Source organism: Tepidiphilus baoligensis, from assembly GCF_012911495.1.
In the GTDB taxonomy this organism is placed as follows: Bacteria; Pseudomonadota; Gammaproteobacteria; order Burkholderiales; family Rhodocyclaceae; genus Tepidiphilus; species Tepidiphilus olei.
The window spans coordinates 1-110,905 of sequence record NZ_JAAAUB010000003.1; the positions used below are offsets into that span (position 1 = coordinate 1).

The 110,905-nt window shown below is 65.3% G+C and carries 102 protein-coding genes, 2 tRNA genes and 7 pseudogenes; 71 read left to right on the forward strand and 40 right to left on the reverse strand.

The annotated features are described in order from the left end of the window. Positions 1 to 1,298: pseudogene (locus tag GV368_RS02910) on the reverse strand (anti-phage-associated DUF499 domain-containing protein); the annotation flags it as partial. A gap of 116 nt (positions 1,299 to 1,414) precedes the next feature. Here GV368_RS02910 and rpmH point away from each other — a divergent pair. From rpmH to GV368_RS02980, 14 genes are all read left to right on the forward strand, one after another. Continuing rightward, positions 1,415 to 1,549: a 50S ribosomal protein L34 gene (rpmH, locus tag GV368_RS02915; protein ID WP_028875239.1), complete on the forward strand. Its 135-nt coding sequence runs from the start codon at positions 1,415 to 1,417 to the stop codon at positions 1,547 to 1,549. After that, positions 1,546 to 1,935, forward strand: a complete 390-nt coding sequence (gene rnpA / locus GV368_RS02920) for a ribonuclease P protein component (RefSeq protein ID WP_194240878.1) — start codon at positions 1,546 to 1,548, stop codon at positions 1,933 to 1,935. Before rpmH ends, rnpA begins: the two co-directional genes overlap by 4 nt. Next, on the forward strand, positions 1,920 to 2,129 hold the full coding sequence (gene yidD, locus GV368_RS02925; RefSeq protein ID WP_142804041.1) for a membrane protein insertion efficiency factor YidD: 210 nt from the start codon (positions 1,920 to 1,922) through the stop codon (positions 2,127 to 2,129). The genes rnpA and yidD overlap by 16 nt, the downstream gene beginning before the upstream one ends. Before the next feature lie 37 nt (positions 2,130 to 2,166). Continuing rightward, on the forward strand, positions 2,167 to 3,810 hold the full coding sequence (gene yidC, locus GV368_RS02930; RefSeq protein WP_142804040.1) for a membrane protein insertase YidC: 1,644 nt from the start codon (positions 2,167 to 2,169) through the stop codon (positions 3,808 to 3,810). A gap of 31 nt (positions 3,811 to 3,841) precedes the next feature. Next, positions 3,842 to 5,197, forward strand: coding sequence for a tRNA uridine-5-carboxymethylaminomethyl(34) synthesis GTPase MnmE (mnmE, locus tag GV368_RS02935; protein WP_169115352.1), 1,356 nt, complete (start codon positions 3,842 to 3,844; stop codon positions 5,195 to 5,197). Positions 5,198 to 5,243: 46 nt separating this feature from the next. Next, positions 5,244 to 6,032, forward strand: a complete 789-nt coding sequence (locus GV368_RS02940; RefSeq protein ID WP_169115354.1) for a sulfite exporter TauE/SafE family protein — start codon at positions 5,244 to 5,246, stop codon at positions 6,030 to 6,032. A gap of 88 nt (positions 6,033 to 6,120) precedes the next feature. Continuing rightward, on the forward strand, positions 6,121 to 6,507 hold the full coding sequence (gene speD, locus GV368_RS02945; protein ID WP_142804037.1) for an adenosylmethionine decarboxylase: 387 nt from the start codon (positions 6,121 to 6,123) through the stop codon (positions 6,505 to 6,507). 4 nt (positions 6,508 to 6,511) lie between these two features. Further along, the gene (speE, locus tag GV368_RS02950; protein WP_142809742.1) at positions 6,512 to 7,384 is read left to right on the forward strand and encodes a polyamine aminopropyltransferase; all 873 of its coding nucleotides are present in this window, start codon (positions 6,512 to 6,514) and stop codon (positions 7,382 to 7,384) included. Continuing rightward, the gene (gene rsmB, locus GV368_RS02955; RefSeq protein ID WP_142809740.1) at positions 7,381 to 8,775 is read left to right on the forward strand and encodes a 16S rRNA (cytosine(967)-C(5))-methyltransferase RsmB; all 1,395 of its coding nucleotides are present in this window, start codon (positions 7,381 to 7,383) and stop codon (positions 8,773 to 8,775) included. Before speE ends, rsmB begins: the two co-directional genes overlap by 4 nt. Positions 8,776 to 8,803: 28 nt before the next feature. Further along, positions 8,804 to 9,346, forward strand: a complete 543-nt coding sequence (locus tag GV368_RS02960; protein ID WP_169115356.1) for a DUF4390 domain-containing protein — start codon at positions 8,804 to 8,806, stop codon at positions 9,344 to 9,346. Then, positions 9,343 to 11,481, forward strand: coding sequence for a sensor histidine kinase (locus tag GV368_RS02965; protein ID WP_142809736.1), 2,139 nt, complete (start codon positions 9,343 to 9,345; stop codon positions 11,479 to 11,481). The genes GV368_RS02960 and GV368_RS02965 overlap by 4 nt, the downstream gene beginning before the upstream one ends. Further along, positions 11,474 to 12,718, forward strand: coding sequence for a sigma-54-dependent Fis family transcriptional regulator (locus GV368_RS11605; RefSeq protein WP_169115358.1), 1,245 nt, complete (start codon positions 11,474 to 11,476; stop codon positions 12,716 to 12,718). Before GV368_RS02965 ends, GV368_RS11605 begins: the two co-directional genes overlap by 8 nt. Before the next feature lie 260 nt (positions 12,719 to 12,978). Continuing rightward, positions 12,979 to 14,049 carry a uroporphyrinogen decarboxylase gene (hemE, locus tag GV368_RS02975; RefSeq protein ID WP_169115360.1) on the forward strand — a complete coding sequence of 357 codons (1,071 nt, stop codon included), beginning with the start codon at positions 12,979 to 12,981 and terminating at the stop codon, positions 14,047 to 14,049. Then, a complete protein-coding gene (locus GV368_RS02980) occupies positions 14,046 to 16,043 on the forward strand; it encodes a primosomal protein N' (protein WP_206673230.1) in 1,998 nt (665 codons plus the stop codon). Before hemE ends, GV368_RS02980 begins: the two co-directional genes overlap by 4 nt. Positions 16,044 to 16,046: 3 nt before the next feature. Here GV368_RS02980 and GV368_RS02985 read toward each other — a convergent pair whose 3' ends face one another. The 8 genes from GV368_RS02985 to GV368_RS03020 all read right to left on the reverse strand — a co-directional run bounded on the left by GV368_RS02985 (position 16,047) and on the right by GV368_RS03020 (position 24,639). After that, positions 16,047 to 17,729 carry a GGDEF domain-containing protein gene (locus GV368_RS02985; RefSeq protein ID WP_328514225.1) on the reverse strand — a complete coding sequence of 561 codons (1,683 nt, stop codon included), beginning with the start codon at positions 17,727 to 17,729 and terminating at the stop codon, positions 16,047 to 16,049. Between the two features lie 94 nt (positions 17,730 to 17,823). After that, positions 17,824 to 18,330: a thermostable hemolysin gene (locus tag GV368_RS02990; RefSeq protein WP_169115364.1), complete on the reverse strand. Its 507-nt coding sequence runs from the start codon at positions 18,328 to 18,330 to the stop codon at positions 17,824 to 17,826. A gap of 60 nt (positions 18,331 to 18,390) precedes the next feature. Continuing rightward, positions 18,391 to 20,964: a cation-translocating P-type ATPase gene (locus GV368_RS02995; protein ID WP_169115366.1), complete on the reverse strand. Its 2,574-nt coding sequence runs from the start codon at positions 20,962 to 20,964 to the stop codon at positions 18,391 to 18,393. Next, complete coding sequence (locus GV368_RS03000) at positions 20,961 to 22,316, reverse strand: sensor histidine kinase (RefSeq protein ID WP_169115368.1); 1,356 nt, start codon at positions 22,314 to 22,316, stop codon at positions 20,961 to 20,963. Before GV368_RS03000 ends, GV368_RS02995 begins: the two co-directional genes overlap by 4 nt. After that, positions 22,313 to 22,990, reverse strand: a complete 678-nt coding sequence (locus tag GV368_RS03005; protein WP_142809720.1) for a response regulator — start codon at positions 22,988 to 22,990, stop codon at positions 22,313 to 22,315. The genes GV368_RS03000 and GV368_RS03005 overlap by 4 nt, the downstream gene beginning before the upstream one ends. A 10-nt stretch (positions 22,991 to 23,000) precedes the next feature. Further along, positions 23,001 to 23,621 (reverse strand): cytochrome b/b6 domain-containing protein, encoded by a 621-nt coding sequence (locus GV368_RS03010; protein ID WP_142809718.1) that lies wholly within the window; start codon positions 23,619 to 23,621, stop codon positions 23,001 to 23,003. A 12-nt stretch (positions 23,622 to 23,633) separates the two neighbouring features. Continuing rightward, complete coding sequence (locus GV368_RS03015) at positions 23,634 to 24,194, reverse strand: diheme cytochrome c (protein ID WP_142804023.1); 561 nt, start codon at positions 24,192 to 24,194, stop codon at positions 23,634 to 23,636. Between the two features lie 16 nt (positions 24,195 to 24,210). Next, positions 24,211 to 24,639 (reverse strand): DUF1924 domain-containing protein, encoded by a 429-nt coding sequence (locus GV368_RS03020; protein WP_206673231.1) that lies wholly within the window; start codon positions 24,637 to 24,639, stop codon positions 24,211 to 24,213. 64 nt (positions 24,640 to 24,703) lie between these two features. Between GV368_RS03020 and GV368_RS03025 the strand changes: the two genes are divergently transcribed. Next, positions 24,704 to 24,970 (forward strand): hypothetical protein, encoded by a 267-nt coding sequence (locus GV368_RS03025; RefSeq protein ID WP_169115370.1) that lies wholly within the window; start codon positions 24,704 to 24,706, stop codon positions 24,968 to 24,970. A gap of 5 nt (positions 24,971 to 24,975) precedes the next feature. On the opposite strand, the gene GV368_RS03030 is transcribed toward GV368_RS03025, so the two are convergent. After that, positions 24,976 to 25,051: transfer RNA gene (locus tag GV368_RS03030), tRNA-Arg, on the reverse strand. Positions 25,052 to 25,571: 520 nt separating this feature from the next. On the opposite strand from GV368_RS03030, the gene GV368_RS03035 reads away from it, so the two are divergent. The 3 genes from GV368_RS03035 to GV368_RS03045 all read left to right on the forward strand — a co-directional run bounded on the left by GV368_RS03035 (position 25,572) and on the right by GV368_RS03045 (position 29,709). Further along, positions 25,572 to 27,278, forward strand: coding sequence for an L-lactate permease (locus tag GV368_RS03035; RefSeq protein WP_169115372.1), 1,707 nt, complete (start codon positions 25,572 to 25,574; stop codon positions 27,276 to 27,278). 77 nt (positions 27,279 to 27,355) lie between these two features. Next, positions 27,356 to 28,702, forward strand: a complete 1,347-nt coding sequence (locus tag GV368_RS03040; protein WP_169115552.1) for a cytochrome ubiquinol oxidase subunit I — start codon at positions 27,356 to 27,358, stop codon at positions 28,700 to 28,702. Then, on the forward strand, positions 28,699 to 29,709 hold the full coding sequence (locus GV368_RS03045) for a cytochrome d ubiquinol oxidase subunit II (RefSeq protein ID WP_142809714.1): 1,011 nt from the start codon (positions 28,699 to 28,701) through the stop codon (positions 29,707 to 29,709). The genes GV368_RS03040 and GV368_RS03045 overlap by 4 nt, the downstream gene beginning before the upstream one ends. 269 nt (positions 29,710 to 29,978) lie before the next feature. Here GV368_RS03045 and GV368_RS03050 read toward each other — a convergent pair whose 3' ends face one another. Continuing rightward, positions 29,979 to 31,265 (reverse strand): sigma-54 interaction domain-containing protein, encoded by a 1,287-nt coding sequence (locus GV368_RS03050; RefSeq protein WP_169115374.1) that lies wholly within the window; start codon positions 31,263 to 31,265, stop codon positions 29,979 to 29,981. A 279-nt stretch (positions 31,266 to 31,544) separates the two neighbouring features. Between GV368_RS03050 and cydP the strand changes: the two genes are divergently transcribed. The 6 genes and pseudogenes from cydP to GV368_RS03080 all read left to right on the forward strand — a co-directional run bounded on the left by cydP (position 31,545) and on the right by GV368_RS03080 (position 35,994). Beyond that, on the forward strand, positions 31,545 to 31,769 hold the full coding sequence (gene cydP / locus GV368_RS03055; protein WP_169115376.1) for a cytochrome oxidase putative small subunit CydP: 225 nt from the start codon (positions 31,545 to 31,547) through the stop codon (positions 31,767 to 31,769). Position 31,770: 1 nt separating this feature from the next. Further along, positions 31,771 to 33,335, forward strand: a pseudogene (locus GV368_RS03060) (cytochrome ubiquinol oxidase subunit I). Between the two features lie 24 nt (positions 33,336 to 33,359). Next, positions 33,360 to 34,496, forward strand: coding sequence for a cytochrome d ubiquinol oxidase subunit II (cydB, locus tag GV368_RS03065; RefSeq protein WP_178086731.1), 1,137 nt, complete (start codon positions 33,360 to 33,362; stop codon positions 34,494 to 34,496). A 59-nt stretch (positions 34,497 to 34,555) separates the two neighbouring features. Further along, entirely contained in the window at positions 34,556 to 34,690 is a 135-nt protein-coding gene (gene cydX / locus GV368_RS03070) for a cytochrome bd-I oxidase subunit CydX (protein ID WP_169115378.1), read from the forward strand. Beyond that, on the forward strand, positions 34,680 to 34,988 hold the full coding sequence (locus GV368_RS03075; RefSeq protein ID WP_169115380.1) for a cyd operon YbgE family protein: 309 nt from the start codon (positions 34,680 to 34,682) through the stop codon (positions 34,986 to 34,988). Before cydX ends, GV368_RS03075 begins: the two co-directional genes overlap by 11 nt. Positions 34,989 to 35,028: 40 nt before the next feature. Further along, positions 35,029 to 35,994, forward strand: a complete 966-nt coding sequence (locus GV368_RS03080) for an SLAC1 anion channel family protein (protein WP_169115382.1) — start codon at positions 35,029 to 35,031, stop codon at positions 35,992 to 35,994. A gap of 42 nt (positions 35,995 to 36,036) precedes the next feature. Here GV368_RS03080 and gdhA read toward each other — a convergent pair whose 3' ends face one another. The 3 genes and pseudogenes from gdhA to dctP all read right to left on the reverse strand — a co-directional run. Next, positions 36,037 to 37,380: an NADP-specific glutamate dehydrogenase gene (gdhA, locus tag GV368_RS03085; protein ID WP_169115384.1), complete on the reverse strand. Its 1,344-nt coding sequence runs from the start codon at positions 37,378 to 37,380 to the stop codon at positions 36,037 to 36,039. Positions 37,381 to 37,510: 130 nt separating this feature from the next. Beyond that, positions 37,511 to 37,810: pseudogene (locus tag GV368_RS03090) on the reverse strand (TRAP transporter large permease subunit); the annotation flags it as partial. Between the two features lie 120 nt (positions 37,811 to 37,930). Further along, positions 37,931 to 38,249 (reverse strand): annotated as a pseudogene (gene dctP, locus GV368_RS11715) (TRAP transporter substrate-binding protein DctP); the annotation flags it as partial. 52 nt (positions 38,250 to 38,301) lie between these two features. Here dctP and GV368_RS03100 point away from each other — a divergent pair. The 7 genes from GV368_RS03100 (at position 38,302) to GV368_RS03130 (ending at position 46,542) form a co-directional block, all read left to right on the forward strand. Next, a complete protein-coding gene (locus GV368_RS03100) occupies positions 38,302 to 39,309 on the forward strand; it encodes a methionine ABC transporter ATP-binding protein (RefSeq protein ID WP_169115386.1) in 1,008 nt (335 codons plus the stop codon). Beyond that, on the forward strand, positions 39,309 to 39,974 hold the full coding sequence (locus GV368_RS03105) for a methionine ABC transporter permease (RefSeq protein ID WP_169115554.1): 666 nt from the start codon (positions 39,309 to 39,311) through the stop codon (positions 39,972 to 39,974). The genes GV368_RS03100 and GV368_RS03105 overlap by 1 nt, the downstream gene beginning before the upstream one ends. A gap of 41 nt (positions 39,975 to 40,015) precedes the next feature. Next, a complete protein-coding gene (locus tag GV368_RS03110) occupies positions 40,016 to 40,798 on the forward strand; it encodes a MetQ/NlpA family ABC transporter substrate-binding protein (RefSeq protein ID WP_169115388.1) in 783 nt (260 codons plus the stop codon). Between the two features lie 256 nt (positions 40,799 to 41,054). After that, entirely contained in the window at positions 41,055 to 41,393 is a 339-nt protein-coding gene (gene glnK / locus GV368_RS03115; RefSeq protein WP_142804009.1) for a P-II family nitrogen regulator, read from the forward strand. A gap of 23 nt (positions 41,394 to 41,416) precedes the next feature. Continuing rightward, on the forward strand, positions 41,417 to 42,745 hold the full coding sequence (locus GV368_RS03120; protein ID WP_178086732.1) for an ammonium transporter: 1,329 nt from the start codon (positions 41,417 to 41,419) through the stop codon (positions 42,743 to 42,745). A 116-nt stretch (positions 42,746 to 42,861) separates the two neighbouring features. Further along, positions 42,862 to 43,539: a hypothetical protein gene (locus tag GV368_RS03125; protein ID WP_169115390.1), complete on the forward strand. Its 678-nt coding sequence runs from the start codon at positions 42,862 to 42,864 to the stop codon at positions 43,537 to 43,539. Between the two features lie 312 nt (positions 43,540 to 43,851). Further along, entirely contained in the window at positions 43,852 to 46,542 is a 2,691-nt protein-coding gene (locus GV368_RS03130; protein ID WP_206673237.1) for a cation-translocating P-type ATPase, read from the forward strand. Positions 46,543 to 46,557: 15 nt separating this feature from the next. On the opposite strand, the gene gshB is transcribed toward GV368_RS03130, so the two are convergent. The 3 genes from gshB to GV368_RS03145 are packed head-to-tail and all read right to left on the reverse strand — an operon-like array spanning position 46,558 to position 50,125. Further along, entirely contained in the window at positions 46,558 to 47,505 is a 948-nt protein-coding gene (gshB, locus tag GV368_RS03135; RefSeq protein ID WP_169115394.1) for a glutathione synthase, read from the reverse strand. Beyond that, positions 47,502 to 48,803, reverse strand: coding sequence for a glutamate--cysteine ligase (gshA, locus tag GV368_RS03140; RefSeq protein ID WP_169115556.1), 1,302 nt, complete (start codon positions 48,801 to 48,803; stop codon positions 47,502 to 47,504). The genes gshB and gshA overlap by 4 nt, the downstream gene beginning before the upstream one ends. Positions 48,804 to 48,847: 44 nt before the next feature. Further along, positions 48,848 to 50,125 carry an HsdM family class I SAM-dependent methyltransferase gene (locus GV368_RS03145; protein ID WP_169115396.1) on the reverse strand — a complete coding sequence of 426 codons (1,278 nt, stop codon included), beginning with the start codon at positions 50,123 to 50,125 and terminating at the stop codon, positions 48,848 to 48,850. A gap of 8 nt (positions 50,126 to 50,133) precedes the next feature. Here GV368_RS03145 and GV368_RS03150 point away from each other — a divergent pair, with 8 nt between their 5' ends. Then, positions 50,134 to 51,519, forward strand: coding sequence for a M48 family metalloprotease (locus tag GV368_RS03150; protein ID WP_206673239.1), 1,386 nt, complete (start codon positions 50,134 to 50,136; stop codon positions 51,517 to 51,519). Positions 51,520 to 51,591: 72 nt separating this feature from the next. Further along, positions 51,592 to 52,563, forward strand: coding sequence for an NAD(P)H-dependent flavin oxidoreductase (locus tag GV368_RS03155; protein ID WP_169115398.1), 972 nt, complete (start codon positions 51,592 to 51,594; stop codon positions 52,561 to 52,563). A 257-nt stretch (positions 52,564 to 52,820) separates the two neighbouring features. On the opposite strand, the gene GV368_RS11720 is transcribed toward GV368_RS03155, so the two are convergent. After that, entirely contained in the window at positions 52,821 to 52,910 is a 90-nt protein-coding gene (locus tag GV368_RS11720) for a hypothetical protein (protein WP_385916162.1), read from the reverse strand. 151 nt (positions 52,911 to 53,061) lie between these two features. Here GV368_RS11720 and GV368_RS03165 point away from each other — a divergent pair, with 151 nt between their 5' ends. Genes GV368_RS03165 through GV368_RS03175 form a run of 3 tightly spaced genes read left to right on the forward strand, consistent with a single transcriptional unit; the run spans position 53,062 to position 54,521 of the window. Next, on the forward strand, positions 53,062 to 53,409 hold the full coding sequence (locus GV368_RS03165) for a CidA/LrgA family protein (RefSeq protein ID WP_169115400.1): 348 nt from the start codon (positions 53,062 to 53,064) through the stop codon (positions 53,407 to 53,409). Continuing rightward, entirely contained in the window at positions 53,399 to 54,118 is a 720-nt protein-coding gene (locus GV368_RS03170) for an LrgB family protein (protein ID WP_178086733.1), read from the forward strand. The genes GV368_RS03165 and GV368_RS03170 overlap by 11 nt, the downstream gene beginning before the upstream one ends. A gap of 4 nt (positions 54,119 to 54,122) precedes the next feature. Next, a complete protein-coding gene (locus GV368_RS03175; RefSeq protein WP_169115402.1) occupies positions 54,123 to 54,521 on the forward strand; it encodes an RNA-binding S4 domain-containing protein in 399 nt (132 codons plus the stop codon). Here GV368_RS03175 and GV368_RS03180 read toward each other — a convergent pair whose 3' ends face one another. Continuing rightward, positions 54,522 to 54,941, reverse strand: coding sequence for a hypothetical protein (locus tag GV368_RS03180; protein ID WP_169115403.1), 420 nt, complete (start codon positions 54,939 to 54,941; stop codon positions 54,522 to 54,524). 61 nt (positions 54,942 to 55,002) lie between these two features. Between GV368_RS03180 and GV368_RS03185 the strand changes: the two genes are divergently transcribed. The 10 genes and pseudogenes from GV368_RS03185 to GV368_RS03225 all read left to right on the forward strand — a co-directional run bounded on the left by GV368_RS03185 (position 55,003) and on the right by GV368_RS03225 (position 62,212). Then, complete coding sequence (locus GV368_RS03185; protein WP_169115404.1) at positions 55,003 to 55,701, forward strand: AzlC family ABC transporter permease; 699 nt, start codon at positions 55,003 to 55,005, stop codon at positions 55,699 to 55,701. Beyond that, positions 55,680 to 56,015 (forward strand): AzlD domain-containing protein, encoded by a 336-nt coding sequence (locus tag GV368_RS03190; RefSeq protein WP_142804000.1) that lies wholly within the window; start codon positions 55,680 to 55,682, stop codon positions 56,013 to 56,015. Before GV368_RS03185 ends, GV368_RS03190 begins: the two co-directional genes overlap by 22 nt. A 54-nt stretch (positions 56,016 to 56,069) precedes the next feature. Then, positions 56,070 to 56,693: a bifunctional phosphoserine phosphatase/homoserine phosphotransferase ThrH gene (gene thrH, locus GV368_RS03195; RefSeq protein ID WP_169115405.1), complete on the forward strand. Its 624-nt coding sequence runs from the start codon at positions 56,070 to 56,072 to the stop codon at positions 56,691 to 56,693. After that, positions 56,690 to 57,565 carry a formyltetrahydrofolate deformylase gene (gene purU / locus GV368_RS03200; protein ID WP_169115406.1) on the forward strand — a complete coding sequence of 292 codons (876 nt, stop codon included), beginning with the start codon at positions 56,690 to 56,692 and terminating at the stop codon, positions 57,563 to 57,565. Before thrH ends, purU begins: the two co-directional genes overlap by 4 nt. Before the next feature lie 177 nt (positions 57,566 to 57,742). Beyond that, positions 57,743 to 58,021 carry an HU family DNA-binding protein gene (locus GV368_RS03205; RefSeq protein ID WP_169115407.1) on the forward strand — a complete coding sequence of 93 codons (279 nt, stop codon included), beginning with the start codon at positions 57,743 to 57,745 and terminating at the stop codon, positions 58,019 to 58,021. 442 nt (positions 58,022 to 58,463) lie between these two features. Next, the gene (locus GV368_RS03210; RefSeq protein ID WP_206673240.1) at positions 58,464 to 59,981 is read left to right on the forward strand and encodes a DEAD/DEAH box helicase; all 1,518 of its coding nucleotides are present in this window, start codon (positions 58,464 to 58,466) and stop codon (positions 59,979 to 59,981) included. 76 nt (positions 59,982 to 60,057) lie between these two features. After that, positions 60,058 to 60,249, forward strand: a pseudogene (locus tag GV368_RS03215) (hypothetical protein); the annotation flags it as partial. Then, a pseudogene (locus GV368_RS11490) lies at positions 60,240 to 60,377 on the forward strand (sulfurtransferase-like selenium metabolism protein YedF); the annotation flags it as partial. The pseudogenes GV368_RS03215 and GV368_RS11490, both read left to right, overlap by 10 nt. Before the next feature lie 98 nt (positions 60,378 to 60,475). Continuing rightward, positions 60,476 to 61,831 carry an NAD(P)/FAD-dependent oxidoreductase gene (locus GV368_RS03220; protein ID WP_169115408.1) on the forward strand — a complete coding sequence of 452 codons (1,356 nt, stop codon included), beginning with the start codon at positions 60,476 to 60,478 and terminating at the stop codon, positions 61,829 to 61,831. 27 nt (positions 61,832 to 61,858) lie between these two features. After that, on the forward strand, positions 61,859 to 62,212 hold the full coding sequence (locus GV368_RS03225) for a DUF5368 domain-containing protein (protein ID WP_169115409.1): 354 nt from the start codon (positions 61,859 to 61,861) through the stop codon (positions 62,210 to 62,212). A gap of 47 nt (positions 62,213 to 62,259) precedes the next feature. On the opposite strand, the gene nusB is transcribed toward GV368_RS03225, so the two are convergent. The 4 genes from nusB to GV368_RS03245 are packed head-to-tail and all read right to left on the reverse strand — an operon-like array spanning position 62,260 to position 64,975. After that, the gene (gene nusB / locus GV368_RS03230; protein WP_142803993.1) at positions 62,260 to 62,742 is read right to left on the reverse strand and encodes a transcription antitermination factor NusB; all 483 of its coding nucleotides are present in this window, start codon (positions 62,740 to 62,742) and stop codon (positions 62,260 to 62,262) included. Beyond that, the gene (ribH, locus tag GV368_RS03235) at positions 62,739 to 63,209 is read right to left on the reverse strand and encodes a 6,7-dimethyl-8-ribityllumazine synthase (protein ID WP_169115410.1); all 471 of its coding nucleotides are present in this window, start codon (positions 63,207 to 63,209) and stop codon (positions 62,739 to 62,741) included. The genes nusB and ribH overlap by 4 nt, the downstream gene beginning before the upstream one ends. A gap of 3 nt (positions 63,210 to 63,212) precedes the next feature. Then, positions 63,213 to 64,355, reverse strand: a complete 1,143-nt coding sequence (gene ribBA, locus GV368_RS03240) for a bifunctional 3,4-dihydroxy-2-butanone-4-phosphate synthase/GTP cyclohydrolase II (protein WP_169115411.1) — start codon at positions 64,353 to 64,355, stop codon at positions 63,213 to 63,215. Then, the gene (locus tag GV368_RS03245) at positions 64,352 to 64,975 is read right to left on the reverse strand and encodes a riboflavin synthase (protein ID WP_169115413.1); all 624 of its coding nucleotides are present in this window, start codon (positions 64,973 to 64,975) and stop codon (positions 64,352 to 64,354) included. Before GV368_RS03245 ends, ribBA begins: the two co-directional genes overlap by 4 nt. Positions 64,976 to 65,065: 90 nt before the next feature. Here GV368_RS03245 and GV368_RS03250 point away from each other — a divergent pair, with 90 nt between their 5' ends. After that, complete coding sequence (locus GV368_RS03250; protein ID WP_037990295.1) at positions 65,066 to 65,482, forward strand: hypothetical protein; 417 nt, start codon at positions 65,066 to 65,068, stop codon at positions 65,480 to 65,482. A gap of 145 nt (positions 65,483 to 65,627) precedes the next feature. Beyond that, the gene (locus tag GV368_RS03255) at positions 65,628 to 66,158 is read left to right on the forward strand and encodes a DOMON-like domain-containing protein (RefSeq protein WP_169115415.1); all 531 of its coding nucleotides are present in this window, start codon (positions 65,628 to 65,630) and stop codon (positions 66,156 to 66,158) included. Positions 66,159 to 66,314: 156 nt separating this feature from the next. Here GV368_RS03255 and GV368_RS03260 read toward each other — a convergent pair whose 3' ends face one another. The 5 genes from GV368_RS03260 to GV368_RS03280 all read right to left on the reverse strand — a co-directional run bounded on the left by GV368_RS03260 (position 66,315) and on the right by GV368_RS03280 (position 73,453). Further along, positions 66,315 to 66,746 carry an A1S_2505 family phage non-structural protein gene (locus GV368_RS03260; RefSeq protein ID WP_169115417.1) on the reverse strand — a complete coding sequence of 144 codons (432 nt, stop codon included), beginning with the start codon at positions 66,744 to 66,746 and terminating at the stop codon, positions 66,315 to 66,317. A gap of 25 nt (positions 66,747 to 66,771) precedes the next feature. Beyond that, a complete protein-coding gene (gene fumC / locus GV368_RS03265; protein ID WP_169115419.1) occupies positions 66,772 to 68,172 on the reverse strand; it encodes a class II fumarate hydratase in 1,401 nt (466 codons plus the stop codon). Between the two features lie 60 nt (positions 68,173 to 68,232). Next, entirely contained in the window at positions 68,233 to 71,250 is a 3,018-nt protein-coding gene (gene fdhF, locus GV368_RS03270; protein ID WP_169115421.1) for a formate dehydrogenase subunit alpha, read from the reverse strand. A 176-nt stretch (positions 71,251 to 71,426) separates the two neighbouring features. After that, complete coding sequence (locus GV368_RS03275; RefSeq protein ID WP_169115423.1) at positions 71,427 to 72,983, reverse strand: formate dehydrogenase beta subunit; 1,557 nt, start codon at positions 72,981 to 72,983, stop codon at positions 71,427 to 71,429. After that, positions 72,980 to 73,453 carry a formate dehydrogenase subunit gamma gene (locus tag GV368_RS03280; protein ID WP_206673242.1) on the reverse strand — a complete coding sequence of 158 codons (474 nt, stop codon included), beginning with the start codon at positions 73,451 to 73,453 and terminating at the stop codon, positions 72,980 to 72,982. The genes GV368_RS03275 and GV368_RS03280 overlap by 4 nt, the downstream gene beginning before the upstream one ends. A 390-nt stretch (positions 73,454 to 73,843) precedes the next feature. Here GV368_RS03280 and GV368_RS03285 point away from each other — a divergent pair, with 390 nt between their 5' ends. The 5 genes from GV368_RS03285 to GV368_RS03305 all read left to right on the forward strand — a co-directional run bounded on the left by GV368_RS03285 (position 73,844) and on the right by GV368_RS03305 (position 79,310). After that, positions 73,844 to 74,479 (forward strand): TRAP transporter small permease, encoded by a 636-nt coding sequence (locus tag GV368_RS03285; protein WP_169115427.1) that lies wholly within the window; start codon positions 73,844 to 73,846, stop codon positions 74,477 to 74,479. Further along, positions 74,476 to 75,759: a TRAP transporter large permease gene (locus GV368_RS03290; protein WP_142803982.1), complete on the forward strand. Its 1,284-nt coding sequence runs from the start codon at positions 74,476 to 74,478 to the stop codon at positions 75,757 to 75,759. Before GV368_RS03285 ends, GV368_RS03290 begins: the two co-directional genes overlap by 4 nt. A gap of 53 nt (positions 75,760 to 75,812) precedes the next feature. Beyond that, the gene (locus GV368_RS03295; protein ID WP_142803981.1) at positions 75,813 to 76,820 is read left to right on the forward strand and encodes a TRAP transporter substrate-binding protein; all 1,008 of its coding nucleotides are present in this window, start codon (positions 75,813 to 75,815) and stop codon (positions 76,818 to 76,820) included. Between the two features lie 82 nt (positions 76,821 to 76,902). After that, positions 76,903 to 78,435 (forward strand): thymidine phosphorylase family protein, encoded by a 1,533-nt coding sequence (locus GV368_RS03300; RefSeq protein WP_169115560.1) that lies wholly within the window; start codon positions 76,903 to 76,905, stop codon positions 78,433 to 78,435. Next, positions 78,435 to 79,310: a ribose-phosphate diphosphokinase gene (locus tag GV368_RS03305; protein WP_169115429.1), complete on the forward strand. Its 876-nt coding sequence runs from the start codon at positions 78,435 to 78,437 to the stop codon at positions 79,308 to 79,310. The genes GV368_RS03300 and GV368_RS03305 overlap by 1 nt, the downstream gene beginning before the upstream one ends. Here GV368_RS03305 and GV368_RS03310 read toward each other — a convergent pair. From GV368_RS03310 to GV368_RS03325, 4 genes are read right to left on the reverse strand one after another with little or no spacing between them, the layout of a single operon-like run. Next, the gene (locus GV368_RS03310; RefSeq protein WP_169115431.1) at positions 79,307 to 79,756 is read right to left on the reverse strand and encodes a universal stress protein; all 450 of its coding nucleotides are present in this window, start codon (positions 79,754 to 79,756) and stop codon (positions 79,307 to 79,309) included. The two genes, GV368_RS03305 and GV368_RS03310, sit on opposite strands and share 4 nt — an antisense overlap. Positions 79,757 to 79,814: 58 nt before the next feature. Beyond that, entirely contained in the window at positions 79,815 to 81,368 is a 1,554-nt protein-coding gene (locus tag GV368_RS03315; protein WP_142803977.1) for a DHA2 family efflux MFS transporter permease subunit, read from the reverse strand. Continuing rightward, on the reverse strand, positions 81,355 to 82,458 hold the full coding sequence (locus tag GV368_RS03320) for an HlyD family secretion protein (RefSeq protein ID WP_142803976.1): 1,104 nt from the start codon (positions 82,456 to 82,458) through the stop codon (positions 81,355 to 81,357). The genes GV368_RS03315 and GV368_RS03320 overlap by 14 nt, the downstream gene beginning before the upstream one ends. Continuing rightward, on the reverse strand, positions 82,451 to 82,879 hold the full coding sequence (locus tag GV368_RS03325) for a MarR family winged helix-turn-helix transcriptional regulator (protein ID WP_169115433.1): 429 nt from the start codon (positions 82,877 to 82,879) through the stop codon (positions 82,451 to 82,453). The genes GV368_RS03320 and GV368_RS03325 overlap by 8 nt, the downstream gene beginning before the upstream one ends. 234 nt (positions 82,880 to 83,113) lie before the next feature. On the opposite strand from GV368_RS03325, the gene metX reads away from it, so the two are divergent. Continuing rightward, the gene (metX, locus tag GV368_RS03330; RefSeq protein WP_142809632.1) at positions 83,114 to 84,241 is read left to right on the forward strand and encodes a homoserine O-succinyltransferase MetX; all 1,128 of its coding nucleotides are present in this window, start codon (positions 83,114 to 83,116) and stop codon (positions 84,239 to 84,241) included. 2 nt (positions 84,242 to 84,243) lie between these two features. Beyond that, a complete protein-coding gene (gene metW / locus GV368_RS03335) occupies positions 84,244 to 84,873 on the forward strand; it encodes a methionine biosynthesis protein MetW (protein ID WP_142803973.1) in 630 nt (209 codons plus the stop codon). 9 nt (positions 84,874 to 84,882) lie between these two features. Here metW and GV368_RS03340 read toward each other — a convergent pair whose 3' ends face one another. Continuing rightward, positions 84,883 to 85,200: a hypothetical protein gene (locus GV368_RS03340; RefSeq protein WP_169115435.1), complete on the reverse strand. Its 318-nt coding sequence runs from the start codon at positions 85,198 to 85,200 to the stop codon at positions 84,883 to 84,885. Between the two features lie 140 nt (positions 85,201 to 85,340). Here GV368_RS03340 and fdhD point away from each other — a divergent pair, with 140 nt between their 5' ends. After that, entirely contained in the window at positions 85,341 to 86,177 is an 837-nt protein-coding gene (gene fdhD / locus GV368_RS03345) for a formate dehydrogenase accessory sulfurtransferase FdhD (protein WP_169115437.1), read from the forward strand. Here fdhD and GV368_RS03350 read toward each other — a convergent pair. Then, a complete protein-coding gene (locus GV368_RS03350) occupies positions 86,167 to 87,153 on the reverse strand; it encodes a zinc-dependent alcohol dehydrogenase family protein (protein WP_169115439.1) in 987 nt (328 codons plus the stop codon). The two genes, fdhD and GV368_RS03350, sit on opposite strands and share 11 nt — an antisense overlap. Before the next feature lie 232 nt (positions 87,154 to 87,385). Here GV368_RS03350 and fdnG point away from each other — a divergent pair, with 232 nt between their 5' ends. The 9 genes and pseudogenes from fdnG to GV368_RS11245 form a co-directional block, all read left to right on the forward strand. Continuing rightward, positions 87,386 to 90,454, forward strand: a complete 3,069-nt coding sequence (fdnG, locus tag GV368_RS03355) for a formate dehydrogenase-N subunit alpha (RefSeq protein WP_169115441.1) — start codon at positions 87,386 to 87,388, stop codon at positions 90,452 to 90,454. Positions 90,455 to 90,464: 10 nt separating this feature from the next. Further along, a complete protein-coding gene (gene fdxH / locus GV368_RS03360; protein WP_142803968.1) occupies positions 90,465 to 91,364 on the forward strand; it encodes a formate dehydrogenase subunit beta in 900 nt (299 codons plus the stop codon). Next, positions 91,357 to 91,992, forward strand: a complete 636-nt coding sequence (locus tag GV368_RS03365) for a formate dehydrogenase subunit gamma (protein WP_142803967.1) — start codon at positions 91,357 to 91,359, stop codon at positions 91,990 to 91,992. The genes fdxH and GV368_RS03365 overlap by 8 nt, the downstream gene beginning before the upstream one ends. Positions 91,993 to 92,003: 11 nt before the next feature. Then, positions 92,004 to 92,915, forward strand: a complete 912-nt coding sequence (fdhE, locus tag GV368_RS03370; protein WP_169115443.1) for a formate dehydrogenase accessory protein FdhE — start codon at positions 92,004 to 92,006, stop codon at positions 92,913 to 92,915. After that, positions 92,912 to 94,333: an L-seryl-tRNA(Sec) selenium transferase gene (gene selA, locus GV368_RS03375; protein WP_169115445.1), complete on the forward strand. Its 1,422-nt coding sequence runs from the start codon at positions 92,912 to 92,914 to the stop codon at positions 94,331 to 94,333. Before fdhE ends, selA begins: the two co-directional genes overlap by 4 nt. Beyond that, a complete protein-coding gene (gene selB, locus GV368_RS03380; protein WP_169115447.1) occupies positions 94,330 to 96,255 on the forward strand; it encodes a selenocysteine-specific translation elongation factor in 1,926 nt (641 codons plus the stop codon). The genes selA and selB overlap by 4 nt, the downstream gene beginning before the upstream one ends. Positions 96,256 to 96,326: 71 nt before the next feature. Further along, positions 96,327 to 96,422 (forward strand) — tRNA-Sec (locus tag GV368_RS03385). 19 nt (positions 96,423 to 96,441) lie between these two features. Further along, positions 96,442 to 97,578, forward strand: coding sequence for an MlaE family ABC transporter permease (locus tag GV368_RS03390; RefSeq protein WP_169115449.1), 1,137 nt, complete (start codon positions 96,442 to 96,444; stop codon positions 97,576 to 97,578). Next, positions 97,575 to 98,042 (forward strand): annotated as a pseudogene (locus tag GV368_RS11245) (ABC transporter ATP-binding protein); the annotation flags it as partial. The gene GV368_RS03390 and the pseudogene GV368_RS11245, both read left to right, overlap by 4 nt. Before the next feature lie 315 nt (positions 98,043 to 98,357). On the opposite strand, the gene gabD reads toward GV368_RS11245, so the two are convergent. The 4 genes from gabD to GV368_RS03415 form a co-directional block, all read right to left on the reverse strand. Beyond that, positions 98,358 to 99,809 (reverse strand): NADP-dependent succinate-semialdehyde dehydrogenase, encoded by a 1,452-nt coding sequence (gabD, locus tag GV368_RS03400; protein WP_194240879.1) that lies wholly within the window; start codon positions 99,807 to 99,809, stop codon positions 98,358 to 98,360. Between the two features lie 20 nt (positions 99,810 to 99,829). After that, on the reverse strand, positions 99,830 to 101,107 hold the full coding sequence (locus GV368_RS03405) for a Glu/Leu/Phe/Val family dehydrogenase (protein WP_142803959.1): 1,278 nt from the start codon (positions 101,105 to 101,107) through the stop codon (positions 99,830 to 99,832). Between the two features lie 337 nt (positions 101,108 to 101,444). Continuing rightward, complete coding sequence (locus GV368_RS03410; RefSeq protein WP_142803958.1) at positions 101,445 to 102,668, reverse strand: CaiB/BaiF CoA transferase family protein; 1,224 nt, start codon at positions 102,666 to 102,668, stop codon at positions 101,445 to 101,447. Positions 102,669 to 102,685: 17 nt separating this feature from the next. Next, a complete protein-coding gene (locus GV368_RS03415) occupies positions 102,686 to 103,873 on the reverse strand; it encodes an acyl-CoA dehydrogenase (protein WP_169115451.1) in 1,188 nt (395 codons plus the stop codon). A 131-nt stretch (positions 103,874 to 104,004) separates the two neighbouring features. On the opposite strand from GV368_RS03415, the gene GV368_RS03420 reads away from it, so the two are divergent. The 5 genes from GV368_RS03420 to GV368_RS03440 are packed head-to-tail and all read left to right on the forward strand — an operon-like array spanning position 104,005 to position 107,355. Continuing rightward, complete coding sequence (locus tag GV368_RS03420; RefSeq protein ID WP_142803956.1) at positions 104,005 to 104,286, forward strand: type 2 periplasmic-binding domain-containing protein; 282 nt, start codon at positions 104,005 to 104,007, stop codon at positions 104,284 to 104,286. 55 nt (positions 104,287 to 104,341) lie between these two features. Then, positions 104,342 to 105,061, forward strand: coding sequence for a dienelactone hydrolase family protein (locus tag GV368_RS03425; protein ID WP_169115453.1), 720 nt, complete (start codon positions 104,342 to 104,344; stop codon positions 105,059 to 105,061). A gap of 26 nt (positions 105,062 to 105,087) precedes the next feature. Further along, on the forward strand, positions 105,088 to 105,984 hold the full coding sequence (locus tag GV368_RS03430) for an MlaD family protein (protein WP_169115454.1): 897 nt from the start codon (positions 105,088 to 105,090) through the stop codon (positions 105,982 to 105,984). 4 nt (positions 105,985 to 105,988) lie between these two features. Beyond that, a complete protein-coding gene (locus GV368_RS03435; RefSeq protein ID WP_169115455.1) occupies positions 105,989 to 106,639 on the forward strand; it encodes an ABC-type transport auxiliary lipoprotein family protein in 651 nt (216 codons plus the stop codon). After that, positions 106,636 to 107,355: a uracil-DNA glycosylase family protein gene (locus GV368_RS03440; protein WP_169115456.1), complete on the forward strand. Its 720-nt coding sequence runs from the start codon at positions 106,636 to 106,638 to the stop codon at positions 107,353 to 107,355. The genes GV368_RS03435 and GV368_RS03440 overlap by 4 nt, the downstream gene beginning before the upstream one ends. Before the next feature lie 73 nt (positions 107,356 to 107,428). On the opposite strand, the gene GV368_RS03445 is transcribed toward GV368_RS03440, so the two are convergent. After that, positions 107,429 to 108,367, reverse strand: coding sequence for an NlpC/P60 family protein (locus tag GV368_RS03445; protein ID WP_206673247.1), 939 nt, complete (start codon positions 108,365 to 108,367; stop codon positions 107,429 to 107,431). 181 nt (positions 108,368 to 108,548) lie between these two features. Here GV368_RS03445 and GV368_RS03450 point away from each other — a divergent pair, with 181 nt between their 5' ends. Further along, the gene (locus GV368_RS03450) at positions 108,549 to 109,157 is read left to right on the forward strand and encodes a UbiX family flavin prenyltransferase (RefSeq protein ID WP_169115457.1); all 609 of its coding nucleotides are present in this window, start codon (positions 108,549 to 108,551) and stop codon (positions 109,155 to 109,157) included. 5 nt (positions 109,158 to 109,162) lie between these two features. On the opposite strand, the gene ptsP is transcribed toward GV368_RS03450, so the two are convergent. After that, positions 109,163 to 110,905: a phosphoenolpyruvate--protein phosphotransferase gene (gene ptsP, locus GV368_RS03455; protein ID WP_169115563.1), complete on the reverse strand. Its 1,743-nt coding sequence runs from the start codon at positions 110,903 to 110,905 to the stop codon at positions 109,163 to 109,165.

The following is a 110,905-nucleotide window of genomic DNA, read 5'->3' on the forward strand; positions in this document are numbered from 1 at the left end:
CGCGTGACGACGTCTTTCCACGGCGTGCGGCGGTTGTCCTTGCCGGAGGGCCAGAGGTACTCCTCGGCTTGCGCGAAGTACTCGTCTTTTGTCAACTCGCGCACGAGCTTGTAATCTGCTCTTGGGCTTGCGAGCAGACTCTCGATCTGAACTTCGGCGGACTGATCGCCCTGGCCGATCTTCAACCCCTGATCGATGGTGACACCGGCCAACACGTCACGACCATCGACCGGGTTGTTCACCGGGAAGTAGAGGCGGTTGTAGGCCGCCGACAGGGCCTTGCCGAAGCGGTCTTCCGCTTCTTCCAGTCGGTCGCGCGAATCTTCGAACAGCGTGTCGCCGGGGCGAAGCCGTTTGTGGATCTGCTCGATGGCGTAGAGCTCGCGCAGACGCTCCTCGACAGCATCCGCCAACAAGCTGTCCTGACCCGTGAGCACCAGTAGGTTGTTCTTCTCCTGCTGATAGTCGAAGAAGTTCGGGAGCTTACTGGGGGGAACCTTGCCATCGGGCTTGATGACGATGAGTGTCCTGGGGCCTCCGAGCTTCAATTCGTCGAGCTTGGGCAGGACCTGAACATCCTGGTATGCAATCTTGCGAACTGGCTCGAGGATGCCGGTGAGCCGATTGATCAGCGCCTGATCGATCTTGGGCTGAGGAATCTCCTTGGTGTTGCGCTCGATTTGGCGCGAGAGATTTTCCGTTTCCTTGATGAAGATGAAGAAGCATTGCTCTTCCCCGTGCAGGTACCAGGCAGCCTCGCGCAGCCGCTGCATGGCCTGAAGGAACTCGTCGGGCTTGCGCTGCGGGGCGGCCAGGAACTCGATGAGCTCGATCTCGTCCTTGGCATGATTCGGGATTTCGTAGATCTCGTTGGCATCCTCCGCGCAAAGCTGGCTTGCGATCTCACCCCAGATGTAGTTGTCCGGGTTGTTGCGACCGCTGAAGGTGGCGATGCGTGCAGTGCCAAAGTCCACACGCGCGGCGAGATCGGGAGGGAGGACATCGGAGCACAGGTGTGGGTGACGCGCCAGCAGTCCGAGCGCGATCATCATGTGCGTCTTACCGCCACTCATGGCTTGGGCGAGCTCGAAGACCGCTTGATCTGACTTTCCCGACAAGCGCAGCAACTCCTCGTGGAACAGCTGCGCCATGCCGTGGGTGATGAAATTGCGTGAGAAGAACTCCCTCCCGTCCCCCTCGTCATTGATGAGCCCTGCCAAGTTTTCGATCTCTTGGCTCATCCGGTAGTCTCGGATGATCGGATTGAACCGGCAAGCCTGCTTGACCGTCTTGATCATGGACTTACCCAATAGTGATTTGTTGGAGCTGAATCATGGATAGTGTATCGTTTTTTCCTTGACATGTCCTCTGCTTGTCTGTTAAATAACGAAATTTTCCCGTTCGAGGTAGTCCCATGAAACGCACCTATCAACCCTCCAAGATCCGTCGCAAGCGTACCCATGGTTTCCTCGTGCGCATGCGCACCCGGGGTGGCCGCTCCGTGATCCGGGCGCGGCGGGCCAAGGGTCGTCATCGCCTGGCCGTTTGAGCGGCGAGATCCCGTCTGAGGCGGAGGCACGTTTTCGCCGTGCCGACCGCCTGCTGCGACCGTCCGAATTCTCGCGCGTCTTCACGGCGCGGCGGGTGATCCGCGGGCGTTTTTTTTCCGTCCACTGGAGCCCCAACGAGCTGGGTCGCCCGCGTCTGGGGCTGGTGGTGGCAAAGAAGCTCGTGCGCCGCGCGCATCAGCGCAACCTCGTCAAGCGCATCGCCCGCGAGACTTTCCGTCTCGAAAAAGCGCGGCTGCCGGCTTGCGACGTGGTGGTGCGGCTGAGCGCGCCGATCGTCGAGGCCACGCGTCGGATGCTGCGCGAGGATCTCCTTTCCTGCTTCGAGCGGCTTGCGCGGGAGGCCGGCAAATGCGCCGCCTCCTGATTGCGCTCATCCGGGGTTATCAAGTGGCGATCAGCCCTTGGCTGGGGCGTAACTGCCGGTTTTACCCGAGCTGCTCGCAATATACGTTGGAAGCGATCGAGCGCCACGGGGCCGTGAAAGGCTTGTGGCTGGGGATGCGGCGCGTGTTACGTTGCCATCCCTTTCATCCCGGCGGGCACGACCCTGTGCCATAATTCGCCGATTATTTTGCCCGTTTTCCAGGATGGATCCATGGAGCAACGCCGTCTGATCCCGTTGTTGGTGTTCCTTTTCTCGTTGGTGATGCTGTGGGAGGCGTGGTTGCGCCACAACCAGCCGGCGCCGCAGCCGCAAGCCGAGCGTCCCGTCGCAACCCAACAGGGGGCCGGTCTGGGTGAGGTACCCCAGTCGCAGCGGGCCGCCGTGGCGCCGGCTTCCGGAGCGATCGAAGAGGCCCAGGCGCGCCGCATGGTGGTCGAGACCGATCGCTTTACCGCGGAGATCTCGGAGCGCGGTGGCGACATCGTTTTCCTCGCCTTCAAGGACCACTCGGCGCGTGAGGATCACAGCAAGCCCTTCATACTCTTCGACGATGGCCGCGCCGGCCACGTCTATCGGGTGCAGTCGGGGCTGATCGGAGCGGGCCTGCCGAACCACCGCTCGCAATGGCAGCTGCCGGCCGAGGCCGTACGGCTTGCGCCAGGGCAGGACGTGCTGGAAGTTCGGCTCACGGCTCAGGCGGACGATGGGGCGCTCGTGACCAAAGTGCTGCGTTTCAAGCGCGGCGAATATCTGGTCGAGGTGCGCCACGAGGTTGCCAACGCGGGCACGGCGCCGATCGAAGCGTCGACGTATTATCAATTCCTGCGCGATGGCTTGCCGGCCGAGGAGCATTCGCTCTTCGGGGTTCGCACGTTCACCGGCCCGGCGATCTATACCGCCGAGAGCAAGTACAAGAAGATCGACTTCGAGGACGTGCTCAAAGGCAAGGCGGAGTTTCCGCGGCTCGCGCAGGATGGCTGGATCGCCATGGTGCAGCATTACTTCGTCGCGGCTTGGTTGCCGCAGGAGGGGGTGCAGCGCGAGTTCTACGTCCGGCCGGTGGAGGGGGGCTTGTTCCAGGCAGGCGTGATCCTGCCGCTGGGGACGGTCGCGCCGGGTGAGGCGAAGGAGGGATCGGTGCGCCTCTATGCCGGGCCGCAGACGCAGAGCGTGCTGGGTACGCTCGCGCCGGGGTTCGACCTGGTGGTCGATTACGGTTGGTTTACGGTGATCGCCGCGCCGCTCTTCTGGGTACTGTCCTGGTTGTACAAGCTCACTGGGAACTGGGGCTGGGCGATCGTGCTGGTGACGGTGCTTCTGAAAGCGATTTTCTATCCCTTGTCGGCAGCGAGCTACCGTTCGATGGCCAAGATGCGCGCGCTCACCCCCCGACTGCAGCGCCTCAAGGAGCTCTATGGCGACGACAAGGCGCGCATGCAGCAGGAGATGATGCGCATCTACCAGGAGGAGAAGGTCAATCCGCTGGGCGGCTGCCTGCCCATCCTGGTGCAGATCCCGGTTTTCATCGCGCTTTACTGGGTGCTGCTCAATAGCGTCGAGATGCGCCAGGCACCGTGGATCCTGTGGATCCAGGATCTGTCGATGCGTGATCCTTACTTCGTGCTGCCCCTCCTCATGGGCGCGTCGATGTTCGTGCAGATGAAGCTCAACCCGCAGCCGGTCGATCCGATGCAGGCGAAACTGATGCTCGCCATGCCCATCGTGTTCACGGTGATGTTCCTGTGGTTCCCTGCCGGTTTGGTGCTCTATTGGCTGACGAACAACGTGCTGTCGATCGCCCAGCAGTGGCTGATCACACGGCAGATCGAGGCGGGTGGCAAGGCGTCGAAGTGAGGTCGGCGAGGGCGTGAGCAAAGAGCGGCACATGGAAGGAGCGCCGCGCGAGGTGATCGCGGCGATCGCCACCGCACCGGGGCGCGGCGGCATCGGTGTGGTGCGGGTCTCGGGCCCGGGGCTCGCGGCCTTTTCCGAAGCGCTGCTCGGGCGGGTGCCGGCGCCGCGCAGGGCGACGTTTGCACGCTTTCGCGATGCGCAGGGCGCGGTGATCGACGAGGGGTTGGCGCTGTACTTTCCGGCGCCGCATTCGTTTACCGGCGAAGACGTGCTGGAGCTGCACGGACACGGCGGACCCGTGGTGCTGCACCTGTTGCTCGAGCGCTGCCTCGAGCTGGGCGCTCGGCTCGCCCGTCCCGGAGAATTCACCGAGCGCGCCTTTCTTGCCGGCAAGATCGATCTGGCACAGGCTGAGGCCGTGGCCGATCTGATCGACGCCTCCACCCGGGCTGCGGCCCGAGGGGCGGCGCGCTCGCTCACGGGGGAATTCTCCCGCGCCGTGCGCGCGCTGCAGGAGCGCCTGATCGAGGCGCGCATGTGGGTCGAGGCTTCGCTCGATTTTCCCGAAGAGGATCTGGAACTCATCGCCGCCGCGCGCATCCGCGAGAAGGTCGCCGAAACGCTCTCCACTCTCGATCGGCTGCTCGAGAACGCGCGCCAGGGAGCGCTGCTGCGCCGGGGGCTGCACGTGGTGATCGCCGGTGCGCCCAACGTCGGCAAGTCGAGCCTGCTCAATGCCTTGATGGGGGAGGAGCGGGCGATCGTCACCGACATCGCCGGCACCACCCGGGACGTGCTGCGCGAGGCCATCCAGATCGAGGGGATTCCGCTCTACGTGATCGACACGGCGGGACTGCGGGCCACCGACGATCCGGTGGAGCGCATCGGCGTGGCGCGTACGCGCGAAGCGATCGCGCAGGCAGACGTGGTGCTCGCGCTGCGCGCGCTCGATCGATCCGAGCCGACACCGCTCGAGGAAGTGCTGGCGCTCGCTCCACCCGAAGTGCCGGTGATCGAGGTGGTGAACAAGATCGATTTGACGGGTGAGGCGCCGCGGCGCGAGACGGGAGCAGGTGGGCGCATCCGCGAGCGCGTGTGGCTGTCGGCACGCACCGGCGAGGGTCTGGACCTGCTGCGTGCGGCGCTGCTGGAGGTGGCCGGCTGGCATGCCCAGGGGGAAGACGTGGTACTGGCGCGCGAGCGGCATCTGGAGGCCTTGCGCGAGGCGCGTGGCTCGCTCGCCGCGGCGCTGGAAACGGGTGAGGCGCTCGAGCTTCTCGCCGAAGAGCTGCGCATGGCCCACCGGGCGCTCGGACGCATCCTCGGAGAATACGACGTGGAGGATCTGCTCGGCGAGATTTTCAGCCGATTCTGCATCGGAAAGTGAAGAGGTCGCCGGAATGTTCCACGTGGAACATTCGCAAGGAGGAGCAATGGGGTTCGAGGATTTGAGCTGGGTGTGGCTCGCCCTGGGTGGGGCGGCCTTTCTCGCGGGGCTCGTCGATGCGGCGGTGGGCGGCGGGGGGCTCATCCAGGTCCCGGCTTTGTTGCTCGCTTTTCCGCAGTCGCCGCTCGCGGATCTCTTTGGCACGAACAAGGTCGCTTCCGTGGTGGGAACGGCGTCGGCGGCACATCAATATCTGCGACGCATCGCCCTGCCGGGCGCGTTGTTGGCGACGGTGGCGACGGCGGCCGGGCTGGGTAGCTGGTTCGGGGCGAGTGCGGTGACGCATTTCCCGCGTGAATGGGCGCGGCCCATGGTGCTGGTGCTGCTGAGCCTGGTGGCGGTCTATACCTTTGCCAAAAAGGACTTTGGTCTGCAGTCTCGCACTACGGCTTGGGAACGGGCCGATCTGGGCCGGGCGACGGGCATCGGCTTGGTGATCGGGTTCTACGATGGTTTCTTCGGCCCCGGGACGGGCAGTTTCTTCATCTTCGCCTTCGTGCGTCTGTTGCGCCTGGATTTTCTCCATGCGTCGGCCTTGGCCAAGGTCGGCAACGTGGCGACGAACGTTGCGGCCATCGCCTATTTCTGGGGCCATGCGCACATCGCCTGGGCGTTGGGGGGGTGGCTTGCGCTGTGCAACGTCCTGGGTTCGCGTGTCGGCAGCGGCCTGGCGCTGCGCCATGGTTCCGGCTTCGTGCGCAAGCTCTTTCTCGTCGTGGTGGCGGTGTTGATCGCGCGCTTGAGTTGGGAACAATTGTCCCCATACTTATTCTGATTGCGGGCACGCCGCAGTGGAAACGAACGTCTTTGGGCAGTTCGTTGTATAATTTTCGGTTTTCCATGGCTGGCCGGGAGAAGTGGAGATGAACGGTCTTCATCTGATTGCGGATCTCTATGATTGCCGCTGCGATGTCGCTCTGCTCACCGACCGGGAACGGTTGGAGACCTTGTGCGTGCAGGAGTGCCGTGAGGCAGGACTGACGCCGCTGGGCGCTTATTTCTATCAGTTTCGACACGACAACGGCGAGAATGCCGGCGTCACCGGCACGGTGGTGTTGGCCGAGTCTCACCTGGCCATCCATACCTGGCCCGAAACGGGCAACGTCACGCTGGACGTGTACGTGTGTAATTTCTCCAAGGACAACTCCGAGCTCGCCAGGCAGGTGTTTCGCCGTGTGATCGAAACGCTCAATCCGATGGAGGTGGTGAGCCATTCGGTGGTGCGCGGTAAGATCGCGCCGCGGGAGTGAGGCCATGAGCGAGCGGACGACGCGGCTGTGGGAGTCCTTGAGTGATTGGAGCGGCTATTATTTCGACGTGACCGAGTGCCTGGAACGCGGTCGCAGCCGCTACCAGGAATACGAGGTATGGGTCTCGCCGCTTTTCGGGCGCATGTTCCGCCTCGATGGCTGCGCGATGACGAGCGAGACCGATGAGTGCATCTATCACGAGAATCTCGTCCATGTGCCGGGGCTCGCGCATGCGGGGCCGCGTTCGGCGCTCGTCATCGGCGGCGGCGATGGCGGTTCGGCCGAGGAGCTCTTCAAATACCGCACGATGCAGCAGGTGGTGCTCGTCGAGCTCGACGAGAAGGTGGTCGAGCTCGCACGCACCTATTTTCACGCGGTGCATCGCGGCGCGCTCGACGATCCGCGTCTGGAGCTGCGCGTGCAAGACGGCCTGGAATACGTGCGCCGCGTGGCTCCGGCCGAGGGAAGGAAATTCGACCTCGTGGTGCTGGATCTCACCGATCCGGTGGGGCCGGCGGCGGCGCTCTATCAAGAGGAGTTTTTCCGGGCGTGCAAGGCGTTGCTCGCCGAGGGTGGGGCGCTGTCGCTGCACGTGGGGGCGCCGGATCATCAGCCCGAGCGGGTGCGCGAGCTGCTGCGGCGCCTGCGCGCGGTCTTCGCCCATGTTCGTCCCCATCTGCACTACATCCCGCTCTACGGGGCGAACTGGACGCTCGCCTGTGCTTCCGACACGCTCGATCCGGCATCGCTCGACGCGGCGACGGTGGACGCGCGCATCGCCGAGCGGGGATTGCGCGACCTGCGCTATCTCGACGGCGAAACCTATCGGGCGCGTTTGGTCATGCCACGCTATTTGCGCGAGATCATGCAGCCGTGAAGGAACGCTCGCCGGCTGCGGCCGGACGCAATGTTTCACGTGGAACATCGCCCGAGGTCGATCCCCGCACCTTGAGCGGTGCGATCGAGCTCGCAGCCCAGGTCGTCGACAGGGTCCTCGCGGGACACAATGCGCTGGAGCATTATCACGCCCTGCGTGCGGCGCATCCCGTGACCGAGCCCGGCGCCTGGGGGCGGGTGCGTGATCTGGCCTGGAGCGCTCTGCGTGACTACGGTTGGGGGCGCTGGGTGTTGGCGCGGCTCGCTCCTCGTGGCGTACCCGAGCCGGTGCTCGCCCCTTTGCTGGTGGCGCTGTCGGCGCTGCGCGACGGTCCGCGCGATGCGCATGCGCTCACTCATCAGAGCGTGAGCTGTGTGCGTGCGCGGCAAGAACGTCTGGCAGGGTTCGCCAATGCCTTGTTGCGCACGTTCCTGCGCGAGCGCGAGGTGCTGCACCCCGAGGCGCTCGCCGAGGCGGCGCGCGCGAGTGCCGCCGTGCCCGCGGTTGGGCCGGAGGAGCAGGACGTGGCGGTGGCGCATTTCCGCCATCCCCGTTGGTGGATCGACAAGGTGCGCGCGCAGCATCCGCTCGAGTGGGAAGATGTGCTGCATGCCGGCAACACCCATCCACCGATGGGTTTACGGCTCAACCGCCGCCGCATCGACGAAGACGAGGCGCTCGCGCGGTTTGCCGAGGCCGGCATCGCCGTGCGTCAGGTCGGTCCGATGGCGCTGCTGCTGGAACGGCCGATGCCGGTGGCGAAAGTCCCCGGCATCGCCGAGGGTTGGGTCTCGCCCCAAGACGTGGGGGCCCAGTTCGCGGCGCGTCTGCTCGCTCCGGTTGACGGCGAGCGCGTGCTCGATGCCTGCGCTGCACCGGGTGGCAAGAGCGCGCATTTGCTGGAGTTGGCCGATATCGAACTCACGGCCGTCGATGTCGAGGAGTCGCGGCTCGCGGCGCTGCGCCGTGCTCTGGCGCGGGTGGATGTACCGGTGCAGATCGTTCGCGGCGACGCGCGTCATCCAAAGCGCTGGTGGGATGGTAAGCCGTTCGATGCTATCCTCGCCGATGTGCCGTGTTCCGGCAGCGGCGTGGCGCGACGTCATCCAGACATCAAGTGGTTGCGCCGCGCAGAGGACGTTGCCGGTTTCGCCCGCCAACAGGGTGAGATCCTCGAAGGCTTATGGCCTTTGCTCGCGCCGGGCGGGCGGCTGTTGTACGCCACTTGTTCTCTTTTCGCCGAGGAAAACGAAGAGCGAGTGCGGGCGTTTTTGAAACGTCATCGCGATGCACGGGCCGTTCCTCTCGAGGGGAATCGCGAGACGATCACTCTTTTCCCGGACGAGACGCACGATGGGTTCTTCTACGCGCTGTTACGCAAAAACCATTGATTCATCTCGCCGCCGAACCCTGATCGCCATGGGGGCGATGGTATTGGGCGGGTTCGGCCTTGGGGCGAGCGCTCGGGAAGTGACGGCCAAAATCGCACACGCCCGACTATGGCGCAACGAATCCGGCGCTTGGTTCCTCGATGCCGACCTGAACATGGAGCGTTTTCCTCCAATGTGGGAGGATCTGCTACAACGGGGCATCGAGCTGCCGCTGCGGCTCGAGCTGATGCTCTATCGTGAGCGTTGGTACTGGAGCGATCAGCTGGTCTATGGCAAATTTTGGCGCATCACGATAAGGTATCGGCCCGTTACCCAGGATTGGCTTCTTTCCGTGGGCGAATCGACGCACGCGTTTTACGATCGAGAATCGCTGATGCAGGCATTGCGGAAGATCCGCGCCTGGCCCGTGGCTGGCGACATCTTCAACCCGCTAACCGACGTGCGTGCGGAACTGAAACTGGCCGTCGATTTGAGCCGATCGCCGCAGACGGTTCGGGCAACGGCCCTGGGGAACGATGATTACGTTTGGGTGGTCGAGCCTTATCGCTGGTATCCGTGGAGAGAACGATGAATCGCGGCCTGATGGTCGTGATTCTCGCGGTGGTGGCGATTTCGATCTTTCTGCTCGCCACCGCGAGCAGCAATACCGACGTTTTCGGCAGTGCTTTTCCTTACTTTCTGACCCTGAATGCGGCGGTGGTGACCGGTCTCGGTGTGCTACTTGGCCGTCACGCCTGGCATCTCTATCGTCAGTACCGGCGCAAAAAGTTCGGTACACGCCTGCGCGTACGCTTGACGCTGATGTTTACCGCCATGGCACTCATTCCGGCGGTGATCTTGTACCTGGTGTCGATGTTCTTCGTCGTGCGCTCGATCGAGACGTGGTTCGACGTCCGGGTCGAGAGGGCATTGGAGAGCGGCGTGGCGCTGGCGCGCAATACCCTCGACAATCTGGTCTTGAAGGCTCGGCGCGATGCAGAGACCTTGCGCACCCACATTGCCCGAGAGGGGAGTTTCGACGTCGACACGCTGACGCCGTTGCGCGAGAATCTGGGGCTCGCCTCGATCACGGTACTCAACGCCAAGGGAACGCCCTTGGTGACGGTGAGCCCCGACGATCGATGGCTGAGCTCGGTGTTGCCGTCTTCGGTCGAACTTCAAGTGGCGAGGAGTACGGGGATTTTCCACCGTGTGGATACTCCCCCGGACGGTGTTCCCGTGATCCGGGTGGTGGCGGCGCTGGAGGCGCGCACGCCGGGTGCGACGTTCGAGGCCGCTTTCGTTCAGATGGTGCAGCGGGTGCCGTGGAACATCAGCGAACAGATCGATGCCGTACAAACTGCGTACCAAGACTATCAGCAGATCGTGGTCGGAAAGGAGGGGCTACAGCGCATTTATGCGCTCACGCTCACGATCACGGTGCTGCTGTCACTGCTTGCGGCACTCGCACTGGCAATGTATCTGTCGCGTAAGTTCATCGCGCCGCTGATGGTGTTGGCGGAAGGAACGAGGGCGGTGGCATCGGGCGACTACCGGCCGCTTGCCCCGATCGCGGCGCGCGACGAGCTGGGAGTGCTGACGCGCTCGTTCGATGCGATGACGCAGCAACTCGCACAGGCTCGGCAGGCAGCGGAAGAATCGCGCGCCCAGATCGAGGCGGCGCGCGCTTACCTGGAGACGATCCTCGCCAACCTCAGCACGGGCGTGCTGGCGTTCGATGTGGAAGGGAAGTTGACCATCGCCAATGCCGCGGCTTCTCGTATCCTCGAAGTCGATCTGCAGGGGTGCACGGGGATTGCGCCCTCCTGCTGGACGATCGAGCCGGAGTTTTCCACCTTGATCGCCGAGCTCATCGGTCGTGAGCCGGCAGGTCCCATCGAATGGCGCCGTCGCTGCGCCGACGGGCACACGCAGATCTTGCTGCTGCACGTGGCCTCTCTGCCGACCCGCCACGGCAGCGGTCGCCTGGTCGTGTTCGACGACGTCACCGACCTCGTGCAGGCGCAGCGCACCGCCGCTTGGGGCGAGGTGGCGCGGCGCCTCGCGCACGAGATCAAGAATCCGCTCACCCCGATCCAGCTCTCGGCCGAGCGCTTGCGCTACAAGCTCGCCGATCGTCTCGATCCCGAGGCGCGGCAGATGCTCGAGCGCGCCACGCAAACGATCATCGATCAGGTGGAGGCGATGAAAAACCTGGTCAACGCCTTCCGCGATTATGCTCGTCTTCCCGCGCCGAAAAAGGACTGGCTCGACGTGGAATCCTTGTTGCGCAGCGTCCTCGTCCTGTACGAATCCTCACCGGCGCGCCTGGAGCTCGACTTGCCTCAGGAGGCTTTGCCGGCGCTGCGGGCCGATGCTTCCCAATTGCGTCAAGTGTTGCATAATCTCATCCAGAATGCGCAGGATGCGCTGGAGGGACGTCAGGACGGCCTGATCCGCATCGAGCTTGGGCGCAAGGCGGATACCCTCACCCTCCGGGTGCTCGACAATGGCCCCGGATTCCCTTCGGAACTCCTACGCCACGCGTTCGAGCCCTATTTCACGACCAAGCCCAAGGGGACGGGGCTGGGTCTGGCGGTGATCAAGAAGATCCTCGATGATCATGGCGCGAGGGTCCGTCTGGTCAACCGGGCGGAAGGAGGGGCGATGGTGGAGATCGAATTCCCGCTCGGCGACGACGTACGTGAAGGAGGTCGCGATGGCTAGAGTGCTCATCGTCGACGATGAAGTCGGTATCCGCGAGTTGCTGCGTGAGATCCTCGAAGACGAGGGTTATGCCGTCGAGACGGCCGAGAACGGGCTGCAAGCGAACGAGCGCCTGGAGACGGAGCGACCCGACGTGATCCTGCTCGACATCTGGATGCCCGACGTCGACGGCATCACGCTCCTGCGACAGTGGATGGGACGGCAGCCGCCAGCGCCGCCGGTGATCATGATGTCGGGTCACGCCACGATTGACACGGCGGTCGAGGCAACCCGGATCGGAGCGATCGATTTTCTCGAGAAACCGATCTCGATGCAGAAACTGCTGCCGGCGATCAAGGTGGCGGTGGCGCGCTCTCGTCAGGCAAAAATTCCCAACGAGGTAGTGATCGGGCGACTGGGCGAGCATCCGCTGTTGACCTCCGTGCTCGAAAAAGCAAGGGAATCTTTGCAGCGCGAGCGGGTGCTTTATCTGCAAGTGGCCGATTCATTCCTCATCGAAGCGTTGGCGCTGGCGCTCAAGTTACGCGAAGGTCCTTGGCTCGATCTCGGTAGCGAGACCCAACCACTGTCACGCGAGAAACTTCAGCGCGCTCGAGGTGGGCATTGGTTCGTCCTGCGAGCCCAGGATCTCACACGACTGCAACAGAAAAATCTCTGTTTCGCGCTCGAGCGACGCGACGAATATCAGGCCAAGGTGGTCGTCTTCGGTCGTACGCCGGCCGAGGCATTGGCCAAGGAAGGGTGGCCCGAGCTGCTGAGCACGGCCTTTGCGCGGTGCTGTGTCCCAGTGCCGAGGCGGGAGGAGGCATTGCGCGTCCTCGACACCCTGATGCCCTTGGCTCTGTCGGAAGTTGCCAAACGGCGCGGGAGCGATACCGTACCCCGATTGCCTCCCGGTAGCATGACACGCATGCCAAAAGGGATGCTGCCCCAAGAGATGGACTTGCTGGGGTTGGCCGAGGCCTTGCTCGATGCCGATGAGGGGGGCGTCGTGTCGCAGGAGGCGATCGAGCGGATTTTCGGGCTTCCTGACCAACCGACGCTGGAGCGCTTGCTTACTTTACCCTTGCGTGAGGCGCGCGAGGCCTTCGAACGGATGTACTTCGAGCGACTCCTCGAACGAGAGGCCTTGCCCATGAGCCGGGTGGCCGAGCTTGCCGGTTTGGAGCGCACGCACCTCTACCGCAAGATCAAGCAGCTTGGGCTCGCGATCAAACGCGGGCAGGAAGTCGAGTGAGAAACCGTCGCTCGCAGTGACGGGCGGGCGGCTCGAAGAACCGTCGCGAGCGGCTGCATGGCGGCGTTGCGCGGTGCTCGCTCCCTCGCCTATCTACTTGGTATGTCTCGGTTGCTGCGCTACCTTCCGCCTTGCGCTTCATCCAGTTCGCTCATTTCTTCAGCGTCTCCCTAGGAGGTATTTTCCAGAGTGCCCGCCGGGTACGGTGTCCGCTTTTCGTATAATGCGGGCTGTCCTGTGCGCCACGGAGCCGCTACCCCATGCCTTCTCTGAAAAACGACCGTCTCCTGCGGGCGCTGCTGCGCCAGCCCGTAGATCGCACGCCGATCTGGTTGATGCGGCAGGCCGGGCGCTATTTACCCGAATACCGCGAGACGCGCCGACGGGCCGGCAGTTTCCTCGCCTTGTGCAAGGATCCTGCCTTGGCCACCGAAGTGACGCTCCAGCCGCTTGCGCGCTTCGGGCTCGATGCGGCGATCCTCTTTTCCGACATCCTGACGGTGCCCGATGCGATGGGGCTGGGGCTGTATTTCGTCGAAGGCGAAGGTCCGAAGTTCGAACGGCCGCTGCGCAGCGAATGGGAGATCCGCAATCTTGCTGCCCCGGATCCCACGGTGGAACTCGCCTACGTGCTCGAGGCGGTGCGGCATATCCGGCATGCCCTCGACGGCTCGGTGCCCCTGATCGGTTTCTCCGGCAGCCCCTGGACGCTTGCGTGCTACATGGTCGAAGGGGGAGCGAGCGAGGATTACCGTACGGTCAAGACGTTGCTCTACTCCCGCCCCGATCTGATGCACCGCATCCTCGAGGTGACGACGCAGGCGGTGACCGATTACCTCAATGCCCAGATCGAAGCGGGAGCGCAGGCGGTGATGCTCTTCGATTCCTGGGGCGGGGTGCTCGCCGAGGAAGCCTTCAAGACGTTTTCCCTGCCGTATCTGGCGCGCATCGTCGCGGGCTTGCGCCGTGAGGCGGAAGGCCGCATCGTTCCCTCCATCGTCTTCACCAAGGGGGGCGGCGTGTGGCTGGAAGATTTGGCCAGCATCGGCGCCGATGCCGTGGGTCTGGACTGGACGATGGACATCGGCCGGGCTCGGGCTCTGGTCGGGGACAAAGTGGCGCTGCAGGGCAATCTCGATCCGGCGATCCTCTTTGCGCCGCCCGACGTGGTGGTACGCGAAGCCTGCAAGGTGCTCGAAGCCTTCGGGTACGGTTCGGGGCACGTCTTCAACCTGGGGCACGGCATCTCGCAGCACACGCCGCCGGAGCACGTGGCGGCGCTGGTCCACGCCGTCCAGACCGAGAGCGTGAAATATCACCAGAAGGCATGAGCGAGGGGATGCGCCGGGTCCAGGTGCTGCTGCCGTTTCCCGGCGAGGGGTTGTTCGACTACCGGGTTCCCGAAGCGGTCGTGCCGGGGCAGATCGTGCGCGTGCCCTTCGGTCGCGGCGCGAAGCTGGGCATCGTCTGGTCGCTCGAGGCGGATCCGTCCGTTCCTGACGAGCGGATCAAAGCGGTGGAGGCGGTCTGGCAGGGGTTGCCGCCGCTTGCCGCGGCCGATCGCGAATTGCTCGAATTCACCGCCCATTATTATCTTGCACCGCTCGGCGAAGTCGTGGCGGCGATGCTGCCTCCTGCCCTGCGCCGGCGCAAGCGCGAACCCCGTACGGCGAAACCGGACGCGGGTGGGAGCACGATGACGGTCGGGCTGCTGCCCGAGCTCACGCCAGGGCAAAGAGCGGCGCTCGAGGCGGTGCCGCGGGAAGGGTTCTCGGTGACGCTGTTGCACGGGATCACCGGCAGCGGCAAAACGGAAGTCTACCTGCGCCTGATCGCCGACTGTCTCGCCCGAGGGCGGCAGGCGCTGCTCCTGGTGCCCGAGATCGGCCTCACGCCGCAGCTCACCGAGCGGGTACGCGCCCGTTTCTCTTCGGCGCGCATTGTGTGCCTGCATTCGGATGCGCCCGCCAGCGAGCGTTCGGCGGCCTTCGTGGCGGCGCTGCGCGGCGAGGTCGATATCGTCCTCGGCACGCGGCTCGCGGTGTTCGCGCCTTTCGTGCGGCTGGGGCTGGTGGTGGTGGACGAGGAGCACGATCCTTCCTACAAACAGTTCGAAGGGGTGCCCTACTCGGCGCGCGATCTGGCGGTCTGGCGCGCGCGCCGGTGGAACGTGCCGATCGTGCTCGGCTCGGCCACGCCCTCGCTCGAGAGCTGGGCGGCTTGCGAGGCGGGCCGCTACCGGCGCGTGGCTTTGTCCGCCCGGCCGAGCGGCCAACCGCTGCCGACGATAGAGCTCATCGATACGACGCAGACGAGCGCCGAGGAGGGCGTGAGCGAGCCCCTTGCGCGGGCGATCGAAGAGACGCTCGGGCGCGGTGAGCAGGCCCTCGTTTTCCTCAATCGCCGCGGCTATGCGCCGGTGGTGCGCTGCGGCCATTGCGGCTGGGTGAGCCGCTGCCCCAATTGTTCGGTCAATCTCGTCTTCCACCGCGACGATGGCCGGATGCATTGCCACCACTGCGGTCATCGCGAGACCCCGCCGCGAGCCTGTCCCGAGTGCGGCGCGCTCGACTTGCGGCCCATCGGCCGGGGCACGCAGCGGCTGGAGGAGCGGCTGCAGGCGTTGTTTCCCCAGGCCCGGATCGCCCGCATCGACCGCGACGCGGTGAAGACCTTGCCCCAATGGGAAACCTTGCTCGAGGAGGTGCGCGCGGGGCAATACGACCTGCTCGTGGGCACGCAGATGATGGCCAAGGGGCACGATTTTCCGTCGCTCACGCTCGTCGGCGTGATCGGGGCCGATGCCGGGCTCTATGCCGCCGAAGTGCGAGCCACGGAACGGATGTTCCAGCAGTTGATGCAGGTGGCCGGCCGGGCCGGCCGGGCGGGCGCGCCGGGTCGGGTGTTGATACAGACCGAGTTTTCACAGCATCCGCTCTTTCGCGAACTCGCGGCGCACGACTATGCGGCGTTTGCCGGAAGGACGCTCGCCGAGCGTCGGGCGCTGCGTCTGCCGCCTTTTGCTTTTCAGGCGCTGCTGCGCGCCGACGACGAGGCATTGGAACCGGCGCTCGCGTTCCTCGAGGAAGCGCGAAGCGCCGCCCGTAGCCTTGCGGCAAGCGAAGCCTGGCCGATCCGGGTGTTCGATCCGGTCCCGATGCGTCTCGTGCGCCTCGCGCGTCGTGAACGGGCCCAGCTGCTCGTCGAGGGGGATCACCGTCCTGCGCTGCATGCTTTCCTCGAGCGTTGGGCCGGGGCTTTGCGTGAGTTGCCTCATCCCCGTTCGTTGCGCTGGCGCCTGGAGGTGGATCCGCTCGAGACTTGAGGCTCACTCGCGACGGGCTTCGGGCGCGACCACGACCCGATTTCTTCCCCCCTCTTTCGCTGCGTAGAGCGCGGCATCTGCTCGAGAAAGCGCCGCATCGAGCGTCGTCTCTCCGGGAGCGACGGCAGCCACGCCCACGCTGATCGTCACCGTCTCGCCGCCGCTGCCGGGGATACGCACGCGCTCGGCCGCGCTCTGGCGCAAGCGCTCGGCGAGCTGCCGTGCCCCGGCCACGGTGGTATGGGGGAGGACGACGGCGAATTCTTCGCCGCCGAGACGTCCGGCGAGATCCTGCTCGCGTAGCGTCTCGCGCAGGATAGCCGCCACTGACCGCAGGACCTGGTCGCCGGCGGCGTGACCATAGCGATCATTCACCTGCTTGAAGTGATCGAGGTCGAACATGAGCACCGCGATCGGCCATGCGGGATCGCGTTCGGCGAGCAGGCGTTCCCCGGCAGTGAAGAAGGCGCGCCGGTTCGCCAGGCCCGTCAAGGAATCGGTGCCGGCCTGGCGGCGCAGCTCGGCTTCCATCTGCTTGAGGGTGGTGATGTCGGTGAAGATCACCACCGCGCCGCCATCGGGCAGAGGCGAGACGGTCAGCCGTATCGGCACGGCGTGCCCGTCGCGGTGCAGGAAGTAGTCTTCTCCGGGGGGAAAGGAGCGTCGTTCGCGAACGGCCTGGTGGATGAGGCAGGCCTCGCGGGGCATGACCGTGCCGTCGGGATAGCGGGAATGCAGCACCTCATAGGCGCATCGGCCACGCATCTCATCGGCCGTATAGCCGAGGATGCGTTCGGCGGCCGGGTTCCACAGCACGACGTTTTCTTGGGGATCGACGGCGAAGATGCCTTCGCCGGCCGATTCGAGCAGCACTTCGATGGTGCGGGCGCGTTGCTCGGCGAGCTGCCATTGTTCCTCGGCTGCGCGCAGCAGCCGGTTGCGTTCTGTGACGTCGACGGCCACGCCGACGATGAGTTCGATGCGGCCCGCCTCGCCATCGATGGGCGTGAGGGTGGTCTGGAATTGACGGCAGCCGACGTTGGGAATCTCCAGGCGCTCCTCGTAGCGCAGTGTCTTGCCTTCCTGGAGGCAGCGGCGGTACATCGCCTCGAAGTGCGCCGCCTGCTCCGGGGCGAAGAGTTCACGAGGGCGCGCGCCTTTCCAGACTTCGGGGGAGACGCACAGGAGCTCGTACAAAGCGCGGTTGCCGGCGAGATAGCGAAATGCGCCGTCGGGCTCTACCGCCACCAGGAACATGAGCTCTTCCAGGTGCTCGACCATGGAGCGAAAGAGCCGCTCGCTGCGCGCGAGGCGCTCCTGAGTGAGGATGCGTTCGGTGACGTTGGCGATGAATCCGTACCACAGCACCGACCCGTCGGGTTGGCGCTCGGTACTCGCTTCGCCCTCGGCCCAGACGATGCGCCCGTCGGGCAGTACGTGCCGATAGAGAAGGCGCCAGGGTTCGAGCGTGGCCATCGACCGATCGGAAGAGGCCATCATCGCCGCGCGATCGTCGGGATGCACGGTGGCGAAAAAGGCCGAGGCGTCTTCACGCAGGAGTTCCGGATCCACGCCACACAGGCGTTTCATCCCCTCGCTCGCATAGGGAAAGGACATGTGCCCCTGCGGCGTGCGTTTGAAGACGTAGATGACTCCGGGCAAGTGCTGGCTGATTTTGTGCAGCACATCCAAGCGACCCTCCACGTGGAGGGGAGGCGTAGGAAAATTGGCCTCGGTCGACATGGCGTTCTCTCACGGAATTTTTTTTCGTAAGCTTACCTCAGTATCCCTGCGAAAATACGCTCATGGCAGGGAGGGATTCAGGGGGAGGCATATCCAGGTGCGGCAAGACCACTCGCATCGTCGTGCCGCGACCGTCCGCCCCTTCCTCGGCGCCGACGCGGCCACCATGGAAAGCCACGATGCGCTGTACGATGGCGAGTCCCAGTCCGGCGCCGCCGCTGGGGCTGCCGACTTCGACGATGCCCTCGCGCACGCCTCCGGGAAGGAGGGTCTGTACCGGGGCGTCGAGATAGTGCTCGAGGAAGAACGGCGTCTCGCCCCGGCGCAGCGCGAGCGCCGCCCGCACCTGGCCGGTGGCATCGCGCAGGGCGAGGAAGGGCCCGCGCGGCTGCGCGATGTGCGCCCCGTACCGGGCCAGATAGATGTCCTGTACGAATCGGGCGATCTCCTCGCTCGATGTTTCGTTGTCGGCCACCCAGGCCGCTTCCATGAGTCTGCCGGAAGTTTCCTTTTTCGGCCGAGCGGTACAGCTGATCGTCGCCATCGGGATCTCCTCGTTTCGTCGCGATGGGAGATACGATACGGCGGCGAACTTAAGGAAAGCTTAAATGCCGTCTCCTCGGCGAAATGCGCGCAAATGGCGCCGCAGCCAACTCTTGGCGGCTTCCAGGAGCAGCAGCACACCGGCACCGACGGCGAGCGTGAGCGCCACGTCATCGGGGTGCAAAGGGCCGAAATGCAGCAGGTCGCGCGCCGGCGGCCACAGCAGGACGACGGCGGAGAAGGCGGCGACGAGGCCGGCGATCGCCGCCAGCATCGGGTTCGGGCGCCGGAACGCTTCCCGCAACGAGGCCGAGAACGAGCGGTCGATAAGCACGAGCCCCAGCAGGCTCGTCACGAGCGAGAAGAAGGTGAGGGCGCGCACTTCTTCGTCCGACAGGCCGCGCGCCACTGCGCCCAGCAGCACGCCGGTCACGAGCGCCAGGGCGAGCGCCCCTTGGGCCACACCCCAGGTGAGCAGCGGCCAGGAGAAGAGCGGTTCCTGCGGTGGCCGCGGTGGGCGGCGCATCACGTCGTCCTCTTCGGGTTCGGCCTCGAAGACGAGGGAGCAGACGGGGTCGATCACCATCTCCAGCAAGGCGATGTGGATCGGACCGAGCACCAGCGGCAGGCCGAGCAGCAGGGGCAACAGCGCCAACCCGGCGATCGGCAGATGGACCGCGAGGATGAAGAGCATCGCCTTGACGAGGTTGTCGTAGATGCGCCGTCCCAGGCGGATCGCCTGCACGATGGCGCCGAAATCATCGTCGAGCAGCACGAGCGCGGCCGCTTCGCGGGCGACGTCGGTGCCGCGCCCGCCCATGGCAATGCCGATGTGCGCGGCCTTGAGCGCCGGGGCGTCGTTCACGCCGTCGCCGGTCATGGCGACGACCTCTCCGGCCGCTTTCAGGGCTTCGACGAGGCGCAGTTTCTGCGTGGGGGCGATGCGGGCGAAGACCGTCACCTGCGACGCCCGTCGGCGCAGCTCGGTCTCGTCGAGCCGCGCCAGTTCTTCGCCGGTCATCACCTCGTCGGCGGCGATGCTGGCGGCCCGGGCGATCGCCCGGGCGGTGGCCGGATAGTCGCCGGTGATCAGCACCACACGCACGCCCGCCGAATGGCACTGTGCCACCGCTTCCGGCACGCCGGGGCGCAGAGGGTCGGCGAGTCCGGCCAGACCGACGAAGGAAAAGGCGAAGGCGCGAGGGTCTTCCGGCAAAGGATCCTCGGCGCCCTGGGCGCGGGCGAGCGCCAGCACCCGTAAACCTTCACCGGCCATTGCCTCCACTTGCGCGAGCAATGCCGCGCGCGCCGCCTCGTCCATGCGACACAGGGTCGCGATCGTCTCGGGGGCACCTTTGCTGGCGACGAGGATCTCGCCTCGAGCCGAGCGCCACACCCGCGTCACCGCGAGCAGCTCTGGCCGCAGGCCGTATTCCTTTACGGGGGTGAGATCGGAGGTGACCGGCTGCGGGCAGTGCCGTTCCAGCTCGTGGAAAGCGAGTTCCATCGGATCGAAGGGATCGTCGGCGCTCGCGAGCCGGGCACACTCGGCCTGCGCCCGGAAGGGTTCGGGTAGCAGGGAGGCGTCGTCTTCCCTCGTCCAGGCCGATCCGTCGGGTCGGCGCAGGGCGACCACGCGCATGCGGTTCTCGGTCAAGGTCCCGGTCTTGTCGGTGCACAGCACCGTGGCCGAACCGAGCGTCTCGATGGCGGCGGCGCGCCGCGTCAGTACCCGGGCGCGCGAGATGCGCCAGGCGCCCATCGCCATGAACACGGCGAGCACGACGGGAAATTCCTCCGGCAACATCGACATGCCCAGCGCGATGCCGGCGAGGAAGGCTTCGGTCCAGTTGCCGCGCAGGCTGCCGTAGAGTAGCGTCGCGGCGAGCGCCGTGGCCGTGCCGAGGGTGGCGAAGAGTCGCACGATTTGCCGTGTCTGGCGCTGCAGGCGCGGTGGTTCGGTGTCGATGTGCGCCAGCGCCGTGCCGATCTTGCCGAATTCGCTGCGTGCCCCCGTGGCGAGGACGCGCGCGAGCCCACGGCCGCGCACCACGAGCGTGCCGGAGAAGACGTAGGGCAGATCGTCTCCGCCGGGCGAGGGCGGCGGCAAAGAAGTTCCGGGGTGCGGAGCGGTTTTGCGCACGGGGACTGATTCGCCGGTGAGCAAGGATTCGTCGACCAGCAGATCCTGGGCCTCGAGGAGCACTGCGTCGGCCGGGACGCGGTCGCCCTCGGCGAGCACGATCAGGTCTCCTCGTACCACTTCCCGTCCCGGGATGCGCTGCCGCTGCCCGTCGCGGATTACCAGCGCCCGTGGGCTGGAGAGTTCGCGCAGCGCGGCGAGCACCCGTTCGGTGCGGCTCTCCTGGATCGTGGTGATGAGCACGGAGAAGACGGCGAAGACGAGCAGCACCAGCCCTTCGGTCAGGTCGCCCACGAGCAGGTAGATCCCCGCGCCGGCGAGCAGCAAGAGGAGCATCGGTTCGCGCAATACTTCGCCCACGATGCGCCACGGCGTGCGCCGGCGCTCCTGCGGCAGCTCGTTCGGTCCTTCGTCGGCGAGGCGGCGCCGGGCCTCTTCGCTCGAGAGTCCGCGCGACGTCTCCTCGGTGTCGGACGGGGGTGATTCGCTCATCGGTCGGTTCCTTCGGGCGGTACGGGAAGGATGAGGGTGAATCGTGCCCCGCCCAGGCGGCTCTCATCGGGCTCGACGCGGGCGCCGAGGAGTTCCGCCGCTTCGCGCACCAGCGTCAAGCCCAGACCCGTGCCCGGGGCGGCGGAGTCGCGCGCAAAGGGGGCGAACAGCTTTTCCCGGCGATCCGGGGCAATGCCGGGGCCGTCGTCCTCGACGTCGAGCCGCACGAGGTTCCCCTCTCGGCGCAGCGAGATTCGCACGGTACTGCCCGGCGGCGTGTGACGCAGTGCATTGCCGACGAGATTGCGCACGATGAGGGCGAGCGGCTCCGGTGCGAGCAGGGCGGGCAGCGTCTCGGGCAAGTCCACCTCCAGCGTGTGACCGAGGGCTTGGGCCTGCGGCCAGAGGAGGGCCAATTCCTGACGAACGACTTCGGCAGCGTCGATGGTTCGTCGTGGCCGGCGCGCATCGTGTCCCAGGCGCGCGAGCGTGAGCAATTGCTCGATGAGCTGGGCGGCGCGGGTCGTGCCTTCGCGCGCGGCTTGCATCGCTTCACGGCGGCGCGCCTCGTCGCCTTCGACGAGGGCGGCGTCCAGATGCGCCGCGATCGCGGCGATCGGCGTGCGCAGTTCGTGGGCGACGTCGGCGGTGAAGCGCCGCTCGCGCTCGAAGGCTTGGGACAAGCGGGCGAGCAGCTCATTGACCGCCCCTACCACGGGTTCGAGTTCCTGCGGCGCATCGGGCAAGTCGACCGGCTCGAGCGCGTCCGGGCGACGGCGACGCAGGGCTTGCGACAGCGCCATGAGCGGGCGTAATCCTCGCCCGATCGCCCACCAGGAAAAAAGTGCGAGCGCACCGGCCCCCACGCTGAGGGTTTCCACCGAGTGTTCTACCAGCTCTTCGGTGAGTTCGCCGTGCAGATCCAGCGGATGCGCGGCGAACACCCGCGCCCCGTCGGGGCGGGTGCTGGCATAGGCGCGCCAGCCCGGTTTGCCGGGAAGACGATGAAAGCCGTCCTCGAGCCGGGAAAAATCGGCGCCCGGCGGCAGCGAGCCAAAGCGCACGATCTCCCCACCCCCGGGATCGAGCACCAGCACGCCGGCGTGCTTGCCAGCCTTTCGCGCTCGTTTGTCCGGCGGTTCGGGGTACGCCGCTTCTCCTCGGCCCAGCGGGACCGCGGAAATCGCCTCGACGCTTGCCACGAGCCGCGCATCCAGCAGCTCCCTTGCCTCCTTGCTGCTTTCCCTCACGACGTAGGCGAGTGAGACGAGCCAGAAGAGCGCCACCCCGGCAAGTAGCCAGAGCGTGAGGCGCAGGCGCAGCGAATGGCCGAGCCGGCGCCAGAGGGTCATCGTGCGGCTCCTTGCGCCGCCGGACCCAGGCGATAACCCAGACCGCGCACCGTGTCGATGATGTCCGGATCGATCTTGCGACGCAGATGATGGATGAGCACCTGCAGCACGTTGCTGTCGGGAGCTTCGTCCGCCTCGTAGAGCGCCTGCTCGAGCTGGATCTTGGTGAAGACCCGGCCCGGGCTGCGCGCGAGGCGCTCGAGCAGGCGGTATTCCATCGCCGAGAGTTCGACCGGCGAACCGTCGAACCACACGGCATGCCCCGCCGTATCCAGGCGCAGGCGCCCCAAGTCGATGAGCGAGCGTGACCGCCCTTCGCCGCGGCGCACCAGCGCCCGCAGACGGGCGGCGATTTCTTCGAGCGGTGCGGGTTTGACCACGTAGTCGTCCGCTCCTTCGTCGAGACCGGCGATGCGGTCGGAGAGCGCGTCGCGCGCCGTCAGGATCAGCACCGGCGTGGTAAGCCCCTCGGCGCGCCAGCGCCCGAGCGCGTGCATGCCGTCCTCGTTAGGCAAGCCCAGGTCGAGCACCACGGCGTCGAACGGTTCGGACCGCAGCAGGCGCGAGGCGGCAGCCGCCTCCCGCGCCCACGCCACGTTCATGCCCAGGGCTTCCAGCCCCCGTTCGAGGCCCGCACCGAGCAGCGCATCGTCCTCGACGAGCAAGACCCGCATCTTCCCTCCTTCAGCTGCGCAGCAGCCAGTACACCGCCACGGCCACCCAGACGAGCAACACGACGGCCGCGGCGGTGTAGGGCCGCGCGATCGCTTCCTGCGGTGCGCCGCGTTTCACCCCCAGCACCATCGCGCGGACGAGATTCTCGCGATGGGCGAGACTGCCGACGAACACCCCGGCCAGATGCACCAGCACCACGGCGAGCATGAGGTTCGCCAGCGCCTCGTGCGCCTTTTCGACGAACTTGCCGCCGATCTCTTCGTAGGCGCACCATCCGACGAGGGGCGTGAGGACCCCGAGGGCGAGCAGGGCGAGGATGGCGATGCCACCGGCCGGATTGTGCCCGGTGTAATGGGGCGGCTGCAAGCGTATCAAGCCGACGAGATAATCCCACGTCTCGCGCCAGGGACGCACGAAAGAGGAGAATCGCGCCGACCACGGGCCGACGAAACCCCAGACCACGCGAAAGAGGGCCACCGCCGCCACCGTGCCGCCGGCGGCGACGTGCACCAGGCGCAGGCGCTCGGATTCGCCGGTGAGCCAGGCGACGATGAACCCTACGGCCATCAGCCAGTGCCCGAGCCGCACGACGGCGTCCCAGATCAATACCTTGTTTTCGTTCGGCTCCATGACGAGGCTCCGTTAGTCCTTGTAGGGACCATAGCCGGGGATGTCGATCTCGCGCTCGCGGTACGAGCCTTCTTCGGCCCGCTTGTGGCAGGCGCCGCAGTTGGCCGGGGATTTCACCCGAGGGTCGCGCCAGGCCGCGGCGGGAACTTCGTCGTGCTCTTTTTCGAACCAGCGCGTTCGCGTGATGCGCGGCGGATCTCCCGCACCTTGCGTGCGACGGCCATCGCCCGCATTGCGCACGAGAAAGTCGGTGAGCTCCTGCGCCGTCTGCGGGGACAGTGAGGCGTCGTCGCCGTAGTGGTGCGCGAGGTCGGCCATCACTTTGCGCCAATCCTCGGCCGAGAGCAAGGACGGCGGGAAGGGAACGTGGCAGCTGCCGCATTCCTGACGGTAGAGCGGCGAGAGCGGCGCCCCTTTGCTCTTGTCTTTATAGCGGGTCTCGTGCTTCTCCTGTTCGGCGCGTTCGTGCCGCTCTTCGGCCGAGACCACGATCGGCGCAGCGATGAGGGCGGCGCACAGGGCGGTGGTGAAAAGATGTCCGTAGCGACGGTAAAGTCGTTCGATCGCATTCATGTCGGGTCTCCTTCGGTCATTGGCGCACGAGCCAGGCGAGAAAATCGGCTTTCTCCGCCGCCGTGCATTCGCGTCCCACCACTTCCTTGCAGTTGCGGCGGAACCATTTTTCGATCTTGGCCTCGTCGGTGAACCGCTCGGGATTGGCGCTCACCGCGAGCGGCGCGATCGTCTTGCCGGTGACCACGTGTTTGCCCGCTTGCCGGGGATCGTGGCCATGGCAGGCATGGCAGCCGGGCATGTCGGCCGACACACCGTGATTCTGGCGATAGAAGGCTTCGCCGCGGCCGGGGTCGGGGGTGAAACCCGGCTGTTCCTGGGCGGCGCGCTGCGCATAGCGCTCGGCCATCGTCGCCGGCGTTTCGGCCACGGCGCAGAGAGAAAAGCCGGAGAGCAGGATGGAAAAGAGCCAGGTGGCTCGCTTGCGGAAGATCGGGGATTTCATGGCGACCTCTTCGTCGTGATGCGCACGTGCTCATTGGAGCACAGGGGCCTTAACGGGGAGTTAAATGCCCATCGCGTTTGGCGAGCGCGAGTGCGGCGTCGGCACGATCGAAAGCGGTGTACTACGGCAGGCGCTGATGTTCGTCTACTTGGATGATGTTGCTCGGATCGTTTGCTCTGAGCGCCTTGCCCTGGAGCAGGAAAGAAGAGCGTGGATGGTTGTTGCGCGCGCTCAACAAATTTTTGGTGAGGTCTGCAACGATATTCGTGCTGTTGGTCGGGTAAAACGAATGTTTTGTGGTTGGCTGCCCACCGAGGGTGGTAGGAGGTAAAATTCTGGCGCGCCCGGCAGGAATCGAACCTGCGACCTTTGGCTTCGGAGGCCAACGCTCTATCCCCTGAGCTACGGGCGCTTCAAGGGGCGGTATTATCTCATACAACGCGCGGATTGTACCCAAGCGAGAGTCGGGATGGCATCAGGCACGTCCCTTTTCTTGCAAACAAAACGACTCTAACTGGGCGTATCCCAGCGCGCTCAACCCACGGAGGAGACCAATCATGAGCCTTACGAGTAGCCCCTGAGCGGCAACGTGGTGCCCCCCTGTGCAGCCGAGGTCCCGCGTTTCATGGACCCTGATCTAGGATGGGTCGAGCACGCTGCGTTTCAACGGATCTAGAAATCGGACTGCACCCCGGATGTGCCATTGCTCAGGCATTCGATGGCCTGGGGGCACCCTTGTCAAGCCCATGTCGACTAGAGAACAGACTGAGAACGATTCGTCGTATGGGCGTGCAGCGACGCGCTCCTGTAGTCGGTTGTTTGCTTGTATGGGGGACATGCCCTACCCTCCGGGTTACGAGCGCCTCGACCTGCATCCGCTAACGGCGGTTCGTTCGCAACTTCGCAGAACGACGACTTAGGAGTTTCGCGCGATGAACGACGTCACTCTTGCTTTGCTTGCCTTTTTGCCGTTGGTACTTGCCGGCGTGTTGTTGGTCGGCCTACGTATGCCGGCCCGTACTGCCATGCCGCTCGTCTATGTGGTCACGGCGCTGATCGCACTCTTTGCTTGGGAGGTGAGCTTCAACCGTGTGCTCGCTTCCACCCTGCAGGGGTTGATACTCACCGTGTCGATCCTTTGGATCATCTTCGGTGCCATCTTGTTGCTCAACACCCTCAAACACTCCGGAGGCATTGCCGCCATACGTAAAGGTTTTTCCGGCATCAGCCCCGACCGCCGTGTCCAGGCGTTGATCGTTGGATGGTTGTTCGGCTGCTTCATCGAGGGTGCTTCGGGTTTTGGTACTCCCGCCGCGGTAGCCGCTCCGCTGATGGTGGCACTTGGCTTCCCAGCGTTGGCTGCCGTAGTGGTGGGTATGATGATCCAGTCCACGCCGGTTTCCTTCGGCGCCGTGGGTACGCCCATCGTGGTGGGCGTCTCCGGCGGCCTAAACCGAGATGTCATCGTTGCTCAGCTGGAGGCCGGTGGTTATGGCTGGCTCGAGTACTTTCGTCTGATCACTGCCGAAGTGGCCATCGTCCACGGCCTCGTCGGCATCCTGATGCCGCTCGTTTTGGTGGTGATCATGGTGCGATTCTTTGGCGCCAACAAATCCTGGAAGGAAGGCCTTTCCATCACTCCCTTCGCCCTCTTTACCGGGATTTCCTTCGTGGTGCCCTACGTGCTGGCCGGGGTGCTCCTCGGGCCGGAGTTTCCTTCCATGATCGGCGCTTTGATTGGACTGGCCATCGTCGTGCCAGCCGCTCGTCGAGGCTTCCTGATTCCCAAGGATACTTGGGACTTCCCCGAGCGAAAGTCCTGGCCTGACGAGTGGCTAGGCAAGTTCGATATCAAGCTCGACGATATCGTCGGCAAGACCCCCATTTCCACTTTCATGGGCTGGGTCCCTTACGTATTGCTTGCGGCTTTTCTGGTGGCTACGCGTACCATCGACCCCTTGCGCGAGACGCTCACTGCGCTTTCCTTCGGCTGGAGCAACATCTTGGGCGAAGCCGGCGTAACAGGAAGCATCGCCCCACTCTACCTGCCCGGTGGTATCCTGTTGTTCGTGGCGCTGCTCACCGCCCTGTTGCACCGTATGCGATTCGGTGAGCTCAAAGCTGCGTTCAGCGAATCGTCGCGCACCATTCTCGGCGCCGGCTTCGTGCTGATCTTTACCATCCCGATGGTGCGGATCCTGATCAACTCCGGCGTAAACGCTGCCGATCTGGTCTCCATGCCCGTGGCGATGGCTCAGTTCGTGGCCGACAGCGTGGGTGAAATCTACCCATTCTTCGCCCCTGCCGTCGGAGCGCTCGGTGCCTTCATCGCCGGTTCCAATACCGTCTCCAACCTGATGCTGTCCGATTTCCAGTTCAACGTGGCCCAGCAGCTCGGTTTGTCCTCGGTGTTCATGGTGGCGTTGCAATCGGTGGGGGCCGCGGCGGGTAACATGATCGCCATTCACAACGTGGTTGCCGCTTCGGCCACGGTGGGATTGCTCGGACGGGAGGGGATCACCCTACGCATAACCATCCTGCCGACCCTCTACTACCTGGTCGTCGCTGGCACCATTGCGCTGATTGGCTTCTACGTGATCGGCGTGAGCGACCCGTTGATGCGCATATCCGCTGGCTGACGGATGACAACCGGCCAGTCATCCGGCGGCCGAGTCGACGTGACCGGCTTCGAGGGAAACGAATGCGAGGCGTGATGATGGAACTCGATGCGTTGATTCTGGCGAGGATTCAGTTCGCTGCCAACATTACGTTCCACATTTTGTTTCCCTCGATCACCATTGCGTTGGCGTGGATACTGTTGTTCTTCAAGATCCGTTACACGAAAACCGGCGATACGGCTTGGCTGGATGCTTATGGATTCTGGGTCAAGGTATTTGGCCTGAGCTTTGCCCTGGGCGTGGTCAGTGGCGTGACCATGAGCTTTCAATTTGGTACCAACTGGCCGGGTTTCATGAATACGGTGGGCAATATCGCCGGGCCTCTGTTGGCCTACGAGGTGCTGACGGCCTTCTTCCTGGAGGCAACATTCCTCGCCATCATGCTGTTTGGCCGCCGCTTCGTCTCCGAGCGCACCCACAACATCGCTACTTTCTTGGTGGCCTTGGGTACCACTGCTTCGGCGTTCTGGATACTTACCCTCAATTCCTGGATGCAGACGCCAGCCGGCTATGAAATGGTGGAAGGCCAGATCGTCATCACCGACTGGCTCGCCGCCTTGTTCAATCCCTCCTTGCCCTACCGATTGACACACATGCTAATGGCGTCGGGATTGACGGCCGCATTCTTGGTGGCTGGACTGTCGGCCTATCGTTGGCTGCGTGGTGACCGCAGCAGTGGCGTCATGAAGGCGCTGCGCACCGGTGTGTTGGGCGCGGCTGCACTGATTCCGCTCCAGATTTTCGTAGGAGACTTGCATGGTCTCAATACGTTCGAGCATCAACCGGCGAAGATTGCGGCCATGGAAGGCGTGTGGGAAACCCAGCGTGGTGTGCCTTTACTGCTTTTTGCACTACCCAACGAGGCCGAGCGCCGAAACGATTATGAAATTCGTATTCCTCGGGGTGCCAGTCTGATTTTGACGCATTCGCTGGACGGCGAGATCAAAGGCTTGAACGAATTCGAGGGCATGCATCCGCCCGTGGCCAAGGTGTTTTGGAGCTTCCGCATCATGGTCGGTGTGGGCTTGATCATGCTGGCCGTATCCTGGGTTGCAGCCTGGCAATTGGTGCGCCGGAAAATGCTCTCGCCTTGGGTGGCCAAGGCGCTGGTGGGCATGACTTTTTCCGGGTGGATCGCCACCGTCGCCGGCTGGTATGTCACCGAAATCGGCCGTCAGCCTTGGCTGGTGTACGGTGTTCTCGCTACCAAGGATGCCGTGGGCGACGTTTCCGCCGCAATGGTGGCCGTTTCGCTGACGATGTATCTCGGGGTGTATGTTGTGATGCTTTTTGCGTACATCTCGGTATTGTTCTACATGGCGCGCAAGGCGGGCTCGAATGGGCCTGCGTCTATGGACGAGCCTGAAAAAGGAGTGGCCCGATGAATGCGGAGATCTGGCTTCCGATGGCCTTTGCGGGGCTGATGGCGTTATCCCTGCTGATGTACGTCGTGCTCGACGGCTACGATCTGGGGGTGGGCATCCTGCTCCCATTCGCGAAGGATGACGACAAGGACACGATGGTCAGCTCCATTGGCCCGTTTTGGGATGCAAACGAAACTTGGTTGGTGCTGGGGGTCGGTCTTTTGTTGGTCGCCTTCCCCAAAGCCCATGGCATCATCCTGCAAGCGCTGTACCTCCCCGTGACAGTGATGTTGATCGGCCTCATTTTGCGTGGCGTTGCCTTCGACTTCCGAGTCAAGGCGGGAGTGCGCTACAAAGGGCTATGGAATCGGGTTTTTGCGGCTGGTTCCCTGATTGCCTCGATGGCGCAAGGGGTGATGCTGGGTCGTTACCTGACGGCTTTTGAACCGGGCTGGCAGGCATGGGCCTTTGCGCTGCTCGTGGGAGTGGGATTGTCCGCGGCTTACGTGCTTCTGGGCGCTTGCTGGCTCATCATGAAAAGCGAAGGGACGCTGCAACGCCAGGCCATCGGCTGGGCGCGCTATGGTGTTTTCGGTACAGCCCTCTGCGTCGCGGCGGTTTCCCTCGTTACGCCCTTGGTCAGCGAGCGCATTGCCGCCAAGTGGTTCGAAATGCCGGAATTCTTCCTGCTGTTGCCGTTGCCTTTGCTCACCTTGGCGCTCTTCGTGTTGCTTTTGCTCATGCTGCCTCGCCTGGACCAACGCCTCGGGCAGGGGGATCAGCATCTGTGCTGGTTGCCTTTTTCCATGGCGGTGGGCATTTTTCTGCTGTCCTTCTATGGACTTTCCTATAGCGTCTTTCCCGACGTGATTATCGATAAGCTCGATATATGGGAGGCTGCGGCCCATCCGCAGGCGCTGTGGGTCATCTTCATCGGTGCCGTCGTGGTGCTGCCAGCCATCGTCGCATACACGGTCTTCGTCTACCGGGTGTTCTGGGGCAAGACACGCGAACTGACTTACTCCTGAATTCCTATTGAAATCCTGGTGGTTGTGTATCGTTCCTGCTGTAAATTCCGTTTTTCGAGGTAGGCAGTATGTGTTGCTGAGCGCGGCTGGCCTAGGTGAGCTTCCCTACGAGGGCAAGGCTGAGGAGCTGGCGCGCTGCTGTGCCATGTACTACCGCCGTAAGCTTTCCAAGGACATGGTTCTGGCCCAACTACCGGACATTGCTGTTTTGCCTTGACGCCGAAAAAACCGTCAACGCCGGAGCGAGGAAACGAAATGAAACGAAGGCATCAGCGCAGTTTGCGATAGAGCGTGCGCTCGCTGATGCCCAGGCGGGTGGCCAGGGCTTTTTTGTCGCCGCCCAGCCGCTCGAGTGCGCGATGTAGATAACGTCGTTCGAGTTCGGCCAAGGGAACGATCTCGTCGTCGGCCGTATGGGCCCGTCCGCCGGAGGGGCTGTCGGCGAATCCGGTCAGATGCCATGGTTCGATCAGCTCGCCGTCGGCCAGCAGGAGCGCCCGTTCGAGGAGGTTGCGCAGTTCGCGCACGTTGCCGGGGAAATCGTGCTCCCTCAGGCGGGACATGGCCGCGGCGCTCAGGCGCACGCTGCGTTGGGGTGCGAGGCGCTCGAGCAGGTGGGCAACGAGCAGCGGCAGATCTTCGCGCCGCTCGCGCAACGGTGGCAAGCGTACGGGAAAGGCGCTGATGCGGTAATAGAGATCACGCCGGAACGTGCCTTCTTCGACCATGCACCGCAGATCGCGGTGAGTGGCGGCCACGAGGCGGAAGTCCGAGCGCAGCGTCTCGACCCCGCCTACCCGCCGGTAGGTGCCCGTCTCCAGCAGGCGCAGCAGCTTCACTTGCTGCGTGAGCGGAAGGTCGCCGATCTCGTCGAGAAAGAGAGTCCCGCCGTCGGCTACTTCGGCCAGGCCGGTCTTGCGCTGGGTGGCGCCGGTGAAGGCCCCTTTCTCATGCCCGAACAGCTCGGACTCGAAGAGCGTCTCGGGCAGCCCCGAACAATCCACCGGCACGAAGGGTCGGTCGCGGCGCGGCGAGAGCTGGTGCAGCGCTTGGGCGGCCAGTTCCTTGCCCGTGCCCGATTCGCCCAGCAGCAGTATGGGGGTGTTCGACGGTCCGGCCCGTTCGAGGAGCTCCAGCATCTGCAGGAAGGAGGGCGAGCGGCCGACCATGCCCAACACGGGCGTCGGCAGGCACTTGCCGCCGAGAAAGCGCATCGTTTCGACGAAGAGCGTCGTGTTGCCCCCGGCATCGCGCAAGGGGAACAGCTCGACCTCGACGAACTCCTCGCCGCGCGGCGTATGATGGCAATGAATCACCCGGCTTGGGCATCCGCTTTCCCATGCCTGTTGCCGGGGGCAGGATTCGCCGCACTGGTCGCAGGGGCGATCGAAGTGGTGCGACACTTGGTAGCAGGTCTGCCCGATCACGGAGGGGTCTTGGCCGAACTCGCGGCGGTAGGCCGCGTTGGCGGCGAGGATGCGGTAGGCGGTATCGACGACGATGCGCGGCTCGGGTAAGGCGTCGAGCAACTGGAGCAGTTCGGTGGGTAACGGCATGATTGACATTCCTGGCAAGACTTGCGGCGTTATTTTGCCATTTTTGTCAGGATGGGGGGCGCTCGACGCCGGGGATGGCACAGTGCCGAGAGGTAAGGTGCTGGATCTTCGGGAGAAATTCCGTTCTCCAGTCCGTGGCACAGAATTTGCTAATAACAAAGACGCGGTCACCTTTTCCGTAATTCATTGAATTGTTTAAATTTTTTGACCATCGTCAATTGACGATCCCGGTCCGTTTCATTACCCTAAACGAGGTTGTACGCAAGGAGGGCTTCTTCCATGGAAGCGAAAACGGCCGCCCGGCGATTGCGTCGCGAGATCGTCGTGGTGCTGCTGCTTAAGTTGATCCTGCTCACCGCCTTGTGGTGGGTCTTCATTCGCGATGCACGGGTCGAGGTGGACGCGGAACGGATGCAGGCCCAGGCCGCCGGCTCGCCTTCCTCATCTTCCCAACCGTCTTCTTTGCCGCCTTCCCCGGTTCTTCCCGTTTCGCAGGAGCCATAACATGGACGAAACGCTCGTCGATCTCTCGCGCCTGCAGTTCGCCGTCACGGCGATGTACCACTTCCTCTTCGTGCCGCTCACCTTGGGGCTCACCTGGATGCTGGTGATCATGGAGGCGCTCTACGTGATGACCGGCAAGCAGGTCTACCAGGACATGGTGAAGTTCTGGGGCAAGCTCTTCGGTATCAACTTCGCGTTGGGAGTCACCACCGGCATCACGCTCGAATTCCAGTTCGGCACCAACTGGGCCTATTACTCGCATTACGTGGGCGACATCTTTGGCGCGCCACTGGCCATCGAGGGGCTGATGGCCTTCTTCCTCGAGTCGACCTTCATCGGGCTCTTCTTCTTCGGCTGGAATCGCCTTTCCCGGGCCCAGCACTTTCTGGTGACGGTGCTCATGGCCGTGGGGACCAACCTCTCGGCGCTGTGGATCCTGGTGGCCAACGGCTGGATGCAGAATCCCGTGGGCTCGGAATTCAGCTTCCAGACGATGCGCATGGAGATGACGAGTTTCTGGGACGTGATCTTCAATCCAGTGGCGCAGGCGAAGTTCGTGCATACCGTCTCGGCCGGCTACGTGACCGGTGCGATGTTCGTGCTCTCGATCTCGGCCTATTACCTTCTCAAGAAGCGGGATCTCGAATTCGCCAAGCGCAGCTTCCGCGTGGCGGCCGCCTTCGGCTTCGCCTCGGCCTGTTCGGTGGTCGTGCTCGGGGATGAATCCGGCTACACCATGGCCGAAACCCAGCAGAGCAAGCTCGCCGCCCTGGAGGCGATGTGGGAGACCGAGCCGGCGCCGGCTGGCCTGAAGCTCCTCGCGGGAATCGACGAAGCCAATCAGCGCAATACCTGGGAGCTCGAGATTCCGTGGGTGCTCGGCATCATCGGCACCCGCTCGCTCGACACGCCCCTTCCCGGAATCAAGGAGATCATCGCGCGTAACCGCGAACGGGTCGAATCCGGGGTGGAGGCGGTCAAGGCGCTCGAGTGCTGCGCCGCGACGCGTCCGATCCCCAGGCCTTGGCGCTCTTCGAAGCCCACAAGGAAAATCTAGGTTTCGGGCTGCTCACGCGCAAATACGTGGCGGATATCTCGCAGGTCACGCCCGAGATCATGGACAAGGCCGCCGCCTCGACGGTACCGCCGGTGACGCCCCTCTTCTGGACATTCCGCATCATGGTGCTGCTGGGCTTTTCCTTCATCGCTCTCTTCGGTGCTGCGTTGTGGTACAGCATCAAGGACAGTTTCGCCGAGAAACGCTGGCTGTTGCGCTGGGCGCTGTGGTTCTTGCCCTTGCCCTGGGTCGCTTCCGAGATGGGGTGGTTCGTGGCCGAGTATGGCCGTCAGCCTTGGACGATCGCCGAAGTGCTGCCCACCCACCTCTCCGTCTCTACCCTTTCGGTGGAGAGCCTCTACGGGTCGCTCGCCGGGTTCGTGGGCTTCTACACGCTGCTTCTCATCGTCGAGCTCTACCTGATGTTCCGCTTCGGGCGGCTAGGGCCTTCCACGCTGGGGACCGGGCGCTATCACTGGGAACGCCAAGGTGCGATGCAGTCTGCCTGAACAACCCTATCTCGGGAGAAGATCATGATGGATTATGAAACGCTGAAGGTCATCTGGTGGCTGCTCGTCGGGGTGCTGCTCGTCGGCTTCGCCGTGATGGATGGGCACGACATGGGGGTGGGGACGCTGCTGCCCTTCGTCGGCCGGGACGACACGGAGCGCCGGGTCATCATCAACACCGTCGGGCCGCATTGGGACGGCAACCAGGTGTGGTTCATCACCGGAGGCGGGGCGATCTTCGCTGCCTGGCCGCTCGTCTATGCCACGGCCTTCTCTGGCTTCTACTGGGCGATGCTCGCGGTGCTGTGGGCGCTCTTCTTCCGTCCGGTGGGGTTCGACTACCGCAGCAAGATCGCCAACCCGCTGTGGCGCAAGACTTGGGACTGGGGCCTGTTCGTGGGCGGGGCGGTGCCGCCGCTCATCTTCGGCGTGGCTTTCGGCAACCTGCTGCAAGGGGTGCCGTTTCGCTTCGACGCCAACCTCGTGTCCTACTATGAGGGGTCTTTCTGGGGGCTGCTCAATCCCTTCGCGCTGCTCGCCGGGGTGGTGAGCTCGGCCATGATCACTTTCCACGGCGCCGTTTATCTGGCGCACCGCACGGAAGGGGAAATCCAGCAGCGCGCGGTGCGCGCCACCCTCATCTTTGGCGTGATCACGCTCGCGGCGTTTGCCGCCGCCGGGGTGTGGGTGCAGGCCATTCCCGGCTACGTGATCGCCGCCGGGGCCGATCCGGCCGGTTTGCCCAATCCGCTCGCCAAGGAGGTGGTGCGCGAGGCCGGGGCCTGGATGGCGAACTACCGGCAGCAGCCGCTGCTGTGGGCGGTGCCGGCGCTCGCCTTCCTCGGCGGGTTGGCGGCGATATGGGCGGTACGTGCCGGCCGCACCTTCTTCGCCTTCTGGGCATCGGGCCTGATGATCGCCGGCATCATCGGTACGGCGGGCGTGGCGATGTTTCCCTTCATCCTGCCTTCCTCGAGCGATCCACGCTCCTCGCTCACCGTGTGGGATTCGGTCTCGAGCCATCTCACCCTCACGGTGATGTTCTGGGCCACCGTCATCTTCATGCCGCTCATCATCGCTTACACGTCGTGGGCCTACAAGGTGATGGCCGGCAAGGTGACGAAGGCTTATATCCTGGAAAACGAGAAGCAGGCGTACTGAACGGATACAACCCGCGGCGAGGCATCCGGTTTCGCCGCACCGGATCGAAGGAGATTCGCATGTGGTATTTTGCCTGGGCGTTGGGTGTGGGTTTTGCCATCCTCTTGGCCATCGTGGTCGGCCTGTGGTGGGAAGCGCAGGAGGAGGCAAGGGAGAAACGGTCCCGCTCGCAGGGCGAGACCAATGCCACCTGAGGCAGTGCCTGGCAGGGAGGAGATCCGGCCGGCCTCGATCCAGCCGCTGGCGCTGGGGGTGGGGATCGCCTTGATGCTGGTGGGCAGTTTTCGCCCCGATTGGCTGGCCGAGGCATCCGGCAAGGCCAACCATGGTCTGGCGATGTTGTGGTTCTGGGCCATGGCGGCCGGTTTCGTGCGCGGGGTGGGGTTCATCCCGCGCTTTTGGCTTTGGCGGTGGATCTTCTCCGGTTGGGCGGCGTTCGCGGCGCTCGCCGGGGCGCTGGCGTGGCGCTTTGCCGGCACCTCCGTGATATAGTCGAACCGGTTACGGATGCTTTTTCCCGCGGTGACCAACCATGAATGAACCCCCTTCTTCCCGCCTCAAGAATTTCCCCGTGGCGTGGTTTTCCATGATCATGGGCTTCACGGGCTTCTCGATCGCCTGGATGCGGGCCGAGACGGTCTACGACGTCGGCTTCGCCCCCAGCTGCGTGTTGCGCTGGATCGCCTTGGGTTTGTTCGTCCTAGTGGCGGTGCTGTATGCGGCCAAGGCGGCGAAGTATCCCGGCGCGGTGCGCGAGGAGTTCACTCATCCGGTCAAGCAGGCGTTCGGCCCCACCATCTCGATCGGCATGATTCTGTTGTCGATCGCCTTGTTGCACGATGCACCGCGATTGTCGTTCTGGCTGTGGAGCGTCGGCACGCTCTTGCACCTGGCGCTCACGCTCTACGTCATGTCGTCGTGGATGCACCACACGAAGTACGAGATCACGCACATGAACCCGGCGTGGTTCATCCCGGTGGTGGGGAATATCCTGGTGCCGATTGCCGGTTTGCACCATGCGCCGGTCGAGATATCGTGGTTCTTCTTCAGCATCGGCTTGTTTTTCTGGCCGGTGCTCACGGCGATCCTCTTCTACCGGCTCATCTTTCACACCAGCCTGCCCGAGCGTTTCGTGCCGACGCTGTTCATTTTCATCGCACCGCCGGCCGTTGGGTTCATCTCCTGGTACAACCTGGGTGGGCAGGTCGACGCCTTCGCGCACGTGCTCTACGGCGTGGCGCTCTTTTTCGCCTTGCTGCTTGCGGTGCAGGCGAATTACTTCGTGCGGCTGAAATTCTTCCTGTCGTGGTGGGCGTATTCTTTCCCGCTGGCGGCGCTCACCATCGCCACCATGATCATGGCCAAGGAAACGGGGTTGGGCTTCTACCGCGGGCTGGGCATCGCGCTGCTGGCGATCTTGACCCTGCTCATCGTGCTGCTGCTGGTGCGTACCGCCATCGCCGTGGCGCGGCGAGAGATCTGCGTGGAGGGGCATTGAAGAAAAACGCCCGGCGCCGAGGGCACCGGGCGCGGCAGGCGGTCAGATGACCCCCTGCGCGAGCATGGCGTCGGCCACCTTGGCGAAACCAGCGATGTTGGCGCCGTCGCTGTAGCTCACGGAGCCGTCCTCGCGCCGACCGTACTGCAGGCAGGCGTCGTGGATGCCTTTCATGATCTCCCTGAGCCGAGCGTCGACTTCTTCGCGCGTCCAGGAAAGCCGCATGGCGTTTTGGCTCATCTCCAGGCCGGAGGTGGCCACGCCGCCCGCGTTGCTCGCCTTGCCCGGCGCATAGAGCACGCCGCGATGCTCGAAGATCTTGACCGCTTCCGGTGTGCAGGGCATGTTCGCGCCTTCGGCCACCGCCACCACGCCGTTCTCCACCAGCGTCATCGCGTCGTCGGCGTCGAGCTCGTTCTGGGTCGCGCAGGGCAGCGCCACGTCTACCGGCACGTTCCACGGCTTGGCGCCCGGAATGAAGGTGGCACCGACGAGTTGGGCGTATTCCGAGACGCGACCATAGCGGTGGTTCTTCACCTCCATGAGGATGGCGAGCTTTTCCGGCGTGAATCCTTCCTCGTCGACCACCGTGCCGCTGGAATCGGAACAGGTGATGGGTTTGGCCCCCATCTCCATGAGTTTTTCGATGGCGTACTGGGCGACGTTGCCGGAGCCCGATACCGCGACGCGCATCCCTTCCAGGCTGCGGCCGGCGTGGCGCAGCATCTCGTCGACGAAATACACCGTGCCGTAGCCGGTGGATTCGGGCCGGATCAGCGAGCCGCCGTAGGAGAGGCCCTTGCCGGTGAAGACGCAGGAAGACTCGTTGGTGAGTTTCTTCATCATGCCGACCATGAAGCCGACCTCGCGCCCGCCCACGCCGATGTCGCCAGCCGGTACGTCGGTGTCGGCGCCGATGTGGCGGTAGAGTTCAGTGATGAAGGCTTGGCAGAAGCGCATGACTTCGCCGGGGCTCTTGCCCTTGGGATCGAAGTCAGAGCCGCCCTTACCGCCACCCATGGGCAACGTCGTGAGGGCGTTCTTGAAGGTCTGCTCGAAGGCGAGGAATTTGAGGATGGAGAGGTTCACCGAGGGGTGGAAACGCAGTCCGCCCTTGTAGGGGCCGATGGCGGAGTTGTGCTGGATGCGGTAGCCGCGATTGACCTGGACCTCGCCGTGGTCGTCGACCCAGGAGACGCGGAACATGATGACGCGCTCGGGTTCGACGAGGCGCTCGAGCAGCGCGTGCTGCGCGTAGCGCGGGTGCTGCGTGATGAACGGCCACAGGCTCTCCATCACTTCGGTCACCGCCTGCAGGAACTCGGGCTGGCCGGGGTTGCGTTGCGCAACGTAGTCGAGGAAGCTTTGCAGCGTGGGGTATTTCATGGCTTGGCGCCTTTCAGAGTGGAAACAACGGGTCGGTGCGCGGCGCACGCCCTTCGCCTTGCACCAAATTTGGTAATTATCGCACCGTTGTGGTGACTGAATGCACTCTTTGTGTTCAAAAGGTGCACTTTCAGCCAAGACCCATCCGGCGTGGCAGCCACAGCGCCAATTCCGGAAAGACGATCATCGCCGCAAGGCCCAGCCCCATCGCCAGCACGAACCACAGCACCCAGCGGAAAGTTTCCTCCATGCGAATGCCGGCGATGCGGGAAGTGATCATCAGCGCCAGGGCCATCGGCGGAGTGAATTGCCCGATCGCCAGGTTGATCGTCATCATCACCCCGAACCAGACGAGATCCCAACCCATCGCCTGGGCGATCGGGACGAGCAGCGGCAGCAGGATGAGGAAAATCGAGATCGCGTCGAAGAAACTCTTGCCCAGCGGCGGCCGTGGTGAGGCGTGCCGCATACCAGGTGAAGGAAGAGGTAGAGGGCGACGGTAACGCGGATGTGGCGATCGTTCAAAAAAGCCGGTACGGAGCCGAGGAAGGCGAGCACGGGCGATTTCCTCGCGCGCGGCTTGCTGTGCTGCCTCCAGCACGAGTTGCCGGTCTTCCGGGCTCCAGCCGTTCTTGTGGACGGCGAAGATGAGCGGATCGGCGACGTCACAGGGTCAGGTATTTCTGCCCCACCGTGTGCAGCTTGGCGGCGTTGAACACCGACAGGGGATTCTCCCGACCGTCTACGGCACCGGTCGCCATGGCCGGCAAGGCGTCGGCCCAGATCATCTGCGTCGGGTTGGCGCCTAGGGCGTTGAACGTGGCGAGAAAGAGCGGCGAACCGACGACGCGAATCTTCAGCCCGTAGAGAGGATCGTCTTCCCATGCGAAAATCCGCTTTTTGCACTGAAGGACGGTGGATGTGATCGAATTCGACGGCGTACGCAAGACGTACCTCGTCCGGGGGCAGGAAACGCTCGCGCTGGAAGTCGAGCGGCTGACGATCGAACGAGGGGAAGTGTTCGGCATCGTAGGGCATTCCGGCGCGGGGAAGTCTACGTTGCTGCGTCTCGTCAATCTGCTCGAGCGTCCGAGCCAGGGGCGCGTCGTGGTGGAAGGCGAGGACGTCACCCGTCTGGCGCCAGCGCAGCTGCGCGCCTTCCGTCGGCGCATCGGCATGATCTTCCAACATTTCAACCTGCTCTCGTCCAAGACGGTGGCGGAGAACGTCGCCTTTCCCTTGAAGATCGCCGGCACGGAATCCAAGGCCGCCATCGCGGCGCGGGTCGAGGAGCTGCTCGCCCTGGTCGGCTTGAGCGAGCACGCGGACAAATATCCAGCCCAGCTCTCCGGCGGGCAGAAACAGCGCGTGGGTATCGCACGGGCGCTGGCCTGTCGTCCTTCCATCCTGCTGTCGGACGAAGCCACCAGCGCCCTTGATCCACAGACCACCCGCTCGGTGCTGCAGCTGCTCTCCGACATCAACCGTCGCCTGGGGCTCACCATCGTGCTCGTCACGCACGAGATGGATGCGGTGCGGCGGGTGTGCGACCGCGTGGCGGTGATGGACGGTGGACGGGTGGTGGAGACCGGGCCCGTGAGCGAGGTCTTTCTCCATCCCCGCCATCCCACGACGCGTGAATTCGTGCTCGAGAGCGAGCACGTCGATAGGGAGGAATTCCAGGAGAGCCTGCAGCACGCGGCGGGGCGCGTGGTACGGCTGACGTTCAAGGGAGAGTCGACCTACCGGCCGTTGTTGGGCGAGGTGGTGCGGCGCTGCGGGGTGGATTTCAGCATCCTCGCCGGCCGCATCGATCACATCAAGGACGTTCCTTATGGTCAATTGACTCTCTCCTTCGTCGGGGGGGACGTGGAGGCGGCGCTGCGGGCGTTCGCCGCAGCAGGGGTGGATGTGGAGGTGCTGCGATGATGGTGCAATGGCTGACCAATGTGGATTGGCTGGAGATCGGCCGGGCCTGCTGGGATACGCTGGTCATGGTCGGCGTGTCGCTCTTTTTCGTCGTGCTGCTGGGTTTGCCCTTGGGGGTCGCGCTCTTTCTCACGGGCAAGCGCCAGCTGCTGGAGCAGCCGCTCGTCTATGCGGTGCTCTCTTTCGTGGTCAATCTGCTGCGCTCCGTGCCGTTCGTGATCCTGCTCATCGTCATGATCCCGGTCACCGTCGTGCTGGTGGGAACCTCGCTGGGGGTGCCGGGGGCCATTCCGCCGCTGGTGGTGGGCGGAGCGCCGCTCTTCGCCCGTCTGGTGGAGGCGGCGCTGCGGGAGGTGGATCGGGGCATCGTGGAGGCGACCCAGGCCATGGGGGCGACGGTGCCGCAGATCGTCTTCGGGGCGCTCCTGCCCGAGGCTTTGCCGGGGATCCTCGCCGGAGTCACCGTCACGTCCATCACCCTGGTGTCGTACGCCGCCATGTCGGGAGTGATCGGCGGGGGCGGCCTGGGAGATCTGGCCATCCGTTTCGGTTACCAGCGTTTCCAGACCGACGTGATGGTCATCACGGTGGCCCTGCTGGTGGTGCTCGTGCAACTGTTGCAGATGCTGGGCGATCGGCTCGTGCTGCGTTTCAGCCGCCGCTAGGGCGGCAGCGGATTTTTCAATCAAGGAAGGAGTGCAGTGTCATGAAATGGAAAAACGCCCTGTTGATCCTGAGCGCTTCGCTCGGTCTCGTTCCGACCGCTTGGGCCGAGAAACTGTCGGTGGCGGCCACGCCCGTGCCGCATGCCGAGATCCTGGAGTACGTCAAACCCATGCTCGCCCAGGAAGGGGTGGAGTTGGAGGTGAGGGTGTTCACCGACTACGTCCAGCCCAACATCCAAGTGGCGCAGAAGCGCATGGATGCCAACTTCTTCCAGCACAAACCCTACCTGGACGAGTTCAACAAGGATCGCGGCACCGATCTGGTGGCGGTGGCGGGGGTGCACATCGAGCCCTTCGGCGCCTATTCCCGCCGTATCGAGAAGCTCGACGAGCTCAAGGAGGGCGCCGTCGTGGCCATTCCCAACGATCCGACCAACGGCGGGCGGGCGCTCCTGCTGCTGCAACGCGCCGGCCTCATCACGCTCAAGGATCCGGCGAAGATCACCGCCACGCCGCGCGACATCGCCGACAATCCCAAGCGCCTGCGGTTCAAGGAACTGGAGGCGGCCACGCTGCCGCGCATCCTCGACCAGGTCGATCTGGCCCTCATCAACACCAACTATGCACTCGAGGCCGGACTCAACCCCACGAAAGACGCGCTCGTCATCGAGGGGGCCGATTCGCCCTACGTGAACGTCCTCGTCGCCCGGTCGGACAACAAAGATGGCGAGGCCATGCAGAAGCTCGTGCGTGCCTTGCACTCGGAGGCGGTGAAGCGCTTCATCCTCGAGAAATACCAGGGGGCGGTGGTGCCGGCGTTTTGAAGGACCCGGATCGATTCGCTCCAGAGTGGACGGATCGACCGTTTGACGCACCGAAACGGTGCATTCGTCCCGAGGAGTGATCATCGGGGGTGGTCCGATTCGGCCTGGCCCATCTGTGATCGGTGGTACGGATTCCCCGATTCCGGGCCGCCCGTGCGCAGGGACGCGGTTCGTGCCGCGTCCTTTTTTCGTCTTCCTCTCTTCTGGCACGGTTCCTGCTTCGTAGGGGTGGGCATACCCGCTACGGAGAAGGAACATGAAATTCGTCATGGCGATCATCAAGCCGTTCAAGCTCGACGAGGTGCGCGAGGCACTCTCGGAGAACGGCGTGCAAGGGCTCACGGTGACCGAGGTCAAGGGGTTCGGGCGGCAGAAGGGGCACACGGAACTCTACCGCGGAGCGGAGTACGTGGTCGATTTCCTGCCCAAGGTGAAGCTCGAAGTGGCCATTGCCGACGAGCTGCTCGAACCGGTGCTCGAGGCGATCGAGAAGTCCGCTTTCACCGGCAAGGTGGGCGACGGGAAGATCTTCGTCTTCGATCTCGAAAACGCGATTCGCATCCGCACCGGCGAGGCCGGCGCGGCGGCGTTGTGACGGTTAGGACGAGGAGACGGATCATGAAATACGGAATCGAACGACTCGGCGCAGTGGCGCTCCTGGCAACGGCCTCCCTTCCTTCGTGGGCGCAGGAAGCGGCGAGCGCGACGGCACCGGTGGTGCACCGCGGCGACGTCGCCTGGATGATGACGGCCACGCTCTTGGTGCTGATGATGATCGTGCCGGGCTTGGCGCTCTTCTACGGCGGCATGGTACGGGCGAAGAACGTGCTCTCGGTGCTCATGCAGGTGTTGATGGTGACTTCGCTCGTGCTGGTGCTGTGGGCGTTTTATGGTTACAGCCTTGCTTTCACCGAGGCGATGCCCTGGCTGGGGTCGTTTGCCAAGGTGTTCCTCAGTGGCGTGACGCCCGAGAGCCTCGCCGACACCTTCACCGACGAAGTGAAACTGCCGGAGTACGTCTTCATCGCGTTTCAGGGGACGTTCGCTGCCATCACGTGTTCGCTCATCGTCGGAGCATTTGCCGAGCGCATCAAGTTCGCCGCGGTGATGGTCTTCACGGTGCTGTGGTTCACCTTCTCCTACCTGCCGATCGCCCACATGGTCTGGGGGCCGGGCGGCTGGTTGCTCGAGGAGGGAGCGATCGACTTCGCCGGCGGCACGGTGGTGCACATCAACGCCGGCGTGGCGGGGCTCGTGGGGGCGATGCTCGTGGGCAAGCGCCTCGGCTATGGCCGTGAAGCGCTCGCACCGCACTCCCTGCCATTGACCATGGTGGGCGCTTCGCTCCTGTGGGTGGGCTGGTTCGGCTTCAACGCCGGCTCCAACCTCGAGGCGACCTCGGGTGCGGCGATCGCTTTTCTCAACACGCTGTTCGCCACGGCGGCGGCGGTGCTCTCCTGGAGTGCAACCGAGGCGCTCGTCAAAGGCAAGCCGTCCATGCTCGGAGCGGCTTCGGGCGCGGTGGCCGGGCTCGTGGTGATCACGCCGGCCTGTGGTACGGTGGGTCCGATTGGTGCCATCGTCATGGGGCTCGTTGGCGGCGTGGCCGGTCTGTGGGGCGTGAGCGCCCTCAAGCGCTGGCATGGCATCGACGATTCGCTCGACGTCTTCGGCGTCCATGCAGTGTGCGGTATCGTCGGGGCGCTGCTCACCGGGGTTTTTACCTCACCCCTGCTCGGCGGAACGGGCGATGCGGATTTTTCCATCGTCCATCAAGTGTGGGTTCAGTTTTATAGCGTGGTCGTCACGCTCGTCCTGAGCGCCGTGGTGGCCTTCCTCGCCTTCAAAGTGGCCGGAGCGCTCACCGGAGGCTTGCGCGTGAGCGAGGAAGAGGAGCGCGAGGGTCTGGACGTGACCGCACACGGTGAGACGGCGTATCGCCTGTAAAAATCTCCTCTCCGACGGCATTACGTCGTTGCCCCCGGTGGTGAGCCGGGGGCTTTTTCTTGGTCGGTGGGCCGCAGTCGTGCTAGCATGCGATCATTGGATCGCCTACCTTGCCCATGAAAGATACGAGTCGCCTCATCCTCACGTATACGTTGGAAGTGTCTTTGCCCGAGCCCTTGCAAAAGATGCCTCGTGCCGACCTCGCACGCGTCGTCGATGGGTTGCTGGGAGACGTCGTGCATCAGGGATTGAAGGCGGTGGCCAGCAAGCGTTTGCAGGGCGGTGGCATCATGGTCCACAAGCTGCAGCATCGGGTGGATGTCGAGCGTCCTCGGCGCGAGCCGGGCAAAATGCTGCCCAAGGAACTCCTCGTGCGCGCCGCGCCGCACCTCACCGACGAGGAGCTTGCCGAAGTGGAGGCGCGCGTGGGCAATGCGCCTTTTCTCTCCGAAGATGAGCTGGAGAAGCGCATCCGCACCCAGGCGCTCAAGGTATGCAACGACGTGCGCCTGGCCCCTGTCGTGGTGCGCGGCGTGCGGCCCAACGATGAGCCGCTCGAGACCGAGGCACAGCTCAATTTCACCCACGGCTCGGTTTTTTTCGACGAGTCGCAGCGCAATTTGCGGCTCAAGGCCAACGCTCCGGTGGAAGTGCTCTTGCCAGGGGTCGATGCCGCCGTGCAGGGGCGCTATCTCGGTACCACCTTAGGCGGGCCGGTGGTGGAGGTGCCCATCCATCTGCTCGCTCCCTATCGCGATTTCTTGCTCGCTGCCTGGCAGGGCGGACGCGGTTGAGCCGTTCTCCGTCCGGGCGTCCATGATGCACGCGGTTGGTCGCGGGGTACGTTCAAGTAGCGGGCGCCCCGGCTAACCTACGGCGCGGCCGCAGGGCGGCGTTCTTCGATGCTCGGAGGCTCGCGCATCCAAGTGACGGGTCTCGCATCCCGCGCTCCGGGCGCCTTGCCCTGCAATCGCTCGCGACGGTTTTTCTCGCTGCCCTGGCAGCGGAGCCGCCTGCGCAGTCGATTCGTGGGTTTTTGGGCGACCCTTCATTCATGGTATGCTGCATCGCACCGTCCCTTTGTGTCGAGTTCCGCGATGACGTCCATGAACCGAAGGAACAAACCTTTTCATGCCCAGTCGCCGGCGGAGGTGGCCGAGCAGTTGGCGACGAATCTGCAGCGCGGCCTGGCCCGGGCCGAGGCCGAACGTCGTCTGGCCGTTCATGGTCCGAACCGTTTGCCGGAGGCTCCACCCGATCCGGCGTGGTTGCGCTTGCTGCGCCAGTTTCACAATCCTTTGATCTATGTGCTGCTCGTGGCTGGAGTGATCACGGCGTACCTCGAGCATTGGATCGATGCAGCGGTGATTTTTGCGGTGGTGATCGTCTCGGCGGTGCTGGGCGCGATCCAGGAGGGCAAGGCGCAGCGGGCGTTGGCGGCGGTGAAGTCGATGCTGGCCAGAACCGCGGTGGTGGTCCGCGACGGGCGACGGCATCAGATCGCTGCCGAGGAACTGGTGCCGGGCGATCTCGTTTTTCTCGAATCGGGGATGGTGGTGCCGGCAGATCTGCGCCTCGTCTCCGCGCGCCAGTTGGCCGTGGACGAGGCCGCGCTCACGGGAGAATCCTTGCCGGTGGAGAAAAACCCGGAGCCCGTCGATGAGGCGACGCCGCTCGCCGAGCGGCGATGCATGGCCTACAGCGGCACCACGGTGGTGCGGGGTCAGGGTCTGGGCGTGGTGGTGGCCACCGGCGGGGACAGCGAGCTCGGGCGCATCGGCGAGCTGGTGGCCACCGTCACGCGACTGGAGACGCCCCTCACCCGCCGCTTGACGCGATTTGCCCAGGCAACGGCGGTGGTGATCGTGGCACTGTCGGCCCTGCTTTTCGCTTGGGCTTATTGGGGGCTGGGGCAGGCGGTCGACGAGATCTTCCTCGCGGTGGTCGGTATCGCGGTGGCGGCGATTCCGGAAGGGTTGCCGGCGATCGTCACCATCATCCTGGCGATCGGCGGGCAGCGGCTGGCGCAGCACCGGGCCATCGTGCGCCGCTTGCCGGCGGTGGAGACGCTCGGTTCGGTGACGGTGATCTGTACCGACAAGACCGGCACGCTCACGCGCAACGAGCTCACCGTGACCTCGGTGTTGTTGCCACACGATGCCGTGGAGGTGACGGGTTCGGGCTACGAGCCGGTGGGGGAATTCGTGCGCGGCGGACGGCCTCGTCCGCCGGAGAGCGTGCGCGGGTTGGTGCGGCTCGCACGGGCGGCGCTGCTGTGCAACGACGCTACATTGCATACGGATGCCGAGGGGAACTGGCATGGCGAGGGGGATCCGCTCGAGATCGCCCTCTTGAGCATGGCGCTGAAGGCCGGCTTGGATCCGGAGCGTGAGCACGGCTGCTGGCCGCGGGTCGATCTGATCCCGTTCGAATCCGAGCGGCGTTGGATGGCCACCCTCAATCATGACCATCACGGCAACCACGTGATCCTGCTCAAAGGCGCGCCCGAAGTGGTGCTGGCGCACTGTCTCCACGATGCCGACGGGCAGCCGCTCGACGTGGCGAGTTGGGAAGAGCGTTTGATGGAGGAAGCGGCCAAGGGGCGGCGGATGATCGCGCTGGCCTGGAAACGCTTGCCTGAGCCCAAGGAAACGCTGCGCTACGAGGACATCGACGAAGGGTTCGCCTTACTGGGGGTGGTGGGGCTCGAGGATCCACCGCGGCCGGAGGCGAAGGATGCGATCCGCGAGTGCCACGAGGCCGGTATCCGCGTCGTGATGATCACGGGCGATCATCCGGTGACGGCGCGGGCCATCGGCGGCATGCTGGGGCTGCGTGCCGACACGGCCCTGACCGGCACGGAGATCGAGCAACTCGACGACGCAGTCCTGGGAAGGCGCATCGTCGAGACCGACGTCGTCGCCAGGGCTGCGCCGGAGCACAAGCTGCGCCTCGTGCGTGTACTGCAGGGGCAGGGTCACATCGTGGCCATGACCGGCGACGGGGCCAACGACGCGCCGGCGCTGCAGGCGGCCGACATCGGCGTGGCCATGGGCCGCCGCGGCACCGACGCGGCACGTCAGGCTTCGGCCATGGTGCTCGCCGACGACAACTTCGCCACCATCGCCGCGGCCGTGCGCTGGGGGCGGGTCGCCTACGACAACATCAAGAAAGCGCTGCTCTTCGTGTTGCCGACGAATGTGGCTCAGGCGCTGGTGGTGGCGATCGCGCTGGCGGTGGGTTGGTCGCTGCCGATCTCGGCCACGCAGATTCTTTGGGTGAACCTGGTGACGACGGTGACGCTGGCGATCGCCGTGGCGTTCGAGTCGCCGGAGCCGACCGTGATGCAGCGTCCGCCGCGCCCGCCGGTCGAGCCCTTGGTGACAGGGACGATGGCATGGCGCCTCGCCTTCATCGGCGCGTTGATCTGTTTCTTGAGCTATGGCGCTTACGGCCTTGCCCTCGTCCGCGAGCTCGGCGAGGATTTCGCCCGCACGGCGGCCACGCACACTTTGGTGTGCGCCGAGGTGATGTATCTGTTCAACTGCCGACGCTTCGTCGCGAGCGGCTGGAGCGTGGACGTTTTTCGGGGCAATCCGGCGCTGTGGCCGGTGATCGGGGTGCTGGCGCTGTTGCAGTTGGCCTTCGTCTATGCCCCTCCGTTCCAGATGCTCTTTCGCACCGAAGCGCTCGATGCCTTTGCTTGGATCTACGCGCTCGTCGGGGCGCTGGCGGCTTTCGCCGTGGTCGAAGCGGAGAAGGCTGTGCTGCGCCGCATGGGACGCAGCACGCTGTGAGGCGCGCTGCCGTGCTCAGGCGGCGGCAAGGCGCTCGAGCGCCGCGATCACTTCATTGGCCACGCTGAAGCCGGTCTGGGCCGCGATCTCCACCATGCAGGTGGGGCTGGTGACGTTGATCTCGGTGAGCCGTCCGCCGATGAGATCGAGCCCCACGATCAAGAGGCCGCGCTGCCACAAGACGGAGGCGAGCGCTTCGGCCACTTCCCGCTCGGCTGCGGTGAGGGGCACGGCCACGCCGCGTCCGCCCGCGGCGAGGTTGCCGCGCGTCTCGCCGGGTTTGGGGATACGGGCGAGCGCATACGGCATCACCTTGCCGGCGATCAAGAGCACCCGTTTGTCGCCGTCGCGGATCTGCGGAAGGTATTCCTGGGCCATGATGGTGCGGTGCCCGTGGTGCGTCAGGGTCTCGACGATGGCGTAACGGTTGTGATCCTCGCGATGCACGCGAAAGATCTGGCTGCCGCCCATGCCGTCGAGCGGCTTGAGGATCACGTCGCCCTGGGCGTCGATGAAGGCGTGGATGCGCTGCGGATCGCGCGCGACGATCGTGGTCGGCGTGAACCGGGGAAATTCCAGGATGGATAGTTTCTCAGAATGATCGCGGATCGCCCGCGGTCGATTCCAGACGCGGGCGCCCTGTGCTTCGGCGCGCTCGAGCAACCAGGTGGCGGTGAGATACTCGAAGTCGAACGGGGGGTCCTGGCGCATGAGGATGGCGTCGAACTCGTCGGCGCGCACCCGCGCTTCGGAGACGATCTCATACCAGGCGCCGGCCCCGCCCCCGGTGAGTGCGACGAGCTGGGCCGTGAGCCACACGGCGCCTTCTTCCCACTCGAGCCCCTCGCGCTGGCAGGTCCAGACTTCGTGGCCGCGTGCCTGGGCGGCGCGCATCATGGCGATGGAGGAGTCTTTCGTCACCTTGAGCTTGCCCAGGGGGTCGACGAGAAACGCGAGTTTCATGCCGCTTCTCCTTGTTCTTCGAAACGGGTGACGAGCTCTTCGATCTCGATGGCGGCGGCGAGCAGGCCCAGGCGCGCCACCACGCCGTAGGCGTAGAAACGGTTGGGTTCGGCGTCGGGAGCGAGGCCCGAATCGGGCAGCGAGCAGCTCGAAGCGAAGCGCAGCGGCTCGAAGTGCATGCCCGGCGCATTGAGATTTTCATCGGGGCCGCGTTCGGTGTGCATACGGTAGAAACCGCCCACGACGTAGTGATCGATCATATAGACGACCGGTTCGCACACCGCCTCCCCGAGCCGCTCGAAGGTGGGCACGCCTTCCTGCACGATCACCTGGTGGACTTCCAGCCCTTCTTTCACTTTGGCCATCTTGTTGCGCTGCCGCCGCGAGAGTTCGCGCAGCTCAGCCGGATCCTTGACCGTCATCACGCCCATGCCGTAGGTGCCGGCGTCGGCCTTGACCACGAGGAAAGGCTCTTGGTCGATGCCGCGGGCGGCGTAGGCTGCGCGGATCTCGGCGAAGAGCTCGGAGGCGGTGTCGGCGAGCCGGTCTTCGCCCTCCTTGCTCTGGAAATCCAAACCGGATACGACCCGGTGCGCCGGGACGAGGTACCAGGGATCGAGGCCGATCGCCTCGGCGAAGTCGGTGGCGACGCGAGCGTAGATCTCGGCGTGGTGTGATTTGCGTCGAGTATGCCAGCCGGCCACCAGGGGCGGAATCACGTTCTGTTCGCTGAGGCCGCGTAGAATCGGCGGCACGCCAGCCGAGAGGTCGTTGTTGAGCAGGATGGCGCAGGGGTCGAAGTCGGCGAGCCCCAGCCGGTTGCCGCGGCGCACCAAGGGCTCGACGAGCACGTGCTCGCCTTCGGCCGCTTCGAGCGCGGTCGGGGCGGTGATCTCGGGCAGCAGCGAGCCGATGCGCACTTCAAGGCCGGCTAGCCTCAGGATGCGCTGCAGGCGAGCGACGTTGAGCAGGTAGTAGCGGTTGCGCGTGTGGTTCTCGGGTATGAGGAGCAGGCGCTTGGCTTCGGGACAGACACGCTCGATCGCCACTTGCGTCGCCTGTACCGCCAAGGGCAGGAAGTCGTCGGAGAGGTTGTTGAAGCCGCCGGGAAAGAGATTGAGATCGACCGGCGCGAGTTTGAATCCGGCGTTGCGCAGGTCGGTGGAGGCATAGAAAGGAGGCGTATGCTCGCTGAAACCGCCGCGGAACCATTGTTCGATCGCCGGCAGCTCTGCGAGGAACTGGCGCTCGATGGCCAGTAGCGGCCCACTGAGGGCGGTCGTGAGGTGGGGGACCATCATGAGAGGCATCCTTGCGGGGAGTTCGTCCGCGATTGTACCGGTTACGCCGCCTCGTCACACCGCCCGGGCAGGAAGCGGGCAAAGGAGGCGGGCAGCGGCGCGCGCTCCAGGCTGCGCTGCGAGAAGATGAAGCGCCCGTCGCACACGAAGCCGAGTTCGGCCCAGGGGACTTCGTCGTTGAGCGCGGCGGCGAGCTTGGCAGGATCGAGGTTCGGGTCGTGGGGAAAGATCGCCAGCACGCTGCCGTCCCAATCCCGGCAAGGATGGACGAAGAAGGGGCGCGGAGCGCGGGTGCGGCCGTTTACGTACACCCGCGGCGCGTCGCTCTCGCGATGGTAGCGCCCCCATTCCCACCAGTTATTCTCATCAAAATCCCGAACGCGCCGCGCGAGTAGCCGTTCGCGAAAGGGAATCAGTTCCGGAGGTGGCGGCTCGCCGGGACGCACGAAGCGCATGGGCCGAGTGCGGCCATCGCGCACGGTGGAGGAACAGACGAATGCGCGGTTCGCCCAGCGGGGGTCGGCGTAGATCTCGTCCGCCCCGGAGACGGCACCGACGCACACTCGGGCGATCTGCGACAGGCGCAGGGGATACGTGTCGCGCACGAAGGCGAGGTGCCCGTCGTGTTCGAGCACGGTGCGCGCTTCCCACGGTGGCGGGATCTCGTCGTCAGTAACAGGCAGAACGGCGGTGAGCGCGGCGAGCCGTTCCTGCCAGCCGGGTTCACGTCCCAGCTCGGCGTAGCGCAGCGTGCGTGCGCGCCGGCCGCGCTCGAAGCGCCAGATGAGGCAATTGGGCACGGCGCCGGCAAAGAGGCGCGCATCGCCCGTGTCGATCACTTCGGTGAAACTGCCTTCCGCGAGCAGCCAGCGGTTGAGCCGCCGGGCGGCGGTCGCCTTGAGGAAATCGCGCGGGGTAATGAAGATGAGCTCGCCGCCGGGTTCGAGGTGGCGCACGGCCTTCTCGATGAAATGCAGGTAGAGATTGGCGTGGCCGTCGAGCAGGCGGCTTTCGAGCCGCGCGGCGGTCTCTGGCAGTACGTCGCGACGGCGCACGTAGGGGGGGTTGCCGATGATGGTGGCGAAGGTTTCGTGCTCGGGCAGGGCGAAGAAGTCGAGGCAGCGCGCCCGCGGCGGACAGACGCGGGGGTCGAGCTCGCAGGCGAGGGCGTCGGCTTCGAGGTGGCGAAGGAAGGCCCCGTCACCGCAGGCGGGCTCGAGGATGCGGCCGTGGCGGCGGCGCAGGCGCAGCATGGCGCGCACCACGGGCTCGGGCGTGAACACCTGCCCCAGCGCGTCCGGCGGGATTTCTTCTATCATGGAGCGGGATGATAGCTGATTCCGTGCTGCTGCCGCAGGAGGACAAGATGCACGAGACCGCTTGGATGGCGCTTGATGCGCTCGGCCGCCGGCCGATGACACGACGGCAGGCGCTCGCACTGTTGGGGGCGAGTCTGACCGCACCGCTCTTTTCCGGGTGCGCCACTTCGCCGGTCACCGGTGAGACCATCTTCGTCGGCATGAGCGAGGCGCAGGAAATCAGCCTCGATCGCCAGCTCGCCCCGCAGCAGTTCTCTCAAGACTTGGGGCCGATCCCGCAGGCTTCGGTCAATGCCTATGTGAGCGAGGTGGGTGCTCGGGTGCATGCGGTGAGTCATCGTCCGTCTCTGCCATATTCGTATCGTGGACTCAACGCGAATTATCTCAACGCCTACACCTTTCCCGCCGGATCGGTCGGAGTGACGCGGGCCCTGCTGGTGCGGCTTGACGACGAGGCACAGCTCGCGGCAGTGCTCGGCCACGAGATCGGCCACGTCAATGCGCGCCATTCGGCGCAACAGCAGGCCAAGGCGATGCTGGCGCAGGTGGCGCTCACCGCGCTCGATGCGGCCACGAGCAGGAGCGATTGGGGGCAATGGCTGGTGCAGGGTGGGGCGGTGGGCGCAAGTGCCCTGCTCGCATCCTATTCGCGGGAGCAGGAGCGGGAGGCGGATTACCTGGGCCAGCGCTACATGGTGCTCGCCGGCTATCCCGCCAGTGCCATGGTGCGGCTGCACCAGATTTTGCTCGAGGAGGAAAAAACCAGACCGGGGCTGATCGAGACGATGTTTTCGACGCATCCGCTGACCCAGGAGCGGATACAGCGGGCGCAATGGCTGGCCGAGACCGAGTTCGCCGACGGCGAGCGTTTTCCCGTGCAGCGCGAACGCTTCATGGACCGGACGGCGCCGCTGCGCACCTTGCGTCCGACCATCGAGCGTTGCGGTCGCGGCGAAGAGGCGATGGGCGAGAAAAAACTCACCGAGGCCGAGCAGCATTTCCGTGAGGCGGTCAAGCTCACGCCCGATGATTACGCCGCCAATGTGCGCCTGGCGCAGACCCTGCTCGCGCGTGGGCGGCTCGACGAGGCGCGCGCCTATGCCGAGCACGCCCGCTCCGTCTATCCCCAGGAAGCCCAGGCGCACAAGGTGTTGGCCGCGACGGCCCTGCAGCAGCGCCGCTTCGACGAGGCGCTGGTCGCGCTGGAAGCCTACGACCGACTGCTGCCGGGAGATGCCGGTATCACCTTCCTGCGCGGCGTCTCGCTCGAGGGGCTGGGGCGACGGCAGGAGGCGGCGCGCCTCTACGCCGAGGTGGTGCAGCGCACCGGCGGACGCGGTCAGGCGGCGGCTCATGCCCGGCAGCGTCTGCGGCAGTGGGGATATTTGAGGTGAACGATCGTTTGAAATAGCTTTCGAACGAGTGTTAGAATCGAGCGGTCCCTTTTGCCCTCAGGAGAAAAGACCATGCCCGTTCCCGCCGCCTTCACAGGGCGTTTCCGTGTGCCGGTGATCGCCGCGCCCATGTTCCTCGTCTCCGGCCCCGAGCTGGTGATCGCTTGCTGTCAGGCCGGCGTGGCCGGTACCTTCCCCTCGCTCAACGCCCGGCCGGCGAGCGAGCTCGAGGTCTGGCTGTCACGCATCGAGGAGGCGCTGGCGGCCTTTCACCGCGAGCAGCCCGACCAGCCCTGCGCCCCCTATGGGGTGAACCTCATCGTGCATCACACCAATTCCCGTCTGCAGGAAGATCTGGCCTGCATCGTGGCGCACCGCGTGCCCTTCGTCATCACCAGCCTGGGTAATCCCAAGGACATCGTCGAGGCGGTGCACGCCTACGGCGGGCTCGTCTTCCACGACGTGATCCGGGCGCGGCATGCGCGCAAGGCCATCGAAGCCGGCGTCGACGGCATCATCGCCGTATGCGCCGGCGCAGGCGGGCATGCCGGCACGCAGAGCCCTTTCAGCCTGGTGCGCGAGATCCGCGAATTCTGGGAGGGGACCTTGATCCTTGCCGGGGCGATTTCCGACGGCTACGGGGTGCGCGCGGCCGAAGTGCTTGGAGCCGACTTCGCCTATCTCGGCACGCGCTTCATCGCCACCGAGGAGTCGATGGCGCCCCAGCCGTACAAGGAGATGCTGTTGCAGGCGCGCGCCGATGACGTGGTCTATACCGACGCGATCTCGGGGGTCAATGCCAATTTTCTCCAGCCCAGCCTGGAGGCAGCCGGGCTCACACCCGAGAAGCTGCAGCAACTCTCGGGCAAGGGCAAACTACACGACATCGGTTCGGAGGTGCGCGCCTGGCGCGACGTGTGGAGCGCGGGGTACGGCGTGTCGCTCATCCACGAAGTGGTCCCGACGGCGACGCTTGTCGAGCGGCTCGCGCGCGAATACGAAGCGGCCTGCGCCTTGCCGCGCAGCCCGGCACTCGTGCGCTGAATCAGCGAAGGGGGGCGGAGGCTTTCCCGGCCGCTTGTCTGCCGCCGTCGCCCTTTCCGTCTCGTCCTCTCGGGTGAGTACCGCTTCGCGCGGCGGATGCAGTTTCACCGGTTTTGGTGACATTTTTTGCCGCATGCGGAGGTTGAGCATCTCGACGCCGAGCGAAAAAGCCATGGCGAAATAGACGTAGCCCTTGGGCACGTGCAAACCGAAACGCTCGGCGATCAAGAAGAGTGCGCCGATCACCCCGAGAAAGCTCAGCGCGAGCATTTGATGGTGGGTTGCCGCTCCGGTGGCAGGCGACTGACGAGAACGGCGATCATGATGACGTTGTCGATGCCGAGCACGATCTCGAGCGCGGTGAGGGTGATGACGAGCGATCCATAGGGAAGGATCGAGCAGGGCGGCCATGGGCAAATGTGTCCGCCTCGCGGGAACGGTTTTCGCTAGAATGGGAAGACCGCGGCCCGAGGTGCCGCACGCGATGGAGTCGATCACATGCTGTGGGGTCTCACGGCCTTGCTGGCACTGCAGCTCGCAGGTGAAGTGGTGGTGCGGTTCTTTCATTGGCCGGTACCCGGACCCGTGATGGGGTTGGTATTTGCCCTCGCGCTCCTTTTACCGTTGGGGCGGGTACCCAAACCGCTGGAAGAAGCAGGGGGGACGCTGCTGCGCCACCTCTCGCTGCTCTTCGTGCCGGCAGGGGTGGGGGTGGTCGCGCATTGGGAGCGCTTGCAGCAGTCCTGGCTGGTGCTCGGCGTGGTGCTGTTGGTGAGCACGCTCCTGGGGCTGGCGGTCTCGGCCTGGGTGTTCGAACGGCTGGCGGGAGGGGAAGATGCCTTTTGAGGCGATCGCGCCCTGGCGCGAGCTCTGGGTGTATCTGTCGGCCACCCCGCTCTTCAGTCTCACGGTCACGCTGGTGGTGTATCTCGTCTGGGAATGGGTGCATCGGAGAAGCGGCTTGCATCCCCTGCTCAATCCCGTCGCCTGGAGCATCGCTATTCTCGGGGCGCTGCTCTTGTGGTCCGGCCTGCCTTATCCGGCTTATTTCGCCGGGGCCCAGTTCATCCACTTTCTCTTGGGGCCGGCGACGGTGGCTCTGGCGATCCCGCTCTTTCACCAGCGCCGCCGCGTGGCGGCCCACGCCAAGGCGGTGGCCGCGGCGCTCGTGGTCGGCTCGGTGACGGCCGCCGGCAGCGCCGTGGCCCTTGGGGCCGCGCTGGGGTTGGACGCGACCATGCTGCGCACGCTCGCACCCAAGTCGGTGACGAGCCCGATCGCCATGGCGGTGAGCGAGCAAATGGGCGGCATCCCGGCGCTCGCGGCGGTGTTCGTCATCCTCACCGGCATCCTCGGAGCGCTCTTCGGGCCGCTGCTCTTCGCGCTCATGCGGGTGCGCTCTTCCGCGGCCAAGGGTCTGGCGCTGGGCGTGGTCACCCACGGCATCGGCACGGCCCGCGCCATGCAGATCGATCCCATGGCCGGCGCCTTCGCCGCCTTGGGCATGGGACTCAATGGGGTGGTGACGGCGGTGGTCTTGCCGTGGCTGGGGTGAATCGATGAACGGACGGAAAGCGGCCGGCGATGCCAGGGAGCGGGTGCGCCTGGACAAATGGCTGTGGGCGGCGCGGTTTTTCAAGACGCGTACGCTCGCGCAGGAGGCGATCGAGGGCGGTCACGTCAAGGTGCAGGGGGCGCGGACCAAGCCCTCGCACGAGGTGAAGCCGGGTGAGCGACTCACGATCACCATTGGCGAGTACACCTGGGAAATTACGGTCCTGGCGATCTCGGCCCGGCGAGGCCCGGCGAGCGAGGCTCGGCTTCTCTACGAAGAGGATCCGGAGAGCCTCGCGCGGCGGCAAGAAGCGGTGGCACGCAAACGCGAACGGCGTGAGCCGCGCGTGCGCGGGGACGCGGTGGATCGGGCGAAGCTGCGCGCCCTCAAGCGTGGTGGGTGATCACTGTAGTGAGGCCGGAACCCCTGGATCTGCCGGAGGGGCGGATTCCGGAAGGGGAGGCGTTGGAGCGTTCGGCGCCGGTTCAGTAGAAGTTCCCTGTTTTTCCGCCTGTTCGCGTTCGCGCGCCTCTTTGGCTTCTTTCTTGCGCTCGATCTCGATCTGGCGGGCCTGGATTTCGAGCTGGCGGGCCTTTTGCAGCATCTCGAGGCGCTTCTCGTGGGCTTCGTCGATGCAGGCGTTGACGAGGAAGCGCTTCTGGCACTCGATGCGGGCGCGGTTGACGACCTCGTCGGCCTCGCGGCGCAGCTGCCGCGCTTCTTCGCGCATGCGTTTGACCTCGTCGTCGGTGGTGGCGACGGTGGCGGCGACGGCGGACAGTCCGAGGATGAACAGGCCGATGAACGCGAGAGAGCGGCTCATGGAAGAGATGAACGATGGAAGAATGAAATATTTTACTCCTTCGGAGGAAAAGGGGAATGGTATGCAAGCACCTTGGCGACGAGGTCTGCGGGATGGAATTCCCATCGCCCTGGGTTATCTGCCGGTGGGGGTGACCTTCGGGGTGGTGGCGACGCAGCAGGGGATGAGCGCGATGGAAGCCACGCTCACCTCGCTCATCGTCTATTCGGGAGCAGCGCAATTCATGCTGGTGGGGCTGCTCGCGGCAGGCACGCCGATGGTGCTGACCGTCGGTCTCTGCCTGCTGCTCAATGCCCGCCATGCACTCTACGGTCCGGCGATCGCCGCCTATCTGCCGGCGGCTCCATCGCGCTTGGCCGGTCTGGCTTTCGGGCTCACCGACGAGGTGTTCGCCGTGGCCCTGGGACGATTGCCGCAACAGCCGGCCGCCCAGCGTCCCCTCTGGCTCGCCGGGGTAGAGGTCATGGCCTATGGGTCGTGGGTGGGCGCGAGCGCGGCCGGGGCGCTCGCGGGCGACTGGATCCGCGCTCATTTGCCGCTGCTCGCCGAATCTTTGCCGATCGCCCTGTCGGCGCTCTTCCTCGTCCTGCTGCTACCCCATGCCCAGGCGCCGCGGCGCGGGGCGATCCTGGTGACGGTGACTTTGGCCGCCGCCTTCGCCTGGGCGCAGCACGCGGCGCTGGGGCTACTGCTCGCGGCGGTGCTCGGTGCGCTCCTGGCAGGAATCGGGGAGGTGCGATGCGCACGGAAATCCTCTTGATGCTCTTGGCGATCGGCCTGGGGACCTATGCCCTGCGCGCCTTGCCGCTCATCGGGGCGCGCCGGCTCGACCCGGCGGGCAAGGTGTTTCGCGCCCTACAACTCCTCGGGCCGATGTTGATCGCCGCCTTGCTGGGGGTGTCGGTGATCGGCGACGTGCGCGGTTACGGAGCGGGCGGCTGGCTACCCGAACTGCTCGGTTTGGGCGCGGCGCTGGCGGTGCAGCGCCGCTTCGGCGGCTTCGTCGCGCCCATTCTCGCCGGCGTGGCGGCCTGCGCCCTCGGTTTGACCCTGCTGCGCTCGTGGGGAGGGTGAATCGGGTAGAATGCCCCGTTGTCTCGTACGTTTTTGGTATCCGGGAGTCGTCACATGGAACTCGTCTGCCTCGATGTCGAAGGGGTGCTGATCCCCGAAATCTGGATCGCGTTCGCCGAGCGCACGGGGATCGCCGAATTCCGGCGCACCACGCGCGACGAGCCAGATTACGACAAACTCATGCGCTATCGTCTGACGCTCCTGGAGCGCCACGGCCTGCGTCTGCCGGACATCGAGGCGGTGATCGCTTCGATGACGCCCCTGCCCGGCGCCAAAGCCTTCCTGGACGCGCTGCGCGAGCGCTATCAGGTGATCCTACTCTCCGATACCTTCCAGGAATTCGCGCGCCCCTTGATGCGCCAGCTCGGCTGGCCCACCCTTTTTTGCCATTCGCTGGAAGTGGACGAAACCGGTCGCGTGGTGAATTACCGCCTGCGCCTGCCCAATCAAAAACAGGAGGCGGTGCACCACCTCAAGGCGCTCAATTTCCGCGTCGTGGCCGCCGGGGATTCCTACAACGACACGACCATGCTCGGCGAAGCGCACGCCGGCATCCTCTTTCGCGCCCCGGAAAACGTCGTGCGCGAATTTCCCCAATTTCCCCACGTCACCGATTATGCCGCGCTGCGTACCCTGATCGACGAATCCTTCGCCCGGCTGCGGGAGTCGGCGCGATGAGCAAGGAGCGGCGTTATACGCTCACCGCCTCCTGCCCCGACCGGGTCGGGCTGGTGGCCAAGGTGGCCGGTTTCATCGCCGAACATGGCGGCTGGATCCTCGAGACCAACCTGCACGCGGAGCCACCGGGGCCATTGGCGCCGAGCGGCCGTTTCTTCATGCGTTTCGAGATCCGTGCCGACAGCATGCCGCTCTTGTTGGCCGAATTGCGCGAGCGATTCACCCCTCTGGCCGAATCGCTGGAGATGGACTGGCACATCAGCGACTCGGCGGTGAAGAAACGCGTCGTCATCCTCGTCTCACGCCAGGAGCATTGTCTCTACGATCTGCTGTCGCGCTGGCACAGCCACGAGCTCGACGTGGATATTCCCTGCGTGATTTCGAATCACGAAGATTTGCGCGGTTTCGTCGAGTGGCACGGTATTCCCTTCCTGCACGTGCCGGTGACGCCGGACAACAAGCCGGCGGCTTTCGCCGAGATCCGGCGCATTTTCGAAGAGGTGGGGGGCGACGTGATGGTGCTCGCGCGCTACATGCAGATCCTGCCCCCCGAACTGTGCCGTGCCTACCCGGCGCGCATCATCAACATCCACCACAGCTTTCTGCCCAGCTTCGTCGGCGCGCGGCCCTACCACCAGGCCTGGGAGCGGGGGGTGAAACTCATCGGCGCCACCTGTCATTACGTCACCGAGGAGCTCGACCAGGGACCGATCATCGAGCAGGACGTCATTCGCGTCGATCATTCGGACACGGTGGACGACATGGTGCGCTACGGCAAAGACATCGAGAAGACGGTGCTCTCGCGCGGATTGCGCTACCACATCGAGGACCGGGTGTTGGTCCATGGCAACAAAACCATCGTGTTTCGCTGAGATCGCCCCCGATTCGTCATGAAATCTTTCGTGGGATCCAGCATCATTTGACGCACAGGCCCGATTTTGCGGCAGAATAGCGCGTACGTGCGAAAGGTGGGGGGGCACGATGCGGTAGAGTTGGCTGAGCAGCGGCTCATCCATTTTTTCATTTCAACCAAAATAGCGAGGTATGCGATGAACAAAGGTGAATTCGTCGAAGCGTTGGCCGATGCGCTGGGATCGAGCCGTGCCGAAGCCGAGCGGGCGCTCGGCGCGGTGCTAGAGTTGATCGCCGAGCGCTTGGAGCAGGGGGAGAAGGTGGTGTTTACCGGTTTTGGCTCCTTCGAGGTGGCCGAGCGCGGAGCTCGCACCGGCCGCAACCCGCAAACCGGTGCCGCCATCCAAATTCCGGCCACCAAGGTGCCGAAGTTTTCGCCCGGCGCAGCGCTGAAGAAACGCATCGCCGGTAAGTGATGCCCGCTGCGCGGTTCACCCGCGCGCGAAGGCCTGCGGTGCGCACCACCGCGGGCCGTTCTTTTTGGGGGGTTGCCTTGACGGCCACGCTCGATCCGCGCACTGCCCGCATCATTCCCTGGATCGTCGCCTCGGCGTTGGATCAGCGAAGGACGAAATTTTTCTTGCATCATGGAAGTAGCCTGTGCTATGATTGTAAAAGTTGTGCCACACAGTCGATGGAATTTCTCTGGATCGTACGATCCGCTTCTCCTGGGGACTGTCGCCACAGCCCCGTCGCGCTTGCGTGAATCTTCGTCGCGCTGCTCCTGACGCCGTATTCCACGGCGGCCTCGGTCTTCGTTTCCGGGTTTCGGGCGGGCGCCCGCGCATTCGACGGTAACTCGCCGTGCCGCTGCCATCCGGCGGCGGAGGCGGCTTTTCCGACTCCGAAACTGGACTCATGATGACCGAAAATACCGCAACGACTCCTTCCCTTTCCTTCGCCGACCTGGGCCTGCCGGAGGCGCTCGTCGCCGCCGTGGCGCAAAGCGGCTACACGACGCCCACCGAGGTACAGGCGCGTGCCATCCCGGCCGTGCTCGCCGGGGCCGATCTGCTCGTCTCCTCGCACACCGGTAGCGGCAAGACCGCGGCCTTCGCGCTGCCCCTTCTGGCGCGCCTGGCGCTGCCGCGGCGCCACGCCGGCCGCTCGGCCCGTGTGCTGGTGCTCACTCCCACGCGCGAGCTCGCGCAGCAGGTGGAGAAATCCTTCCGCACCTATGGCCGCGGCCTGCGCCGCCTCAAGACCGTGGTGCTGGTGGGGGGCATGCCCTTCGGCCCGCAGCGCCGTGATCTCTCCGGCCCGGTGGACGTGATCGTGGCCACGCCCGGCCGCCTGATGGATCACATGCAGCAGAGAACCGTGTCGCTCGACGGGATCGAATCCTTGGTGCTCGACGAGGCCGACCGCATGCTCGACATGGGCTTCATCGACGACATCCGTGCCATCGCCGAATCCCTGCCTGCTTCGCGCCAGACGCTGCTCTTCTCCGCCACGCTCGACGGGGTGGTGGGGCGGCTCGCGCTCTCGCTCACCCATGAGCCGCAGCGCATCGAAATCACCACGACGCCGGTGCAGGAAGCCAAGATCGAGGAGCGTCTCATGCTCATCGACGGCTTCGAACACAAGCATCGTCTGCTGGAAAAAATCTTGGGCGATGGCGAGCTGCAGCAGGCGGTGGTCTTCACGGCAACGAAGCGCAGCGCCGAGGAGCTCACCGAACGCATGGTCGGCTGGGGGATGCGCGCGGCGGCTTTGCACGGCGATATGAACCAACGCGCGCGCACGCGCACGCTCGACCGGCTGCGCCGCGGCGAGGTGCAGGTGCTGGTGGCCACCGACGTGGCCGCGCGCGGCATCGACGTGGCCGGCATCAGCCACGTGATCAACTTCGATCCGCCGCGCCAGGCCGAAGACTACGTGCACCGCATTGGCCGGACCGGCCGGGCAGGGCGCAGCGGCGTGGCGATCACCCTCACACACCCCAACGAGATGCGCACCATCGGGGCGATCGAGCGCTTCACCGGCCGCCGCTTGGCCGAGCACGTGATCGAAGGGCTGGAACCGCGCGCGCCGCGCCGTCCGGCTGGCGCTGGCCGCGGCGGCTTCGAGGGTCCGCGCAGCGGCAAGCCCTCCGGTTCGCGTACCACCGCGCCGCGGCGCAGCGAGGATTCGCCCCGTCGTTGGGGCGATTCCCCCCGCAGCCACGAAGGCCGGCAGGAACGAGCGGCGGCCCCGCGTGCGTACGGCGAGACGGCGCCGCGCTCGGAATTCGAGCGCCGGGTGCGGGGTGACGAGGGGGCGCGCCAAACCTTGGGCGTGTCCGGCGAGCGCAAGCCGCGCGGCAGCTGGGGCAACAAAGACCACCATCCCCAGCGTGACGGCGAGGGCTGGGGGCGTCGCCGCCGCGATCGCTGAGCATACGATCATCGCTTGCCGCGAAGCCAAGGGGCGATAGAATAGAGCCCTTCTCCCTCGGGAAGGGGAAGCGCCCATGTCCTCCTCGCTGCGTCAACGGTTTTTCGTCAATTTTTGGCCGCCGATCCCCACGCTCGTCGCGTTGGGGGTCGCTTCGGCCTATTATTTTGCCCTCACTGGCACCTTCTGGGCCGTCACCGGCGAATTCACCCGCTGGGGCGGCCATGTGCTTGCCTGGTTTGGTCTGAATCCGCAGGAATGGAGTTGGTGACCGATGGTTCGCAATCGTTCCATGGCATCCCCGAAGATGCTACGCGCCATGGCTATCATTGCCTGGCGGTGGAGCAGCACGGGCCGTTGTTCCGTTTCCTCATCGAGGTGCCGGCGCCGGAGTGAGTGGGCGTTACGACCCTATGGCATTAAAAAATAAAAATAATGGCATCATTGTCCTACAATGGATGGTGAAAAAACTCGTTCGCACGAAGGAGGGGAAGATGAAAGACGATGAACGTTTGGAGGAGTTCGGGGCCCGCGTCGGCGTGCACGGCGACCGGCGCAGATTTCTGTCGCTTGGACTGGGCGGGGTGCTGCTTTCCGCCGTGCCGCTGCGCTCCGTTCAGGCCGCCGAGCGCTTGAAGAGCTCGGCGCGCATCGTGATCGCCGGGGCGGGCGCCGCCGGGCTTGCCGCGGCAGCCCGTCTTGCGGCTCGGCTCGATGGGGCCAAGATCACCCTCATCGACGCGCGCAAGGAGCACCTCTATCAGCCCGGCTACACCCTGGTGGCCGCCGGCATCAAGCCGCAGGATTACGTCGTGGTTGGCCGCACGGCCGACTTCGTGCCGCGTGGCGTCGAGCTGCTCGAGGAATCCGTGGCCGAGTTCGATCCGGAAGGCAATCGCGTGGTCACGAGTTCGGGCAAGACGATAAATTATGACTATCTCATCGTGACCGCTGGCCTCAAACTCGATTACGACGCGCTCGAAGGCATGGACGTGTCGCGCATCGGCAAGGATGGCCTGGGCAGCGTCTATCTCAGTCCGGCTGCGGCTGCGGCCACCTGGGCTCTGGTCGACGATTTCACCCGCCGCGGCGGCGTGGGCGTGTTCTGCCGTCCGGCCACCGAGATGAAGTGCGCCGGCGCTCCGCTCAAGCATACCTTCATCACCGAGGATTATTTCCGCCGGCGCGGCACCCGCGGCAAGGCCGAGCTCATCTATCACGCGCACAACAAAGCCTTGTTCAGCGTGCCCATCGTCAGCGAAAAAGTGCGCATGCTCTTTCGCGAGCGCGGCATCAAGACGCGCTACGACCACGTGCTCACCGGCATCGACATCGGGCGGCGCATCGCGGTGTTCACCACGCCGCAGGGCAAGGTGGAGCAGCCCTACGATTTCATCAATGTCATTCCGCCGATGCGTGCGCCCGACCCCGTGCGATTCAGCCCTCTGGCCTGGCAGACGGGGGACTTTGCCGCCGACGGTTGGATGGAGGTCGACCGCGCCACCTTGCGCCACAAGCGCTTTCCCAACGTCTTCGGCGTGGGGGACGTGGCCGGGGTGCCCAAGGGCAAGACGGCGGCGAGCGTGAAGTGGCAGGTGCCGGTGGCGGTGGATCATCTGCTCGCCGATCTGGCCGGAGGCAAGAGCGAGCAACGCTATGAAGGCTACACGTCCTGCCCCCTGATCACGCGGCTGGGGCGCGCAATGCTGGTGGAGTTTGATTACGAGAACAACCTGGTGCCTTCGTTTCCGGGGGTCGTGGCACCGCTCGAAGAGCTATGGGTGACCTGGGTGATGAAAACGATGGCGCTCAAGCCGACTTATGTGGCGATGCTACGAGGCCGCGCCTGAAAGGCGCTTGCGGGAAGGGGGAAGGCAATGAAAGAATTCGATCCGCTGGTGATCCTGGCCGTGTTCCAGGAGATGCTGGGCATCTGGTTGTGGGTGCTGTTGCTGCTGGCTGTGGGGGGCGTGGTCGCTTTTCTCGCCCTGTGGATTCGCGAGCGGCACCTGGTGAGCCGCCGCCTGGTACAGTCGGAGGCGGTCGGTTTGCTCGGTGGGGTGCTCGCGCTCGTGATCATGGCGAAGGTCTCATCTTCGGGCTTTACCGATGCCGGTGGTCCGCTCGACTGGCTCTTGATCGGGGTGATCTACGGCATCGGTTTCATCGGCACCGTCATCCTGGTGTATGCCTTCATGGGCTGGTGGGACCAGTTCCGCCGGCACCCCTAGGGAGACGCTGAAGAAATATTCAGCGTTTCCCTAGGCGCGGGGGCGCTTCAGTGGCTCTTCCGCGCGCTGCGCACCTCGTCGGGGCGCAGCGCCGCGGCGTACTTGTCGAGCACGCCGTTGATGAACTTGTGTCCGTCGGTGCCGCCGTAGCGCTTGGTGAGTTCGATCGCCTCATTGAGGATCACCTTGTAGGCAGTCTCAGGGTGGGCGTGCAGTTCCACGGCGGCGATGAGCAGCACCGCATGTTCCACCGGCGAGAGCTCTTCGACGCGCCGGCGCAGGAAGGGGGTGAGTTCCGCGCGCCAGAGATCGGCGCGGGAGACGGCGCCGCGCAACAGCTCCAGCATCAGTTCGTGGTCTGCTCCGGGAAAGTCTTCGTCCTGGGCGAGCTGCGCCTCGATCTGGGCGAGCGGGTTGTCGGACAAGAGCCATTGGTAGGTGCCCTTGAGGGCGAGTTCGCGGGCGAGCCGTCGGCGCTGGCGGCGCGGGGCACGGTCTTCTTCGGCGGAGGTGAGCAGTTCTTCGTTCATCGGATCGCTTTGCACAGGTTGGCCATTTCCACGGCGGCGCGGGCGCAATCGCGCCCTTTCTCGCTCATGCGGGCGAGCGCCTGTTCGTCGGTGTCGGTGGTGAGCACGCCGTTGGCGATCGGCAACCCCAGGTCGAGACCCACGCGGGTGATGCCGGCGCCCATCTCGTTGGAGACGAGCTCGAAGTGGTAGGTTTCGCCCCGGATCACGGCGCCGAGCGCGATGAGCGCATCGAACCGCCCCGTGCGACCGAAGGTCTGTAGGGCGAGCGGCAGTTCGAGCGCACCGGGGACGGTGGCCAGGCGCACGTCGGTCGGGTCCACGCAGAGGCGGCGCAGCTCGGCGACGCAGGCCGACAGCAGCCCCTCGCCGATATCCTGGTTGAAGCGGCTCATCACCACCGCGATGCGCAGACCTTTACCGTCGAGGTTCTCGTCGTATTCGAAGATGTCGTCATAACGGGCCATGGCTCATCCTTTTGCGGCGGGAGGGTCTTCGAAACCGGTGATCTCCAGCCCGAAGCCGGAGAGGTTGGGAAAACTCATCGGGTGCGACAGCAGGCGCATCTTGCCCACGCCCAGTGCGTGCAGGATCTGTGCGCCCACCCCGACCAGCCGCGGATCCCAGGCACGTCGGCGCGCCGGCGTTTGCGTGAGCACTTCGAGCAGTTCCTGGCCGCTTTGCGGGCGGTGCAGCATGACCATGACCCCGGCCGGGCTCGATGCGATGCGGCGCAGCGCCTCGGGCACCGGTACCGAGTGTCCCGGGGCTTCGGGAGCGAGGAAGTCGAGCACCGAGATGGGTTCGTGCACCCGCACCAGGGTTTCGCGGCTCGCCTCGATCGTGCCGTGGGTGGCGGCGAAATGCACTTCGCCCGTGGTCTCGTCCTGGAAGGCGTAGAGGGTGAAGTCGCCATAGGGGGTGGACACGGCCCGCTCGGCCGCTTTGCGCACCAAGGTCTCGGTACGCAAGCGGTATTCGATGAGGTCGCGGATGGCGCCGATCTTCAGGCCGTGTTTCTTGGCGAATTCGATGAGATCGGGCAGGCGCGCCATCGAGCCGTCTTCGTTGAGGATCTCGCAGATGACGGCGGCGGGCTCGAAGCCGGCCAGTTGCGCCAGATCGCAGCCGGCCTCGGTATGTCCGGCACGGATGAGCACGCCACCCTTGCGCGCCATGAGGGGAAAGATGTGCCCCGGCTGGACGATATCCTCGGGCTTGGCGTGGCGGGCCACGGCCGCACGTACGGTCTGCGCTCGGTCGTGCGCCGAGATGCCGGTGGTGACGCCCCGTGCCGCCTCGATCGAGGTGGTGAAGGCGGTCTCATAGGGGGAGCGATTGTCCTGCACCATGAGCTTGAGCCCGAGCTGCTTGCAGCGCTCTTCGGTGAGCGTCAGGCAGATGAGGCCGCGGCCGTATTTGGCCATGAAGTTGATCGCCTCGGGGGTGACGCATTCGGCGGCGAGCACGAGATCGCCCTCGTTTTCCCTGGCTTCGTCATCGACGAGGATCACCATGTGGCCTTGGCGGATCTCGTCGATGATGGTCTCGATGGGGCTGATTCCTCCGCTCGTGGCAGGCAGAGGAGGCGTGGTCGGGGAGAGGTCGTTCATGGGGAGGGGGTCCTCGCGGCGTATTCGAGCACGCGCGCGCAGTAGCGCGCCAGCGGATCGACTTCGAGATTGACGTGCGCGCCGGGTGCGAGATGCTTCAGCGTGGTTTGCGCCAGCGTGTGCGGGATGAGGTTGATGGAAAAAATGCAGGAGCCGTCGGGCGCGTCGCGCACGGCGTTGACGGTGAGGCTCACGCCATCGACGGCCACCGAGCCTTTGCGGGCAAGGAAAGGGGCGAGCGCCGCCGGGGCGCGGATCTCGAGCAGGGTGCTATTGCCCACGGGTGCGAAGCGCTCGACGAGGCCGATGCCATCGACGTGGCCGGTGACGAGATGTCCGCCGAGCGCATCGCCCAGGCGCAGGGCCTTTTCGAGGTTGAGCTCGCGGCCGGGTTCGTTCAAGCCCACCGAGCAGGCGAGCGTCTCGCCCGAGACGTCGTATTCGAGCACCGTCCCCTGCCGCGCCACCACGGTCAGGCATACGCCGCTGTGGGCGATGCTGTCGCCCAGGCGGACGTCTTCGAGCTCGAGCGCGCGCGAATCGACGGCGATGTGCACGCCATCGGCAAGGGGCGTGACGTCGACCAGGCGTCCGATGCCCATCACGATACCGGTAAACATGGCATCCTCGCAGATCGGGCAAAAATGGAATTTTACGGGAAAGCCGTGGATTGCGGGGTAAAATCGGCCAAACCCTGTAGGAGTAGAACCATGGCTCGCAATCAAGTTCCGCCGATGGATCCGGCCTCTCTCTACCGTGAGGAGCTTTATCTCGACCGCCGTGTCGGTTCGATTCGCCGGCTGATTCCCGTCACCGTCGAGGGGGCGCCCGATCCCGCCCGGACGGAAGTCTTCAGCGGCTCGATCACCGTGATGACCCCCATGGGGGCTTTGCCCATCAGCTTCGAGATTCCGGCGAAGACGCTCGCCGAGGCGGTGGCCGGCTTTGCCGCGGCCGCCGAGAAAAAAATCGAGGAGACGATGGACGAACTGCGCCGCCTGGAGCTGGAGCAGTCTTCGCTGCTCGCGCAGAGTGCGCTGGCCGGCACCGACCTGCGCGGCGGTGGTCCCGGCGGCGGGGCGGGGGGTCTGGGCGGTCTGGGTGGCGGAGGGCTCATCCTGCCCTAAGGAAACGCTGAAGAAATGAGCGAGCGGGATGAAGCGAAGGCGCACGGAGCGCAGCGACCGAGACATATCGAGTAGATAGGCGAGGGAGCGAGCACCGCGCAACGCAGCGATTCGCCCGCGCAGCCAATTATTCAGCGTTTCCCTGATGCGCGTCGCGCTTCACCCCCATCCCGAGTCCGCGGCGTTCGGCGAGTTCGCCCTGGAGGTGGAGCTCGAGCGCCAGGATGGGGCGTTCGTGCTTGGCTATACCCTGCGAGGCGAAGTGGAGCGGTTGCGCGTCCCCGACGCCGGCGCACCCCTGCCGCCGCAGCGGTTGTGGGAGCACACCTGCTTCGAGCTCTTCCTCGCCCGTGAAGGCAGCAGCGGGTACCGCGAATTCAACTTCTCGCCCAGCGGCCAATGGGCGTTCTATCGCTTTTCCGCCTACCGCGAACCCGCGCCGGCGCCTCGGCCCCCGGCCCCTCGCCTGCGCTGGCAGCGTGCGCCCGGCCGCCTGGGCCTTCGAGTTCGGCTCGCCCCTGAATCGCTGCCTGCCGGAGAGGGCGCGCTGCGCCTGGGTCTGACCGCCGTGCTCGAAGGGCATGGGGGAGAATTTTCCTGGTGGGCGCTGGCGCACCCGCCGGGTCGGCCGGATTTTCATGCGCCCGAGGGATTCGCGCTGCGGTGGGAAGGGTGATTCCGCCCCTCACGTTTTCGCAAGGGAGACGCTGAAGAAATGAGCGAGCGGGATGAAGCGCAAGGCGCACGGAGCGCAGCGACCGAGACATATCGAGTGGATAGGCGAGGGAGCGAGCACCGCGCAACGCAGCGATTCGCCCGCGCAGCCAATTATTCAGCGTTTCCCAAGAAGATAAGGCCGCCACTTCTCGGCAAACGAGCAGCGACCGATGGCGATGAGCGGCCGGAAGAGCGGGGCGATCTGCTCGTCGCGGTAGCCGGCGATGCCGCAGCCCACACGGGTGACGAAGAAGCGCAACTGCGGATGCTCGGCGACGAAGCGGATGAAGCGCTCGACGTAGCGCGCGATCTCTTCGAGCGGCAGGACCTCGAAGTGCTCGTCCAGCGTAGGGATGGCGAAGGAGTGTCGCGGCGGGGCGCCCATGTAGCCCCAGCCTACGCCCATCTGCGCGCCGAAGCGGCGCACCGCCTCGGCGGCTGCCCCGCCTCCGTGCATGCCGGCGAGGTTGGAGCCGAAGACGAAGACTTCGCCGTGCTGCGGTACGCTGCCGTCGGGGTGGAAGGTGATGCCGTCGTCTTGGCTCATGGCGTTTCCTCCGTGGATCTCCGGTTCAGTGCATGCCCGGCCGGGTCATGGCGAGGGGATTGACCCAGCGGTCGAACTCCTCGGCCGTGAGGTAGCCCAGCTCGACGGCCGCCTGCTTGAGCGTCTTGCGCTCGGCCGCGGCTTTCTTGGCGATGGCGGCGGCCTTGTCATAGCCGATGTGCGGGTTGAGCGCCGTGACCAGCATGAGGTTGCGTTCGAGGTGCTCGCGGATGCGCTCGCGGTTGGGCTGCATGTCACGGGCACAGTAGCGATCGAACGCGAGGATGGACTGCGACAGCAGTTCGATGCTCTCGAGCGCCGCATGCGCCATGAGCGGTTTATAGACGTTGAGCTGGAAGTTGCCCTGGTTGCCGGCAAAGGCGATGGCCGTGTCGTTGGCGAAGACGCGCACGCACACCATGGTGAGCGCCTCGCACTGGGTGGGATTGACCTTGCCCGGCATGATGGAGCTGCCCGGTTCGTTGGCGGGCAGGATCAGCTCGCCGATGCCTGCATCCGGCCCCGAGGCGAGCCAGCGCACGTCGTTGGCCATTTTGAAGAGCGCATTGGCGAGCGTACGCAGGGCCGCCGAGACGTTGACCAGCGCGTCGTGCGCGGCGAGCGCCGCGAAGCGGTTGCGGGCACTGCGAAAGGGGATGCCCGTCTCACGGGCGATGTATTCGGCGCACATTTCCCCGAAGCGGGGATGGGCGTTGAGCCCGGTGCCCACGGCCGTGCCGCCGATGGCCAGTTCGTGCAACCCTTCTTCGGCCATGCGCAGGAAGTCGAGGGCGTCTTCGATCTGCGCCACCCAGGAGCCGATCTCTTGCCCCAGGGTGATGGGGGCGGCGTCCATGAGGTGTGTGCGGCCGGTCTTGACGAGTTCGGCGTATTCCTCGGCCTTGCGCGCCAGCGTGTCGCGTAGCGTCTGCACCGCGGGATGGAGGTGCCGGCGCAGTTCCAGCACCGTGGCCACGTACATCGCCGTGGGGAAGGTGTCGTTCGAAGACTGGCCGCGGTTGACGTGATCGTTGGGATGAACGGGAGATTTGCTGCCCAAAGGCTGGCCGGCGAGCTCATTGGCGCGATTGGCGATGACCTCGTTGGCGTTCATGTTGCTGTGCGTGCCGCTGCCGGTCTGGAAGACGACGAGGGGGAAGTGATCGTCGAGCTTGCCCTCGATCACTTCCTGGGCGGCGCGCACGATGAGTTCGGCGAGTTCCTTCGGCAATTCGCCCAGTTCGGCATTGGCTTGCGCCGCCGCTTTCTTGAGAATGCCGAGTGCCCGGATGATGGGCAGCGGCATGCGGTGGTTTCTCACCCCGATGGGGAAATGCTCCAGCGAGCGCTGGGTTTGCGCACCCCAGTAGCGGTCGGCCGGGACCCAGACTTCCCCCAGCGTGTCGGTTTCGCGGCGTTTGTCCATGGTTACGGCCTCCAACGGACGGAATCGAATCCATTGTAGTCCGTGGAGTGCGCTTCGTCGTCACGTGACCCGTTCAAGCAACGACCGGGCTGCCTCGCGCACCAAAGGGGAGAGGGAATGCTCCTCCGTCTGTAGGCACTGCACGAGGCGTTCGCGCATCGTCGGGTGCCAGAATTTTTCCAGATGCTCGGCGATGGCGCGCACGGCGGCTTCGCGCTCGGGCTGCGCCGCGAAAAATTCGCCGATCTGGTTGGCCATCTCGACCAGTTTGTGCGGCAGATCGAAAGCGGGCGGCAATTCATCGACGAAGGAGGGCGAGTCCATGGTCGCGTCCACGCGACGAACTTGCACCGCAGTGACTTTGTATTCTGGGCAGTTCGTGGCCCAGTCGGAGCTGCTGGTGATGAGCGCGTTGGTGCGCGATTCCGGGAAGTGGAAGGTGGTGAAAACGAGGCCGGGCTGTAGACGGTCGTCGAGCACGGCGCGCAGGATCGTCGATCCGACCTGGCTTTCGAGGTGCACGCGGTCGCCGTCGGCGATGCCGCGGGCGGCGGCGTCCTCGGGGTGGAGGTGCAGCAGGTCGGCGTCGTCCCAGAGGGTATTGGCGGTGCGCCGGGTCTGCGTGCCGACGTTGTACTGCGAGAGGATGCGGCCGGTGGTGAGGATCAGGGGGAAACGTGCATCCGGATGCTGTGGGGTCGGGACGTACTCGGTGAGGAGGAACGCGCCTTTGCCGCGCACGAAGCCATCGACGTGCAGCACCGGCGTGCCGTCGGGGGCCTCGTCGTTGCAAGGCCATTGCAGGCTGCCGCGCGCCTCGAGCTTGGCGTAGCTCACGCCGCGGAATTGGGGCGTGAGCCGAGCGATCTCGTCCATGATCTCGGCGGGATGCGTATAGGTCATGGGGTAACCGAGCGCCGAGGCGAGCTTTTGCGTCACTTGCCAATCTTCGTATCCGGCCAAGGGGGGCATCACTTGGCGCACGCGGGAGATGCGCCGTTCGGCGTTGGTGAACGTGCCGTTCTTTTCGAGGAAAGAGGCCCCAGGGAGAAAGACGTGGGCGTAGGCAGCCGTTTCATTGAGGAAGAGGTCCTGCACCACCACGCATTCCATCGCAGCGAGCGCCGCCCGTACGTGCCTCTGGTTGGGTTCGGATTGGACGAGGTCCTCGCCCTGGAGGTAGAGCCCCTTGAACCGTCCGGCGCGGGCTTCGGCGAGCATGTTGGGCAGTCGCAGCCCCGGCTCGGACGACAGCGGCACGCCCCAGGCGGCTTCGAACAGGGCACGGGTCGGCGCATCGGAAACGTGGCGGTAGCCGGGAAATTCATGGGGAAAGGAACCCATGTCGCAGGAACCCTGCACGTTGTTCTGACCACGCAGCGGATTGACGCCGACGCCGGGGCGGCCGAAGTTGCCCGTGGCCATGGCGAGGTTGGCGATCGCGATCACGGCTGTGGCGCCCTGCCGGTGTTCCGTCACTCCCAGGCCGTAATAGATCGCGGCGTTGGGGGCGTTGGCGTAGAGGCGGGCGGCCGCGCGGACCGACGCAGCCGGCACGCCGGTGATCGCGGCACTGGCTTCGGGGCTGTGGCGGGGCTGGGCGATGAAGTCGCGCCATTGGGCAAATGCTTCGGGTTCGCAGCGCTCGGCGACGAACGCTTCGTCGACCAGCCCTTCGCTGACGATCACGTGGGACAGGGCGTTGAGTAGCGCGACGTTGGTACCGGGTTTGAGCGGTAGGTGATACGTGGCGCGAACGTGGGTGCCACGGACGAGCTCGGTGGCGCGCGGATCGATGACGATGAGGCGTGCGCCTTGCCGCAGACGGCGTTTGAGGCGAGCCCCGAATACCGGGTGGGCTTCGGTGGGGTTGGCGCCGATCACGAGGATCACGTCGGCGTGCATCACCGAGGCGAAATCCTGGGTTCCGGCCGATTCGCCGAGCGTGCGCTTCAGGCCGTAGCCGGTGGGCGCGTGACAGACGCGGGCGCAGGTATCGACGTTGTTGTTGCCGAAAGCGGCGCGCACCAGCTTTTGCACGAGGTAGGTTTCCTCGTTGGTGCAGCGGCTCGAGGTAATGCCCCCGACGGATTCCCGTCCGTATTTTGCCTGTATGCGGGCGAATTCGGCGGCAGCGTAAGCGATCGCTTCGTCCCAACTCACGGCTTGCCATGGATCGTGGATCGATTGGCGGATCAGCGGCGTGGTGATGCGATCGGGATGGGTGGCGTAACCGAAGGCGAACCGCCCCTTGACGCACGAATGCCCTTCGTTGGCGCGCCCGGACGCGGCGGGGACCATGCGGATCACTTCGTTGCCCTTCATCTCGGCCTTGAAGGAGCAACCCACGCCGCAATAGGCGCAGGTGGTGACGATGGCGCGGTCCGGCAGACCTTTCTCGTGCACCGCCGTTTCATTCAAGGCCGCAGTCGGACAAGCCTGGACACAGGCGCCGCAGGAGACGCATTCGGAGTCGCGAAAAGGCTCCGCCTGCCCTGCCGCCACGCGGGTGGCAAAGCCGCGCCCGTCGAGCGTGAGCGCGAACGTACCCTGGATTTCGCCACAAGCACGCACGCAACGGGCACAGACGATGCATTTGTCCGGGTCGAAACGGAAGTAGGGATTGCTCGTGTCCATGGGCGAGGCGCAGCCCGGTTCGGGGCGGGCATAGCGCACTTCGCGCACGCCGACGAGCGCCGCCATCTCCTGGAGTTCGCAGTCGCCATTGGCGCTGCAGGTGAGGCAGTCGAGCGGATGCTCGGAGAGGTAGAGTTCCATCACGCCCCGGCGCAGCCGCGCCAGGGTCTCGGTTTGCGTCTGCACCCGCATGCCCTCGGCGACCGGCGTGGTGCAGGATGCCGGCGTGCCGCGCACCCCCTCGATCTGCACCAGGCACAGCCGACAAGAACCATAGGGCTCGAGGCGGTCGCAGGCGCACAGCCGCGGGATGCGCAGACCCAGCCGCTCGGCGGCTTGCAGGATGGTCGTGCCCGCCGGAACCCGGATCGAGAACCCATCGATCGAGAGCGTGACCTGGGACGGGGTAGTTTTCTCGGTTGACAGAGGGGCAAAAGGCATCGGAGGTCTCCAGGACGGCCGGACGTGGCCTAGGGAAACGCTGAATAATTGGCTGCGCGGGCGAATCGCTGCGTTGCGCGGTGCTCGCTCCCTCGCCTATCCACTCGATATGTCTCGGTCGCTGCGCTCCGTGCGCCTTGCGCTTCATCCCGCTCGCTCATTTCTTCAGCGTCTCCCTAGCCCAGCCTACTGCGGGCAGCGGCGGCCGTGAAATCTTCGGGGAAGTGCTCCAAGGCGCTGAGCACCGGATAAGGCGTCATGCCACCCAGCGCGCAGAGCGATCCCAGGCGCATCGTCTCGCCGAGGTCGCGCAACAGGGCGAGCTTGGCCTCCACCTGGCGGCCCGCGAGCACATCGTCCATCACTTCGACGCCGCGGGTCGAACCGAGGCGGCAGGGCGTGCATTTACCGCACGATTCGGCGGCACAGAACGCCAGTGCGTGCCGCGCCATCCGGGCCATGTCGACGGTGTCGTCGAACGCCACGATGCTGCCGTGTCCGAGGACCGCGCCCTGGGCGGCGAAGACTTCGTAGTCGAGGGGGAGGTCGAAGTGCGCGGCCGGTACATAGGCGCCGAGCGGGCCACCGACTTGCACGGCGCGCAGCGGCCGTCCCGTGGCCGAACCGCCGCCATAGTCGTAGAGGATCTCGCGCAGGCTGATGCCAAAGGGTTGTTCGATGAGGCCTGGCCGGGCGATGTTGCCCGCGAGCTGGATCGGCAGCGTGCCGCGCGAACGGCCGGTACCGAGCTGCTGGTAGGCTTCGGCCCCTTCGGCGAGGATGTAAGGGACGGTGGCAAGCGTCAGGACGTTATTGACGAGCGTGGGCTGGCCGAAGAGGCCGCGCAGCGCCGGCAGCGGCGGTTTGCTGCGCACTATGCCGCGCTTGCCCTCGAGGCTCTCGAGTAGCGCCGTCTCCTCGCCGCAGACATAGGCTCCGGCGCCGAGCCGGACTTCCAAATCGAATCGTTTGCCGCTGCCGGCGACGTCCGCGCCCAGATAGCCGGCGCGGTAGGCGGTAGCGAGGGCGCGCTCCAACGTAGCGTGGGCGTGCGGATATTCGACGCGCAGGTAGATATAGCCTTGGGTCGCGCCAACGGCGAGTGCGGCGATGGTCATCCCTTCGATCAAGGCGAAGGGGTCGCCTTCCATGATCAGCCGATCGGCGAAACTGCCGGAATCCCCTTCGTCGGCATTGCCGACGATGTATTTGACGTCTCCCGGAGCCTCACGGACCGTGTTCCACTTGATGCCGGCAGGAAAGGCTGCGCCGCCGCGCCCGCGCAGGCCGGAGGCGGTGATCGCCGCGATGATTTCCTCCGGGGTATGTTCGAGCGCACGGTGCAGGCCACGATAGCCGCCGTGGGCGAGATAATCGTCGAGATCGAGCGGATCGATGAGGCCGACCCGGGCGCACGTCAGTCGCTGTTGACGTTGCAGGTAGGGAATCTGCTCGATGGGTCCGAGTCGGGTGGGGTGCGCCCCTCCTGCGAGAAACCCCGCATCGAAGAGCTCCGGGACGTCTTGCGCTTGCACCGGCCCATAGGCGATGCGTCCAGCGAGCGTGACGACTTCGACCAAAGGTTCGAGCCAGAACAGACCGCGCGAGCCGTTGCGCGCGAGCCGCAGGTCGACCCCGCGCTGCGCGGCTTCGCGTTGAATCGCCTCGGCGAGCGCCTCGGCCCCCACGGCCAGTGCGCTCGAATCCCGCGGCACATAGACGGTCACGCTCATACCAACCCCTTCTCGCGCAAGAGTTCGTCCAGGCGCGCCGGCGTCATACGCCCGTAGACCTCGCCGTCGAACTGCAGGGCCGGGGAGCAGCCGCATTGCCCCAGGCAATACACCGGCTCCAGCGTCACCGCCCCGTCGGCGCGCGTGCCATGGAACTCGCAACCGAGCCGTTCCTTGGCATGCTCGGCCAGATGCTCGCCCCCCATGGCCAGGCAGGATTCGCCACGGCAAATCTGCAGTACGTGCGCCCCCGGCGCTTGCTCGCGAAAATGAGGATAAAAACTGATCACGCCGTGAATTTCGGCACGCGAGCGATCGAGCGCCTCGGCGATCAACGGGACGCTGCCGCGCGGCACGTGACCGAATTCGGCTTGCAGCGCGTGCAGGATGGGCAGCAGCGCACCGGGCCGCTCTTTGTGCGCGTCGATCACGCGCCGGACGGTGGTTTCATCCCACGCCGAAGGGGTCATGCCGCGCTCCACGGAACCAGAAAAGCCAATAATTTCGATTAGAGGCATAAACCATTTTTGTGTCAAGAGGATGGAGTGATCTATGCCGAGCGAGGCGGATACCCCAGGGGCTACGCGAATGAGCGGCTCGAGGACATGGCGGCGTTCTCCGATGCTCGGACGTCGGCTTGCCCCCGTGCCCCGACCCTTTGGCCGGTCTGGGATCTTGCGCTCTGGGCGTTCTCGTCCTGCAACCGTTCGCGACGGTTGTTCGCGCTGCCGTTATAATGCCCACTGACGGTCGGAGGACACGTGCTGCGCTGCCCTATAGGGGTTTCCCTAGTGGCGCCCGCCCATGGAGATCGCTACACTGCGCGCCTTTGCCCAAGCGCGCCCTTGCCGGGAGAGAGGATGTTTCGCCGCCTGCTCGATCGACTCGAAGAATTCACCATCGGCGCTCTGCTGGCCATCTCGACCCTGGTCATCTTTCTGGCCGTGGTGCATCGCTATCTTGCGGGTTTTGCCATCCCTTACCTGCAAGATTGGCTCCTAGGATTCCATTTCGGCTGGGCGCAGGAATTCGCCATGATCTGTGCCGTGTGGATGGCGAAGTTCGGGGCGGCTTATGGCGTGCGTACCGGCATTCACGTGGGGGTAGATCTACTGGTGATGCGCCTGCATGGCGGCGCACGCCGCGCGTGCATCACTCTGGGGCTGCTATGTGGCCTGCTCTTTTGCGGCTTGCTCGTGTGGTACGGTGTGCGTTTGGTATGGGAAAACGGCGCGGCGTACGCCTGGTATACCGGTTTGGGGCGAGATCCCGGGCCCTATTTCGAGGGTCCGCTCACGGCCGATCTGGAATGGCCTTCCTGGATGGTATATCTCGCCATCCCCTTGGGCAGTGCCTTGATGGGCTGGCGTTTCCTCGAAGTCTTGCTCGGCTATTGGCGTGACGGCACCTTGCCGCAGCATCGCGTGGCGCACGTCAAGGGGCTGGACGAGGGTGAGGGGGTGCCGCCCTCGGTCGAGCAGGGAGCGAGCCGATGAGCGCCGCCATTCTCTTCGGTATGCTCTTCGTGCTCATGCTGGTGGGCATGCCCATCGGCGTGGCGCTGGGGCTGACGGTCATCACGTATATGGCGTTCTGGACGCCGGTGCCGCTCGAATCCGTAGCCCTGAAGATGTTTACCGGCATCGAGAAATTCGAGCTCCTCGCCATTCCATTCTTCATCCTGGCCGGCACCTTCTTGACGAGCGGTGGGGTGGCGAGGCGCATGATCCGGTTCGCCAATTCCATGGTCGGGCACGTCACCGGCGGCCTGGGGATGACGGCGGTACTCGCTTGCGCGCTCTTCGCGGCCGTTTCGGGATCTTCTCCGGCCACGGTACTGGCCATCGGTTCCATCCTCATTCCGGCCATGCTCAAACAGGGTTATTCGCGCCGTTTCGCGATCGGTACCGTGGCTTCGGCCGGTGGTCTGGGGATCCTCATCCCGCCGTCCATCGTGATGGTGATGTACGCGGTCACGACCAATACCTCGATCGGGGCCCTCTTCATGGCTGGCGTGCTGCCGGGGCTCGTGCTGGTGCTCATGCTCGGGGCCATCACGTATTGGCAGGCAAGGAAACACGGTTTCGCGCGCGAAGCGAAGGTCTCCTGGCGCGAGCGCTGGCAGGCCCTGCGTGAGGCTTTCTGGGGTCTGCTGCTCATCGTCATCGTCATGGGGGGGATCTACGCCGGCATCTTCACTGCCACCGAGGCCGCGGCCATGAGCGCCGTCTATGCCGCAGTGATTGCGCTCTTCGTCTATCGTGACATGACTTGGCGCGACGTACCCCGGGTCTTGGTCGACTCGGCCAACATGTCCTCCATGCTCTTCTTCATCATCGCCTCGGCTTCGCTCTTTTCTTTCATCCTCACCAGCGAGCAGATCCCTCAGATGCTCGCGCAGGCGATCATCGATCTGGGGTTGGGGCCGATCGGGTTCCTGCTGGTGGTCAACGTGCTGTTGCTCCTGGCGGGCAATCTGATGGAGCCCTCTTCGATCATCCTCATCCTCGCCCCCATTCTCTTTCCGGTGGCGGTGGCACTGGGCATCGATCCGATCCACTTCGGCGTGATCATGACCGTCAACATGGAAATCGGCATGATCACCCCTCCGGTGGGGCTCAATCTCTTCGTGGCCAGCGGCATCACCGGCGCCGGCTTGGGCGAGACCTCGCGTGCCGTGATCCCTTGGCTGCTGACCATGCTCGTCTTTCTCGTCTTGGTCACGTACTGGCCGACTTTGTCGCTGGCGTTGCCCCAGGCGCTGGGAATGATGTAAAGTGTGATGACGATTTCGCATCGTCCATTTTCCATGCCATCGGGAGGGAAAACATGAAATTGAAAATGATGATCGGCGCGCTGGCGCTGGTGGCGACGATGGGGGTGGCGCAGGCGGCCGAACCCATCCTGCTCAAATTCAGCCACGTGGTGGCCGAAGATACCCCCAAGGGCAAGGGAGCGCTGAAATTCAAGGAGCTGGCCGAAAAATACACCGAAGGGAAGGTCAAGGTCGAGGTCTATCCCAACAGTACGCTCTACAAGGACAAGGAAGAACTCGACGCGCTGCAGATGGGGGCGGTGCAGATGCTGGCGCCCTCGTTGGCGAAGTTCGGTCCTTTGGGGGTGCGTCAGTTCGAGGTGTTCGACCTGCCTTACATCTTCGAGGGCTATGAAGACCTGCACAAGGTGACCTACGGCCCCGTCGGCAAGAAACTGTTCGCCGAGCTCGAGCCGAAGGGCATCAAAGGGTTGGCCTACTGGGACAACGGCTTCAAGGTGTTCTCGGCCAACCGGCCGCTGCGCAAACCCGAAGACTTCAAAGGGTTGAAAATGCGCATCCAATCTTCCAAGGTGCTCGAGGCGCAGATGCGTGCCCTCGGCGCCATCCCGCAGGTGATGGCGTTCTCCGAGGTATATCAGGCCCTGCAGACCGGGGTGGTCGATGGGACCGAAAATCCGCCCTCCAATCTCTATACCCAAAAAATGCACGAGGTGCAGAAGTACGTCACCCTGTCGGATCATGGCTACCTCGGCTACGCCGTGATCGTCAACAAGCGCTTCTGGGATGGCCTGCCCGATGAGGTGCGCGCGGCGCTGGAGAAGGCCATGGAAGAGGCCACCGTTTATGCCAATGATATCGCTGCGGAAGAGAATGCCAAGGCGATCGAGGCGGTGAAGGCCGCAGGGACGAGCGAGATCATCACCTTGAGCGCCGAGGAGAAACTGGCGCTGAAGAAGGCGCTCGTGCCGGTGCATGAGCAGATGAGCGGGCGTATCGGTCGCTCGGTGATCGAAGAGGTCTATCAGGCCACCGGCTTCGATCCCAAATCCTTGCGCTGACGTGGCAGGAACTCAGGGGACGGGGCGAAGAGAGGGGCATCCGCCCGCCCCGTCCGGCGGCAAATCGGGTGGCCCGGTCACGTTGGCCCTGCGTCGCGTGGCCATCGACACCTACCGCGAAAACGTCGCCTATCTGCACCGGGAGTGTTCGGTCGTGCGCGCCGAGGGATTCCAGGCGCTGGCCAAGATCGAAGTAGGGCAGAATGGCGAGCGGCACATCCTCGCCACGCTCAACGTGGTCGATGACGCGAACCTCGTCGGGGTGGCAGAGGTCGGGCTTTCGCTCGAGGCTTTCGCCCAGCTGGGCCTGCCCGAAGGGGCGAAGGTGACGGTGGCGCAGGCCGAGCCGCCGGAATCCATGGGGGCGCTGCGGCGCAAGCTCTCCGGCGAGCGCCTTCGCCCCCAGGAGTTTTTGGGCATCGTTCGGGACATCGCCGAACGGCATTATTCCAAGATCGAGCTCACTGCCTTCGTGGTGGCCACGCACCACAACGAGCTCGATCGCGAGGAAGTGTATTTCCTCACCGATGCCATGACCCAGGTCGGCCGGCGGCTCGACTGGCACGAACGCCCCGTGGTCGACAAGCACTGCATCGGCGGCATTCCGGGCAACCGTACTTCCATGCTGGTGGTGCCCATCGTCGCCGCGCACGGGATGCTCTGCCCCAAGACCTCCTCCCGGGCGATCACCTCGCCGGCTGGTACCGCCGACACCATGGAAGTGCTGGCCGAGGTCGAGCTATCCATCGGGAAGATGGAGCGGATCGTGCGCCAGCTACGGGGCTGCCTCGCCTGGGGCGGGACGGCGAATCTTTCTCCTGCCGACGACGTGCTCATCTCGGTCGAGCGGCCTCTGGCGATCGACGCGCCGGGGCAGATGGTGGCCTCCATCCTCTCGAAGAAGCTCGCGGCGGGTTCGACCCATCTCGTGCTCGACATCCCACTGGGGCCGACGGCCAAAGTGCGTTCGATGCGTGAGGCGCTCCAGCTGCGCAAGCTCTTCGAATACGTGGCGCACCGATTGGGCTTGATGATCGACGTGGTCATCACCGACGGGCGCCAGCCGGTGGGATTCGGCATCGGACCGGTGCTGGAGGCGCGCGACGTGATGCGCGTGCTGGAAAACGACCCGCGCGCGCCCATCGATCTGCGCCAGAAAGCGCTGCGGCTCGCCGGACGAGTGATCGAATTCGACCCCGACGTGCGTGGCGGCGAGGGGTTCGCAATCGCCCGCGACATCCTCGATTCGGGACGCGCCTTGGCCAAGATGCGCGCCATCGTCAAGGCGCAGGGAGAAAAACCGTTCGATCACAATGCGCCGCCGCTTGCGACGCAATGGTTCGAGGTGACGGCGCCCGTCGAGGGAGTCGTCACCGAAATCGACAACTTGCACCTGGCCCAGATCGCTCGGCAGGCAGGGGCGCCAAAGGTCAAGGGTGCTGGCGTGGATCTGTTCAAGAAACTGGGCGATCCCGTTGCCCGAGGCGAGCCGCTCTACCGCGTCTATGCCCAATATCCAGCGGATTTACTGTTCGCGCGGCGCAGCTGTGAGCGGGCCACGGGCTATCGCATCGGGGCCCCGTCAGAGGTGGTCGAGGTCTATACGGAGTTCTGATGCTGCTCTTTTTTCCCGAAGAAGAAGGGCTCGCGCGGCGGCTGGCCTCGGCGATCGGCTGCGAACCGGTGCCGATCGAGCGTCACCGTTTCCCCGATGGCGAAATCAAGCTGCGCCTGCCCGAGCGGCTGCCCGACAAGGTCGTGTTGCTGCGCGGCCTCGATCATCCCAATGAAAAGCTCGTCGAGCTGCTGCTCGCCGGGTCTGGGCTGCACGAGGCGGGGGTACGGCGCATCGTGCTGGCGGCGCCGTATTTTCCCTACTTGCGTCAGGACAAGGCGTTTGCCCCTGGAGAAGTGGTGAGCGCCTTCGTGGTGGGACGTTTCGTCGCGTCCTGCGTCGAGGCGCTCGTCACCGTCGATCCGCATCTGCACCGCATCGCTCGGCTCGACGAGGCCGTGCCGGTCTCTCCTGCGCTCGCCCTGAGTGCTGCGCCGCTCCTCGGTGAGCTCGCGGTGCGCGAGCGTGGGCGACCGCTCCTCGTCGGCCCCGACGAAGAGTCGCGCGCCTGGGTCGAGGCGGCCGCGCGGGCCGTCGGCCTGGACTGCGCCGTGGGGCGGAAGGAGCGGCGCGGCGACCGGGACGTCGAGGTGACCCTGCCCAAGGGGCTGGACGTCCGTGGCCGGGCGGTGGTGGTGGTCGACGACGTGGCGAGCACCGGGCGCACGCTCGCCCAAACCGTGCGAACCCTGTGCGCGGCCGGGGCGGCATCGGTGGACGTGGCGGTGACGCATGCGCTCTTCGTCGAGGATGCGCTCGAGACCGTGCGTGCAGCCGGTGCCGGAGCGATCTGGAGCACCGACACGATCGCGCACCCCACGAACGCGGTGAGCGTGGCGCCGCTGATGGCACAGGCGATTCTTGCCGCCTTTTAGGCGTTCGCTTCCTGGTGCTTCATCGCCACCAGCAGGCTGCACGGCAGTGTATCGAGCAGCGAGTGCCCCACCGAGCCGTGCCACCAGCGATCGAGGGGGCCACGCCGGCGGTGACCGACGACCACCAGGTCCGCATGCACTTCTTCGGCATACTCCCCGATCACCGGTGCCGCTTCGCCCACTCGGACGACTCCGTCGACTTCCAATCCGGCATTTCTGAAGCGCTCGATGCCTTCTTCCAGGATGTGATTGATGCGGGCGTAGTTTTCGTCGAGGCAGTCTTCCGGAACCACTACTTGGGAATACTTGGCTTCGGGTGGAACCGCCATCACCGCGAGTAGGTGGCAGCGCGCGCCGACGAGGCCGGCGAGATCGATTCCTTCGGACAATGCGGCTTGCCCTTCGGCGCTGCCGTCGTAGGCGAAGACGATGGTACGGTAGGTCATGGCGACCCCTCTGGCTGGCCTGGGTTCAGTGTAATCGGTGCGGCATTGCATGGGCGTTTCAGCGGCGGCCTTTCATCAAATAACCGGGCAACAGGGAGAGCAGGAAGACGATGCCGACGAGGGCGAACCCGTCGCTGTAAGCCATGCTCTGGGCTTTGGCCGCGAGCACCTTGTCGAGAAAGTTCAAGGCGCCGCCCGCCTGATAGGCATGGGAGGGCGGAACGCCGGCGACGGCGTGAATCTGCTCGAGCATCTGGATCACGTAGCGCGTCGTGCCGTTGGCCTCGGTCTGGGTGGCGGTCAGGGCGGCGGAATGGAAAGCGAAACGGATTTCGACGGCCGCCGACAAGAGGCTCACGCCGAAAGCGCCGCCCAGCTGACGCATGAAGTTGATGGTACCCGTGCCTTGCGCGAGCAGCTCCGGCGGCAACGCCGACAGCGCCCCGGCGTTCAAGGCCGGCATCATCACCCCGAGCCCGACGCGTCCCAGCAGCACCATCAGCGCCATGTCCCAGAAGGAGACGTCGACGTCGATTTCATAGAGCAGGAGGTTCGAAATCCCGAAGAGGAAGAGGCCGGCGCACACCAGCCAGTAGGCGGGTAAGCGGTCGGTGAGCCGGCCGGCGATAGGGAAAACGAGACCGAGGATGAGTCCGGCGGGCATCAGCAGGAGTCCCGAGCGCGTCGGCGTATAGCCCTGCACGGTCTGCAGGAAGAGCGGAACGAGGTAGGTCGACCCGTACAGCCCCGCCCCATAGAGGAAGGCGACGAGCGAGGCGGCACTGTAGCGACCGAACGAGAAAACGCGCAGGCTCACCAGAGGTTCGGCGCGACGCGCGAGCCAGGCGACGAAAGCGAGGAAAAAGGCCACGCTCAGCGTTGCCGTACCGACGATGACATCAGAATCCCATCCTTCGCGTTGTCCATTGGCGAGCGCATAGAGGGAAGTGACGAGGAAGGCGGTGAGCAGCACGAAGCCGAAGGCATCGAAACTGCGGCGCTTGACGCCGCTCAGTCGGGTAGGCAGGAAGACGGTGCCCAACAGCATGCCCACGAAAGAGGTGGGCAGGCCCATGTAGAAGACGTAGCGCCAGTCGTAGTTGTCGATGAGCCAGCCGCCCAGCACGGGGCCGATCGCCGGGGCGAGCACCACGCCGATGCCGTAGATGCCCATGGCGGTACCGCGTTCTTCCGGCGGAAAGACGCGGAAGATCATGATCATCGCCAGCGGCTGGATGATGCCGGCCGCGACCCCCTGGGCGACGCGGGCGAAGGTGAGCACGTTCTCGTTGGGAGCGAGTCCGCCGAGCACCGAGGCGGCGGCGAAGAGCGCCATCGAACCGACGAAAGTGGCGCGGATGCCGATCGCGTCGTTGAGCCAGGCGTTGATGAGCATGGAGGCGGTCATCGCCGCGAGGAACCCGGTCGACATCCATTGCGCCTGGTCCTGGCCGATGCCGAAAGCGCCCATGATGTCGGGTAGCGCCACGTTGACGATGGTCGAGGAGAGCACGACCGTGATCGTGCCCATGAGCGTGGTCGTGATGACGAGCCAGCGATAGGCCGACCCAAACCGTTCGAAGAAACCGGAAAGTTCGTCAGTGGCGGACATCGATCGAGATGACGGCCATCATGCCGGGCTTGAGGAGTCCGTCTTCCTGCTTCACGCGGATGCGTACCGGGATGCGCTGGGTGATCTTGGTGAAGTTGCCCGAAGGATTGGGGTTGGGCAAGAGCTGAAAGGCGCTGGTGGCGGCGTTGCCGATGAGCCAGACTTCGCCGTGGAAGACCCGGCCGGGCAGCGCGTCGACCGTCACGTCCACCGCTTGACCGGGGCGCACGTCGGCGATCTTGGTCTCCTTGATGTTGGCTTCCACCCAGACATTGTCGGGATCGTGGATGAGCATCACGCGCTGGCTCGCCGCGACATAATCACCCACGTTGGCGAAAGTGCGGTCGACTACGCCATCGACGGGGGCGGTGAGGATGAGGTCTTCGAGATCGAGCCGGGCGAGGTCGAGTTCGGCGCGTACTTGATCGCGATGCACGTTCGCCTGTTCGTGCTGCCGCTCGAGCGAGCCGAGCAAGGCGTCGGCTTGGGCCTTGGCGAGCCGTGCCTTGGCTGCGTCGAGCTGGGCCCGGGCGCTGGCTTCGTTCTGTGTGGCGATTTTGTAGGCGTTCTCGGCGTGTTCGGCCTGCTGCTCGGGAACGGCGCGCAGTTTTACCAGGGCCGCGTTGCGCCGATAGTCGCTCTCAGCGTTGCTGCGCTCGATCTGTGCCGCCTTGAGCGCCTCTTCGGCCGTCTTCACACCGCTGTCGGCTTCTTGTACGGCGGCTCGGGTCACGGCACGCCGTTCGGCGAGCAGGCTCTCCAAGCGTTCGATTTCCTTTTCGGTGGCAGCCAGCGCCGCTTCTTGCGCGCGGACCTTCAAGTGGGAGGGCTCACGATAGAGCACCGCCAGTACTTGACCTTTGCGGATGAGATCGCCTTCCATCACGGGGCGTTCGACCAGCCAGCCCGCCAAGCGTGGGGCGATGGTGATCATTTCGGCCGCCACGCGAGCGTCGGTCTCTTTGATGTGGGTGAGGCGGTAGTGGACGATGCTGGCGATCCACGCGAGCAGGACGAGCGAGACGAGGATCAACAGCACGCGACGCAGCCGGGGATGCCCGGCAAAGACGGATTTGACGCGGTCAATCATGGAGGTTCTCGAGCTTCTGGCGCAGCTGCGATAGCACCTTGGCGGCGATGGCGACGCACTCCGGCTCGATGCCTTCGAGCAACTGCTCGCGCAGCTCCTGGGCGATCACGGCGACTTCATGCTGCAGCGCCTTGGCCTTGGCAGTGGGGACGACACGCTTGGCGCGTCGATCGCCGGGGACGTCTTGCCGCTCGACCCAGCCGTTGGCCTGCAGACGGTCGAGCAGGCGCACGAGCGTAGAGCCTTCGATGCCGACTTTGCGCGCGAGCACGGTCTGCGTCATGCCTTCGTCGGGCAGCTTGATCAGCACCAGCCATTGCGATTGCGACAGGCCCAGATGGCGCAGACGCCGGTCGAGCTCGGCCCGCCAGTAGCGGGCGACTTCGTGCAGCAGAACGCCGAAATTGTTGGTAGTGTTCATCGTAATTATTGGCTAGCTAACAAGGTTCATTATAATGATCGTGATGCCGCAGTGTCAAACCATGCTGCGTCAGCGTCGTGCGCTCACCTTGACATCGCCCGGGGGGCGCGCTATGGTTCGATCCACATGGCGCCGATTTGAGCCTCAGCTTGCGGGCGCCTTACAAATGCAGCTAAAGCGGGATCGCCCGGCGCCCGCATGTCGCTGGGCTTTTTCGTCTACGGGAGCCGCCGCATGAAGCATCCTCGTTCCGTGGGGTTCGTCGAGGCGCAAAAAGCGCATTTCGACGAACCGCTACCACTCAAGGCCGGAAGGGTCCTGCCGCAGTACGACCTGGTCTATGAAACCTACGGGACGCTGAATGCCGCGCGCAGCAACGCCGTGCTCGTGTGCCATGCGCTGTCGGGTTCGCACCACGTCGCCGGGGTCTATCGTGACGACCCGCACAACGTCGGCTGGTGGGACAACCTCGTCGGACCGGGCAAGCCGCTCGACACCGAGAAATTCTTCGTCATCGGGGTGAACAATCTCGGAGGCTGTTTCGGCTCGACCGGGCCGGTGTCGATCAATCCGGCCACCGGCAAACCCTGGGGGGCGGACTTTCCCTTCGTGACGGTGGAGGATTGGGTCAATGCCCAAGCGCGGCTCGCCGATCGGCTGGGTATCGAGCGCTTCGCCGCGGTGATCGGGGGGTCGCTCGGCGGCATGCAGGCGCTCTCCTGGTCGCTGCAGCATCCCGAGCGCGTGCGCCACGTGCTGGCGATCGCCACCGCGCCCAAGCTCTCGGCGCAGAACATCGCCTTCAACGAGGTGGCGCGCCAGGCCATCCTCTCGGACCCCGATTTCCACGGCGGCAACTACTACGAGCACGGCGTGGTGCCCAAGCAGGGATTGAGACTGGCGCGTATGATCGGGCACATCACCTACCTTTCCGACGACGCCATGGCCGAGAAATTCGGACGTGCTTTGCGCCATGGGATCACCCGCTATTCGTACGACACCGAATTCGAAATCGAATCTTATCTACGCTATCAAGGGGACAAGTTCGCCCGGTTCTTCGATGCGAATACCTATCTCCTCACCACGCGGGCGTTGGACTACTACGATCCGGCGGCCGACTACGGCGGCGATCTGGCGGCGGCCCTCGCGCGCGCCGAGGCGGCCTTCCTCGTGGTGGCGTTTACCACCGACTGGCGCTTCTCGCCGGCGCGTAGCCGCGAGATCGTCTCGGCCCTGGTGCACTCGGGAAAAGACGTGTGTTACGCCGAGATCGACAGCAAGGCCGGGCACGATTCCTTCCTGCTGGAGCATCCGCGCTACCATGCGGTGCTGCGCGCTTATTTCAATCGGATCGAGGTGTGACCATGGCGACTTCCGACCGCGAAACCGTGCACCGTGCGCCGACGCTGCGCCCCGACCTGCTGGCGCTCACCGAATGGATCGCGCCGGGCGAGCGCGTGCTCGACCTGGGCTGCGGCGACGGGGTGCTGCTGCGCCATCTCATCGACACCAAGGGGGTGGTGGGTTACGGCATCGAGAACGATCCGGCCCGTATCGTCGCCTGCATCGAGCGTGGCATCAACGTCATCCAAAGCGACCTCGACGAGGGGCTCGCCGACCTGCAGGACGGGCATTTCGACCACGTCATCATGAGCCAGGCGCTGCAGGCCATGCACAATACCCAAGGCATCTTGCGGGAGATGTTGCGTGTGGGGCGTGAGGCGATCGTGAGCTTTCCCAACTTCGCGTTTTGGAAACACCGCAAGAGCATCCTCGAGGGACGCATGCCCGTGTCGGAGAGCCTGCCGCACCAGTGGTTCAATACGCCCAACGTGCGTTTCTTCACCGTGGCCGATTTCACCACCTTGTGCGGCTTGCTCGACATCGAAGTGCGCGAGTGGCGCGGCTTCGACGATCAGGGCCGACCGGTGCAGGAAGATCTGAATTTTCTTGCCGCCCTGGCGATTGCCCGAATCGGCCGCGCCGCACCTTGAGCGGGTGCATCACCCCACGGTGAAATTCTCGACGTCGATGCGCGAGACAGGGCGATCGAGCAGGCGCGCCACGACCTGCGCGAAGGTCTGGGACCATTCTCCGCCTTCGGCAAAGCGTGCTTCACCCGCGCATTTGGCGAGGTTGAGAATCAGGTCGACCACGAGCACCTTGCCCATCGGGTTGGGTTGATCGCACTCGAGCGCTTCCATTTCACGCACCAGCCATTCTTTGGCGACGTTGCGATCGAGCGCTTCGACGGCCTCCGAATTGGTGTAGAACTCGTATTCCCGACCGGGCCCGAAGACTACTTTGACGACGTGGGACATGGGAACTCCTCCTATTGCGATGATGAAAAATATTTGAAGATGTCTTCGCTCGTTTGCGCATTGTAGACGATAGCCGCTGCGGGGTGCAGAAGAAGGACGGTGTAATGGTTCGGCAAAGGGGGGGGAGGGAATAAAAGCGCATGGTAAATGACGAACGCGGTACGGCAGAGGGAGTGCGAATCCATGAGGCGGTGTTTCGCGTGCACGACGCTCGGCTCGAGCATTTCCCCGAGCAAGACGTGCTCGCCGAGGAAACGCCGGTGGCGCTCGAATACAACGGGATCGCCTATGCGACGATGCTCGCCACGCCTGCCGACCTGGAAGACTTCGCCTTGGGATTCTCGCTCACCGAGGGGATCGTCGAGGCGCCGGCCGAGCTCTACGAGCTCGAACTCGAATCGAATCAGGCGGGCGTGATCGTGCGGCTGGAGATCGCCAGCGAGCGCTTCGTGCACCTCAAAGCGCGGCGACGTGTCTTGAGTGGGCGCACGGGTTGCGGCCTGTGCGGCATCGAGTCGCTCACCGAGGCGGTGCGGCCGGTGCCGCGCGTGCCGCAGGGCGGGGTCGTACCGCTTGCGGCCGTGCTCTCGGCCATGCATGCCCTACGCGCACGTCAACCCTTGCATGGGGCCACCGGTGCGACCCATGCGGCGGCGCTTGCCGCGGCCGATGGCGCGCTCTTGGTGGTGCGCGAGGACGTGGGTCGGCACAACGCGCTCGACAAGGCGATCGGAGCGGCGGCGCGCGCCGGGTTGCTCCGCCCGGGGGGCGCGGCGATCGCGCTGATGTCGAGCCGAGCGAGTTTCGAGCTGGTGCAGAAAGCGGCGGTGGCCGGCATCGGCGTGCTCGCGGCGGTGTCCGCGCCCACGGCCTTGGCGGTGCGCTTGGCCGAGGAGGCGGGCATCACGCTGCTGGGCTTCGTGCGCGGCCGAGAGGCGACGGTCTATAGCCGGGTGGATCATCTGGTTACGGAATGAGCACCGCTGCGCCATTCACGCGACCCGCGCGCAAGTCGGCGATGGCTTCGTTGGCCGCCGTCAGGGGATAGCAGGTGACGGCCGGATGCAGCGGCACTTCGGCGGCGAGCTGCATGAAGGCTTCACCATCGGCCCGTGTGAGATTAGCTACCGAGGTGAGCGTGCGCTCTTCCCACAGCCAGCGGTAGGGAAAGGAGGGGATGTCGCTCATGTGGATGCCGCCGCACACCACCGTGCCGCCTTTGTCGGTAGCGCGCAGCGCCTGCGGTACGAGCTCGCCCACAGGTGCGAAGATGAGCGCGGCATCGAGCGGTTCGGGCGGCAGTTCGTCCGAACCTCCGGCCCAGCATGCACCCAGACGGCGGGCGAATTCCTGGGCGGCGACGTCCCCGGGGCGGGTGAAGGCGTAGATGCGCTTGCCTTGGTGAATGGCCACCTGGGCGATGAGGTGCGCCGCCGCACCGAAACCGTAGATACCGACGCGTTCGGGATTCGCACCCGCCTTGGCGTAGGTACGCCAGCCGATGAGCCCGGCGCACAGCAGAGGCGTGGCTTCGGCGTCGCCGTAGCGTTCGGGGATGGGAAAGCAGAAGCGGGCGTCGGCCAGCGTCTCCTCGGCAAAACCTCCGTCGCGCGTGTAGCCGGTGAAGACGGCCGATTCACACAGGTTCTCCTGCCCGCGCCGGCAGTAGCGGCAATGCCCGCAGGCGCCGCCGAGCCAAGGCACCCCCACGCGATCGCCCACGCGAAAGCGCGTCACTCCAGCGCCCACTTCGAGCACGCGCCCGACGATCTCATGGCCGAGCACGAGCGGCAGCTTGGGGTGGGGCAGCTCGCCGTCGATCACGTGCAGGTCGGTGCGGCACACGGCACAGGCGAGCACTTTCAGCCGGATCTCACCAGGGCCGGGCCGAGGGGAAGGGCGCTCGACGCATTCGAGCGCCGCGCCGGGACGGGTGAGGAGCATCGCTTTCATCAGTGTTCTCTCAAGGCGACGAGATACTCAGTATAGGCCCGGGTCTCAGGGTTTTCCTTACTTGGCGCGGGGTTGACAGGGTCCGATCGATGCCCTACAAAGCGAAAATCGCGGCAGTGTCGATCGCGACTCGACCTTGGCGGACTTCCCTGGCGGGGCCGTTCGGGCGAGTAAAGGGGGCGGTACCCAAAACGGACCGCCGCGGGTAAAAAAACAACCCCAGGGGAGACCCATGAACGGGATGAACCGAAGGCAGTTCTTCAAGGTCAGCGCTGCCATGCTCTCGGGATCGAGCATGGCGGCGCTGGGTCTGGCGCCACAGGCGGCTCTGGCCGAAGTGCGCCAATACAAGCTCGCGCGCATGACCGAGACGCGCAACACCTGTCCCTACTGCTCGGTGGGATGCGGAATCCTGATGTACGGCTTGGGTGATGGCGCGAAGAACGCCAAGGCCACCATCGTGCATATCGAGGGGGATGCCGACCATCCAGTTAATCGGGGCACGCTGTGCCCGAAAGGCGCCTCGCTCATCGATTTCATTCACAGCCCGAACCGTCTCAAGCAGCCGCAGTACCGTGCGCCGGGTTCGGACAAATGGCAGACGATCTCCTGGGACGAAGCCCTCGATCGCATCGCCGCGTTGATGAAAGCCGATCGCGACGCCAATTTCGTCGAAAAGACCGCCGAGGGCAAGACCGTCAATCGCTGGCTCACCACCGGCATGCTCGCAGCGTCGGCGTCCAGCAATGAAACCGCCTATCTGACGCACAAGGTCGTGCGCAGTTTGGGGATGCTCGCGTTCGACAACCAGGCGCGTGTCTGACACGGCCCGACGGTGGCAGGTCTTGCCCCGACGTTTGGCCGTGGAGCGATGACGAACCATTGGGTCGACATCAAGAACGCCGACATCATCCTCATCATGGGCGGTAACGCCGCCGAGGCGCACCCCTGTGGATTCAAATGGGTGACCGAAGCCAAGGCGCACCGTGGTGCCAAGCTCATCGTCGTCGATCCGCGCTTCACGCGTTCGGCTTCGGTGGCCGACGTCTATGCGCCGATCCGCACTGGCACCGACATCGTCTTCCTCGGTGGGGTGATTCGCTATCTGCTGGAAAAAGACCAGATCCAGCACGAATACGTGCGCAATTACACCGATCTGTCGTTCATCGTGCGGGAAGACTTCTCGTTCGAGAACGGCCTTTTCTCCGGCTATAACCCCGAAAAGCGCCGCTACGACAAATCGAGCTGGGACTATGAGCGCGGCGAGGACGGCTACGTCAAAACCGATCCCACCTTGCAGCATCCGCGCTGCGTCTATCAGCTCATGAAGCAGCACTATGCGCGCTACACGCCGGAAATGGTCGAGCGCGTCTGCGGTACGCCGCAGGCGAAATTCCTGCAGATCTGCGAGATGCTCGCCTCCACCGCGCCGGCCAACCGCGTCGCCACCATCCTCTATGCACTCGGCTGGGCGCAGCACTCGATCGGAGCGCAGATCATCCGTACGGCGGCGATGATGCAGTTGCTCTTGGGCAATATCGGCATGCCCGGCGGAGGGATCAACGCGCTGCGCGGGCACTCCAACATCCAAGGGCTCACCGACCTGGGGCTGATGTCCAACCTACTGCCCGGCTATCTCACGCTGCCCAACGAAGCCGAGCAGGAACTGCCGCAGTATCTGGCTGCACGCACGCTCAAGCCGCTGCGCCCCAACCAGATGAGCTACTGGCAGAACTATCCCAAGTTCTTCGTGAGCCTCATGAAAGCCTGGTGGGGGAAAGCCGCCACGGCCGAGAACAACTGGGCCTACGATTACCTGCCCAAGCTGGACAAGCCCTACGACTTGCTGCAAGTCATCGAGCTCATGGCACAGGGCAAGATGAACGGCTATATCTGCCAGGGGTTCAACCCGCTGGCGGCGGCGCCGAACAAGGTCAAGGTGCTGGAGGGGCTCGCCAAGCTCAAGTACCTGGTAGTGATGGATCCGCTGGCCACCGAGACCTCGGAATTCTGGCGCAACGTGGGCGAATCGAACCCCGTCGATCCCTCGAAGATCCAGACCGAGGTGTTCCGCTTGCCCACCACCTGTTTCGCCGAGGAAGACGGCTCGCTCGTCAATTCTGGGCGTTGGCTGCAATGGCACTGGAAGGGGGCGGAACCACCAGGCGAGGCGCGCAGCGACATCGAAATCATGGCCGAGCTCTTCCTGCGTATCCGCGAGCGCTACCGCCGCGAGGGCGGGGTCTTCCCCGACCCCATCCTCGATCTCTCGTGGCCCTACGTCAACGCAGCCCGTCCTACGCCCGAGGAGCTCGCCAAGGAGTACTCCGGCAAGGCCCTGGTCGATCTGCCCGACGCGAAGGATCCGACGAAGATCGTGCGTCGCGCCGGCGAGCAGCTCGCCGGGTTCGCCGAGTTGCGCGACGACGGCAGCACCGCCTGTGGCTGCTGGATCTTCGCAGGGTGCTGGGGGCCAAACGGGAACCTGATGGCGCGGCGCGACAACAGCGACCCCACCGGTATCGGCCAGACGCTCGGCTGGGCCTGGGCTTGGCCGGCGAACCGGCGCATCCTCTACAACCGTGCCTCGGCCGACCTGCAAGGGCGTCCGTTCGATCCGCAGCGCAAGCTCATCTACTGGAACGGGAGGGCCTGGACCGGAGCGGACGTGCCGGACTACAAGGCCGACGAGCCGCCCGAGACCGGCATGGGCCCCTTCATCATGAATCCCGAAGGGGTGGCGCGCTTCTTCGCCCGCGCCGGCATGGCCGAGGGACCGTTCCCCGAGCACTACGAGCCGTTCGAGACGCCGCTCGGCTACAACCCGTTGCATCCGAACACGCCGGCGGCCACCAGCAACCCGGCGGCTCGGGTGTTCGCGCGCGACCTCGCCGACATGGGCAAGGTGGAGGAATTTCCGCACGTGGCGACCACCTACCGGCTCACCGAGCACTTCCACTACTGGACGAAGCACGTGTTGCTCAACAACATCGTCCAACCGGAGCAGTTCGTCGAGATCGGCGAGGCGCTCGCCAAGGAGCTGGGCATCACCAATGGTCAGCAGGTCAAGGTCTCTTCCAAGCGCGGCTACATCAAGGCGGTCGCTTTGGTGACCAAGCGCATCCGACCGCTGACGATCGAGGGCAAGACGGTGCATCAGGTGGGTATCCCGATCCACTGGGGGTTTACCGGCCTCACCAAACCGGGATTTCTGGCGAACACGCTCACGCCGTCGGTGGGCGATGGCAACATCCAGACGCCGGAATTCAAGTCCTTCCTCGTGAAAGTGGAAAAGGCATAGGAGCGCAGCCATGGCATTGCAATCTCTCGACATCAAGCGGCGCTCCGCCACCACGTCGCCCACCCCTTCGGTGCGCGAGCCGAGCGTGGGCGCGGTGGCCAAGCTCATCGACGTCTCCAAGTGCATCGGCTGCAAGGCGTGCCAGACGGCGTGCATGGAGTGGAACGACCTGCGCGACGAGGTCGGTACCAACGTCGGGGTCTATGACAATCCGGCCGATCTCACCGAGCATTCGTGGACGGTGATGCGGTTTGCCGAATACGAGACTCCTCAAGGGGATCTCGAGTGGCTCATCCGCAAGGATGGCTGTATGCACTGCGAGGATCCGGGATGCCTGAAGGCATGCCCTTCGCCCGGGGCGATCGTGCAGTACGCCAACGGCATCGTGGATTTCCACCAGGAGCACTGTATCGGCTGCGGTTACTGCGTCACCGGCTGCCCCTTCAACGTACCGCGCATCTCGAAGAAGGACCACAAGGCGTACAAGTGCACCCTGTGTTCCGACCGTGTCGCCGTGGGGCAGGAGCCGGCCTGCGTCAAGACCTGTCCCACGGGCGCGATCGAGTTCGGCACGAAAGAGGTAATGACGGAGCACGCCCAGGCGCGCATCGCCGACCTCAAATCCCGCGGCTACGCCAACGCCGGGCTCTACGATCCCGCCGGCGTGGGCGGTACGCACGTGATGTACGTGCTGCACCATGCAGACCAGCCCACCCTCTACAGCGGGCTGCCGAAGGATCCGCAGATCAGCCCGGCCGTGTCGCTGTGGAAAGGGGTGGCCAAGCCCTTGAGCATGGCGGCGATGGCGCTCGCCGCCTTGGTCGGGTTTTTCCATTACATGCGCGTCGGTCCGGCCGAGACGAGCGAGGAAGACGAGCGCAACGCCGAGAAGGAGGTGTCCCATGAGTGAGACGGCCCGGCCGCGGACCCTACCGCGCTACAGCGCCAGCGAGCGCAGCAATCACTGGGTGGTGGCGATCACCTTCATCTTGCTCGCGCTCTCGGGTTTGGCTTTCTATCACCCGGCTTTTTTCTTCCTGAGCCATTTGCTCGGTGGCGGGTACTGGGCGAGGGTGCTGCATCCGTATATCGGGGTGGTGTTCTTCGTCTGTTTCGCTCTGCTCGCCCTGCGTCTGGCGCGGCACAACGCCTGGGAGGCGAAGGACGCACAGTGGTTGAAGCAGTTCCCAGACGTGCTCGCCAACCGCGAGGAGCGGCTGCCCGAGGTGGGGCGCTACAACGCCTTGCAAAAGCTTCTCTTCTACGTGCTGGTGTTGAGCGCGGTGGGGCTCTTTCTCTCAGGCATTGGATTGTGGCGTGAATGGTTCGCTTTTTCCGTAGGGACCGTGCGGTTGGCGGCGGTGGTGCATGCGCTGTGCGCTTTCGTGGCCATCACGTCCATCATCGTGCACATCTACGCGGCCATCTGGGTGAAGGGTTCGGTGCGCGCAATGACGCGGGGCGACGTGACCTGGGGCTGGGCCTGGCGGCATCATCGCGCCTGGTTCAGACAGATGGTCAAGGGTGCCAACAAGTAAGGGAGAACGGCTTGCAACGCATATTGTTACGCGGTGAGATCGAGGGGCTGGAGCGCAACGCCTTGCCGCGGCTGCGCCTGCCCTCACGCCAGGTATTCGCCGAGCGCGCGGCGCGCCTGCGTCATCTGGCCGAGGGGAATTCCCTGGGGGAATATCTCGCCTTGATGGCGAAACTCGCCCAGGCCCAGCACGAGGCGCTCGGCGCTTTCACCGCGCCCTTGCCCGACGAGAATCGACTCTCGCTCGCGCGCACGCACGGCATGCCGCCGCTTCCCTGCGAGGGACCGATCGAGGGCCTGTGGCGCGAGGCGCTGCGGGCGGTGCTTACGGCCTTGTCGACCCAAGAGCTCAGGGAGGCACCGCGGGCGACGGTGGCGCGACTCGAGCAAGCGCTCACTGCCGAGCCGCAGCGGCTCGATGCGCTCGTCCAGGCGCTCCTTGCCGGGGAAGAACCGGGGGACGTGGGCGCAGCGCCTTTTCTCATGGCGGCGCTGCAGGTGTATTGGACCGAGCGGGCGAGCCGCCTGCCGCCGGCGGCGGTGCCGGCCGCGGTGCCCTCGCGTGTCTGCCCCGTGTGCGGCAGCCTGCCGGTGGCGAGTATCGTGCGCGTGGGGGCGGCGAGCGACGGTCTGCGCTATTTGCACTGCGGCCTGTGCGCAAGTGAGTGGCACATGGTGCGCGTCAAGTGCAGCCACTGCGAGGACACCCGCTCGGTGGCTTATCACCACCTCGAAGGGGGTTCCGAGGCGATCAAGGCCGAATCTTGCGATGCCTGCCACAGCTATCGTAAGATTTTCTACCAGGAGAAAGATCTGGAGGTGGATGCGGTGGCCGACGATCTCGCCAGTTTCGCGCTCGACGTGTTGATGGGAGAGGCCGGGTACGTGCGCGCGAGCGCCAATCCCTTGCTGTGGTTCGCGTGACGAAGGTTCGTGCTGAATCTGCCGCGGCGAGCGACATCCCTTCGCTCGAACGGCTGCTGGCTTCGCCCGCCTTCGCCGCCCTGCTCGCGGCCCACGGCCGCACGCGGGTGCTGGCCGTTTCCCGCGCACATCTGGCAACGCTGCGGGTGCGGGCGCAGGAGGGTGCGCTTGCCCTCGATGCGCTGCGACCCGAGGCGATCGCCGCCTGTGTGCAGGAGACTCTGCAGGCGCAGGATAGGCCGCGTCTGCGCACCGTCTTCAACCTCACCGGGACGGTACTGCACACCAATCTCGGACGGGCGATTCTCGCCGACGAGGCGGTGCGCGCCGTGGTACAGGCGATGACGGCCCCGGCGGCGCTGGAATTCGACCTCGAGGGGGGCGGTCGGGGCGACCGCGATACGCTGGTGGAAGAACTCGTGCGCGAGCTCACCGGCGCCGAGGCAGCCACCGTGGTCAACAACAATGCCGCGGCGGTGCTGCTCGCCCTCGATGCGCTCGCCAAGCGGCGCGAAGTGGTGGTTTCGCGTGGAGAGCTGGTGGAGATCGGCGGCGCTTTCCGCATTCCCGACATCATGAAACGCGCCGGCGCCCGCCTCGTCGAGGTGGGCACCACCAACCGTACCCATCCCCACGACTATGCCGAAGCGATCGGACCGCGTACGGCGATGCTGCTGAAAGTGCATTGCAGCAACTATGCCATTACGGGCTTCACCAAGAGCGTCCCGGTGGCCGAGGCGGCGGAGATCGCGCACGCCCACGGCTTGCCGCTGGGGGTCGATCTGGGCAGCGGTACCCTCGTCGATCTCGCCGCCTGGGGGCTGCCGGCAGAGCCGACAGTGCGCGAAACCGTCGCCGCTGGCGCCGATCTGGTCACTTTCAGCGGCGACAAGCTGCTGGGTGGCCCTCAGACCGGTTTCCTCGTCGGGCGAGCGGATCTGATCCGCCGCATCAAGAAGGATCCGCTCAAACGAGCGCTGCGGGTGGGCAAGCTCACCCTGGCGGCGTTGGAGGCGACGTTGCGGCTCTACCGTGAGCCGGAGTTTCTCGCCGAACGTCTGCCGACGCTGCGGCTCCTCACGCGTCCCGCTTCGGCCATGGCCGCTCAGGCGGCGCGCTTGCGCGAGCCGGTCCAACGGGCCCTGGGCGAGGGATTCGTCGTCAGCGAGGCTGCCATGGCGAGCCAGATCGGCAGCGGGGCGTTGCCGGTGGAGCGCCTGCCCAGTCACGGCCTGGTGATTCGCCCGGTGGGCAAGCGTGCGGGGCGTTCCTTGTCGCGGCTCGAGGCGGCGCTGCGTGCGCTGCCGCGCCCGGTGCTCGGGCGCGTGGCCGACGAGGCGCTGTGGTGGGACCTGCGCTGTCTGGGCGAGGCCGACGAGGCCGCCTTCCTCACCCAATTGGCGGAATTGCGGCCATGATCGTCGGCACGGCGGGGCACATCGACCACGGCAAGACGACGCTGGTCAAGGCGCTCACCGGCGTCGACACCGACCGGCTCGCCGAGGAGAAGGCACGCGGCATCACCATCGAGTTGGGTTATGCCTATCTGCCGCTCGACGACGGGGAAGTACTCGGTTTCATCGACGTGCCCGGTCATGAGCGCTTGGTGCATACCATGGCCGCGGGGGCGAGCGGCATCGACTTCGCGCTCTTGGTGGTGGCCGCCGACGATGGGGTGATGCCGCAGACGCGCGAGCACCTTGCCATCCTCGGCTGGCTGGGCGTGACGCGCGGGGCGGTCGCGCTCACCAAGGCCGATCGCGTCGATGCCTCGCGCCTGACGCAGGTTCGGGACGAAATCGCTGCGCTCATCGCCGGCACCTTTCTCGAAGGGGCGCCGGTCTTCGCCGTGCGGGCGCAGGAGCCGGGAGACGAGGGCACGGCGGCGCTGCGCGCGCATCTGGAACGCGAGGCGAGGAGCGTCGCCGCGCGCCGTCGCGAGGGATTCTTTCGTTTGGCGGTCGACCGCGCGTTTACGCTCGCCGGCGTGGGCACGGTGGTGACCGGTACGGTCCATGGGGGATGCTACGCCTTGGGCGGATCCGAGGAACTGCGGCTCATGCCGGCAAATCTGCCGGTGCGCGTGCGCAGCATCCATGCCCAGAACCGACCGAGCGAGCGCGCCGCGGCCGGCGAGCGTTGTGCCCTGAATCTACCGGGCGTGGCGAAGGAGGCCATTTCGCGCGGCGACTGGATCGCGGATGCACGCTGTTTCTTGCCCACGCGCCATCTCGACGTGGAACTCGCGCTCGCCGCGGACGCACCGGCGCTCGGCGTGCGCACGCCGGTGCATGTCCACCTCGGTGCGGCGCACCGGCTCGCGTACGTCGTGCCGCTCGAAGGCGATCTCCTGTCATCCGGTGGACGGGGGCTGGTGCAGCTGGTTTTCGAGGCGCCGCTGTGTGCCGCCCCGGGTGATCGCTTCATCGTCCGCAACGCCCAGGCGAACCGCACCCTGGGCGGCGGCCGTGTGCTCGACCCTTATGCGCCTGAGCGCAAGCGGCGTTCGCCGCGGCGCCGAGCCTGGCTCGAGGCGATCACGCGCTTGCTCGAAGGCGAGGGGCTCGGACCGCTACTGGCTCAGGCGCCCTATGGCGTGGACGAGGCGCTGCTGGAGCGGCTACTCGCGGCGCCGATCTCGGCGGCGGTGCTGCCGCCCGAGGCGCTGCGGGTGCAGGGCGCTCGAGGCGCGGCCTGGATTCTGCCCGAGCACTGGGAGGCGCTCGCCGATCGGGTGCTCGCCGTGCTCGCGCGCCAGCACGAACGCGTGCCCGACGACCCCGGCGTGGACACGCAGCGCCTGCGCCGCATGGTCGACGCGCTCATTCCCGAGCCGCTGTGGCAGGGGGTGCTCGACGCGCTGGCGAGCCAAGGCAAGGTGGCGCGCAGCGGCCCCTGGTGGCACCTGCCAGGGCATGCCGCCAGGCTCGCACCCGAAGAGGAGGCGCTCGCGGCGCGGCTCCTCGCCCGGCTCGAAGCGGGCGGCTTCGATCCGCCTTGGGTGCGAGATCTGGCGCGCGCGGAAGGAGTGCCGGAGGAGACGGTGCGCACCCTGCTGCGCAAGCTCGCACGCCGCGGCGAGGCGGCGCAGGTGGTCAGGGATCTCTTCTACGCCCCCCGGCGGGTGCGAGAGCTCGCGGCGATCGCCGCCGAGCTCGCCGCGGCCGAGGGGGGCGTGCAAGCGGCGCGTTTTCGCGACGCCACGGGGCTGGGGCGCAAGCGGGCGGTGCAGATCCTGGAATTCTTCGATCGCATCGGCTACACCCGCCGGGTGCAGCGCCGCGGCCAGGATGCGCACCTGTTGCGCGGCGAGTCGACGGCGCCATTTTCCGAGATCTGAGATTCTAGCGGGGTGCGACCTGATGTACCCGGTTGCCGTCGCGCTGTAATCGGTACAATAAGCTTTGGAAAGGAAGGCATCCGTGTCCGGTGGCACGGCCGGGCTTCAAACCCGGTTGGGGGCGTCCGACGCTCCCAGGTAGGTTCGACTCCTGCTGCCTTCCGCCATCTCGCGTATCATAGCCCCATGGACGAGATCACTGATTCTGCCGGTGCCCACGTACGTTGGACGAACGAGCCGCCAAGCCTCGTTCTCGACGGGTCGTGGACGGCGGCCGGGGTGAAGGCCGACGCACTCCTCAAAGCGGTCGCGCAGGCGCTGGATGCTCTGCCCGCGGGGCCGGTTCGCCTCGAGGTAGCACCAGGGGCCGAGCTCGACACCGTGGGAGCCCTGGTGGTGGAACACGTCGCTGCCCTGGCTGAGTCCAAGGGGCGCGTGCTGGATCATTCGTCTCTGCCGGAGGTATGGCGGGCAACGCTCGCCCTCATCGACCGCGTGGCTCAGCGTACGCCGCCGCCCGCGCCCGCGCCTTTTTCTGGCTTCGCTTCCATCGGCAAGTCTGCCATCGACGTCGTCCGTCATTTTTTTGCGTTGCTTGCGTTCATCGGCGAGGTCACGGTCCACTTTCTGCCTTTGCTCGTGCGTCCTTGGCGCATCCGCTGGCGCGAGGTGATCGTGGAGCTGGAGGCAGCCGGCGTGCGGGCGGTGCCCATCGTGGCGCTGCTCTCCTTTCTCATCGGCGTGGTGCTCGCCTACCAGGCGGGCGTGACGCTCGATCGCTTCGGGGCCAACGTCTTCATCGCCGACATGATCGGCGTCGTCGTATTGCGCGAAATGGGGCCGTTGATCGCGGCGATCATCGTGGCCGGTCGCACCGGCTCGAGCTATGCCGCCCAGCTCGGATCGATGCGCGTCACCCAGGAGATCGACGCGCTGCGCTCGCTGGCCCTGCCGCCGGCTGAGATGTTGGTGATTCCGCGCTTCGTGGCCCTGGCGATCGCCCTGCCACTGCTCACGACGCTAGCCAACGCCGCTGGACTCTTCGGCGGGATGGTGGTGGCTACGGGCGGGTTCGGGCTGGATTGGAGCGTCGGGCTACAGCGCTTGGGCCGGCTCGGGCATGCGCACTACTGGGTGGGTTTGGCGAAAACGCCGGTGTTCGCCATGGCGATCGCCCTCATCGGCTGCCAAGCGGGCATGAGCGTGCGTGGCTCGGCGCTCGAAGTGGGGCGGGCGACCACCTCCAGCGTGGTGCAATCCATCTTCTGGGTGATCGTGCTCGATGCGATCTTCTCCATCGTCTTTCGGCGGCTGGGGCTATGAGCGAGGGAAGCGAAGAGACGCCCGCGATCGAGGTACATGGCCTGTGCAACCGCTTCGGCAAACACGTGGTCCACGAGGGGCTCGACCTGGTCGTGCCGCGCGGCAAGGTGGTCTCGCTCGTCGGGGGCAGCGGCAGCGGCAAGACGGTGCTCCTCAACAACCTCATCATGCTCACGCGCCCGGCGACGGGGTCCATCCGACTCCTGGGGCGGGACGTGGCCTCTCTCGGGCGCGCGGAGCGTATCCGGCTGCAGCTGCGCCTGGGGGTTATGTTCCAGCAGGGGGCGCTCTTCACCTCCCTCACGGTATTGGAGAACGTGATGCTGCCGCTTGCCGAACATACCCGCTTGCCCCTACGGCTGCGCGAGGAACTGGCCATGCTCAAAATCCAGCTTGCAGGGTTGGACGCGGACGCGGTGCATCGCCATCCGCGAGAACTCTCCGGCGGCATGACCAAGCGCGCGGCGCTCGCCCGGGCGCTCGCGCTCGATCCCGAGATTCTCTTTCTCGACGAGCCGACCTCGGGGCTCGATCCGGTGAGCGCCCGGGCATTCGACCGGCTCGTGTTGGAGTTGCGCGATGCCCTGGGCGTGACGATCTTCCAGATCACGCACGATCTCGACTCGATCTTCGGCGCGAGCGACCTCGTCGTCTTCCTCGCCCGAAAGAAGGTATTGGCCGTGGGGACGGCCGAGGAGCGGCCCAGCGGCCGGAGCCGGAGCTGCGGGCGTACTTCTCGGCGCGGGCGGGGGGGTGAGCCGCCGCGCGCCGCGGCACCATCAGATGCCGCCGATGCACATGTACTTGATCTCTATATATTCCTCGATGCCGTATTTGGAGCCCTCGCGCCCGATACCGGAGGCTTTCATGCCGCCAAATGGGGCGACTTCGGTCGAGATGAGACCGGTGTTGATGCCGACGATGCCGTATTCGAGCGCTCCGCCCACGCGCCAGACGCGGCTCGAGGATTCGGTGTAGAAGTAAGCGGCTAGCCCATACTCGGTATCGTTGGCCATGCGAATGGCTTCTTCCTCGGTGTGGAAACGGAAGAGCGGCGCTACCGGACCGAAGGTCTCCTCGCGTGCGACTTTCATCTCGGGCGTGACGTCGGCGAGGATGGTCGGCTCGAAAAAGGTCCCGCCCAGGGGATGGCGCTTGCCGCCAAGCACGATGCGTGCCCCTTTGCTCACGGCGTCGGCGATGTGCTCCTCGACCTTGCGCACGGCGTTCTCGTCGATCAGGGGCCCCTGGTTGGTGCCTTCGGCGAGCCCCGGGCCGACCTTGAGCCGGGAGACGGCCTCGGCGAGCTTGGTGGCGAAACGCTCATAGACGCCGTCTTGCACGAGCAGACGGTTCGCGCACACGCAGGTCTGGCCCGTGTTGCGGTATTTCGAGGCGAGAGCCCCCTGCACGGCGGCGTCGAGATCGGCATCGTCGAAGACGATGAATGGCGCATTGCCACCGAGCTCGAGCGAAAGTTTTTTCAGGGTGGGGGCGCACTGCGCCATGAGTTTGATGCCGATCTCGGTGGAGCCGGTAAACGAGAGCTTGCGCACGGTGGGATTGGCGGTGAGCTCACCGCCGATGGCCGTGGCCGAACCGGTGACGACGTTGAACACGCCTGCCGGTACGCCGGCTCGTTCGGCGAGCACCGCCAGCGCCAGGGCCGAGTACGGGGTTTGGCTCGCGGGCTTGAGCACCATGGGGCAGCCGGCGGCGAGTGCCGGCCCAGCCTTGCGGGTGATCATGGCAGAGGGGAAATTCCAGGGGGTGATCGCGCCGCACACACCGATCGGCTCCTTGGTGACGACGATGCGCTTGTCGGTCTGATGCGGCGGAATGACGTCACCGTAGATGCGCTTGCCCTCTTCGGCGAACCACTCGATGAAGGAAGCGGCATAGAGCACTTCGCCGCGTGCCTCGGTCAAAGGTTTGCCCTGCTCCGAGGTCATGATCAGGGCCAAGTCTTCCTGGTTTTCGACGATGAGGTCGAACCAGCGGCGCAGGATGCGGGCGCGCGCCCCGGCGGTGAGGGCGCGCCAGGCCGGCCAGGCGGCGTTGGCCGCCTCGATCGCGCGGCGCGTCTCGGTAGCGCCCATCTTGGGCACGGTACCGAGCACGCTGCCATCGGCGGGGTTGCGTACGGTGAGCACGGCACCGTCGTCGGCATCGACCCAGCGCCCGTCGATGTAGGCTTGGGTACGGAAGAGGGAAGGGTCTTTGAGATTCATGAGGATTACCTTCAGTGCAGTTAGGGATAAATGCCGCGCAGCTGCCGTGCCTCGAGCACGCGCCGGCAGGCGAGGATATAGGCGGCGGTGCGCAGCGTCACGCGGTGTTCTTGCGCGGCTTTCCATACGGCCTCGAAGGCTTCGCTGAGGATGCGCTCGAGCCGTTCGTTGATCTCCTGCTCGGTCCAGAAGAAACTGGAGAAATCCTGCACCCACTCGAAATAGCTCACCGTGACCCCGCCGGCATTGGTGAGTACGTCGGGCACGATGGTCACCCCGCGGGAGGTGAGGATGTCGTCGGCTTCGGGCGTGGTGGGGCCGTTGGCGCCTTCGAGGATGAGCCGCGCCTTGATGTCCATGGCGTTGTGCCGGTCGATCTGGCCTTCGAGGGCGGCCGGAACGAGGATGTCCGTTTCGACCGACCAGAGGTCTTCGTTCGCGATCGTCGTGGCCCCCGGGAACCGCCCCAGGGTACCCCCGCCGTCGAGCCAGTGCTGCAGGGCGTCGAGGTCGATGCCGTCACCGTTGTGGATCGTGCCGGTGACGTCTTGCAGGGCGACGATTTTTGCGCCGGCCGAGGCGAAACAACGGGCGGCGGTAGCCCCGACGTTGCCGTAGCCCTGGATGGTGACACGAGCGCCAGCCAGATCCAGGCCGAGTTTGCGCGCCGCGCTGCGCCCGACGATGAAGACGCCGCGACCGGTGGCTTCGCGCCGGCCCAGGCTGCCACCGAGGCTGACCGGCTTGCCGGTGACCACACCCATCACCGTCCGCCCCTGGTTGATGGAGTAGGTATCCATCATCCAGGCCATGATCTGCTCGTTGGTGTTGACGTCCGGCGCAGGGATGTCCTTGTCCGGGCCGATGAGTACGCCGATCTCGCTGGTGTAGCGGCGAGTGAGGCGCTCCAGTTCACCCCGGGTCAGGGTGCGGGGATCGACCCGTACCCCTCCCTTGGCTCCCCCGAAAGGAAGACCGATCACGGCGTTCTTGATCGTCATCCAGCCGGCGAGCGCCATCACCTCGGAGAGCGTGACGTCCTGGTGATAGCGCACCCCGCCCTTGCCGGGCCCGCGCGAGGTGTTGTGGTGGACGCGGTAGCCTTCGAAGTGCCGGATCGAACCGTCGTCCATCTTCACCGGGATGTCGACGATGAGGATACGCTTGGGTCGTTTGAGGGTTTCGATCCAGTAGCCCAGTTCGCCGAGGTGAGGGTGCACGCGGTCGACCTGTTCGAGGAAGACTTCCCAAGGGCCGAGGTGGGAGCGATCGAGGTAGGAGGGGAGGGAGTTCGTCATGATGGTTCCTCGTGAGAACGGGGCGCAAACCAGTCCTTGTGGGATTTTGGTGCCTACTGCGGAGCGTTAGTCGGATGCTCCGAATGAGCGACTGCGCGACTGCATGGCGGCATTTTCCAGGGCTCACATGCGTGCTTACCCATATGATATTGAATTTGCATACGGCACTCGAGGCGCCCGGCCCGGCGGTAAACGCCAAGGAGGGTTTTGCGCGGCGCCCCTTCCGTGTGAATGGTGTTTCTGTTGCGGTAGCTTTTCTGCTTCGCCCTTGCGTTCGTGAAGTCGCGGTCGCATCAGTGTAGGTAATGGGAGCAAAAATTGCAAAGCCGCTCGCCGTTCACACGATGCCTTTGGCCTGCAGCGACGATATTTCGGCCTCGTCCATCCCGAGCACCTCGCGCAGCACTTCGGCGGTGTGCTCACCCAGGAGCGGTGGAGCACCGCGGTAGGCTGGGGGCGTGGCCGACAGGCGCATGGGGTTGGCGACCTGGGGTACCTCGCCCAGCCGCTCGTGGGGCAGGCGCAGCGCCATGCCGCGGGCGCGTACCTGGGGGTCGGCGAAGACCCGGGAGAGGGGATTGATGGGGCCGCAGGGGACTCCGGCCCGCTCCAGGGCGGCGATCCAGGCATCGGTGCTGCGCGTGCGGGTGAGCTCCTGCAGGCGCGGGATGAGCTCGGCGCGGTGGGCGACGCGCGCCGGGTTGGTGGCATAGCGCGGGTCGGCGGCGAGCTCCGGCACCCCTGCTTCGGCACAGAAACGGGCGAATTGACCATCGTTGCCGATCGCCAGGATCATCCAGCCGTCGGCGGTGGGGAAATCCTGGTAGGGGACGATGTTGGGGTGGGCGTTGCCCAGCCGGGGAGGATCCTGGCTGGTGGTGAGGTAGTTGAGCGCCTGGTTGGCGAGGCAGGCGACCTGCACGTCGAGGAGTGCCATGTCGATGTATTGGCCGCGGCCGCTGCGTTCGCGCCAGGCAAGCGCGGCGAGGATGGCATTGGCGGCGTAGAGGCCGGTGAGGATGTCGGTGAGCGCCACGCCCACCTTCATCGGCCCGCCGCCGGGTTCGTGGTCGGGCCGGCCCGTGATGCTCATGAGGCCGCCCATGCCCTGGATGAGGAAATCGTATCCCGCCCGGGGCGCATAGGGACCGGTCTGGCCGAAACCGGTGATGGAGCAATACACGAGCCGGGGGTTGCGCGCCGAGAGGTTGGCGTAATCCAGGCCGTAGCGCGCCAGCGTCCCCACCTTGAAATTTTCGATGACGACGTCGGCCTCTTCGACCAGGCGCCGTATGATCTCCTGGCCTTCGGGGCGGGTGAGATCGACGGTGAGCGAGCGTTTGTTGCGGTTCGCGCACAGGAAGTAGGCGGCTACTTTTTCCTCGTCTTCACCGGTTCCCTTCCACCACGGCGGCCCCCAGGTACGGGTGTCGTCGCCGCTGCCGGGCTTTTCGATCTTGATGACGTCGGCACCCAGATCGGCGAGCAGCTGGCTCGCCCAGGGGCCGGCCAGCACGCGCGAGAGATCGAGTACGCGCAGGTGGGAGAGGGCCAGGTCCATCGTCGCGATTCCCTGGCTCAGTTGGCAAAGGCGGCGATGCCGGTGATGGCACGGCCGAGGATGAGGGCGTGGATGTCGTGCGTGCCCTCGTAGGTATTGACCACTTCGAGGTTGACGAGGTGGCGCGCCACGCAGTATTCGTCGCTGATGCCGTTGCCACCGAGCATGTCGCGGGCGGTGCGGGCGATGTCGAGCGCCTTGCCGCAGGAATTGCGTTTGACGATGGAAGTGAGTTCGACGGCCGCGATGCCTTCGTCCTTCATCCGCCCGATGCGCAGCACCGTCTGCAGCCCGAGGGCGATCTCGGTGCACATGTCGGCGAGCTTTTTCTGGATGAGCTGGTTGGCGGCGAGCGGCCGGCCGAACTGCTTGCGTTCGAGCACGTAGTTGCGGGCGGTTTCGTAGCAGGCCTGGGCCGCGCCCAGCGCACCCCAAGCGATGCCGAAACGGGCGGAGTTCAGGCAGGTGAAGGGGCCCTTGAGGCCGCGGACTTCGGGGAAGACGTTTTCCTCGGGCACGAAGACCTCGTCCATGACGATTTCGCCGGTGATCGAGGCGCGAAGCCCCACCTTGCCGTGGATGATCGGTGCCGAGAGCCCTTTCCAGCCTTTCTCCAGGATGAACCCGCGGATCTGTCCCTCGTCGTCTTTGGCCCAGACGACGAAGACGTCGGCGATGGGGCTGTTGGTGATCCACATCTTGTTGCCCGACAGCAGATAACCGCCGTCGACGCGGCGCGCCCGGCTCTCCATCCCCCCCGGGTCGGAGCCGTGGTTGGGCTCGGTGAGCCCGAAACAGCCGATCCATTCGCCGCGGGCGAGTTTGGGCAGGTACTTGCGCTTTTGCGATTCAGTGCCGAATTCGTGGATGGGGACCATCACGAGCGAACTCTGCACGCTCATCATCGAACGGTAGCCCGAGTCGACGTATTCGATCTCGCGGGCGATGAGCCCATAGGCGACGTAGTTGAGCCCCGCACCACCGTATTCTTCAGGGATGGTCGGGCCGAGCAGGCCCAGCTCGCCCATTTCACGGAAGATCGTCGGGTCGATTTTTTCGTGGCGAAAGGCGTCGCGGACTCGCGGCATGAGTTTTTCTTGGGCGTAATCATGAGCCGTGTCGCGTACGAGGCGTTCCGTTTCGGTGAGCTGGGCGTCGAGCAGCAGCGGATCTTGCCAGTCGAAAGTGGGGCGGTGAGCGGACATGAGGTTCTCCTTTGGCGGGTCGGGTGTGATGTTTTGGTATGGTATAAAGGGAATCTCCCGCCGACAAGCGCTTTTTATGCATCGACCGGTGTGTTGTGCTCATTGCGTGAGGGTAGGGGATGCTCAAGCGAATGCCTTTGACGATGGTGCTGCGGCTCGAGGCGCTGGAGCGCGATACCTTGGCGGTGATGTCCGACCAGGGGGCGGGCACGCTGGAGCCCGCCACCGGAGAGCTGATGATTCCCTGCAATCGCAGCTTCGTGAGCCGCCGCGCTTATTACCTGATCGTGCCCGAGCGCAAGGCCGAACGCCAAGCGCTGGCAGCATTTCGTCAATGGTTGGTGGCCGAGGCAGGGCGCAGCCGTGAATCGGTCCGAGACGCAGCGGTGGTCAGCAGGGGAGGGCGGTGCTAACATATATCGAGGGTTATTTGGCCCGCAAGGATTTCCTGCCCAGAGGAGGAACGAGATGACGATACGCACGCGTTTGGTGGAATACACACACGAGGGCACTACGCTCGAAGGCTTCCTGGCGTGGGACGATGCGATTACGGGCAGGCGTCCGGCCGTGGCCGTGGCGCATGCCTGGGCCGGACGTACCGCATTCGAGTGTGAAAAAGCGCGTCAGCTCGCGATGCAGGGCTACGTCGGCTTTGCCATCGATATGTACGGCAAAGGGGTGCTCGGCACGAGCAAGGAAGAGAACGCGAAGCTGATGACGCCCTTCATCGAGGATCGTGCGAAGCTGCAGGGGCGTATCGCCAAGGCGATCGAGACCCTTCGTGCCCAGCCCGAAGTCGATGCCGACCGGATCGCGGCGATCGGTTTCTGCTTTGGGGGGCTCACGGTGCTCGATCTGGCACGCACCGGGGCCGATGTGCGCGGGGTGGCGAGTTTCCACGGTCTCTTCACGCCGCCGGGCAACACCGCCGGCAAGAAGATCAAGTCCAAGGTGCTGGCGCTGCACGGCTGGGACGATCCCATGGTGCCGCCGAACATGGTGGTGGACTTCGCCAAGGAAATGACGGAATCGGGCGCCGACTGGCAGCTGCATGCCTTCGGCAACACCATGCACGCCTTCACTCTGCCGGAAGCGAACGATCCTTCCTTCGGTACCGTCTACAGCCCCTCGGCCGACGCGCGCTCCTGGGCGATCCTGCGCGAGTTCTTGCACGAGGTTTTTGCATGAGACGTGCGTCGCGGCGCTGACCAGACGTGGAATCGCGCGTTCCTTATGTGATCGTCGGCGTGTTCGTCGTCGTGGCACTCACGGCCCTCGTCGGCTTGGGACTGTGGTTGGGTGCCGACGTCGATACACGCCGCTATCTTCCGTACCGGGTGCTGACGACCGAATCGGTGACCGGCATCAATCGCGGCAGTTTCGTGCGCTATCGGGGTGTCGTCGTCGGGCGGGTCAAGGGGGTCACGCTCGTCGACTCCGAGCGCGTGGCGATTGACCTCGAGATCGTCGAGGGAACACCGATCAAGACCGATACCAAGGCGACGATCTCCAGCCAGGGGCTGACGGGCTTGTCCTACATCGAATTGTCTGGCGGTTCGGTCGACGCGCCTCCCCTGCTGCCGGGGCCGGACGGTTCTCCGGCGGTGATTACCGCGGCGCCTTCGCTGATGCGCCGGCTGGACGTGGCGCTGTCGCAGAATCTGGAGCAGGTGGAGGGGGTGATGCGACAGCTGCAAAAACTGCTCTCCGACGGCAATCTCGCCAACCTCACGGCGACGATGGCCGACGCTCGCCGTTTCATGGCCGCGCTCGCCGCCCAGGAGAAACGCATCGATGCGCTGGCCGATTCCCTCGAGCAGGCGGCAGCGCAGGCTCCGGCGCTTGCCGCCGATGGGCGGCGGACCTTGAATGAGGCGCAGGCGCTGTTGGGAGAACTGCAGCGCACGGCCGCGGCCCTGCGCGAGGCGACGGTGACGGCGCAAGAGGAACTGCGGGCGGCGCGACGCGGCGTGCAGCCCGAGGCCGAGGCGGCGCTGCAGCGGCTGGAATCCTCGATGAGCCGTCTGGAGCGCTTGACCGCTTCGCTCGAGGAGCGGCCGCAGCGTCTGCTGTGGGGTGATCCCCCGGAGCGGCCTGGGCCAGGGGAATGAAACCATGAGCATAAGGGCGGTTGCGACGATGCTGGTCGTGAGCTTGGCGTTGGGCGCCTGCGCCATGGGCCAGCAAGGGTCTTCGCAGGCGCCGGCGCGGCTGTCGCTGGAGGCGGCGGCACGCACGGCTGGGCAAGGAGGAGAGGCCTCCGCCCCGCCGCAGGCCTCTTCGTCCCTGACGGTGCAAGTGAGCGCGCCGTGGGTGGCGCCGGCCTTCGCCGGAGAGCGCATCGCCTACCGGCGCGAGCCGCTGCGCCTGGAGTATTACACCCTTAGCCGCTGGGCGGAGCCGCCGCAGGAGGCCGTAGCGGCGGTACTCACGCGCCGCCTCGAGGAAAGCGGCGCATTTCGCGTGGTGCTGCCGCCGCAGGCGCGTCTGTCGGCCGATCGGCGGCTCGCCGTCGACCTAGAGCTCTTGGAAGAACGGGTTCCGCCGGTCGGACCTGCCCCTTACGGCGAAGCGGAGGTGGCGCTGCGGGCGCGCTGGGTGCAGACGAGCGACGGTCGGGTACTGGCGAGCAAGCGCTTCGCCGCCACGGCGCCCGTGACCCAGCCGAACGCCGAAGGGGCGGTGGCAGCGCTCGGGGAGGCGCTCGCGCGCGTGAGCGAAGAGGTCGCGCGCTGGACGTTGGCCGTGGAGGCGCAAGGGCGATGAGCGCCGGGGCACTGGTGGCAGCGGCGCGCCGCTTGCACGAGCGCACGGCGGCGCTCGAGTTCGGCCCGCCGGTGACGCACGTCTATGCCCCGCTCGACTACGCCTGGGCGGTGCATGAGCAATACCTGCGCCGTTACGGCGAGGGGCCGAAAAGGATCCTTTTCCTGGGGATGAATCCCGGGCCCTTCGGCATGGTGCAAACGGGAGTGCCTTTCGGGGAGATCGCGGCGGTACGCGAGTGGCTGGGCCTGGATGCGCCCATCGACCGCCCGGTCCGGGAGCATCCGCAACGCCCGATCGAGGGGTGGTCCTGTCGTCGATCCGAAGTTTCCGGAGCGCGTCTGTGGGGGTTCTTTCGTGCGCGATTCGGTACCGCTGCAGCCTTTTTTGCCGAGCACTTCGTGGCGAATTACTGTCCGCTCGCCTTCTTCGCCGGTACGCGCAACCTCACGCCCGACAAATTACCCTCCGAGGCGCGGGCGTCCTTGCTCTCCATGTGTGACGCCCACCTACGCGAGGTGGTCGCGGTCTTGCAGCCACGATGGGTGATCGGGGTCGGGGCGTGGGCGGAGCAGCGGGCGCGCCAGGCGCTCGCGACGATCGAGTCGGTTCGCATCGCTCGCATCTTGCATCCGAGCCCGGCGAGTCCGGCGGCCAATCGCGGCTGGGCCGAGCAAGCTCGCGCGATGCTCATCGAGCAAGGGGTGTGGGCTTAGGGAGACGCTGAAGAAGCCACGGAAAACCTGCCGTGGATCCGGGTGTCCGGGACATGAGCTTTCGTGGGCGAGTTCATCGATCGTTTTGTGCCACCCGCCCCATGGGCTGCGGCTGAGACACGGTAGTGACGGGACTGTTGGCTTTTGCTTGGGTCTGCGGTTTCGTGTCAGGCGTGCTTTTCGCCGTGTTCGCCACTTTCCCCGTTTGCCCTTGAACTTGGCCGGATGGCGAGGAAGCGGGAGAGCGGCTCGCTGCCCGGGTGGTGGCCGGGGGGGTGCGCGTCTTCGCTACCGGGGTTTTCGTCGTGTTCGTTTTGGCGTTGCGCGTGGCGTTCGCGGGCTTGCGGGAGGTTGCTTTGGCTGTGGCCGGAGTGGTTTTTGCGCCCGAGTTTTTCGGGACGAGGCTGGCGGCCATGGCGGGCGCGCCCACTGCCGCAGCCGTCTCGAGGAGGGCGGTTTCTTCCGTGGAGGATGGTTCAGCCGTTTTTTCTTCCTCTTGCCGGGAAAGTTCTAGTGGTTCGGCATTCAAGCCTTCGATTCGCCCTCCCGCGACGAATCGCTCGCGCCAGTAGCCTCGTTCGAGGGTATCGATGGAGACGTTGCGGCCACTGCGTGGGGCATGGATGAATCGCCCGTTGCCGAGGTAGATGGCGACATGGTTGATCGAACGGCTGCGTCTACCGGTCTTGAAGAAGAGCAGATCTCCGGGCTGCAGCTCGTTGCGTGAGACCCGTTCGGTGGCATGATACATTTCGCTTGAGGTGCGAGGCAGCTCGATGCCGATGCTGGAAAAAGAGTATTTGACGAAACCGCTGCAATCGAGCCCCTCGTCGGGGTCGTTGCCTCCCATGCGATAGGGGGTGCCCTGCAAGGAGAGTGCGGTCTCCAAAGCCCTCGTCATTCGACTGGGTTTGACCTCCGCTCGGAGGGTATAGTCGGGGCTGCGGTAGATCGGTGCGGTCAGGAAGACGTCGAGCGCATCCTCTGCTTCGTCAGTGTCTTCGTCGCTCACGAGGGACGGGTCGCTGCGGGTGAGGGCATATCGGGAGGAATCGGACCGTACTGCCTGCTGGGTGAGGGTGCAAGCACTCAGCAGACCGAGCATCATTGCCAGGAGAATCGGTCGCCACGGACAGTGGGAGACTGGTGTGGGCATGACACACCTCCGACCGGAAAAAGGATAATTGTCAATTATGCAACGAAATGTAGGCGATGCAAACCTCGCTCGATCCCCGTCGCGACTGGTGGTGGCGGTGACCGGTGCCTCGGGCAGCATCCTGGCGCTCGAGCTGTTGCGTTGGTTGCGCGAGGTCACCGACTGGGAGTTGCACGTGGTGGTATCGGCGGCGGCGCTGCGCACGGCCCGGCTCGAACTCGGGGTCGGGCGCGAGGCGTTCGCGGCGCACGCCGATACGCTGCACGCGAACAAGGACATCGGCGCGCCGATCGCCTCGGGCTCGTTCGCCACGCTCGGCATGGTGGTGATCCCTTGCTCGATGAACACCCTGGCGGCGATCGCACACGGCCTGGGAGATACCCTGATCGCACGGGCGGCCGACGTGACGCTCAAAGAGCGCCGGCGCTTGGTCCTGGTGCCACGTGAGACCCCCTTGAGCCTCATCCATTTGCGCAACATGACGACGGTGACCGAGGCGGGCGCAGTGATCGTCCCACCCGTGCCGGCGTTCTACCTGGGGGAGCTCACGCCGCAGCGGCTGGTGCAGCAGATCGCGATGCGGGTGGCTTCGCTCTTCGGCGTGGCGCCGGCGCCGTGGGCGGAATGGACGGGCGGCGAAGGATAGGCGTTTCAGGCAGAGGTCGCCGCAGCATTGAGTTTTTCGAACGCCTCACGCAGCCGTGCCGGCTCATCGAGCTTGAGCAGGCGCTGTACCTTGGGGGCGAGGTCGGCGAGGTCGGCGCGCAGTAGCCGCTGCTTTACGCTGAGCACCCGCTCCGGATGCATGGAGAATTGCCGCAGTCCCATGCCGAGGAAGAGCCAGGTGTATTCGGGGTGGCCGGCGAGCTCCCCGCACAGGGATACGGGCAATCCGTTCTTGACGCCGAATTGGATGGTGCCCGCGATCAGTCGCAGTACGGCCGGGTGCAGGGGATCATAGAGATCGGCCACCGCATCGTCCTGCCGGTCGATGGCCAGCGTGTACTGGATGAGGTCGTTGGTGCCGATGGAGAGGAAGTGCGCGCGTTTGAGGAAGATGCCGGGCGTGAGCGCTGCGGCTGGGATCTCGACCATGGCGCCGAGTTCGACGTCTTCGGCGAATTTCTTCCCCTCGCGCTGTAATTGCTCCTTGGCGCGGGCAATGAGCTGCAGCGTCTGGTCGATCTCGTGGGCGTGCGCCACCATGGGCAATAGGATCTTGAGCGTGCCGTGCACCGAGGCGCGCAGCAGCGCCCGCAGCTGGGTGAGAAAGAACGTGGGTTCGGCAAGGCAATAGCGGATCGCGCGCAGCCCCAGGGCGGGATTGGGCTGCACCCGCGTGGTGTTTGGGGCGAAATCCTTGTCTCCACCCAGATCGAAGGTGCGGATGGTGACCGGCTTGCCTTTCATGCTCTTGAGCACGTCGCGATAAGCCTCGTACTGCTCGTCTTCGCTCGGGCGGTCGAGCCGATCGAGGAAGAGGAATTCGGTGCGGTACAGCCCGATGCCGTCGGCGTTGACGCGGTGCACGAGGTCGAGGTCGCGCGGCGTCTCGATGTTGCACAGGAGCTCGATCGGCGTGCCATCGAGCGTGACGGTCGGGGCGTCCTTGAGGCGGGCGAGCCGCGTGCGCGAGATCTCCAGCTCGGCCTTGCGCAGGCGGTATTCCTCGACGATGCTGGGATGAGGGTTGACGATGGCGACGCCGCGCGCTCCGTCGATGATGACGAGATCGTCTTCTTCGAGGAGCGAGCGTGCGAGCCGAACGCCCACCACCGCGGGCAGTTGCAGGCTACGCGCGACGATGGCGGTGTGCGAGGTGGGGCCACCGACGTCGGTGAGAAAGCCCGCGATGTGCTGTCCGCGAAAACCGATGGTGTCGGCCGGTGAGAGGTCGTGCGCCACGACGACGGTGGGCAGGTCGTCGCGCCGCGGTTTCGGCGGGCGCGCGAGCCCCAGCAGTTCCTTGAGGAGCCGCTCGACGAGTTGAATGACGTCGGCACGCCGCTCGCGCAGGTAAGGGTCTTCGATGGCGTCGAATTGCTCGAGCAGCGTGTCGAGCTGCTGGGTGAGCGCCCACTCGGCGTTGATGTGCTGCTGGCGCACACGCTCGCAGGCGGCTTCGACGAGCAGCGGGTCGTCGAGCATCATCGCTTGCAGGTCGAGAAAGGCGTTCAGTTCGGCCGAGGCTTGGCTCGCGGCGGTGGTGCCTTTGAGCGCGGCGAGTTCGGCCTTGATCGCAGCGGCGGCGGTGCGCAGGCGGGCGCATTCGTCCTCGACCCGACTGTCGGGGATCTCGTAATGGCTGACTTCGAGCAGGGCGTGTGAGACGAGATGCGCCCGGCCGATGGCGATGCCGCTCGAGACGGCGAGCCCGTGCAGCGCGAACGAGAT

What these genes read in the sequence shown, in the direction of transcription:
- GV368_RS03025 (WP_169115370.1), top strand. Translation starts at nt 24,704, where the DNA reads ATGCCCATCGCGTTTGGCGAGCGCGAGTGCGGCGTCGGCACGATCGAA.
- fdxH (WP_142803968.1), top strand. Translation starts at nt 90,465, where the DNA reads ATGGCATTGCAATCTCTCGACATCAAGCGGCGCTCCGCCACCACGTCG.
- GV368_RS02965 (WP_142809736.1), top strand. Translation starts at nt 9,343, where the DNA reads ATGAATCGCGGCCTGATGGTCGTGATTCTCGCGGTGGTGGCGATTTCG.
- GV368_RS03150 (WP_206673239.1), top strand. Translation starts at nt 50,134, where the DNA reads ATGATAGCTGATTCCGTGCTGCTGCCGCAGGAGGACAAGATGCACGAG.
- GV368_RS03190 (WP_142804000.1), top strand. Translation starts at nt 55,680, where the DNA reads ATGCGCACGGAAATCCTCTTGATGCTCTTGGCGATCGGCCTGGGGACC.
- GV368_RS03255 (WP_169115415.1), top strand. Translation starts at nt 65,628, where the DNA reads ATGCGCGTCGCGCTTCACCCCCATCCCGAGTCCGCGGCGTTCGGCGAG.
- GV368_RS03210 (WP_206673240.1), top strand. Translation starts at nt 58,464, where the DNA reads ATGATGACCGAAAATACCGCAACGACTCCTTCCCTTTCCTTCGCCGAC.
- GV368_RS03120 (WP_178086732.1), top strand. Translation starts at nt 41,417, where the DNA reads ATGAAATACGGAATCGAACGACTCGGCGCAGTGGCGCTCCTGGCAACG.
- gshA (WP_169115556.1), bottom strand. Translation starts at nt 48,803, where the DNA reads ATGGTCCCCCACCTCACGACCGCCCTCAGTGGGCCGCTACTGGCCATC.
- cydB (WP_178086731.1), top strand. Translation starts at nt 33,360, where the DNA reads ATGATGGATTATGAAACGCTGAAGGTCATCTGGTGGCTGCTCGTCGGG.
- GV368_RS03315 (WP_142803977.1), bottom strand. Translation starts at nt 81,368, where the DNA reads ATGTCCGCCACTGACGAACTTTCCGGTTTCTTCGAACGGTTTGGGTCG.
- glnK (WP_142804009.1), top strand. Translation starts at nt 41,055, where the DNA reads ATGAAATTCGTCATGGCGATCATCAAGCCGTTCAAGCTCGACGAGGTG.
- GV368_RS03130 (WP_206673237.1), top strand. Translation starts at nt 43,852, where the DNA reads ATGAACCGAAGGAACAAACCTTTTCATGCCCAGTCGCCGGCGGAGGTG.
- GV368_RS03035 (WP_169115372.1), top strand. Translation starts at nt 25,572, where the DNA reads ATGAACGACGTCACTCTTGCTTTGCTTGCCTTTTTGCCGTTGGTACTT.
- purU (WP_169115406.1), top strand. Translation starts at nt 56,690, where the DNA reads ATGAGCAAGGAGCGGCGTTATACGCTCACCGCCTCCTGCCCCGACCGG.
- GV368_RS03000 (WP_169115368.1), bottom strand. Translation starts at nt 22,316, where the DNA reads ATGACCCTCTGGCGCCGGCTCGGCCATTCGCTGCGCCTGCGCCTCACG.
- GV368_RS02940 (WP_169115354.1), top strand. Translation starts at nt 5,244, where the DNA reads ATGGGGTTCGAGGATTTGAGCTGGGTGTGGCTCGCCCTGGGTGGGGCG.
- cydX (WP_169115378.1), top strand. Translation starts at nt 34,556, where the DNA reads ATGTGGTATTTTGCCTGGGCGTTGGGTGTGGGTTTTGCCATCCTCTTG.
- GV368_RS03125 (WP_169115390.1), top strand. Translation starts at nt 42,862, where the DNA reads ATGAAAGATACGAGTCGCCTCATCCTCACGTATACGTTGGAAGTGTCT.
- GV368_RS03285 (WP_169115427.1), top strand. Translation starts at nt 73,844, where the DNA reads ATGTTTCGCCGCCTGCTCGATCGACTCGAAGAATTCACCATCGGCGCT.
- GV368_RS02990 (WP_169115364.1), bottom strand. Translation starts at nt 18,330, where the DNA reads ATGGCGACGATCAGCTGTACCGCTCGGCCGAAAAAGGAAACTTCCGGC.
- metW (WP_142803973.1), top strand. Translation starts at nt 84,244, where the DNA reads ATGGCGACTTCCGACCGCGAAACCGTGCACCGTGCGCCGACGCTGCGC.
- gdhA (WP_169115384.1), bottom strand. Translation starts at nt 37,380, where the DNA reads ATGAAATACCCCACGCTGCAAAGCTTCCTCGACTACGTTGCGCAACGC.
- GV368_RS03225 (WP_169115409.1), top strand. Translation starts at nt 61,859, where the DNA reads ATGAAAGAATTCGATCCGCTGGTGATCCTGGCCGTGTTCCAGGAGATG.
- GV368_RS03295 (WP_142803981.1), top strand. Translation starts at nt 75,813, where the DNA reads ATGAAATTGAAAATGATGATCGGCGCGCTGGCGCTGGTGGCGACGATG.
- gabD (WP_194240879.1), bottom strand. Translation starts at nt 99,809, where the DNA reads ATGAATCTCAAAGACCCTTCCCTCTTCCGTACCCAAGCCTACATCGAC.
- mnmE (WP_169115352.1), top strand. Translation starts at nt 3,842, where the DNA reads ATGGAAGGAGCGCCGCGCGAGGTGATCGCGGCGATCGCCACCGCACCG.
- ribH (WP_169115410.1), bottom strand. Translation starts at nt 63,209, where the DNA reads ATGGCCCGTTATGACGACATCTTCGAATACGACGAGAACCTCGACGGT.
- GV368_RS03015 (WP_142804023.1), bottom strand. Translation starts at nt 24,194, where the DNA reads ATGAATGCGATCGAACGACTTTACCGTCGCTACGGACATCTTTTCACC.
- GV368_RS03390 (WP_169115449.1), top strand. Translation starts at nt 96,442, where the DNA reads ATGGACGAGATCACTGATTCTGCCGGTGCCCACGTACGTTGGACGAAC.
- gshB (WP_169115394.1), bottom strand. Translation starts at nt 47,505, where the DNA reads ATGAAACTCGCGTTTCTCGTCGACCCCCTGGGCAAGCTCAAGGTGACG.
- GV368_RS02995 (WP_169115366.1), bottom strand. Translation starts at nt 20,964, where the DNA reads ATGAGCGAATCACCCCCGTCCGACACCGAGGAGACGTCGCGCGGACTC.
- GV368_RS03205 (WP_169115407.1), top strand. Translation starts at nt 57,743, where the DNA reads ATGAACAAAGGTGAATTCGTCGAAGCGTTGGCCGATGCGCTGGGATCG.
- GV368_RS03365 (WP_142803967.1), top strand. Translation starts at nt 91,357, where the DNA reads ATGAGTGAGACGGCCCGGCCGCGGACCCTACCGCGCTACAGCGCCAGC.
- fdhF (WP_169115421.1), bottom strand. Translation starts at nt 71,250, where the DNA reads ATGCCTTTTGCCCCTCTGTCAACCGAGAAAACTACCCCGTCCCAGGTC.
- GV368_RS03290 (WP_142803982.1), top strand. Translation starts at nt 74,476, where the DNA reads ATGAGCGCCGCCATTCTCTTCGGTATGCTCTTCGTGCTCATGCTGGTG.
- yidD (WP_142804041.1), top strand. Translation starts at nt 1,920, where the DNA reads ATGCGCCGCCTCCTGATTGCGCTCATCCGGGGTTATCAAGTGGCGATC.
- GV368_RS02980 (WP_206673230.1), top strand. Translation starts at nt 14,046, where the DNA reads ATGAGCGAGGGGATGCGCCGGGTCCAGGTGCTGCTGCCGTTTCCCGGC.
- GV368_RS03425 (WP_169115453.1), top strand. Translation starts at nt 104,342, where the DNA reads ATGACGATACGCACGCGTTTGGTGGAATACACACACGAGGGCACTACG.
- GV368_RS03325 (WP_169115433.1), bottom strand. Translation starts at nt 82,879, where the DNA reads ATGAACACTACCAACAATTTCGGCGTTCTGCTGCACGAAGTCGCCCGC.
- GV368_RS03350 (WP_169115439.1), bottom strand. Translation starts at nt 87,153, where the DNA reads ATGAAAGCGATGCTCCTCACCCGTCCCGGCGCGGCGCTCGAATGCGTC.
- ribBA (WP_169115411.1), bottom strand. Translation starts at nt 64,355, where the DNA reads ATGAACGACCTCTCCCCGACCACGCCTCCTCTGCCTGCCACGAGCGGA.
- GV368_RS02960 (WP_169115356.1), top strand. Translation starts at nt 8,804, where the DNA reads ATGGGGGCGATGGTATTGGGCGGGTTCGGCCTTGGGGCGAGCGCTCGG.
- yidC (WP_142804040.1), top strand. Translation starts at nt 2,167, where the DNA reads ATGGAGCAACGCCGTCTGATCCCGTTGTTGGTGTTCCTTTTCTCGTTG.
- GV368_RS03305 (WP_169115429.1), top strand. Translation starts at nt 78,435, where the DNA reads ATGCTGCTCTTTTTTCCCGAAGAAGAAGGGCTCGCGCGGCGGCTGGCC.
- GV368_RS03185 (WP_169115404.1), top strand. Translation starts at nt 55,003, where the DNA reads ATGCAAGCACCTTGGCGACGAGGTCTGCGGGATGGAATTCCCATCGCC.
- GV368_RS03435 (WP_169115455.1), top strand. Translation starts at nt 105,989, where the DNA reads ATGAGCATAAGGGCGGTTGCGACGATGCTGGTCGTGAGCTTGGCGTTG.
- GV368_RS03320 (WP_142803976.1), bottom strand. Translation starts at nt 82,458, where the DNA reads ATGATTGACCGCGTCAAATCCGTCTTTGCCGGGCATCCCCGGCTGCGT.
- GV368_RS03450 (WP_169115457.1), top strand. Translation starts at nt 108,549, where the DNA reads ATGCAACGAAATGTAGGCGATGCAAACCTCGCTCGATCCCCGTCGCGA.
- GV368_RS03405 (WP_142803959.1), bottom strand. Translation starts at nt 101,107, where the DNA reads ATGACGAACTCCCTCCCCTCCTACCTCGATCGCTCCCACCTCGGCCCT.
- GV368_RS03080 (WP_169115382.1), top strand. Translation starts at nt 35,029, where the DNA reads ATGAATGAACCCCCTTCTTCCCGCCTCAAGAATTTCCCCGTGGCGTGG.
- GV368_RS03415 (WP_169115451.1), bottom strand. Translation starts at nt 103,873, where the DNA reads ATGTCCGCTCACCGCCCCACTTTCGACTGGCAAGATCCGCTGCTGCTC.
- GV368_RS03050 (WP_169115374.1), bottom strand. Translation starts at nt 31,265, where the DNA reads ATGCCGTTACCCACCGAACTGCTCCAGTTGCTCGACGCCTTACCCGAG.
- GV368_RS03310 (WP_169115431.1), bottom strand. Translation starts at nt 79,756, where the DNA reads ATGACCTACCGTACCATCGTCTTCGCCTACGACGGCAGCGCCGAAGGG.
- fdhD (WP_169115437.1), top strand. Translation starts at nt 85,341, where the DNA reads ATGGTAAATGACGAACGCGGTACGGCAGAGGGAGTGCGAATCCATGAG.
- hemE (WP_169115360.1), top strand. Translation starts at nt 12,979, where the DNA reads ATGCCTTCTCTGAAAAACGACCGTCTCCTGCGGGCGCTGCTGCGCCAG.
- GV368_RS03260 (WP_169115417.1), bottom strand. Translation starts at nt 66,746, where the DNA reads ATGAGCCAAGACGACGGCATCACCTTCCACCCCGACGGCAGCGTACCG.
- thrH (WP_169115405.1), top strand. Translation starts at nt 56,070, where the DNA reads ATGGAACTCGTCTGCCTCGATGTCGAAGGGGTGCTGATCCCCGAAATC.
- GV368_RS03275 (WP_169115423.1), bottom strand. Translation starts at nt 72,983, where the DNA reads ATGAGCGTGACCGTCTATGTGCCGCGGGATTCGAGCGCACTGGCCGTG.
- GV368_RS03250 (WP_037990295.1), top strand. Translation starts at nt 65,066, where the DNA reads ATGGCTCGCAATCAAGTTCCGCCGATGGATCCGGCCTCTCTCTACCGT.
- GV368_RS03045 (WP_142809714.1), top strand. Translation starts at nt 28,699, where the DNA reads ATGAATGCGGAGATCTGGCTTCCGATGGCCTTTGCGGGGCTGATGGCG.
- GV368_RS03280 (WP_206673242.1), bottom strand. Translation starts at nt 73,453, where the DNA reads ATGACCCCTTCGGCGTGGGATGAAACCACCGTCCGGCGCGTGATCGAC.
- GV368_RS03010 (WP_142809718.1), bottom strand. Translation starts at nt 23,621, where the DNA reads ATGGAGCCGAACGAAAACAAGGTATTGATCTGGGACGCCGTCGTGCGG.
- GV368_RS03075 (WP_169115380.1), top strand. Translation starts at nt 34,680, where the DNA reads ATGCCACCTGAGGCAGTGCCTGGCAGGGAGGAGATCCGGCCGGCCTCG.
- GV368_RS03040 (WP_169115552.1), top strand. Translation starts at nt 27,356, where the DNA reads ATGGAACTCGATGCGTTGATTCTGGCGAGGATTCAGTTCGCTGCCAAC.
- GV368_RS03170 (WP_178086733.1), top strand. Translation starts at nt 53,399, where the DNA reads ATGCCTTTTGAGGCGATCGCGCCCTGGCGCGAGCTCTGGGTGTATCTG.
- GV368_RS03155 (WP_169115398.1), top strand. Translation starts at nt 51,592, where the DNA reads ATGCCCGTTCCCGCCGCCTTCACAGGGCGTTTCCGTGTGCCGGTGATC.
- GV368_RS03020 (WP_206673231.1), bottom strand. Translation starts at nt 24,639, where the DNA reads ATGAAATCCCCGATCTTCCGCAAGCGAGCCACCTGGCTCTTTTCCATC.
- rpmH (WP_028875239.1), top strand. Translation starts at nt 1,415, where the DNA reads ATGAAACGCACCTATCAACCCTCCAAGATCCGTCGCAAGCGTACCCAT.
- speE (WP_142809742.1), top strand. Translation starts at nt 6,512, where the DNA reads ATGAGCGAGCGGACGACGCGGCTGTGGGAGTCCTTGAGTGATTGGAGC.
- fumC (WP_169115419.1), bottom strand. Translation starts at nt 68,172, where the DNA reads ATGGACAAACGCCGCGAAACCGACACGCTGGGGGAAGTCTGGGTCCCG.
- GV368_RS03440 (WP_169115456.1), top strand. Translation starts at nt 106,636, where the DNA reads ATGAGCGCCGGGGCACTGGTGGCAGCGGCGCGCCGCTTGCACGAGCGC.
- GV368_RS03410 (WP_142803958.1), bottom strand. Translation starts at nt 102,668, where the DNA reads ATGGACCTGGCCCTCTCCCACCTGCGCGTACTCGATCTCTCGCGCGTG.
- GV368_RS03180 (WP_169115403.1), bottom strand. Translation starts at nt 54,941, where the DNA reads ATGAGCCGCTCTCTCGCGTTCATCGGCCTGTTCATCCTCGGACTGTCC.
- GV368_RS03220 (WP_169115408.1), top strand. Translation starts at nt 60,476, where the DNA reads ATGAAAGACGATGAACGTTTGGAGGAGTTCGGGGCCCGCGTCGGCGTG.
- nusB (WP_142803993.1), bottom strand. Translation starts at nt 62,742, where the DNA reads ATGAACGAAGAACTGCTCACCTCCGCCGAAGAAGACCGTGCCCCGCGC.
- GV368_RS03175 (WP_169115402.1), top strand. Translation starts at nt 54,123, where the DNA reads ATGAACGGACGGAAAGCGGCCGGCGATGCCAGGGAGCGGGTGCGCCTG.
- GV368_RS03105 (WP_169115554.1), top strand. Translation starts at nt 39,309, where the DNA reads ATGGTGCAATGGCTGACCAATGTGGATTGGCTGGAGATCGGCCGGGCC.
- GV368_RS03340 (WP_169115435.1), bottom strand. Translation starts at nt 85,200, where the DNA reads ATGTCCCACGTCGTCAAAGTAGTCTTCGGGCCCGGTCGGGAATACGAG.
- GV368_RS03145 (WP_169115396.1), bottom strand. Translation starts at nt 50,125, where the DNA reads ATGATAGAAGAAATCCCGCCGGACGCGCTGGGGCAGGTGTTCACGCCC.
- GV368_RS03005 (WP_142809720.1), bottom strand. Translation starts at nt 22,990, where the DNA reads ATGCGGGTCTTGCTCGTCGAGGACGATGCGCTGCTCGGTGCGGGCCTC.
- cydP (WP_169115376.1), top strand. Translation starts at nt 31,545, where the DNA reads ATGGAAGCGAAAACGGCCGCCCGGCGATTGCGTCGCGAGATCGTCGTG.
- GV368_RS11605 (WP_169115358.1), top strand. Translation starts at nt 11,474, where the DNA reads ATGGCTAGAGTGCTCATCGTCGACGATGAAGTCGGTATCCGCGAGTTG.
- GV368_RS03420 (WP_142803956.1), top strand. Translation starts at nt 104,005, where the DNA reads ATGCCTTTGACGATGGTGCTGCGGCTCGAGGCGCTGGAGCGCGATACC.
- speD (WP_142804037.1), top strand. Translation starts at nt 6,121, where the DNA reads ATGAACGGTCTTCATCTGATTGCGGATCTCTATGATTGCCGCTGCGAT.
- GV368_RS03245 (WP_169115413.1), bottom strand. Translation starts at nt 64,975, where the DNA reads ATGTTTACCGGTATCGTGATGGGCATCGGACGCCTGGTCGACGTCACG.
- GV368_RS03165 (WP_169115400.1), top strand. Translation starts at nt 53,062, where the DNA reads ATGCTGTGGGGTCTCACGGCCTTGCTGGCACTGCAGCTCGCAGGTGAA.
- metX (WP_142809632.1), top strand. Translation starts at nt 83,114, where the DNA reads ATGAAGCATCCTCGTTCCGTGGGGTTCGTCGAGGCGCAAAAAGCGCAT.
- GV368_RS03110 (WP_169115388.1), top strand. Translation starts at nt 40,016, where the DNA reads ATGAAATGGAAAAACGCCCTGTTGATCCTGAGCGCTTCGCTCGGTCTC.
- selB (WP_169115447.1), top strand. Translation starts at nt 94,330, where the DNA reads ATGATCGTCGGCACGGCGGGGCACATCGACCACGGCAAGACGACGCTG.